115 protein-coding genes, 3 pseudogenes and 1 riboswitch (2 of these 119 cut by a window edge) are annotated in these 115343 nt (G+C 43.7%); of the genes and pseudogenes, 42 read left to right on the forward strand and 76 right to left on the reverse strand.

All coding sequences use genetic code 11. From position 1 onward, the window contains the following. On the forward strand, nucleotides 1-366 hold the 3' portion of the coding sequence (locus ABN702_RS16180) for a cupin domain-containing protein (protein WP_417897805.1). It extends 174 nt beyond the left edge of the window; the window shows 366 of its 540 coding nt (coding positions 175-540); its start codon lies off the left edge, out of view; it ends in the stop codon at nucleotides 364-366. A 68-nt stretch (nucleotides 367-434) separates the two neighbouring features. Here ABN702_RS16180 and ABN702_RS16185 read toward each other — a convergent pair whose 3' ends face one another. Further along, a complete protein-coding gene (locus tag ABN702_RS16185) occupies nucleotides 435-1628 on the reverse strand; it encodes a PLP-dependent aminotransferase family protein (protein WP_417897806.1) in 1194 nt (397 codons plus the stop codon). A gap of 202 nt (nucleotides 1629-1830) precedes the next feature. Then, nucleotides 1831-1938, forward strand: a riboswitch (SAM riboswitch). Between the two features lie 122 nt (nucleotides 1939-2060). Between ABN702_RS16185 and ABN702_RS16190 the strand changes: the two are divergent. From ABN702_RS16190 to ABN702_RS16200, 3 genes and pseudogenes are all read left to right on the forward strand, one after another. Continuing rightward, a pseudogene (locus tag ABN702_RS16190) lies at nucleotides 2061-3178 on the forward strand (sugar ABC transporter substrate-binding protein). Between the two features lie 68 nt (nucleotides 3179-3246). Further along, nucleotides 3247-4746 (forward strand): sugar ABC transporter ATP-binding protein, encoded by a 1500-nt coding sequence (locus ABN702_RS16195; RefSeq protein WP_417897807.1) that lies wholly within the window; start codon nucleotides 3247-3249, stop codon nucleotides 4744-4746. Between the two features lies 1 nt (nucleotide 4747). Further along, entirely contained in the window at nucleotides 4748-5728 is a 981-nt protein-coding gene (locus tag ABN702_RS16200) for an ABC transporter permease (RefSeq protein WP_417897808.1), read from the forward strand. Nucleotides 5729-5777: 49 nt separating this feature from the next. Here ABN702_RS16200 and ABN702_RS16205 read toward each other — a convergent pair whose 3' ends face one another. Then, nucleotides 5778-5990 (reverse strand): helix-turn-helix domain-containing protein, encoded by a 213-nt coding sequence (locus tag ABN702_RS16205; RefSeq protein WP_193533972.1) that lies wholly within the window; start codon nucleotides 5988-5990, stop codon nucleotides 5778-5780. Nucleotides 5991-5999: 9 nt separating this feature from the next. Beyond that, nucleotides 6000-6479, reverse strand: a complete 480-nt coding sequence (locus ABN702_RS16210) for a DUF2975 domain-containing protein (protein WP_417897809.1) — start codon at nucleotides 6477-6479, stop codon at nucleotides 6000-6002. A gap of 255 nt (nucleotides 6480-6734) precedes the next feature. On the opposite strand from ABN702_RS16210, the gene ABN702_RS16215 reads away from it, so the two are divergent. Further along, nucleotides 6735-7523: a DUF2935 domain-containing protein gene (locus ABN702_RS16215; RefSeq protein WP_417897810.1), complete on the forward strand. Its 789-nt coding sequence runs from the start codon at nucleotides 6735-6737 to the stop codon at nucleotides 7521-7523. Between the two features lie 116 nt (nucleotides 7524-7639). Here the strand turns inward: ABN702_RS16215 and ABN702_RS16220 are convergent, their stop codons facing one another. Continuing rightward, nucleotides 7640-7828: a hypothetical protein gene (locus ABN702_RS16220; RefSeq protein ID WP_224841705.1), complete on the reverse strand. Its 189-nt coding sequence runs from the start codon at nucleotides 7826-7828 to the stop codon at nucleotides 7640-7642. Between the two features lie 202 nt (nucleotides 7829-8030). Between ABN702_RS16220 and ABN702_RS16225 the strand changes: the two genes are divergently transcribed. The 3 genes from ABN702_RS16225 to ABN702_RS16235 are packed head-to-tail and all read left to right on the forward strand — an operon-like array spanning nucleotide 8031 to nucleotide 9524. After that, nucleotides 8031-8576, forward strand: coding sequence for a class I SAM-dependent methyltransferase (locus tag ABN702_RS16225; RefSeq protein ID WP_417897811.1), 546 nt, complete (start codon nucleotides 8031-8033; stop codon nucleotides 8574-8576). A gap of 21 nt (nucleotides 8577-8597) precedes the next feature. Further along, entirely contained in the window at nucleotides 8598-9101 is a 504-nt protein-coding gene (locus ABN702_RS16230) for a GNAT family N-acetyltransferase (RefSeq protein WP_417897812.1), read from the forward strand. 24 nt (nucleotides 9102-9125) lie between these two features. Then, entirely contained in the window at nucleotides 9126-9524 is a 399-nt protein-coding gene (locus ABN702_RS16235; RefSeq protein WP_417897813.1) for a VOC family protein, read from the forward strand. Nucleotides 9525-9794: 270 nt separating this feature from the next. Here the strand turns inward: ABN702_RS16235 and ABN702_RS16240 are convergent, their stop codons facing one another. From ABN702_RS16240 to ABN702_RS16250, 3 genes are all read right to left on the reverse strand, one after another. Continuing rightward, nucleotides 9795-10193, reverse strand: a complete 399-nt coding sequence (locus ABN702_RS16240) for a VOC family protein (protein WP_417897814.1) — start codon at nucleotides 10191-10193, stop codon at nucleotides 9795-9797. A gap of 22 nt (nucleotides 10194-10215) precedes the next feature. Continuing rightward, nucleotides 10216-10575 carry a VOC family protein gene (locus ABN702_RS16245; protein ID WP_417900938.1) on the reverse strand — a complete coding sequence of 120 codons (360 nt, stop codon included), beginning with the start codon at nucleotides 10573-10575 and terminating at the stop codon, nucleotides 10216-10218. A gap of 65 nt (nucleotides 10576-10640) precedes the next feature. Further along, entirely contained in the window at nucleotides 10641-11294 is a 654-nt protein-coding gene (locus tag ABN702_RS16250; RefSeq protein ID WP_417897815.1) for an RNA polymerase sigma factor, read from the reverse strand. Between the two features lie 153 nt (nucleotides 11295-11447). Between ABN702_RS16250 and ABN702_RS16255 the strand changes: the two genes are divergently transcribed. From ABN702_RS16255 to ABN702_RS16265, 3 genes are read left to right on the forward strand one after another with little or no spacing between them, the layout of a single operon-like run. Then, complete coding sequence (locus ABN702_RS16255; protein ID WP_417897816.1) at nucleotides 11448-12080, forward strand: YhbD family protein; 633 nt, start codon at nucleotides 11448-11450, stop codon at nucleotides 12078-12080. Between the two features lie 3 nt (nucleotides 12081-12083). Further along, on the forward strand, nucleotides 12084-12743 hold the full coding sequence (locus ABN702_RS16260; protein ID WP_417897817.1) for a hypothetical protein: 660 nt from the start codon (nucleotides 12084-12086) through the stop codon (nucleotides 12741-12743). A 13-nt stretch (nucleotides 12744-12756) separates the two neighbouring features. Continuing rightward, nucleotides 12757-13482 (forward strand): polymer-forming cytoskeletal protein, encoded by a 726-nt coding sequence (locus tag ABN702_RS16265; RefSeq protein WP_417897818.1) that lies wholly within the window; start codon nucleotides 12757-12759, stop codon nucleotides 13480-13482. Nucleotides 13483-13550: 68 nt separating this feature from the next. Here the strand turns inward: ABN702_RS16265 and ABN702_RS16270 are convergent, their stop codons facing one another. The 18 genes and pseudogenes from ABN702_RS16270 to ABN702_RS16355 form a co-directional block, all read right to left on the reverse strand. Next, nucleotides 13551-14456, reverse strand: a complete 906-nt coding sequence (locus tag ABN702_RS16270; RefSeq protein WP_417897819.1) for an HD domain-containing phosphohydrolase — start codon at nucleotides 14454-14456, stop codon at nucleotides 13551-13553. An 84-nt stretch (nucleotides 14457-14540) separates the two neighbouring features. Beyond that, a complete protein-coding gene (locus ABN702_RS16275; RefSeq protein WP_417897820.1) occupies nucleotides 14541-14996 on the reverse strand; it encodes a hypothetical protein in 456 nt (151 codons plus the stop codon). Between the two features lie 246 nt (nucleotides 14997-15242). After that, nucleotides 15243-16184: a DUF4097 family beta strand repeat-containing protein gene (locus ABN702_RS16280; RefSeq protein ID WP_417897821.1), complete on the reverse strand. Its 942-nt coding sequence runs from the start codon at nucleotides 16182-16184 to the stop codon at nucleotides 15243-15245. Between the two features lie 231 nt (nucleotides 16185-16415). After that, nucleotides 16416-16970, reverse strand: a complete 555-nt coding sequence (locus tag ABN702_RS16285) for a CBO0543 family protein (RefSeq protein WP_417897822.1) — start codon at nucleotides 16968-16970, stop codon at nucleotides 16416-16418. After that, nucleotides 16967-17452: a hypothetical protein gene (locus ABN702_RS16290; protein WP_417897823.1), complete on the reverse strand. Its 486-nt coding sequence runs from the start codon at nucleotides 17450-17452 to the stop codon at nucleotides 16967-16969. Before ABN702_RS16290 ends, ABN702_RS16285 begins: the two co-directional genes overlap by 4 nt. Before the next feature lie 192 nt (nucleotides 17453-17644). Further along, nucleotides 17645-18727, reverse strand: coding sequence for a diguanylate cyclase (locus ABN702_RS16295; RefSeq protein WP_417897824.1), 1083 nt, complete (start codon nucleotides 18725-18727; stop codon nucleotides 17645-17647). A 155-nt stretch (nucleotides 18728-18882) separates the two neighbouring features. Further along, nucleotides 18883-19851, reverse strand: a complete 969-nt coding sequence (locus ABN702_RS16300; protein WP_417897825.1) for a carbohydrate kinase family protein — start codon at nucleotides 19849-19851, stop codon at nucleotides 18883-18885. 316 nt (nucleotides 19852-20167) lie between these two features. Then, nucleotides 20168-21643, reverse strand: a complete 1476-nt coding sequence (locus tag ABN702_RS16305) for a glycoside hydrolase family 32 protein (protein WP_417897826.1) — start codon at nucleotides 21641-21643, stop codon at nucleotides 20168-20170. A gap of 87 nt (nucleotides 21644-21730) precedes the next feature. Further along, nucleotides 21731-23343, reverse strand: a pseudogene (locus ABN702_RS16310) (ABC transporter substrate-binding protein). Between the two features lie 567 nt (nucleotides 23344-23910). Further along, nucleotides 23911-24786 (reverse strand): carbohydrate ABC transporter permease, encoded by an 876-nt coding sequence (locus ABN702_RS16315; protein ID WP_417897827.1) that lies wholly within the window; start codon nucleotides 24784-24786, stop codon nucleotides 23911-23913. A gap of 15 nt (nucleotides 24787-24801) precedes the next feature. After that, nucleotides 24802-25719 carry an ABC transporter permease gene (locus ABN702_RS16320; protein ID WP_417900939.1) on the reverse strand — a complete coding sequence of 306 codons (918 nt, stop codon included), beginning with the start codon at nucleotides 25717-25719 and terminating at the stop codon, nucleotides 24802-24804. 225 nt (nucleotides 25720-25944) lie between these two features. Further along, nucleotides 25945-27279, reverse strand: coding sequence for an ABC transporter substrate-binding protein (locus tag ABN702_RS16325; protein ID WP_417897828.1), 1335 nt, complete (start codon nucleotides 27277-27279; stop codon nucleotides 25945-25947). Between the two features lie 13 nt (nucleotides 27280-27292). Beyond that, a complete protein-coding gene (locus ABN702_RS16330; RefSeq protein WP_417897829.1) occupies nucleotides 27293-28897 on the reverse strand; it encodes a response regulator transcription factor in 1605 nt (534 codons plus the stop codon). Beyond that, a complete protein-coding gene (locus ABN702_RS16335; RefSeq protein WP_417897830.1) occupies nucleotides 28872-30677 on the reverse strand; it encodes a sensor histidine kinase in 1806 nt (601 codons plus the stop codon). The genes ABN702_RS16330 and ABN702_RS16335 overlap by 26 nt, the downstream gene beginning before the upstream one ends. Before the next feature lie 226 nt (nucleotides 30678-30903). Further along, the gene (locus ABN702_RS16340; protein WP_417897831.1) at nucleotides 30904-31569 is read right to left on the reverse strand and encodes a type 1 glutamine amidotransferase domain-containing protein; all 666 of its coding nucleotides are present in this window, start codon (nucleotides 31567-31569) and stop codon (nucleotides 30904-30906) included. 308 nt (nucleotides 31570-31877) lie between these two features. Continuing rightward, nucleotides 31878-32381, reverse strand: coding sequence for a response regulator (locus ABN702_RS16345; protein WP_417897832.1), 504 nt, complete (start codon nucleotides 32379-32381; stop codon nucleotides 31878-31880). Between the two features lie 80 nt (nucleotides 32382-32461). Continuing rightward, complete coding sequence (locus ABN702_RS16350) at nucleotides 32462-33496, reverse strand: fatty acid desaturase (RefSeq protein WP_417897833.1); 1035 nt, start codon at nucleotides 33494-33496, stop codon at nucleotides 32462-32464. Between the two features lie 277 nt (nucleotides 33497-33773). After that, the gene (locus ABN702_RS16355) at nucleotides 33774-34589 is read right to left on the reverse strand and encodes an aminoglycoside adenylyltransferase domain-containing protein (protein WP_417897834.1); all 816 of its coding nucleotides are present in this window, start codon (nucleotides 34587-34589) and stop codon (nucleotides 33774-33776) included. A gap of 115 nt (nucleotides 34590-34704) precedes the next feature. On the opposite strand from ABN702_RS16355, the gene ABN702_RS16360 reads away from it, so the two are divergent. Further along, the gene (locus tag ABN702_RS16360) at nucleotides 34705-35412 is read left to right on the forward strand and encodes a metallophosphoesterase family protein (protein ID WP_417897835.1); all 708 of its coding nucleotides are present in this window, start codon (nucleotides 34705-34707) and stop codon (nucleotides 35410-35412) included. Between the two features lie 51 nt (nucleotides 35413-35463). Here the strand turns inward: ABN702_RS16360 and ABN702_RS16365 are convergent, their stop codons facing one another. The 4 genes from ABN702_RS16365 to ABN702_RS16380 all read right to left on the reverse strand — a co-directional run bounded on the left by ABN702_RS16365 (nucleotide 35464) and on the right by ABN702_RS16380 (nucleotide 38046). Continuing rightward, entirely contained in the window at nucleotides 35464-36291 is an 828-nt protein-coding gene (locus ABN702_RS16365; RefSeq protein ID WP_417897836.1) for an STAS domain-containing protein, read from the reverse strand. A 209-nt stretch (nucleotides 36292-36500) separates the two neighbouring features. Continuing rightward, nucleotides 36501-36989: a hypothetical protein gene (locus ABN702_RS16370; protein ID WP_417897837.1), complete on the reverse strand. Its 489-nt coding sequence runs from the start codon at nucleotides 36987-36989 to the stop codon at nucleotides 36501-36503. 82 nt (nucleotides 36990-37071) lie between these two features. After that, entirely contained in the window at nucleotides 37072-37494 is a 423-nt protein-coding gene (fosM, locus tag ABN702_RS16375; RefSeq protein WP_417897838.1) for a FosM family fosfomycin resistance protein, read from the reverse strand. 24 nt (nucleotides 37495-37518) lie between these two features. Further along, nucleotides 37519-38046, reverse strand: coding sequence for a DinB family protein (locus tag ABN702_RS16380; protein ID WP_417897839.1), 528 nt, complete (start codon nucleotides 38044-38046; stop codon nucleotides 37519-37521). Nucleotides 38047-38413: 367 nt separating this feature from the next. Between ABN702_RS16380 and ABN702_RS16385 the strand changes: the two genes are divergently transcribed. Further along, on the forward strand, nucleotides 38414-38728 hold the full coding sequence (locus ABN702_RS16385) for a helix-turn-helix domain-containing protein (protein ID WP_417897840.1): 315 nt from the start codon (nucleotides 38414-38416) through the stop codon (nucleotides 38726-38728). A 5-nt stretch (nucleotides 38729-38733) separates the two neighbouring features. Further along, a complete protein-coding gene (locus ABN702_RS16390; RefSeq protein ID WP_417897841.1) occupies nucleotides 38734-39678 on the forward strand; it encodes an IS3 family transposase in 945 nt (314 codons plus the stop codon). A gap of 284 nt (nucleotides 39679-39962) precedes the next feature. Here ABN702_RS16390 and ABN702_RS16395 read toward each other — a convergent pair whose 3' ends face one another. The 4 genes from ABN702_RS16395 to ABN702_RS16410 all read right to left on the reverse strand — a co-directional run bounded on the left by ABN702_RS16395 (nucleotide 39963) and on the right by ABN702_RS16410 (nucleotide 43448). Then, nucleotides 39963-40433, reverse strand: a complete 471-nt coding sequence (locus tag ABN702_RS16395) for an NUDIX domain-containing protein (RefSeq protein WP_417897842.1) — start codon at nucleotides 40431-40433, stop codon at nucleotides 39963-39965. Beyond that, a complete protein-coding gene (locus ABN702_RS16400) occupies nucleotides 40430-41053 on the reverse strand; it encodes a histidine phosphatase family protein (RefSeq protein ID WP_417897843.1) in 624 nt (207 codons plus the stop codon). Before ABN702_RS16400 ends, ABN702_RS16395 begins: the two co-directional genes overlap by 4 nt. A 106-nt stretch (nucleotides 41054-41159) precedes the next feature. Further along, the gene (locus ABN702_RS16405; RefSeq protein WP_417897844.1) at nucleotides 41160-42494 is read right to left on the reverse strand and encodes a TrkH family potassium uptake protein; all 1335 of its coding nucleotides are present in this window, start codon (nucleotides 42492-42494) and stop codon (nucleotides 41160-41162) included. Nucleotides 42495-42614: 120 nt separating this feature from the next. Continuing rightward, nucleotides 42615-43448: a TetR/AcrR family transcriptional regulator gene (locus ABN702_RS16410; protein WP_417897845.1), complete on the reverse strand. Its 834-nt coding sequence runs from the start codon at nucleotides 43446-43448 to the stop codon at nucleotides 42615-42617. Nucleotides 43449-43548: 100 nt separating this feature from the next. Here ABN702_RS16410 and ABN702_RS16415 point away from each other — a divergent pair, with 100 nt between their 5' ends. Then, a complete protein-coding gene (locus ABN702_RS16415; protein ID WP_417897846.1) occupies nucleotides 43549-46635 on the forward strand; it encodes an efflux RND transporter permease subunit in 3087 nt (1028 codons plus the stop codon). An 85-nt stretch (nucleotides 46636-46720) separates the two neighbouring features. On the opposite strand, the gene ABN702_RS16420 is transcribed toward ABN702_RS16415, so the two are convergent. Then, complete coding sequence (locus ABN702_RS16420) at nucleotides 46721-50161, reverse strand: S8 family serine peptidase (protein WP_417897847.1); 3441 nt, start codon at nucleotides 50159-50161, stop codon at nucleotides 46721-46723. A 463-nt stretch (nucleotides 50162-50624) separates the two neighbouring features. On the opposite strand from ABN702_RS16420, the gene ABN702_RS16425 reads away from it, so the two are divergent. Continuing rightward, the gene (locus ABN702_RS16425; RefSeq protein ID WP_417897848.1) at nucleotides 50625-51620 is read left to right on the forward strand and encodes an XRE family transcriptional regulator; all 996 of its coding nucleotides are present in this window, start codon (nucleotides 50625-50627) and stop codon (nucleotides 51618-51620) included. A gap of 91 nt (nucleotides 51621-51711) precedes the next feature. Further along, nucleotides 51712-52347: a lysoplasmalogenase gene (locus tag ABN702_RS16430; protein ID WP_417897849.1), complete on the forward strand. Its 636-nt coding sequence runs from the start codon at nucleotides 51712-51714 to the stop codon at nucleotides 52345-52347. Between the two features lie 3 nt (nucleotides 52348-52350). Here the strand turns inward: ABN702_RS16430 and ABN702_RS16435 are convergent, their stop codons facing one another. Continuing rightward, on the reverse strand, nucleotides 52351-53604 hold the full coding sequence (locus ABN702_RS16435) for a helix-turn-helix domain-containing protein (protein ID WP_417897850.1): 1254 nt from the start codon (nucleotides 53602-53604) through the stop codon (nucleotides 52351-52353). A gap of 207 nt (nucleotides 53605-53811) precedes the next feature. Continuing rightward, nucleotides 53812-55470, reverse strand: a complete 1659-nt coding sequence (locus tag ABN702_RS16440) for a M4 family metallopeptidase (protein ID WP_417900940.1) — start codon at nucleotides 55468-55470, stop codon at nucleotides 53812-53814. A 281-nt stretch (nucleotides 55471-55751) separates the two neighbouring features. On the opposite strand from ABN702_RS16440, the gene ABN702_RS16445 reads away from it, so the two are divergent. From ABN702_RS16445 to ABN702_RS16455, 3 genes are all read left to right on the forward strand, one after another. After that, complete coding sequence (locus ABN702_RS16445) at nucleotides 55752-56291, forward strand: hypothetical protein (protein WP_417897851.1); 540 nt, start codon at nucleotides 55752-55754, stop codon at nucleotides 56289-56291. Beyond that, entirely contained in the window at nucleotides 56266-56817 is a 552-nt protein-coding gene (gene sipW / locus ABN702_RS16450) for a signal peptidase I SipW (protein ID WP_417897852.1), read from the forward strand. The genes ABN702_RS16445 and sipW overlap by 26 nt, the downstream gene beginning before the upstream one ends. 71 nt (nucleotides 56818-56888) lie before the next feature. Further along, nucleotides 56889-57503 carry a TasA family protein gene (locus ABN702_RS16455; RefSeq protein WP_417897853.1) on the forward strand — a complete coding sequence of 205 codons (615 nt, stop codon included), beginning with the start codon at nucleotides 56889-56891 and terminating at the stop codon, nucleotides 57501-57503. A gap of 68 nt (nucleotides 57504-57571) precedes the next feature. On the opposite strand, the gene ABN702_RS16460 is transcribed toward ABN702_RS16455, so the two are convergent. The 10 genes from ABN702_RS16460 to ABN702_RS16505 all read right to left on the reverse strand — a co-directional run bounded on the left by ABN702_RS16460 (nucleotide 57572) and on the right by ABN702_RS16505 (nucleotide 66231). Next, nucleotides 57572-58549, reverse strand: a complete 978-nt coding sequence (locus ABN702_RS16460) for an NAD(P)-dependent alcohol dehydrogenase (protein ID WP_417897854.1) — start codon at nucleotides 58547-58549, stop codon at nucleotides 57572-57574. A gap of 131 nt (nucleotides 58550-58680) precedes the next feature. Further along, entirely contained in the window at nucleotides 58681-59064 is a 384-nt protein-coding gene (locus ABN702_RS16465; protein ID WP_417897855.1) for a nuclear transport factor 2 family protein, read from the reverse strand. 1 nt (nucleotide 59065) lies between these two features. Then, the gene (locus ABN702_RS16470; RefSeq protein WP_417897856.1) at nucleotides 59066-60625 is read right to left on the reverse strand and encodes an AMP-binding protein; all 1560 of its coding nucleotides are present in this window, start codon (nucleotides 60623-60625) and stop codon (nucleotides 59066-59068) included. Continuing rightward, complete coding sequence (locus tag ABN702_RS16475; RefSeq protein ID WP_417897857.1) at nucleotides 60622-61473, reverse strand: SDR family NAD(P)-dependent oxidoreductase; 852 nt, start codon at nucleotides 61471-61473, stop codon at nucleotides 60622-60624. The genes ABN702_RS16470 and ABN702_RS16475 overlap by 4 nt, the downstream gene beginning before the upstream one ends. A gap of 179 nt (nucleotides 61474-61652) precedes the next feature. Then, nucleotides 61653-62360, reverse strand: coding sequence for a M48 family metallopeptidase (locus ABN702_RS16480; protein ID WP_417897858.1), 708 nt, complete (start codon nucleotides 62358-62360; stop codon nucleotides 61653-61655). A 161-nt stretch (nucleotides 62361-62521) separates the two neighbouring features. After that, entirely contained in the window at nucleotides 62522-63931 is a 1410-nt protein-coding gene (gene rlmD / locus ABN702_RS16485) for a 23S rRNA (uracil(1939)-C(5))-methyltransferase RlmD (protein WP_417897859.1), read from the reverse strand. Further along, a complete protein-coding gene (locus tag ABN702_RS16490) occupies nucleotides 63928-64809 on the reverse strand; it encodes a DNA-3-methyladenine glycosylase family protein (protein ID WP_417897860.1) in 882 nt (293 codons plus the stop codon). Before ABN702_RS16490 ends, rlmD begins: the two co-directional genes overlap by 4 nt. Nucleotides 64810-64938: 129 nt before the next feature. Beyond that, nucleotides 64939-65751, reverse strand: a complete 813-nt coding sequence (gene pdaA / locus ABN702_RS16495) for a delta-lactam-biosynthetic de-N-acetylase (protein WP_417897861.1) — start codon at nucleotides 65749-65751, stop codon at nucleotides 64939-64941. A gap of 84 nt (nucleotides 65752-65835) precedes the next feature. Next, the gene (locus ABN702_RS16500; protein ID WP_417897862.1) at nucleotides 65836-66009 is read right to left on the reverse strand and encodes a hypothetical protein; all 174 of its coding nucleotides are present in this window, start codon (nucleotides 66007-66009) and stop codon (nucleotides 65836-65838) included. An 81-nt stretch (nucleotides 66010-66090) separates the two neighbouring features. Then, complete coding sequence (locus ABN702_RS16505; RefSeq protein ID WP_417897863.1) at nucleotides 66091-66231, reverse strand: hypothetical protein; 141 nt, start codon at nucleotides 66229-66231, stop codon at nucleotides 66091-66093. Between the two features lie 104 nt (nucleotides 66232-66335). Between ABN702_RS16505 and ABN702_RS16510 the strand changes: the two genes are divergently transcribed. Continuing rightward, the gene (locus ABN702_RS16510) at nucleotides 66336-67169 is read left to right on the forward strand and encodes an undecaprenyl-diphosphate phosphatase (RefSeq protein ID WP_417897864.1); all 834 of its coding nucleotides are present in this window, start codon (nucleotides 66336-66338) and stop codon (nucleotides 67167-67169) included. 45 nt (nucleotides 67170-67214) lie between these two features. Here ABN702_RS16510 and ABN702_RS16515 read toward each other — a convergent pair whose 3' ends face one another. Continuing rightward, the gene (locus ABN702_RS16515; RefSeq protein WP_417897865.1) at nucleotides 67215-67694 is read right to left on the reverse strand and encodes a hypothetical protein; all 480 of its coding nucleotides are present in this window, start codon (nucleotides 67692-67694) and stop codon (nucleotides 67215-67217) included. 183 nt (nucleotides 67695-67877) lie between these two features. On the opposite strand from ABN702_RS16515, the gene ABN702_RS16520 reads away from it, so the two are divergent. Further along, complete coding sequence (locus ABN702_RS16520) at nucleotides 67878-68132, forward strand: hypothetical protein (RefSeq protein ID WP_417897866.1); 255 nt, start codon at nucleotides 67878-67880, stop codon at nucleotides 68130-68132. A gap of 18 nt (nucleotides 68133-68150) precedes the next feature. Continuing rightward, complete coding sequence (locus ABN702_RS16525) at nucleotides 68151-68306, forward strand: hypothetical protein (protein WP_417897867.1); 156 nt, start codon at nucleotides 68151-68153, stop codon at nucleotides 68304-68306. 91 nt (nucleotides 68307-68397) lie between these two features. Here the strand turns inward: ABN702_RS16525 and ABN702_RS16530 are convergent, their stop codons facing one another. The 5 genes from ABN702_RS16530 to ABN702_RS16550 all read right to left on the reverse strand — a co-directional run bounded on the left by ABN702_RS16530 (nucleotide 68398) and on the right by ABN702_RS16550 (nucleotide 72332). Further along, nucleotides 68398-69939 carry a fumarate hydratase gene (locus tag ABN702_RS16530; protein WP_417897868.1) on the reverse strand — a complete coding sequence of 514 codons (1542 nt, stop codon included), beginning with the start codon at nucleotides 69937-69939 and terminating at the stop codon, nucleotides 68398-68400. Between the two features lie 297 nt (nucleotides 69940-70236). Further along, on the reverse strand, nucleotides 70237-70698 hold the full coding sequence (locus ABN702_RS16535) for a hypothetical protein (protein WP_417897869.1): 462 nt from the start codon (nucleotides 70696-70698) through the stop codon (nucleotides 70237-70239). Nucleotides 70699-70702: 4 nt separating this feature from the next. Next, nucleotides 70703-71491 (reverse strand): hypothetical protein, encoded by a 789-nt coding sequence (locus tag ABN702_RS16540; protein ID WP_417900941.1) that lies wholly within the window; start codon nucleotides 71489-71491, stop codon nucleotides 70703-70705. Nucleotides 71492-71648: 157 nt separating this feature from the next. Beyond that, nucleotides 71649-72002, reverse strand: coding sequence for a small nuclear ribonucleoprotein (locus ABN702_RS16545; protein ID WP_417897870.1), 354 nt, complete (start codon nucleotides 72000-72002; stop codon nucleotides 71649-71651). 147 nt (nucleotides 72003-72149) lie between these two features. After that, nucleotides 72150-72332 carry an SE1561 family protein gene (locus ABN702_RS16550; RefSeq protein ID WP_204415028.1) on the reverse strand — a complete coding sequence of 61 codons (183 nt, stop codon included), beginning with the start codon at nucleotides 72330-72332 and terminating at the stop codon, nucleotides 72150-72152. A 150-nt stretch (nucleotides 72333-72482) separates the two neighbouring features. On the opposite strand from ABN702_RS16550, the gene yfkAB reads away from it, so the two are divergent. Both yfkAB and ABN702_RS16560 read left to right on the forward strand, forming a co-directional pair. After that, nucleotides 72483-73607, forward strand: coding sequence for a radical SAM/CxCxxxxC motif protein YfkAB (gene yfkAB, locus ABN702_RS16555; protein ID WP_417897871.1), 1125 nt, complete (start codon nucleotides 72483-72485; stop codon nucleotides 73605-73607). 106 nt (nucleotides 73608-73713) lie between these two features. Further along, nucleotides 73714-74202, forward strand: coding sequence for a hypothetical protein (locus ABN702_RS16560; protein ID WP_417897872.1), 489 nt, complete (start codon nucleotides 73714-73716; stop codon nucleotides 74200-74202). 35 nt (nucleotides 74203-74237) lie between these two features. Here ABN702_RS16560 and ABN702_RS16565 read toward each other — a convergent pair whose 3' ends face one another. The 4 genes from ABN702_RS16565 to cax form a co-directional block, all read right to left on the reverse strand. Beyond that, complete coding sequence (locus ABN702_RS16565) at nucleotides 74238-74621, reverse strand: hypothetical protein (protein WP_417897873.1); 384 nt, start codon at nucleotides 74619-74621, stop codon at nucleotides 74238-74240. Nucleotides 74622-74819: 198 nt separating this feature from the next. After that, nucleotides 74820-75629: a YfkD family protein gene (locus ABN702_RS16570; RefSeq protein WP_417897874.1), complete on the reverse strand. Its 810-nt coding sequence runs from the start codon at nucleotides 75627-75629 to the stop codon at nucleotides 74820-74822. Between the two features lie 351 nt (nucleotides 75630-75980). Then, nucleotides 75981-76589 (reverse strand): YczE/YyaS/YitT family protein, encoded by a 609-nt coding sequence (locus ABN702_RS16575; protein ID WP_417897875.1) that lies wholly within the window; start codon nucleotides 76587-76589, stop codon nucleotides 75981-75983. 328 nt (nucleotides 76590-76917) lie between these two features. Then, complete coding sequence (cax, locus tag ABN702_RS16580; RefSeq protein WP_417897876.1) at nucleotides 76918-77976, reverse strand: calcium/proton exchanger; 1059 nt, start codon at nucleotides 77974-77976, stop codon at nucleotides 76918-76920. A gap of 147 nt (nucleotides 77977-78123) precedes the next feature. Here cax and ABN702_RS16585 point away from each other — a divergent pair, with 147 nt between their 5' ends. Together ABN702_RS16585 and ABN702_RS16590 are read left to right on the forward strand one after the other, a co-directional pair. Continuing rightward, a complete protein-coding gene (locus ABN702_RS16585; protein WP_417897877.1) occupies nucleotides 78124-78543 on the forward strand; it encodes a pyridoxamine 5'-phosphate oxidase family protein in 420 nt (139 codons plus the stop codon). Nucleotides 78544-78805: 262 nt separating this feature from the next. After that, the gene (locus ABN702_RS16590; RefSeq protein ID WP_417897878.1) at nucleotides 78806-79261 is read left to right on the forward strand and encodes a GNAT family N-acetyltransferase; all 456 of its coding nucleotides are present in this window, start codon (nucleotides 78806-78808) and stop codon (nucleotides 79259-79261) included. Between the two features lie 87 nt (nucleotides 79262-79348). Here the strand turns inward: ABN702_RS16590 and ABN702_RS16595 are convergent, their stop codons facing one another. From ABN702_RS16595 to ABN702_RS16605, 3 genes are read right to left on the reverse strand one after another with little or no spacing between them, the layout of a single operon-like run. Then, nucleotides 79349-80056 (reverse strand): LutC/YkgG family protein, encoded by a 708-nt coding sequence (locus ABN702_RS16595; RefSeq protein ID WP_417897879.1) that lies wholly within the window; start codon nucleotides 80054-80056, stop codon nucleotides 79349-79351. After that, nucleotides 80037-81482, reverse strand: a complete 1446-nt coding sequence (locus ABN702_RS16600; RefSeq protein WP_417897880.1) for a LutB/LldF family L-lactate oxidation iron-sulfur protein — start codon at nucleotides 81480-81482, stop codon at nucleotides 80037-80039. The genes ABN702_RS16595 and ABN702_RS16600 overlap by 20 nt, the downstream gene beginning before the upstream one ends. An 18-nt stretch (nucleotides 81483-81500) precedes the next feature. Then, a complete protein-coding gene (locus tag ABN702_RS16605; protein WP_417897881.1) occupies nucleotides 81501-82217 on the reverse strand; it encodes a (Fe-S)-binding protein in 717 nt (238 codons plus the stop codon). Between the two features lie 163 nt (nucleotides 82218-82380). Here ABN702_RS16605 and ABN702_RS16610 point away from each other — a divergent pair, with 163 nt between their 5' ends. The 8 genes and pseudogenes from ABN702_RS16610 (at nucleotide 82381) to ABN702_RS16645 (ending at nucleotide 91009) form a co-directional block, all read left to right on the forward strand. After that, a complete protein-coding gene (locus ABN702_RS16610; protein ID WP_417897882.1) occupies nucleotides 82381-83481 on the forward strand; it encodes a CdaR family transcriptional regulator in 1101 nt (366 codons plus the stop codon). Nucleotides 83482-83583: 102 nt separating this feature from the next. Further along, entirely contained in the window at nucleotides 83584-84996 is a 1413-nt protein-coding gene (gene glcD, locus ABN702_RS16615) for a glycolate oxidase subunit GlcD (protein ID WP_417897883.1), read from the forward strand. Beyond that, nucleotides 84993-86326 (forward strand): annotated as a pseudogene (locus ABN702_RS16620) ((Fe-S)-binding protein). Before glcD ends, ABN702_RS16620 begins: the two are co-directional and overlap by 4 nt. Before the next feature lie 227 nt (nucleotides 86327-86553). After that, nucleotides 86554-87444, forward strand: coding sequence for an SEC-C metal-binding domain-containing protein (locus ABN702_RS16625; protein ID WP_417897884.1), 891 nt, complete (start codon nucleotides 86554-86556; stop codon nucleotides 87442-87444). Between the two features lie 14 nt (nucleotides 87445-87458). Then, complete coding sequence (locus ABN702_RS16630; protein ID WP_417897885.1) at nucleotides 87459-88379, forward strand: nuclease-related domain-containing protein; 921 nt, start codon at nucleotides 87459-87461, stop codon at nucleotides 88377-88379. Nucleotides 88380-88790: 411 nt separating this feature from the next. Continuing rightward, nucleotides 88791-89507 carry a GDSL-type esterase/lipase family protein gene (locus ABN702_RS16635; protein WP_417897886.1) on the forward strand — a complete coding sequence of 239 codons (717 nt, stop codon included), beginning with the start codon at nucleotides 88791-88793 and terminating at the stop codon, nucleotides 89505-89507. 101 nt (nucleotides 89508-89608) lie between these two features. Then, nucleotides 89609-90457, forward strand: a complete 849-nt coding sequence (locus ABN702_RS16640) for a protein-glutamine gamma-glutamyltransferase (RefSeq protein WP_417897887.1) — start codon at nucleotides 89609-89611, stop codon at nucleotides 90455-90457. A gap of 294 nt (nucleotides 90458-90751) precedes the next feature. Continuing rightward, nucleotides 90752-91009, forward strand: a complete 258-nt coding sequence (locus ABN702_RS16645; protein WP_417900942.1) for a group-specific protein — start codon at nucleotides 90752-90754, stop codon at nucleotides 91007-91009. A gap of 150 nt (nucleotides 91010-91159) precedes the next feature. Here the strand turns inward: ABN702_RS16645 and ABN702_RS16650 are convergent, their stop codons facing one another. The 12 genes from ABN702_RS16650 to ABN702_RS16705 all read right to left on the reverse strand — a co-directional run bounded on the left by ABN702_RS16650 (nucleotide 91160) and on the right by ABN702_RS16705 (nucleotide 103800). Then, complete coding sequence (locus tag ABN702_RS16650; RefSeq protein ID WP_417897888.1) at nucleotides 91160-92335, reverse strand: anhydro-N-acetylmuramic acid kinase; 1176 nt, start codon at nucleotides 92333-92335, stop codon at nucleotides 91160-91162. Further along, nucleotides 92332-93942: a glycoside hydrolase family 3 protein gene (locus ABN702_RS16655; protein WP_417897889.1), complete on the reverse strand. Its 1611-nt coding sequence runs from the start codon at nucleotides 93940-93942 to the stop codon at nucleotides 92332-92334. Before ABN702_RS16655 ends, ABN702_RS16650 begins: the two co-directional genes overlap by 4 nt. Nucleotides 93943-93969: 27 nt before the next feature. After that, on the reverse strand, nucleotides 93970-95124 hold the full coding sequence (locus ABN702_RS16660; protein WP_417900943.1) for an exo-beta-N-acetylmuramidase NamZ domain-containing protein: 1155 nt from the start codon (nucleotides 95122-95124) through the stop codon (nucleotides 93970-93972). A gap of 25 nt (nucleotides 95125-95149) precedes the next feature. Next, entirely contained in the window at nucleotides 95150-95824 is a 675-nt protein-coding gene (locus ABN702_RS16665; RefSeq protein ID WP_204415061.1) for a hypothetical protein, read from the reverse strand. 214 nt (nucleotides 95825-96038) lie between these two features. Beyond that, the gene (locus tag ABN702_RS16670; protein ID WP_417897890.1) at nucleotides 96039-97148 is read right to left on the reverse strand and encodes an ABC transporter ATP-binding protein; all 1110 of its coding nucleotides are present in this window, start codon (nucleotides 97146-97148) and stop codon (nucleotides 96039-96041) included. Between the two features lie 11 nt (nucleotides 97149-97159). Beyond that, complete coding sequence (locus ABN702_RS16675) at nucleotides 97160-97903, reverse strand: carbohydrate ABC transporter permease (RefSeq protein ID WP_417900944.1); 744 nt, start codon at nucleotides 97901-97903, stop codon at nucleotides 97160-97162. 171 nt (nucleotides 97904-98074) lie between these two features. Then, entirely contained in the window at nucleotides 98075-98992 is a 918-nt protein-coding gene (locus tag ABN702_RS16680) for a carbohydrate ABC transporter permease (RefSeq protein ID WP_417897891.1), read from the reverse strand. Nucleotides 98993-99108: 116 nt separating this feature from the next. Beyond that, a complete protein-coding gene (locus tag ABN702_RS16685) occupies nucleotides 99109-100431 on the reverse strand; it encodes an ABC transporter substrate-binding protein (protein ID WP_386638163.1) in 1323 nt (440 codons plus the stop codon). A gap of 20 nt (nucleotides 100432-100451) precedes the next feature. Continuing rightward, on the reverse strand, nucleotides 100452-101366 hold the full coding sequence (murQ, locus tag ABN702_RS16690) for an N-acetylmuramic acid 6-phosphate etherase (protein WP_417897892.1): 915 nt from the start codon (nucleotides 101364-101366) through the stop codon (nucleotides 100452-100454). 27 nt (nucleotides 101367-101393) lie between these two features. Beyond that, nucleotides 101394-102251, reverse strand: a complete 858-nt coding sequence (locus ABN702_RS16695) for a MurR/RpiR family transcriptional regulator (RefSeq protein ID WP_417897893.1) — start codon at nucleotides 102249-102251, stop codon at nucleotides 101394-101396. A gap of 10 nt (nucleotides 102252-102261) precedes the next feature. After that, nucleotides 102262-103242 (reverse strand): N-acetylglucosamine kinase, encoded by a 981-nt coding sequence (locus tag ABN702_RS16700; protein ID WP_417897894.1) that lies wholly within the window; start codon nucleotides 103240-103242, stop codon nucleotides 102262-102264. A 174-nt stretch (nucleotides 103243-103416) separates the two neighbouring features. Further along, nucleotides 103417-103800: an OsmC family protein gene (locus tag ABN702_RS16705; RefSeq protein WP_417900945.1), complete on the reverse strand. Its 384-nt coding sequence runs from the start codon at nucleotides 103798-103800 to the stop codon at nucleotides 103417-103419. A gap of 149 nt (nucleotides 103801-103949) precedes the next feature. On the opposite strand from ABN702_RS16705, the gene ABN702_RS16710 reads away from it, so the two are divergent. Continuing rightward, on the forward strand, nucleotides 103950-105116 hold the full coding sequence (locus ABN702_RS16710; RefSeq protein WP_417897895.1) for an MFS transporter: 1167 nt from the start codon (nucleotides 103950-103952) through the stop codon (nucleotides 105114-105116). Nucleotides 105117-105716: 600 nt separating this feature from the next. Here the strand turns inward: ABN702_RS16710 and ABN702_RS16715 are convergent. Beyond that, a complete protein-coding gene (locus ABN702_RS16715; RefSeq protein ID WP_417897491.1) occupies nucleotides 105717-106886 on the reverse strand; it encodes an IS256 family transposase in 1170 nt (389 codons plus the stop codon). Between the two features lie 309 nt (nucleotides 106887-107195). Here ABN702_RS16715 and ABN702_RS16720 point away from each other — a divergent pair, with 309 nt between their 5' ends. Further along, nucleotides 107196-107345, forward strand: coding sequence for a BH0509 family protein (locus ABN702_RS16720; RefSeq protein ID WP_386638178.1), 150 nt, complete (start codon nucleotides 107196-107198; stop codon nucleotides 107343-107345). 233 nt (nucleotides 107346-107578) lie between these two features. Here the strand turns inward: ABN702_RS16720 and ABN702_RS16725 are convergent, their stop codons facing one another. After that, nucleotides 107579-108529, reverse strand: coding sequence for a DMT family transporter (locus tag ABN702_RS16725; protein ID WP_417897896.1), 951 nt, complete (start codon nucleotides 108527-108529; stop codon nucleotides 107579-107581). A gap of 270 nt (nucleotides 108530-108799) precedes the next feature. Between ABN702_RS16725 and ABN702_RS16730 the strand changes: the two genes are divergently transcribed. After that, on the forward strand, nucleotides 108800-110722 hold the full coding sequence (locus tag ABN702_RS16730) for a heavy metal translocating P-type ATPase (protein WP_417897897.1): 1923 nt from the start codon (nucleotides 108800-108802) through the stop codon (nucleotides 110720-110722). A 446-nt stretch (nucleotides 110723-111168) separates the two neighbouring features. Here ABN702_RS16730 and ABN702_RS16735 read toward each other — a convergent pair whose 3' ends face one another. The 3 genes from ABN702_RS16735 to ABN702_RS16745 all read right to left on the reverse strand — a co-directional run bounded on the left by ABN702_RS16735 (nucleotide 111169) and on the right by ABN702_RS16745 (nucleotide 112894). After that, nucleotides 111169-111993, reverse strand: coding sequence for a YihY/virulence factor BrkB family protein (locus tag ABN702_RS16735; protein ID WP_417897898.1), 825 nt, complete (start codon nucleotides 111991-111993; stop codon nucleotides 111169-111171). A 71-nt stretch (nucleotides 111994-112064) separates the two neighbouring features. Further along, on the reverse strand, nucleotides 112065-112406 hold the full coding sequence (locus ABN702_RS16740) for a YtxH domain-containing protein (protein WP_417897899.1): 342 nt from the start codon (nucleotides 112404-112406) through the stop codon (nucleotides 112065-112067). 17 nt (nucleotides 112407-112423) lie between these two features. Beyond that, a complete protein-coding gene (locus tag ABN702_RS16745; protein ID WP_417897900.1) occupies nucleotides 112424-112894 on the reverse strand; it encodes a low molecular weight protein-tyrosine-phosphatase in 471 nt (156 codons plus the stop codon). Between the two features lie 179 nt (nucleotides 112895-113073). On the opposite strand from ABN702_RS16745, the gene ABN702_RS16750 reads away from it, so the two are divergent. The 4 genes from ABN702_RS16750 to ABN702_RS16765 form a co-directional block, all read left to right on the forward strand. Continuing rightward, nucleotides 113074-113301: a DUF1128 domain-containing protein gene (locus ABN702_RS16750; protein ID WP_204415081.1), complete on the forward strand. Its 228-nt coding sequence runs from the start codon at nucleotides 113074-113076 to the stop codon at nucleotides 113299-113301. 358 nt (nucleotides 113302-113659) lie between these two features. Continuing rightward, nucleotides 113660-114511 carry a glycerophosphodiester phosphodiesterase gene (locus ABN702_RS16755; RefSeq protein WP_417897901.1) on the forward strand — a complete coding sequence of 284 codons (852 nt, stop codon included), beginning with the start codon at nucleotides 113660-113662 and terminating at the stop codon, nucleotides 114509-114511. Between the two features lie 252 nt (nucleotides 114512-114763). Further along, complete coding sequence (locus tag ABN702_RS16760; protein ID WP_417897902.1) at nucleotides 114764-114943, forward strand: hypothetical protein; 180 nt, start codon at nucleotides 114764-114766, stop codon at nucleotides 114941-114943. Between the two features lie 147 nt (nucleotides 114944-115090). Beyond that, nucleotides 115091-115343 carry the 5' end (the start) of a metal-dependent hydrolase gene (locus tag ABN702_RS16765; RefSeq protein ID WP_417897903.1) on the forward strand. 614 nt of this gene lie beyond the right edge of the window, so the window shows 253 of its 867 coding nt (coding positions 1-253); the start codon lies at nucleotides 115091-115093; its stop codon lies off the right edge, out of view.

Raw genomic sequence — 115343 nt, forward strand, 5'->3', positions numbered from 1 at the left:
CCCTATCTATTATTGGAAAAGCAGCAGCATATGCGGGTAGTGAGAAAGGCGGAGCGAAACTACTCCACTTTTAATAATTTGAAAATAGAGCATTTGACGTCCAAAGGCGGGCTACGAATGATGATGGTTGAATTCCCTCCCGGTGCTTCCATGGGAGAGGCGAATGCCCATGAGGGAGAGGAAAGTCACCTAGTATTGGAGGGGAAAATCCTTGCAGAACAAGGGGAGGACTCCAGTATTCTTGAAGAAGGCGATTCCTTCAGCTGGAACGCAAGTGTCCCCCATTTTGTCAAAAACATAGGAGACGGGAAAGCCGTCGTTTTAATAAGCATCTATTCTGATACGGAACTGCATGATATTTTTTAAATAGGAATCACGAAATAAGAGGCCTTCGGGAAAGTCCATTGAAGCTGACTTTTCGAACGGCCTCTTCTTTATTTTGCAAGATTCCCGACTATCTTCGCGAGTTTCCTTATTCCTTCTACTATCTCCTTCTCCTCCGCATAGCTAAATGAAAGTCGAAGATACTCTTTTCCTTCTGCCTGATCCAGGAAGAAGTGCTTCCCAGGAATGTAGGCTACCCCTTCTGCCATGGCCTCTGCCAGCATTTCTGCGGTATCGACTCCCGGAATCCTCACCCAGGCAAAATAGCCTCCTTCGGGCACAAACCAAGTGACGGATGTTGGCATGATTGCCTGCAGGGCGGAGAGCATGGCCGCACACTTTTCGCGATAGGTCCTCCTCAGCATCTCGAGCCTTTCCTCGAAGTCGATGTTTTCCAGGAAAGTGGCCATTGTGCTATGGGCAAACGGATGATCGAGGTCTTTTTTGAACCACCATTGTGCTGTAATGAAATCACGCGCTGCTGCTACCCAGCCGATCCTCATGCCGGGTGCTACGACCTTGGAGAGCGATCCGATATGAAGCACCCGTCCTTCTTTGTCCATCGACTTCAATGTTTCGGGGCTTTCGTTGAATGCAAGCTCCCCATAGGCATCGTCCTCGATTATGAGAAAATTGTAGGAGGAGGCAAGCTCCAGCAGATGCTTTCTCCGGTCTGCTGTCAGTGTGGTCCCAGTAGGATTTTGAAAGGTCGGGATGGTGTATAGGAAACGCGGCAAAGCGAGGCCGTTCTGTTTTCTTTCTGCCAGCTCTTTTTCCAATAGATCAGTCTGAAGACCCTGCTCATCGACCGGAATGGATATGTAATGATCCGTGTAGTTCTTGAATATTTCCAAAGCCTCCATATAGGTTGGTGCTTCCATTGCAACGACCGCTTCCTCGTCAAGGAGGATCCGGGCAACCAAATCTATCGCCTGGCATGCACCGGAAGTGATCAATAGCTCCTCTTTGGAAACACGCATTCCACGCTCCGCCAATCTATCTTGAATCTGCTCTTTCAGCTTATCAATACGTGGACTTCCTAGATAGTGAAGAGGTAAATCCCTCTCCTCGTCCAGGAGGAGCGCCACTGCCGCCTTCAGCTCCTGATCAGGAACAAGCTCTGGTGCAGGATATCCCGAATTCAGCCGAATACAATTCTCCGGGATATTTGGCATCCACTCACCAGGCGGACTATTCTTCAATGCAGCTTTTATGTTGTTGGAGAAAAAGGATTCAGCGTCCATGTTCACCATTCCTTTCCGGGGACAGGTCCCTTGTCCCCACTCATTTAAATTGATTTTAAACTTCTTCCTTAATCAGTACCAGTAATTCCTGTTTATAGTTTGCAAACTCTCCAAATTCTCGAAAAAATTACTTCTTGACATTACCTCTTCAACCTATTAAAGTGATAATTATAAATTTTTAAAAAAGAATATACGTTGTATTCTCTTATCGAGAGTGGCGGAGGGACTGGCCCTATGATGCCCGGCAACCGTTCCATATGGAATTGGTGCTAAATCCTGCAGGACATATCTGTGTTCTGAAAGATGAGAGAGGAGCATCCCGATATATATATTGCGGTGAAACCTCTCTTTTCAGGGAGGTTTTTTTATTTTTTATTTTTTATGATTCCTCCCTGGCCAAAAAAAGAAAAAACCTAAAGGGGAGTCATGAGCATGAAGAAGAAATCAATCGTGAAATCAGTTTTTGCCGCAACACTATCATTATCACTACTTTTAACAGGATGTTCTTCCGGAATTCCGGACAGACTGCAGGAGCCAAGGAAAAGGTATCTTTTGAAAATGTACCGGAGCGCTTTGCGGAAGGCGAAGGTGCGAAAATCAAGGTCATCCGTAAAATCGGAGGCGATGATCATACCGCTCAATTCCTGGCAGGTGCCAAACAGGAAGGAGAAGCACTCGGTTTTGAAGTGGATGTATTCACCGCAAACGGGGACAGCGCGAAGTTCCACGATGCGATCGAGCAGGCTATCACTCAGGATTATGATGGGGTCATCCTTTCCCACGGGGACGATGCCGCGACTGTAGAAGGAGTAAAGAAGCTGGTGGAAGCTGGCAAAAGCGTCGTGACGTTTGACTCCAATCCGGATGTCGGAACTGTAGCAGGAGTGACACAGACCTCCCAGGACGATGAAGCACTTGCAAAATTGGCGCTAGATCAGTTGGTGAAGGATTTCAATGGGGAAGCAAATATTGTTTACCTTTGGGTGGACGGTTTTCCTCCAATGGTAAGAAGGAACGCAGTCTATAAGGACACGCTTTCCGGCAATCCCGGCATCAAGGAAGTGGAGCGATTCGGTGTGGCAGCTGCTGATACATCCGTTCAGACCCAGAATGCCGTAGCTGCAATGCTGAATAAGCATAAAAAAGGGGAAATCGACGCCATCTTTGCAACATGGGATGCCTTCGCAATCGGTGCGGCACGCGCGATCCAGGAAGCAGGACGTGACGAGATCAAAATTTACGGAATCGATGTATCCAATGCCGATCTTCAGGAAATCCAGGCGGATAAAAGTCCATGGAAATATACAGCTGCAGTAGATCCGAAACTGATTGGTGCCGTCAATCTGCGTCTGCTTGCAAAGAAGCTCGCTGGCGAGGAAACACCGGAAACCTATGACCTCGAAGCATCCCTCATCTCCCAGGAGGAGCTTCGCAAATCGGATCAAGCCGTCAATATGGTGAATCTCGCAGATATCATTAAAGGCTGGGGAACCTCCTCCGCATTTGAAGAGGACTGGATGAAGGTGCTGAAGGAGCATTATCAGAAGTAGCCAGTATATCGGGCACTCTCTTATCCTAGTGAAGAGAGTGTCTCATTTTTGTGAAAGGAGGACATGACATGGCAGCACAAACTCTTCAAATGACCGATATCTCGATCGAATTTCCGGGAGTGAAAGCATTAAGTCAGGTCGATTTTACAGCGGAAACCGGTAAGGTACACGCTTTGATCGGAGCCAATGGTGCAGGAAAGTCCACACTGATGAAGGTTCTCTCTGGAGCCTACAGTCACTATACCGGCCAAATTGCGCTTGACGGAACCCCCCTCCCCATCCGCACGCCAAAGGATGCACAGGACTTTGGCATCCAGACGGTCTATCAGGAAGTGGATACCGCACTAGTTTCCTATTTGACGGTCGGGGAAAATATCATGCTTGGAAAAACAGTCCGTGAGAATAGGCAGTTCATCGATTGGCGGGGGCTGCATTATAAAGCATCCCTTGTGCTGGAAAAACTGAACATCAGGCTTTCCTCGAAGAAGCTGGTAAGCGAGCTGACACTCGCGGAAAAACAAATGGTGCTGATCGCAAAGTCCATTGCCACCGATTGCCGATTCTTGGTTCTGGATGAACCTACTGCCCCGTTAAGCCAGACGGAGACGAAGGAGCTTTTCCGTATTATAGAAGACTTAAAGAATCAAAATGTTGGCATCATCTTTATTTCTCATCGGCTGCCCGAAATTTTTGAACTCTGCGAGGAGGTCACGGTGATGCGTAACGGAAAGCTTGTGTCCAGGGAAGTGACAACGGCTACTACTCAAAATAGAGTGGTGGAACAGATGCTTGGAAAGAAGCTGGAGGAGCAATTCCCGGAACAACCAGCCATGCTTGGGCAGACCGTGCTGGAAGTGAGCAATCTCTCCGACTCTACTAAACTGAATAACCTTTCCATCAAAGTCTCAGAGGGTGAAATCATCGGAATTGCCGGGCTCGTCGGCGCTGGTAAAACAGAGCTCTGCAAGACACTGTTCGGTCTATCTGACGTTACATCCGGCGACATTTTCATCAAAGGGCAAAAGGTTCAGCTAAAGAGCCCTCATGAAGCGGTGAAAAAGGGTATAGCACTCGTTCCGGAAGAAAGAAGAAAAGAAGGGATCCTTGTGGCTGAAACGGTTACGACGAACCTAACGGCTGCTTCCTTGAACTCGTTCACTTCTTTTTTCAGCTTTTTAGATCGGAAAAAGGAAAGGAAAAAAGCCAGCGAGCTTATTACGAGTCTGGGTATCAAAACCCCCTCCCCAGATACCATTGCCCAGCACCTTTCCGGCGGAAATCAACAGAAAATAGCGATCGGAAAGTGGCTGATCACTGACGCCGATGTGTACATTTTCGATGAACCGACAAAGGGTGTCGATGTTGGGGCAAAAAAGGATATATATGAATTGATTGCCGATTTGGCAAGGCGCGGAAAAGCGGTTCTTTACGCATCCTCGGAAACATCCGAAATAATGGGGATCACGAGCCGTATGTATGTATTGTATGATGGCGAGGTTTCACGGGAGCTTATCACATCAGAGACAAATGAAGAAGAAATCCTATATTACTCAGCAGGAGGAAAGTAACATGCAGGGTACCACATCACTCAGTTCGAACTCTTTGTTTCAATTTTTATATAAATATGGAACCATCCTGACCATTTTCGTATTGATTGCCGTCTTTACGATGGCCAATCCGTCATTTATCCAAGGCAACAACATCATCAGCATTCTTCGATCTATTTCGATCGTCACGATCATCGCCATTGGCATTACCGTTTCACTCGCTGTGAATGGATTCGATCTATCGGTCGGCTCTGTCGCCTCCCTGTCAAACGCGATCGTGATCTCCATGTTTGTATGGTTTTCACAGAATACTTTCATTGCCATTATGGCAGCCATTACCGCTTCTCTGATTGTGGGGCTATTGAATTCCCTGCTGATCGTAAAAGTGAAGATTCCGGATATGCTCCTCACGCTTGCAATGATGTTCATCATTCAAGGGATTGCTCTTACATATACAAGAGGCGCGGCGATCTCGCAAAACATGATCATGCCTGATGGAAACTTCTCCGAAGGACTGATCAGCCCGCTTTTCAGTAAAATCGGCCAAGTTCCCTGGATTATTCTAATCATGGGCATCGTCGTTCTTTTCGTACATGTCTTTTTAACATACACGAAGCACGGCAGGTACATGTATGTGATCGGCGGGAATGCCGAAGCCGCAAAGCTCTCAGGGATTCCCGTGAACAAATACAAAACGGTAGCCTACCTGATGTCTGCCCTTTTCGCCTCCATTGGCGGAATCGTCCTGGCATCAAGAATCATGACAGCTGAAATCAATGCAGGCGCCCCCTATCTCATGGATTCCGTTGCGGCAGCCTTCATCGGTTTCTCCGTATTAGGCGCAGGCAAACCCAACGCCATCGGAACCTTCATCGGAGCCGTACTCATCGGCGTCCTCCAAAACGGCCTCGTCATGATGTCCGTCCCCTACTACGCCATGGACATCGTCAAAGGCGGCGTACTGGCTCTGGCACTCGCGATTACGTATTACAAGATGAAATAAGATCCCATGTCCACACATGATAATTGTAGGGACATGGGACCTTTCCCACTCATTCTTCATCACTTCTGTATTCCAATAAATCCCCTGGTTGGCAATCCAGCGCCTTGCAGATCGCCTCCAATGTTGATAAACGGACCGCTTTTGCTTTTCCGTTTTTTAATATGGAAAGGTTGGCCATTGTGATTCCGACCCTCTCCGAAAGTTCGGTTACGCTCATTTTCCTTTTAGCCAACATTACATCAATATTGATAATAATCGCCATGTTTTCACCTCAGACCGTTAAATCATTTTCAGATTTTATGTCGATCGCATTTTTCAATAGCTTTTGAAGAACAGCGGCAAAGACTGAAATGACCATGCAACCGAAGATGATGACCATTCCGATCAGTATCATACCCGGGGCATCGTCCACCTCTGCCATGAGATAGATGAGTGGCATAAATATCACATAAAAGCCACCGATGGTGATGGCGCAGTATTTGATATTCTTTAAAGCAGTGACCGAAACTTCCGAAAACGCCTCGTTTTTATCAATATAGCTTAAAAGCTTTAAAGTCTGGTACAATGCAGCGAAAAATACGATTGCTGTTATATACAATCCGATTAAAAAGGGATATTGCAAAAAGTCTAGCTTGGGATTTAATTCTGCAAAAAATCCAGCTATCTCAGGTAAAACAAATATACACAAAGCAAGAACAGGAAGTCCCATAAGAACCACAACGAACTTTAAAAAGATTGTTTCCCGTTTCATAGAATGCACCTCACCTACTTAATAATAATTTGATTTTAGCACCACATTTATCGTTTTGCAATAAATTGTTATTGAAATATGCTCCATTATTGTTGCTATTTTTAAAAAAATAATAGCAGTGTGATTATTATTTTTGGCGACTTTTTTTTGATTGCTGTTTTAGAAGCAACAGCGTTTTAAGTAGAATTATTGAGAATACGGACACCCTTTCAAAAATATGTTTAGAAAGGAAGTGCATATAAGGGAGGAATGACAATGACCGATCCTATTGTTGCCAGGTCATTAGACGAAATTAAATTTTGGACTAGGATAATGAAAGAGCACGCTTTATTTTTAAGCTTGGGATTTACTTATGAACAAAAGCAACTAATCGATGAAGCCCAACAATTTATAGCTGTGTTTGAAAGAATAGAAGAAAAGCTGTCTAAATTCACGGTTAATTCGGATCTCCGTCAAGTAAAAGCGTTTAATACCGAGGTATATCAAGCGGTAGTAGCAATATGGAGCTACAAACGGAAGGTATTGGGCTTAACGCTAAATTGCCAAATCCGTACAAACAACTTCCCTTTATTAGTTGACCATATTAGCAGAGAAGCAGCTTACTTTGCTAATCGATTAAAAGAACTGAATGAAGGGAAATTGGCCCCAACACTCGATGCAGTTATTGAAGAAAATGTATTCTTCCTAAAAATCATGGCGGATCATGCTAAGTTTATCGGACATCTTTTAGATCCTTCTGAAAGAAAATTAGTTGACCAGGCCAGAGAGTTTAGTCATGATTTTGATCAGCTTCTTTTTCAAGCGATTGATTTGGATTCAATGCGACCACAATCAGAAACAAAACCATTACTCCATCAGTTCTTAGATCAAAATAGAGTATCTGTTGCATCTTTAAGGGATTTTAAGAAAACTGCAAGAGAGCTAATAGAAGCATGCCGAATAAAGAGTAACATACATCCATTATTAGCTGATCATACTTTTAGAGAAGCTGAAAGATTTTTGGAAATCATTGATTTATTTGAATCAAGTCTTACAAGTGCATAAAATCCAACAACTGTAAACCTACTTCCCATTCTGCTCCATCATTTTCATTAAATATACAGAGCAAACCCCAAGTATAGGATTTGCTCTGTTTTTTTATTTTCTTGGTCTAACACTGTTCAGTCTTTAGGATCAAGCGCCTGATAATCCAATTGATATCTTCCGCCTTCTGCAACCTCGGAATGATATAACGCTTTTAAGGCGAAGTTCTTTTCCAGACCGTGCTGGTCCATCAGGTCTCTTAGGCGTTGCTGCAGGTGGTCATTATCCTTGATCAGCTGTTTCATTTGCGATTTCATATATTTCATAGGGAGTAACTCCTTTCAATCCAACTTCTATTCTCCCTAGTATACATGATTACATCATAAAAGGATAAAGGCACTAATCCTATATCCTGATCCTTCAAAAGAGGATCATAATGGCCCAGAAGTATCAATCGGGAGGATTGATGCTGTTTTTGTGGAATATATAGATGTATTGATAGAGATGTATTTTAGGAGTGGTGGAAGTATGAAAGTTGTCGTGGGAGCTGGCGAGTATCATAATAATCCAGGGTGGCTACATACCCAGGAACAGGAACTTAATCTATTGGATAAATCCACTTGGAGAAATAAGTTTCGCGAGAACTCCCTTTCCGCCATTTTAGCGGAACACATATGGGAGCACCTAACGTATGAAGAAGGGGTGGAGGCGGCCAAGGTCTGCTATCAATTTTTGGCCCCGAATGGCTATGTACGTTGTGCGGTTCCTGACGGTTTTTTCCCGAATGAAGAATACCAGAATATCGTGAAAATAGGTGGGCCTGGCCCCGAAAATCACCCTGCTGCAAGCCACAAAATTGTGCACAATTATAACTCCCTATCCAACATGTTCAAGGCTGCAGGTTTTGAAGTAAAACTCCTGGAATATTGCGATGAACATGGGAATTTCCATTTTCATGATTGGGACGGAAAAGATGGGGTGATATTTCGATCCAAGAAGTATGATCCCAGGAATCAAGGGGAGAGCGTAGTCTTTCCTTCTCTCATTGTGGATGCGATCAAGCTGTCTAAATAACTTTAAGATGAAGGTGAATTTGTGGAAAATACAATTCTAATAAATACCATGAAACCGGAAGATTGGAATCAAGTGCGCCAAATTTATCTTGAGGGCATCGCAACTGGGAATGCAACTTTTCAAAAAGAGGCCCCTAGCTGGGAGAATTGGGACAGGGACCACATTTCGGAATGTCGTGTTGTAGCCAGATTAGGAGATACTGTAATGGGATGGGCTGCTTTGAGTCCCGTTTCGAGCAGGTGTGTCTATAGTGGGGTCGCGGAAGTAAGCGTCTATGTGGGAAGTAAAAGTATGAACATGGGAGTCGGCAGTATGCTACTGCATGCATTGATTGAATCAAGTGAACAGCATGGATACTGGACGCTGCAATCAGGCATTTTTCCGGAGAACGTTTCCAGCATTGGCCTACATAAGAAGTTTCATTTCAGGGAAATCGGTGTTCGTGAAAAAGTTGGTAAAATGGATGGTGTGTGGCGTGATGTGGTATTGTTGGAGAGAAGAAGCAGGACTATCGGAGTCGAATGAATAATAGCGAAGGAGTCGATCACAATGGAAAAAGTTACACCATTCTTAATGTTTCAAAATGCCGATGCAGAGGAAGCGATGAATTATTACACATCTTTAATAGAGGATTCTGAGATAAAAAGTATTATTCGTTACGGAGCCAATGAATCAGGTGACGAAGGAACCGTGATGCATGCGATATTCACCTTGAAGGGCCAGGAGTTTATGTGTATTGACAGTAATGTAAAACACGCGTTTTCCTTTACTCCTTCTTTCTCCATTTTTATCACATGTGAGACGGAAGAGGAACTCGATACGCTGTTCGAGAAGCTTAGCGTGGATGGACAAGTACTTATGCCCTTAGGGGATTACGGGTTCAGTAAGAAATTCGGCTGGGTTAATGACCGTTTTGGTGTTTCATGGCAGATTAACCTTCCTCACTGATAGGAAAACAGTAAAAGCACGGATTGCGGTTCCGTGCTTTTTTTCTCGATAAGAACCTCGTATTGAGTAGTATTTTTTGAAAAAGTTCGATATAAAGCGGAATTTGTTCAATAGAAGTGTGAAAAAGTTCGATAGAAGGCAAAAAATGTTCAATAGAACCTCAAAAAAGTTCGATAGAAGCGAAAAAAAGTACGATAGACGCTGAAAACAGCGACCATCGCACCTCCCTTTCACCTTTCAAGCTGCGAGAACCTAAGGTGACCACTCTCTTTATCTAGCATTTTTAAACTTCGGACTCAATTCACTCCACACATCGAACAAATTGCCATCCAAATCATAGAAAACAAAGTTGTTACCCGCGTGGCCGCGGTCTTCCATCTCCCCGACTTCGACTCCTTTTCCTTTTAAGAACGTATGTAAGGCAGAAAGTTCTTCGAATCCATCCACTTCAAATGTCATGGAAAAATGAAGGTTCCCATGAATGTCCTCAAAACCCAATCTCTCCCCTGGCTTAGCTTTGACAAGAAAAAAGCTTTGGTCGGCAAAATCCATAATCGCCTTGTCCGCATTGCGGAAATTTTCCACTGCACCCAAAGTCTCCTGATACCAGCTCGAGGCAGTCTCCGGATCCGAAACCGGAATATAGGTCGTCCCCACTCTTTTTATCATCAAGTTATCCTCCTTGTTACCATTAAAACTCCACCACGCCTAGTGTATTGCCATCCGGATCATAGAAGTCGAAGAAACGCATTCCATCCGCCGAGTGGATTTCCCCGACGTTATAGCCGTTTTCGACCAGAAAGGTATGGAAGCCATCGACCTCCTCGATATAGAAATTGAATGGACTGTGAATGCGCTCCGGCAGCTTGTCGGTTTTGAAAATCGTTAATGCCGTTTTCACTTCTTCCCCTTCCTCATTAAAGCGGAAGCCAACATAGTTACCATCCCCGCTCCGATACACCACACGGAAAGGAAACACCTTCATGTACCACTCCTCAGACCGCTGTAGATCCGTCACAGGAACAAAAACCGAATCAATTCTCTTCACCATTTTCAATAGTATTCACCCCCTTTATTAAGTAACGAGTTTACGAGCTGAAAAGATACGAAAATCTATTAAATTTTTTCTAAGATATCAAACGTATTGCCGTCCGGGTCTGTCAGCGTAAAAATAAAGTGTTTGTCACCGCTCTTGACCTTTACTCCCCTGGATACCAATATTCGATAAGTTGAAACGATTATCTTCGGATCATCCTTTTTTAATCCGTTTAATAGACGGTTTATCAGTGAATCGATTGGCTCTCGCTTCTCAGGAGCATCCATCATCACCTTTAACGTCGTTCTCCCCCGATTCAAGGCCGCTTTGACTCCCCCGGTTGTCATCCCAAGCATCTCTGCCACCTCACCGGCGGAGAAGCTAAAATACTCCGTAAGCAAGATGGATGCCGCTTGCTTAAAAGGTAGGAGAACAGTCAGCATTTCTACAGAATCCAACAAACTGATGTCAATTGTCGATGGGGCCAAAAGCAAATCGAATTCCAGGAGATCTACCCGCTTCCTTTTTCGGATGGTATCCCGCCACTGATTGGTGGCTGCTTTAAAAAGATACCCCTTTGGATTCGGATGAGTTTCCAGGTCAGACGCTCTTTTCATCATATTCATCACGGTATCCTGGAACAGGTCATCCCCATCCCAGCGACTCCCTGTAATGGAATAGCAGTAATTTTTCAAATCACGTAATAATGGATCAATTTGAGTACTAAGTTGCATAAAATACTCCTCTATTTCGTTTTATTGATAAACCTACTTCTTCAACTCACAGTAATTTTCCTTCTTTTAAGCGGATTCATTACATCATTTACAAGCGTAACAGTGTTATGTTACACTGAATTCACATAATTAAATAATAACGGAGGAATAGCCATGGAAGAAGAATTGATCTCCAAGAAGGATTTATTGGATGAAGCCAGTATTTCCTATGGCCAATTGTATCGCTGGAAGCGGAAAGACTTGATCCCTGAAGACTGGTTTGTTCGCAAGTCCACTTATACCGGTCAGGAAACCTTTTTTCCGCGAGTAAAGATATTGGACCGTATCAATAAAATCAAACAGATGAAAACGGACGTTTCACTTGATGAGTTAGCTGAAATGTTCTCTCCTAGTGCTACACAGATCTCCCTGACTAAAGATGATTTAATCAAACGGAACATTGTTACAGAGGCTATCCTTACTCTTTACTCTGAGCAAATCAGCCAGCAGGATACATTCGATTTTAAAGCAATTTTACATCTCTACCTTGTGAATATACTGCTTCAAGAAGGGCAAATCGTGTTGGAAGAAGCGAAGCAGATTCTTCATACATTACAGGAGCATTATTCAAAAACAGATCAGACAAATGCAAAGCTGCTTGTTGTAAGAAAAATGGGGGTGGCATTTGTGCTGCTCCTCGGTTCTTCCCATGATGTTTTTGCTGATAATCATGCGAAGGTTATTGTTGATCAGCAAATGGGAGCCGTTATCGAGGAATTAAAAAACAAGCTGGTAATGGGAGGGTAACAGATGACCGCTATCACTCAAAAAAGAAACATAAGGATTTTTGGAGAAGGTACATCCACAGGTGGCATTTATAATAAAGTGAGCATCCATGGGCAAGGGCATATCCGTGGTGATCTGCAGTGTGACACGATCAAAATTTTCGGTGATTTTAAAATGAACGGCAAAGCATCCGTTGACACGTTTAAGATGTTCGGAAATAGCAAGGTCTATGACGAGATCAAAGGCAGGAACTTTAAGGTTTTCGGCAACCTTGAGTTGATAAAGAAGATGACCGGGGAGTCCTGTCATGTAAAAGGCTGGATTTCTTCCAAAGATTCAGTGGAACTCGATGCTTTATCCGTCAAAGGGGGAATGGAAATCGAAGGACTTCTAAATGTCGGGAAATTAACCGTAACATTGGCGCATAGCACAAGCCGCATCCAAGAAATCGGCGGCGAAACTATCCGTATCAAAGGCAAATGGCTAAATTTTTTCGGCGGACAAAACCGGCTTATGGTTGAAAACATCGAAGGTGACAACATCTATCTCGAACATACCACCGCAAAAGTAGTGCGGGGCACCCATGTCACCCTTGGTCCCGATTGTGATATAGAACTTGTAGAGTATCAGACTAGCTATAAATCGAATAAAACTGCAAAGGCCCACAAAGTGGTTCGATACTAAAGGAGATGACAAGATGCAAAATGCTAAAATAGAAGATTTAGTTATTAATGGAAGTGGCAGTGTTGGAGGGGGAACATTTAATAAGGTGGTCATTAATGGCAGTGGATCCATTGTCCATGACCTTGAGTGTGCGAATTTGGAATGTAATGGTGCTGGAAAAATAACTGGAAACGTACACGCCGAGAACACGACCATCAAGGGCAGTTCTACCATAACAGGTAACCTTTTATCTGAAAGAGTTCAGATCCACGGTCATGCAACTGTCAAAGGATATATCCATTTTCAGCAATTAGAAGTGAAGGGTGCTTCCACTGTAGGCGAAAGTGCAAAAGGAGAACAACTGACAATAGAAGGATCGATAGATATAGGGGAAGATTGCGAATGCGAAAGTTTTCAGGCAGAAGGCGCCTTCCAAATCCAAGGCCTTCTTAATGCTGATACAATCAGCGTTACGTTGCATGGAAAATCCTATGCAAAAGAAATCGGCGGGGAAACCATCACGGTGAAGAAAAGAAATACCCGTTCATTATTCGATAAACTAATCAACACCTTCAACAAAACCCTGCAGTCTGAGGTAATAGAAGGCGACCACATCCACCTGGAATACACCAAGGCAAAAGTCGTAAGAGGAAACTTTATCACTTTGGGCCCAGGCTGCGAGATTGATTTAGTCGAATACAAACAGGAATTCAACGCAGATAAAAATGCTGTTATTAAAGAGAAGAAGAAAATAGATTAAGTTATTAGAGGCATTATTTTGAAGCTGAAGTGAGAGTAAATGTGCAGAGAGTTACAAGGTGAGGGACACTAAATGAGGTGTCCCTCTTCTTTTAATATTTCTTCTAAAGCATTTACCACTGTTGGATCATAGTGGGTCGGTGTAAGTCTTTTTATTTCCTCCATCGCACAGGTTGCAGTATATGCCTTCCGGTAGGCCCTGTCTTCTGTCATCGCATCAAATGTATCGCTTACAGATATTATCCTGGCCTCAAGAAGAATATCATCGCCTTTTAATCCATTCGGGTATCCGCTGCCATTCAATCTTTCATGATGCTGTTCAATTATTTTGGGAATATCTTCATTATAGAATCCCTTTACCATATTCGCTCCATCTAAAGGATGCAATTTAACGATGGAATACTCTTCTTCAGTTAGTTTTCCTGGTTTATTTAATATCTCTGTTGGTATATTTATCTTCCCAATATCATGTAGATAAGAAGCGATATATAAGTTTTCGAGTTTTTCTTTTACAAGTTTCATTTTCCTCGAAATCTTTATAGAGTATTTTGATACCCTATCGCTATGCTTACTTGTATAAGGGTCTCTCTGCTCCACTTTTTCTACCATTTTCTTTAATTCCGTTACATTTTCGCTTATATGGTAGAATGTGGGCTCAGTAATGAACCACAAGTATGAAACGTCTGTTAATGCAGTGAAATGTATCGGCTCCTTCAGATTACTAGCAGAATAGTAATCATGCGGGCCAAGTGTAACCTTTTCTCCATTCAACTCACAAACTACTTCACCTTGGAGTATATAAAAAAACTCCATCACTTCTGGTGATTCACCTGGGTAGATATAAAATAAATTATCTTTGGTAATAGACTGAATCATCACTTCAGCACCATTACCTCTTGATAGTAGGCTTATATCAAAATTATCCAATTTAACCTTTTCTAAGCTAGTCCCTTTTCTGCCTATGGAAAAACCCACTCTATTCACCTCTAATATTATGAAAAAGCGAGTCGTATTAACTATTAGACTCGCTTTTACTTATCGAAAATATGTACCATTTGTCTATTTCTTTAACCCTACCACCCGAACAGGATCAATCCATACACATCGATCAGCAAAACGCACCAGTACCCAGCTGCACTCCGCTTCTACACCAAGGTCAGCAGCCTTTTTGATTGTTACAGCTGACATTTCTAATGTTTCGTCATACACTTTTGCGATAATATTATCCAGTTTCTTATTGTATTTTGCCTCTATCTCTTTGGAAAGCTCTTCTTTTTTCTTCAGATCATTTTCCAGCTTCTCGTCCTCTTCAAGCCTTTGAATATCCATCAGATATTCAGCATAAAGTTTATCCGCCTTTGTGACTCCCTTTTCAATCTTTTTCTCAATCTCGAGATTCGTCTGTTCAATCATCTCCAATGCTTTTGCAATATCTTTTTCTTCAGAGGCAAATACGGGAGATGAAATCCCTAACATTAATATTGCAGTAAAAATAAGCGACATTATCTTCTTCATGTTCCTTTCCCCCTCTTTTTTCTGGTCTCTAAAAAGGTCTATCATGAAACAGAAATATTGCTTTTGTGCAATTCGCTAAGAAGTCCCAAATTTCTTCATACTTTTACTCTATCCCCCATAATTATACAAGGACCATATGCCTAAATCTATTATTTTTTTAAATATTTTGTTTTTTTTGACAAAAATTCCAGCACAAGAAAAAACACTCCTTATCAAAGTAAAGAGTGCCTTTTCATTAAATATTCCCTAGTTCAAACTGAAATCCCCTGACGTTGTCCTTACCTTTAACATATACTTTCCGTCACCGATCTTACCTAGGATCTCGTCCTCCGCTTTTTCCTCGAATAGCATTTCTTTCAGGTTGACTGTGCCGTCACCGGAGCTTGCACGGAAGTCGAGTGACAGGGAGGTTGGTGTATCGCGGAAGGAGACTTTTACATCTCCACTTGTCGCTTCTGCATGGATATTGCCCAGCACTTCGTTGTTATCGATCGTGATGTCCCCGGATGAAGCCTCCAAATTCAGGTCACCTGCCGCATCATAGACGGTAATATCCCCGGAGGATGTATCAACGGAAATCTCTCCTTCCACCCCATCGAGTCTAATGTCTCCGCTGCTGGCTGACACAGTGAACTTTTCTGCCTTCACGTTAGTCAGACGCATGTCTCCGCTGCTGGCATCCAGTTCATAAACGGATCCCACAGTAACGTCCTCAGCACGGATATCACCTGAGCTCACTTCAGTAAGCATCTCCTTGGCCCGAATTCCTTTGATGTCAAAATCCCCTGACGACGCATAGAGTCTAATAGATTCATACTCTTTTTCCGGAAGCTCGATAACCATCTGCAGGTTGATCATGATGGCGCCGAAGCGGAAATTCGGCTCCTCGATTTCCACCTTCAACGTCTCTCCACTTTCTTTCACTTTCAGCTTAAAATCATCCTTATAACGCTCACTCACTTCTCCGGCAAGCTCCACATTTATTTCCTCATCCGTTGTCGGTACCACTTTTACATCAATGGAGGACACATCGACCTCCACCTTCTTGATCCCATCCCCCTTTACTGATTTGGCATCCTGAAAGCCAACCGTCTTAAACGAAAAAACATCCGTAAACTGCCCAGCAGCAACCGTTGCCCCGACTACGATCAGGATTAGGATTAATAGGACTGTTCCCACTTTTTTCACGCTTCATCCCCTCTTTTTCTATCTATTGTTATGATGGCAAGATAAAGCATTGTCCGACTACCACTGTCGGATAACAGTTTTGTAAGTATCTATGTACTTCCAATGAATATCTTACTTCTTCTTTAATAATAACAAATATATATGGCTATGAAGTTAAATATTGTAAATTTTTTAACAATTTTCTTTTTACACTTTATTTTAGTCTTACGGAACAAACGCTCTTCTAATTCATTAAATCCTTTCAAACTTATTTCTCGTTACAATAAAATGTGAAATAAGATAGATAATAAAATAAATAAAAAACGAGTAAATATACTCCCAGTTAGGATACACATAATATCCAAGCCATAAGAAAAGAGGTTCTGCAATAAATGCAATGATTGCAGCATACACTAGTCCTTTTATAAAAGGGTTTATACTTGGTTTGAATTGTAGAAAAAACATAGTTGTTACTGGCAATAAACTGAAATCCCATGGCTTAAAGGAAGGCGTAAACGGGATTAGCTCATATTTGTAGTACCACCACCCTAATTGGGTACCCATACTGTCTAGCCAAAGTGAAATAAAAATAGTGAAAAATCCTACAAATAAAAGGCGATGGGTGCTTTCTTTTTTTCTGTATACCAACCAAATAATCCAAGGAATCAGTGTTAAACCTAGTAACAACCACCATCTCCAAGTGAAAACCACATAATCAGCCCATGCTTCAATATGCAAGTCAGAGGATTTTTCCAATAGTTGATATACTTTTCTTGCTCCTTCTGAGACCTTTTCATCTACAGTCATTTTTTCTCCTCACTTATATCTGTACTTTTTCTTTCCAACTTTAAAATCCATTTATAATACGTTAAAAGAATAACAAATAAAATGGGATCGATAATAACTGAATGCCATATCGTCCACCAACCATAATTGAAATATCCGATGGGTTCAGGCAAAAGTGTCAACATTTCATATGCGAGTATACCTATCACCCAATAAATAATGTATTTTATTTGTTTGCTTAACGAGTTATTAAAAGGATAAAAGTTTAAAAATATGATGTTTACTGGAGGGACTAGAATTGTAGTAGCAGGTAACTCCCACCATTCCACTGCCTTTGTAAAATACCAATAGCCATGTAATTTATAATCAATATAAACATCAAAGCAGGTTTGAAAGGCTATCGTAAACATCCATATATGAGCAATGTGATTGCCTTTCAAACTTTTATTGAATTTAAATGCAGTGAGATTGAAGATGATAATTGAAAGAACGAGTCCTATCATAATAATTCCTTTTTATTTTTTATTATGCACAAAACTGCTGAAAAAAATGAGTTGATAGATTGCTGTAGTAATTTGCCTTTCTGTTTCATCGCTGCTTAAAAGACAACGTTCTCTTATAAATAATGGCAAATAAAAAAAAGAAGTCCAAATCACTGACTCCATGATTTAGACTTCTACTATTAAACTAATTATTTAATAACAAACCTGGTTACGACCCGAATGCTTCGCTTTATACAGGCAATCATCCGCACTTTTAATAATGTTTTCCGTGTTGACATTTGTTTCCGGATAAGTTGCAGCACCTATGGAAACGGTGATGTGGATATGTTCATCTGCTGAAATTGAAAAAGGATGTATTTCCACGGCAAGACGGATTCTTTCCCCTTTTTCGATTGCCTGATGTTTCGGGCAATCTGGCAGGATAACGGAAAACTCCTCGCCTCCATTTCTAGATACCAAGTCGAACGATCTGGTGTTTCGCTTTAGTACTTCCCCGAGTTCCCTTAATACCATATCTCCCACTGGATGACCGTATGTATCATTCACCTTTTTAAAATGGTCGATGTCAATCAGAAGCAACGAAAGCCGTTCTTTTTTCTCTTCGGCATGAATCACCATCTGATTCCACACTTCATCAAACTGACGAACATTATTCAGGCCTGTCAGAAAGTCTGTGTTTGATTCTTTTTCATACTTTTCCAATAGGGATTGAGATTTCCTTAAGTATTTTACTGCGTATATGGAAGAAAATCCGCCAATGATCGAAATAATCCAGTAAACAGGAATTAACCCAAGCAATATCCCGCTATCTTGGATGAGCAGTATTAAAAAGAAAGAAAACGCGATATTGGCAAATACAATCATCATAATCGCCTTTTTCATCAACATTCTTGCAGTATCCTTGTTTTTCAGAATAAGAAGGAATCCGATAAAAATGGCCAGCATTAAAAGCAATGCCGAGATGGATGAAACATTCCAACCAAATAAAAACCTTCCAGCAATAATGAGAACAGTACTGATAAATCCAGGAAATGCACCAATGAATAGCATGGTTAGCATGACAGGCAAATACCGCAGATCGATGATGGTTTCATCTGTGATTTGAATAGAGAAATACATGAGTATATTTCCAAGCAGCCCTCCAGCAATACCATCCACCAGGCTCAGTTTTTTAGGTTCCCAATTATCCAGATAGGTATTCCATCTGATTTGAAGATATATGAATAGCAGTGCAATTAAAATACATAAGTTAATAAAAAGATCTGACAAAAACATTTGTAATATTCCCCTTCAGGTTGCTTCTTTCCCATTAAACCAGTGACTAGGGCTGTGCATCCGGCCGATTTCACTACCTTTTATCATATAATTTTTGTCAGATATTTGATAGGGGAAAATAAAAACTCTTTCCCAATATGAAAAGGAGTCTATTATTACATGGAAATTCCGTTCTTAGTCAGTTCCTCCATACTAGGCAGTGCAGTGATCGCTCCTACTTTCGTACATACAAAAGCCCCAACTTTGTTGCTGAAAACGACCATCTCTTTCAGCTTTCCGAAGTCTTCCATGATGCTTTTCGGGTTTGGTACCATACCAAATCTATAAAGCATAGATCCCACAAAGGCGTCACCTGCTCCGGTAGAGTCAATCGATTTCACTTCCATACTCGGTATGATATCGGACTGTTGTCCATTCGATAAGAATGTTCCTTCTTTTCCTAATGTAACTGCAACGATTTTCGTCCCCAGCTCATGCAAGACGGAAGCTCCATTCTGCAGATCCTTAGTACCGGTGATGATTTCCATTTCTTCTTCACTTACTTTTACAAAATCGGCTAACATAATCCCTTTTTGCGCAAGTTGCACAAAGTTCGATACCTGGCCGCTCCATAGATCTCTTCTAAAGTTTGGGTCAAAGGATACGAATTTCCCCGTTTCCTTTCCAGACTTCATCATATTAAAATAAGTGGTTTGAAATGGGTCTTCCAGCAATGCCGTAGCAGATCCAAAATGGAGGATTGAGCATTCCTCTAACTTGCTTTGATCTATCTCTCTATCCATCAGATAGGCATCGGCACCACGATTAAAAGTAAAGTCCCTTTCTCCATTTGCCTTTAATGAAACAAAAGCCAATGTCGTAGGATGCTTGTCATCCAATACAAGCATGGAAGTATCCACTTTTGACTGCTCTAAGGTTTGTTTCAAAAAGTGTCCAAAGGGGTCATTCCCGACTTTGCCACAGAACATGGCATTTCCGCCTAATTTTACAGCGGTTGCGCAGACATTTGCCGGCGCTCCCCCTGCCTGCTTCTCGAAATGCTTTCCATCTACTAGGTCAATATTTACTTCGGTACAGAAAAAGTCGATCAGTAATTCTCCGATGCAAAAAATGGATCCGCTCAATGTTGGATCACCGTCCTTTTAGTGATAGTAAATTTTAAGGTGGTAAAGGGTAAGAAACAGGGCAGAAACCGCAAAAAAGCAACCTATTCAAACAAGTTTCCGCCCCTGCTCGGTATATATTGATGTTGCCTGTTTGAATAGGATTATTATATGCCTATTCTAACAGATTCGAGTAACATTCTAACAGCTTAGCTGATCATACTAACAGATTTCACAATCATTCTAACAGCTTCGTCCATCATTCTAACAAATCCAGTTTTCGACTAATCTCTCCCCAGACTGCCAGTATCGAATAGCAGTACGATTACCGAATACCTTATGCCCCCCAAATAGACTTCATTTCCGTCAATTTCAAACTTTCAATTTTTACAGTACCATCCTCAGCAAATAGCTGAAGCTCCTGATACGCTTCCTTTGGAAACACGAGGCTAGTAAATGCAGCTTCCCCGTCGTTCGCAAACACTTCGATGGTCGATGCATCGAGAAAGATTTGCAGCTTGACTTTGCTGCCCACCGCGTTGACCTTCGCCTCCTGGACAGCTGCAAATGAATCGGAAAAACTGTTGTCCCCGGCATGCGTCCGGTCCACTGCCAAGATTTCCTTGCCTACATCATAGCTGACTACCAGCTTTTCGCCGTTAGCGTTTCGAAGAATAATTCCAAACACCGAAGCATCCTGCACTTCAAATTCCGCCACTATTTCCAAACTATCACTCACTAGGTCATAGATAGATCCATGGGCTTCCACAATCAAATTTTCGTAGATATCAGTTTTATTTCGCAGCACCTTCACTTCCTCAACAGGCTTCTGAACGAGACGGACGCCTTCCTCACAGGACACCAGTGACAGCTCCCGTGGCAGTGTCATCGCACTTCTCCAGCCTTTTGTTGGAACCAGATTCGCATAGCGCCAGTTGCTCATCCAGCCGATATAGATCCTTCTGCCATCAGTTGAGGGAATATCCGACCAGCTTACTCCCGCATAATTATCTCTTCCATAATCAAGCCAAAGTATGGTCTCATCGGAATTATCGTTCACGAAAACAGAGCCATCGAATTCCCCGACAAAGTATTGGGTTCTGGAGCCTTCCTTGAAATCGTGGTTATCTCCGATGCTTACAAGGAGGACCCATTTCTGGCGGTGCTCATCACCATCCACTGGCAGTCTGAAAAGGTCTGGACATTCCCAGACTCCGGCATGTGAACCTGCTGTATTTCCAAATTCACTGGCAAACTCCCAATCTATAAGATTCGGGGAAGTATAAAACATCAGGGATTGCCCGGTGGCTAATACCATCACCCATTTATCTGTTTCCTCATGCCAAAAGACTTTCGGATCTCGGTAATCGGTAATGTTTTCATCGGATAAGACAGGGTTTCCCTCATACTTGATCCACGTTCTTCCGGAGTCCTTGCTGTAGGCGATGCTTTGACGTTGGCGTGGACGCTCGGAATCAGGATAGGTTCCAGCACTTGTATAGATGGCAACCAATCCCGGTTCATCTGGAAAGAAGCCGGTTGTATTGTTCCAGTCCACCACGGCACTACCGGAGAAAATCGCGCCATGTTCATCTGGTTCCAAGGCAATAGGCTGATGCTCCCAATGAACCAGGTCCTTACTGATGGCATGGCCCCAGTGCATTGGTCCCCACGTCGTTCCAAAAGGGTGGTGCTGATAGAAAAGGTGATACTCCCCGTTAAAATACACCATGCCGTTCGGATCGTTCAACCAATTCTTTGCTGGTGAAAAGTGATATTGTGGGCGATGCTTTTCTTGATATGTCACCTTCATTATAATTTCCTCCTTTATTAAGGCAGCGTATTGAAAAAGGCTGTACCTGCCAAACTCTGTACAGCCTTCCCTATTTTTCAAACTCTATTATTCTTGGTTTCGGTCATAACCTGCCTGTTTGATTTCAAGCCATTCGGATAACCCGTAGCGTTCTAATTCCGCTAAATATTCTTCCCATTCCGCTTCCACATTGCCATTGGTGATCCATTCGGCTTTCTTTCTGTGGACGTATGGAATGAGGTCCGCTTCAATTTTGGAGAGGCGATCCAGCTCATCAAGCGAGAAGAATACTCTCGGATAAATATTCTCCGCCTTCATGTCTGGAACCATCACATCTTTCATTAATCCAAGTCTCCATGCTGCATCGTCTGGCTTCGTTGTAACATTGCCATAATACTCATCCAAAATAGCCAGCGGTCCGCCGATGGATGTTTTCTCCCTTAATTCTACAGGAGCCGTCCCATTCAGTGGAAGGTGTTTGAGCATATTTGCACTTTCATCCATTTCAAAGATGTTCTGCTGCTTGTCGTCGCCATACGTCCCCCAGTTGTTCTGGACGGATTGGTGCGGGTCATACAGCTGGTCGATCCATTTTGCTGTGAGCTCGAGATTTTTGTTGGCGCTGGTGATGACCATTCTTCCTCTGTCAAAGCCCATGCCGTTCGTTCTCGCCACATTTTTATGGCCGTCCGGACCTGCAAGTGCAGGCATCAGGTCATACTTATCATTCATCCCGGTAATGTTCGCCTTATCCCAAGTGAAGTATAGTCCATATCGCTCTTCTTTCCCTTTCGCCAGGTACGTGTTCCAGTCCTGTTCAAACGCTTCAATATCGATCAAACCTTCATTATAAAGCTCGTTGAAGAATTTGATTCCTTCCTTATAACCTTCTTGTGCAGAGGTGAAAATCACTTCCCCTCATTGCTTACCACGGTATGATCCCAGTTGTCACCTAATCCGAATGATCCGAATAGGAAGGAAAGGTCCTGCCCGCCATCATTGATGATCAGGGACATCGGGATTTCGTCTGCTTCACCGTTGCCGTTTGGATCCTGTGTTTTAAAAGCGATTAGAACCTCTTTTAATTCTTCGGTTGTTGTCGGCATTTCCAAGCCTAGCTTATCGAGCCACTCCACATTGATCCAAGGGAAGCAGTCTACAGAGTGGATACTCTCCTTCCCAGCACCTAGCTCCTCAATCCATGGGAAGGAATAGATATGCCCGTCTGGTGCGGTCATCATCGCTTTGTATTCCGGCGCTGCCTCCAGCACTTTTTGCAGATTTGGCATGTGGTTTTCAATCAGTTCCTCAACCGGGACGATTGCCCCGTCCTTTGCCAGCTTCAACAATTCATAGTCACTATAGCTGGCATTCAGGATGGCATCCGGAAGCTCACCGCTTGCGATGGCCAGGTTTCTCTTTTCGATGAAAGTATCATGTGTGTAGTTCTTCCATTCGATGTCGACTCCTGTTTGCTCGGCCAAACGCTGATAGATAAGCTTTTCGTTTGGATCGGTAGGTGCCATTGGAGAGCTGTTTGTCATAAACTTCAGGCTTACTTTTTCTTCTAAAGGAAAGGATACGTCGGATAGCTTATAGTCCTCCGAAGCAGCATTTCCACTGCTTTTGTTGCTGCAGCCTGTTGCAATCAACATTCCCGAAAGCAATACCGCAGACATTGTTTTCACCGTTTTTCTCATCATTAACCCCTCACTCTGCTTGTTTTATTTTAAGGTTGTTTTCGCATTCAATGTTGCTATTTAAATTAAATGTACATATCAAATGTAGCCCGTTGATTTCCGCTCCGGACACTTGCTTTCCGCGGGGACGGATGGGAGCCTCCTCGGCTTCGCCTGTGGGGTCTCCCATGCCCTCTACTCTCCCGCAGGAGTCAAGTTTCCTCCGCTACAATCAACTCACGAGTTAAACATTATTTGCTATTAGGAAGATTAGGAAGAGCTTAAAAACCAACTATATTCGCTATTGAATTGAAATATTGTGATAAAAAGATAAAATGTAATATTTGTAGATTTAGTAAGGGACATTTTTCACTATGAGTCGCCCCTGTTGGTTGGAGTGCAAGGTGTGAGACTCCTGCGGGAGCAGCGTGTCAAGGGAGACCCCGCAGGTGCGCAGCACCGAGGAGGCTCCCGAGGCCGCCTTAGGATAAGCGAACGCCTGGAACGAAGACCAACAGGGTGTTTAATGTTGACATCTTATCTTTAGTTCAGCCCAATTCTTATAGCAACAAACTTTACGAAAAGAGCCTATTTTAAAGACCCAACCATCACGCCTTTTTCGAAATATTTCTGAAAGAATGGATACATGATCATCAATGGCAAGCTGGCAATGACAATCGAGGAATACTTGATCATTTCTGATATCTTCTGAAGCTCGGCTCTTGCCAGCTGATCGCCGATCATGCCAGGCTGTACTTCGTTCTGGATCAGAATCGACCTGAGCACCAGCTGCAATGGATACAGCTCGCGGTCCTCAAGATAAATCATGGCATCAAAGTAGGCATTCCACTGACCGATGAATGCATATAAAGCGAGTACAAAGATGATTGGCTTGGACAGAGGGAAAACGATTTTCAAGAAAATCTTGAACTCCGATGCCCCGTCAATTCTTGCCGCTTCCTTCAGTTCTTTCGGAATGGCCTTGAAATAGGTTCGTGCGAGAATGATGAACCAGACATTGATGGCATTTGGAATAATGATGGCCCAGACTGTATTCAGCATCCCAAGGTCCCGTACCACCAGATAGGTCGGAATCAATCCACCGTTAAAGAACATTGTAATAATGAAGAAAACCATGATCGCTTTCTTTCCGACGAGGTCATCCGTCGATAGCGTGTAGCCAGCCAGTATGCAGACCAGGACGGTGACAATCGTGAATCCGGTTGAGTACAGAATCGAGTTGATGAAGCCTCTTACAATCGTTCCATCGGAAAAAATCCTTTTATACCCCTCAAGCGTCCAGTCGGAAGCTTGGAGTGAAAGCCCCTTCCTGAGTATAACGTTCGGCTCTAAAAAGGAAGCCAGTAGTACATATAAAAGAGGAAGCAGAACGATCATCACCACCATACTGAGCAGTACTTTATTTATCAGTAGCAGCATTCGGTCACTTCTTGCGTTGTTCATCTATTGACCTCCTTTCTATAAAAGTCCTTCACCTTCATTCAATTTTTTCACCACTTTATTGACAAAAATGAGTAGTGCTACATTAATGATGGCGTTAAACAGACCCACCGCTGTTGCAAAAGAATAGTCGCCTGCCTGCAATCCCCGCTTATAAACATAGGTTGGGATGATCTCTGATGACGGGATGTTCATGGCAGTTTGTAGCAGGTAGGCTTTCTCAAATCCGATCGCCATGATTCCACCGGCAGCGAGAATAAATAGGACCGCCATAACCGGTTTTAACGTCGGCAGATCGATATGCCAGATCCGCTGAAGGAGTGATGCCCCGTCCACCGTTGCAGCGTCATGCAGCTGCGGATCGACATTGGCCAATGCTGCAATATAGATGATTGACGCCCAGCCCGCTCCCTGCCAGACACCGGACCAGATATAAATCGAACGGAACGAATCAGGATCTGACATGAACGATACTGGTTGATCCATGAAAATCGTCAGAATCGCATTGATCGGTCCAGTTGGGGAAAGAAAGAGAAACACCATCCCCGAAATGACAACCACAGAAATGAAATGTGGTGCATAAAGGACCAGTTGAATGTTTTTCTTGAACTTTGCCCTCCTCACCTGATTCAGCATCAGAGCCAAAATAATCGGGATCGGAAAGCCTATCAGGAGCTCAAAGGAACTCAGTTTGAGCGTATTCATGAAAATTTCCATGAAATTCGGTGAGGTGAGAAAGCTGGTAAAATGCTTCAGACCAACCCACTCGCTTCCCAAGATTCCTTTGATCGGACTGAAATCCTTGAATGCAATGGTTGCTCCGTACATCGGGATGTACTTAAAGATGATGGTTAGAATAATAGCTGGGGCGATGAGCAGGTAAAGGATATAGTTCTTTTTCATGTAGTTCAGCTTCTTCGCCATTTTACTTTCCATTTTGATTTTCGTGGCAGTATCTTTCTCAGCCTTCACTATTTCCTGCAATGCTGGCAACCTCCTTTTGTAAGATTTCTTCTCAACAAATAAAGCGTTTTCATTATCTGATTAAAAATATAACAAAATCCCTGAACGGAATATTGCAATATCTTTGGGACTGACATTCTAATATTTTTGGATAAAAAAATCCCCCAGCCAACATCGCCGGGGGATACTAGTTACTTATTAATCTTCGAAGGCCTTCAACCCATTGTTTATCTTTTCTATCGCTTCGTCCGCTGCCTCTTTCACATTTTGGCCCGAGATTCCCACATCTTCAAACAATTCCTTGATCGCCACACTGACCACAGGATAGGCCGGTGTGACCGGGCGATTCTTGGAGTAGTTCTGCGCCTGAGTAACAAAGATCTTTTTAGGGTACTGATTCAGCTCAGGGAACTCCTTTGCAACAGAATATCTTGCAGGTATATCCCCTGTGATTTCTACATATTTTTTTGCTCCTTCAAAGCTTGTTGCATATTTGACAAACGCCCATGCCTCGTCAGGGAAATCCGTTTTCTGTGAGATCCCAAGGGCCCATCCTCCGTTTGGAACAACCTGGTTCTTTGCCCTCGGTAACGGGGCGATCCCATAATCCTTCCCCAATTTGAAATCCGATTCGCTCTTTTCATAGTCTGCCAATGTCCAGGAACCCATTACCGACATGCCAAGATGCCCCTCGACAAACGGATCTGTCGGCAGCTCAACCGCTGCCACCTTATGTGTGAAGTAAAGGTCCTGGTAAAATTGCAGTGCTTCGAGAGCCTCTTCTGAATTCAAATAGCCTTCCGCTGTGCTACCGTCGGGACTTAATACTTCCGCTCCGAACTGCCATAATATAGGCAGCTTGAAATAGGTCGGGGATTCCCCGTCACTGAATCCCTGGGCAGGATCAATGCCATAGATTTCCTTTGAAGGGTTGTTCAATTTCTTCGCAATGTCCACCACTTCATTCCAGGTCAATGGCTGATCCTTGGACGGAAAAGGGACACCTGCTTCTCTGAAAATATGTCTATTATAAAATAGAGCCACACCAGACTCGACGATACTCGCTAAATAGATTTCTTCTTCATACGTCATCCCCATCAGCGTGGTCTCAGGGATATCTTCCATATTCCCTTCCGCCCTCATTTGCTTGTCAATCGATAAAAGCGAACCGGAATTTGCATAAACCGCCAAATTTGGACTGTCAATCGCCATAATATCAGGGGGATTTCCGGCTGCAATTTCCGTTCTCAGCTTCAGCTCATAATCTCCGTATGGAATGGAAACCATATTGATTTTTATATGAGGATGTTCTTTTTCAAATGCAGCAACAATCTCCCTGTAAGCCCTGTTCTCCAGAGAGTTCCCATAGTTTCTCCAGAACGTCAATTCCGTCACGTGCTTGTCTTTCGCTTCTTCCTTTCCCGAATTGGTGGAGCTGTCGGGGAAAAGGGTGAAAAAAGACAACACATAGGCTGCAATAATCAGTATAATGCCCGTTACGATTCCAATGGTCAGCCTTTTTTTCATCATCATACCCTTTCCTTCTTTAGACATGCATCCTACGGGACTTCCTGTATTCGACCGGAGTCTGCTCATAATGCTTTTTAAAAACGGTGCTGAAATATCCGGAATTGGAGAACCCGACCAGATGGGCTACATCGATTATTTTTAATTGCGGATCCCTGAGTAGCTGCTCGGCCTTTTCAAGTCGCAGTCCTATCAGATAATCACTGAAATTCTTGCCGATATGAGTTTTGAACATTTCTGATAAGTAGGCACTATTGATATGAAACTGATCCGATAAGGTGGTCAGGGAAATTTCACTTGCATAATGCTGTTCCAAATACCGCCGCACCTTTTCCACTATCATGGATCCATTCGAAGAGCTCCTGACTTCCTGGACCTTCCTGATGATGGACTGCGCGAGTTCTGTAAGTTGTTCGATTACTCTGCTTTGGGAATTCAATTCCCAGATACTCTGCTGGCAATTCCAGATTCTATCATGGATTTCATTCGTATCTATCTCATATTTTCTCGCATGGGCACTCAACAGGAAAAGGATCCGATTGGCTGAGAGGGAAAATGTCAGTGCCGACTGACTGGTTGTATACCCCAATACCGCTTTCACATTGGAGATAAAAGCGTCCTGGTTGGCATGTTCGATTGCATTGATCAGCCTTTTTTCATAATCTGTGGAGAATTCGAGCTTTTCCTGTTGCACAGCACCTTCTAACACCTGTGACTTAGAACCAAGCTGACTTTGACTCCATGAAAGCAAGGCAGCAATATAGCCTGTCTTGAAAGCAGCCTGTCCCGTCACCTCTTTTCCGATTCCAATCACCGTTTCCAAGCCGAGGTACTTTTTTACGGTGCGCTGCAAATCCATTATGAATGGCGATTTGCGTGTCAAATGTTCAGAATCAATCCTGTGGATAAAATGAATCATGTGGGAATAGTTTGCATCATAAAAAGAATGTGTACCTTCCTTTCGTTCCGCAATTTCCTTGCATAGCATGCGGAAAGGCAGCCAAAGCTCCTTTAAGCAGCCGGAACTGGAAGTGCTCTCGGACTCTCTGATTTCCACGGTGACAAACTGCACTTGCACCTTTTCATTTGCAAAATCCTCGAGCTGCAGCTGTCGCAATCTCTCCTGTGCAATATTAAGCTCCGACCATTCCTCTTTGACTAAATATAGCAGATACTGTTCTCTCATTTCTTCAAACTGGTTATGTACAAGGCGGTTCATCTGTTCGGATTCCTTTTCCTTCTGCTTTTCCGCTAGCAGCTCACTCCTGATTCGAAGAAGTGCTTCCATCAATTCATCTGGTGATACCGGCTTTAACAAGTAGTCCTTCACTCCCTCAATCATGGAGGAACGAACATAATCAAAATCAGAATAGCCGGAAAGGACGATCACCTTGACCTGCGGATGCTGCTGACTGCATCGTTTTACAAATTCCATTCCGTCCATGATCGGCATTCTGACATCTGTCAGGACGATATCCACATCCATCCTCCCGAGCAAATCGAGTGCCTCTTTTCCATTCGAAGCCTCCCCGACAATTTCGAATCCCTCCTCTTCCCATTCCACCTTCATCCTCAACCCTTTACGGATCTGAACCTCATCATCCGTTATCAACACTTTCATCATGTATATCCCCCTTTAGTCTTATACACAATGTTACCTTTGTGCCTTTCTGTGCTTTTGATTGGATTTCAAACGAAAAATCCTGGCCATAATACAACTTCAATCTCCCCAGGACGTTCTTCAATCCGATGCTGCTCCCTTTACTTGCCAGAACTTCATTGAGTTCGTTGTTCTTGTAGGAATGCAACAGCTCGGTAATCACTTCCTCTGACACCCCTACGCCATTGTCTTCCACTGAAATGTAGATATGGTTATCTGCCTTTTTGGTCTCTATTTTTATGACAGCATGTGTATTTTCGATAAAACTGTATTTCACAGCATTTTCCACAAGCGGCTGTACCACAAACCGGATGATCGGGAGCGATCTCGTATCAGGATCCTCCTCCACTTCAATGGAAATATTATCTTCATACCTGACTTTCAATATATCCGTAAAATTTCGGATATAGTTGATTTCTTCTCCTAATGTCACTACATCACTTGACGTATCCAAGGAGTATCTCATCATGCGGCCAAGATAGACAGTGACATTCATGACCTCTTTATTCATACCCTGTGCAGCCAGCCCGCCGATGATTTCCAATGTGTTGTTCATAAAATGTGGATTGATTTGAAGAAGTAATGCTTTATACTCGGCATCTTTTCTGCGGATGTTTGCCTCGTACTCTATTTTTATCAACCTATTCAACCTGTGGATGGTCTGATTGAACACCTTTACGAGATAGCCAACCTCATGATTGTCCGATTTGATGGTGGGCATCACCAGCTTGGCGCGGTCAAAATCCCCCCGTTCCATATGCTTCATCGCTTTTGCCAGCTTCCCCAAGGGACTGACGATATTGGAAGAAAGCAGAAAGGAGGCAATTCCCGTCAAAATGAAAATGAAGGCACTTGTCAGAAGGAGTTTATTCTGCAACTGATCAATTTTATGGAATAATTCCGATTTCGTAATCTCGCTGAATAGAATCCAATCCCCTATTGTAAGTTTTTGATAGAATACAAGGTATTCCTCCCCATCATGATTCATTTCGAGCAGTCCTTCATTCGGCCTGCCCCCTTGTATACGAGCCAGGCTCTCCCTCAATACATGTTCAGGAGTTTCGACCTTTCCGGATAGGACATTTTCTCCTGCACCATTCAAAAGATAAACACGTCCGCTTTCGCCGAGCTGTATCTTGCTTAGCGCCGTTTCAAGCAGAGCAGAAGGGAAATTCACCTTTATCACACCGGCAAGCTCCATAGTGTTGATATCGAACAATGGTAGGAGATAGCTGTTTATGGGAACCTCGCTCATTTCATTTCGATGCTGGAATTCATCCGTATGCGTTTTGATCCAACGCTGATCATCATTGGGGAAGTCTTCATACCACTTCATTTTCTGCAAAGATGGATTATCCGTCCACAAGCCAGTTCCGTCATTAAGGAAAATGGAGAAGGACATCGTATTGGAGTTGTTTATGACCATCGAGGAAAGCTGGCCCCTCAGCTCATTTTTCATCATGAGGCGCTCGGTTTCGGTAACACCCGTATTCTCCCGTTCCATGCGCAGCCATTGCTGTGTGGTCTGATCGACAAGTACCTGTTTTCCCAGATCCTCCGCCTGCCTCGTAATGGAATCAATATACAGCGAGTACTGATCCATCATATCCTGCGTCGAGCTTTTGGTCTGATTCTCCATGATGGAAGTAAACCAGCTAGGGATCAGAAAGGACAATACTAAAAAGGGAACCGTCAACAATAAAGTAAAAATAAGAAATATACGATTGCGTAAAGAAAAGAACATATGGCCCCTCCATAAAATAGATCGTCTCGTAATCTATTGGTTCTCACAATAATCTTACTATTCTTATTAATCTATCATAAGTGTGCGAACCTTACCATATGGGTTTAAAAGGGAAAAAGGAGCCTTGCATGATTAAATAATAAAAGCAGGCAGGAAAAACGTTAGTTTTTCCTGCCTGCTCCATTTTAAGGATATATTAGACTTCTAAATCCGATAGCTTATCAGATTAACCTAACCGCTCCACTACCTCTTTTGCCACACTGATGGTGGACTGCGGGTTCTGCCCTGTAATCAGCTTCCTGTCCTCTTTCATATGATCTGCCCAATTATCCTTGGCTATGAATTCCGCTCCAAGCTCACGAAGACGGGTTTCTAGTAGGAATGGCACGTCCTTGTCGAGCGTTGTTTCGCGTTCCTCCTCATCTGTAAATGCAGTCAAAGTCTTACCTTCAACAAGTGGGGTATCATCGGATAGCTTCACGCCCACAAGTCCTGCAGGCCCGTGGCATACGGCTGCTACAATCTTGCCCTCTTCATACATGTCACGAATCAGGTCCTGCAGGTATATGTTATCAGGGAAGTCAAACATCGTTCCGTGTCCGCCAGGAAGGAAGATGGCATCGAATTTCGATGAGTCGATCACTTCATCGAGTTTGATGGTGTCCTCCAGGTATTGGGCCGTATCCAGGATTTCCTGAGGTATTTCCCCACCCTCCAGACTTCGGGCATCAACCGGCGCTTTTCCACCTTTTGGGCTTGCCACAGTAACCTCGTAACCCGCTTTCTTGAATTCCACGTAAGCTTCTCCAAATTCGGAAAGCCAAAGTCCTGTTTCGTTCCCGTTCTTCATTTTATCCGCTGTTGTTACTACCATTAATATATGTTTACTCATTCCTGATTCCTCCTCCTGTGTATTCTTTTTCGACATTTCTATATAATACCCGCCCTATATTTTTTCAATCATCCACAAAAAGGCTCTTTTCGTAAAGTTTGTTGCTTATGTCCGTGAAAAATCGGCTTTTGGATTTTTCACAGCACTTATCCACCATATAATTCAAAGAGAAAATAATCTACTACACGGGAAAAGAGCACGAAAGTGAATAATATTATGTGTTTAAGTTGGATACGTCAAAAACAACTATGCATGCGAAAACAGCCACAAAAAAAGACCATCCACCTCGAATACAAGGTGAATGGCCTTTAGCTGACAATATTGGATAAATAATTTTTAACTGCACGGATGGGTGTCGGCCGAAGAACCACATTTTGCTCTTCCAGCTCATTCACATGAGGATCCATGTCTGATTCAACCGCATCGTCTGCAAGATCCGGTGCATAGATTCTTTTTCCTTCAATAATTAACCGTACAGCGTCCACTAATTCTTCACTCGGGCCATCCTTCAGCAGGTAGCCACGGACATCTGCATTTCTTGCCCGAAGGAAATATCCGTCCCTTGCAAAGGTCGTCATGATGATCACCTTGCATTCCGACTCCTTCAAAGCTTCAGCAGCTTCAAGCCCGCTCATCTCCGGCATTTCCACATCCATGATGCAAACATCCGGCTGTCTTTCTTCCACCAGCCTCAGCGCTTCTTTTCCATTGCGCGCCTGCCCGACAACTTCCATGTCTTCTTCCAAATTGAGGAGGGATCCTATGGTCCCAAGCAACATTTCTTGATCTTCCGCTATGACAATTCGAATCATGGATGGTCTCTCCTTATCGGGTGGCTGATTTTAACGAAAGGCTCCCTAAGATTTAAGAGGAGCCTTCCTGATGGAACATTTTATAGTTCAGGTTTCATTTCTGCATTCATGCTGCGTTTCACCATTCTTTTTGCTTCTCTGAATGTGACAAAGTTCTTAGTCGTTTCATCCCAAAGACGGAACTTCAGGGAACGAAGGCTTGTCGCAAGCGTGATTGTAGGTACATTTTCCAAAGGAGGCGTATTCTTGTGTGCCTCTTCAAGCATATAGTTCGGTACTCTCGGACTTAAATGGTGAACATGGTGGAAACCGATGTTCCCAGTCAGGAATTGAAGAAGCTTCGGTAGCTTGTAGAAAGAGCTTCCTTCTACTGCTGCCAGCACATACTCCCATTCTTGATCCGGCTCAAAATAGGAATCCTCGAATGTATGCTGTACATAGAACAACCAGATGCCGATGGATCCGGCTACCATGAAGATCGTGCCGTGTACGATCAGGAATGACTGCCAGCCGATTGCCCAGCAGAGCAGCGCGATAACAGCCACAATCAGAACATTCGTCAAGTATAGATTGTTGCGCTCCTTCTTACGAGCACCTTTACGGTTAAAGCGATTTTTAAAAGCGAATACCCAGATAGGTCCAAGTACGAACATGACAAAAGGACTGCGATATAAACGATAACCGATTTTGGTCTTTAATGTTGCTGCATTATATTCTTCCACTGTAAGCGTCCAGATGTCGCCTACCCCTCGCTTATCAAGGTTACCACTTGTTGCGTGGTGAACAGAGTGCTCATGTCCCCATTGCTCATAAGGGAACAGTGTCAACACACCAGTGATGGTCCCGACGATTCGGTTCCATTTACGGTTTTTAAAGAAAGAGTGATGCGTGCAGTCATGGAAAATGATGAACACGCGTGTCATGAAGCCGGCTGCGAGAACCATCGGAACGAGCGCCAACCAATAGGAAACAGAAAGACTGATATAGGCAAGGTACCATAATAGAAAGAATGGTCCTAGAGTATTAATGATTTGCCATACACTTTTCATTGTCTGTGATTGTTCAAAGGGAGCCACTTGCTTTTTTAACGTTTTTGTATTGTTTTGTGAGTTCATATATTCAAATTCCCTTCTTCTTAATGTTGTTATTTCACATTATAAACAAAGGGAAAAAAATTATTAGTAGCAGGTGTCATATGCAGAGTATGACAAATGTCATGTTGGGGGCTGGAAGTGTTGGTATAACTGGGGTTGCGATCGTAAAGTTTTTTTGAAGACAAGCATAAAAGTTGGTGTTTCGATGTGTTTATAGTGTCGGAGCATGACATTTACCTATGATAGATTTAAGTGAAGGGACATGTTTGGGACTTCTAGCGATTAAAGGAGAAGTATGTCATCCTCTCCCACACTTGTCAGCCAGCGCATTGCATTCCCCTATCACATACTCCATATACGCCAACGCATCAGCACGTCTTTTCCTGGCAGAGCGATATAGGGATTTCTTTTCTCCTTTTCGCCATCTTATAGCTTCTTGAATGATTTTGTGCCATTTTTCCGGAACGGTCCCAAGTGCATATTCCCCCGCACCTACCTTGGATGTCATATCCTTTTCCCGGATGGTATAGAACAGTCGGGTTACTCCAAGCACACCCCATTCAATCGATCTGATACTCACAAAGGAACCAAAATAGTTGATGGAAGGAAATCTCTTGCAACCATCCAGCCAATTTTGCCAGTATGTATGGATGTTATCCTTCTGACTTTTCAATACAATATCAAAGTCCACAGAGTAGTCGACCCGCTGACCCATTATGATCATTCCGTATTTTTTTAACTGAAAGGCATCAATAGAATCTTTATGGAAGCTTCTCTCGCCTTTAAACTTTCCCTCTGAAAAATAATAGCTGGGAATGATCCGTTGATTTTCTGCTTCCATTTCTTCTTTCACGAGATAATAACCATCCAAAATCGAACCAGAAAACTTATTGTGCATTTGCTTATGGATATCTTTCACCCTTTGTAATTCATTATCTGTTGGGTGTTGATTGATTAGTGCAATAAAATCAATGTCACTGAATCCATTTTGATAAGCGCCTAATGAGATGGAACCATATATGTAAAATCCTTGAAGAAACTTCGGCAGTGCTGTTTCTATTTCTTCAATCATTTCATCCACAATTAAATTGATATTTTTCGGAATGCTCCTCATGACAATCCCCCCGTTTTTCACAATAATTCTATTTTAATGCAAACCTCCAAGCACTTGAATACCCATATTTCAGAAAATTATGATAGAATTTCCTCAAGAAAGGGACGTGATCTGGATGAAACGCATGCTCGCCATCAGTGATATTCATGGTGATATGGACAAATTCGAGAAACTTTTGAAACTAGTAAACTATAGCAAAGACAAGGACCAATTGCTTCTCCTTGGCGATTATGTCGACCGGGGTCCCAACTCCAGGGCGGTTCTGGACAAGGTGATGGAACTGACGTCAGAAGGCGCGATTGCCTTGATGGGCAACCATGATAAAATGATGATTGATGCGTTTGAGGATAACGATGACCCGAAGGCATTGAAGAGATGGTTCTATAATGGAGGAATCAAAACCCTACAGAATTACGGCTATGAAATCGAGAAGGACGATGCGAAATTTTGGTATACGACAGATGAGATACCAGAGCAAATCGATATGAATGATGAGATCCGTCCACATATAGAATTCCTCAAAGGGCTTCCCTTCTACCATGAAACGGACACACATATTTTTGTCCATGCCGGTGTCCATCCGGAAACTCCCATACACTCGACTGAGCCATATACACTGGTTTGGATCCGCGAGGAGTTCCATAAAGGCTACAACGGAGAAAAGACGGTTGTCTTTGGTCACACCCCGGTAAAATATTTGCATCAGAAGCCCGAGGTCTATTTTGGTGAAAATAAGATCATCGGAATTGATGGCGGCTGTGCGTATGGGGGCAGGCTTTATTGCTTGGAGGTAGCGGGATTACATATAGAGTTTGTGGAGTAATGTCCATTAAATTGCAAAAAGTGGCCCATCCAATGTGGATGGCCACTTTTATTACACAACCAAATATTTTTTCAACGTCTGCTGCAGGGTCCCGTGGGTTTCGGCCTGATTGTTGAAGGTCACTCCTAAACGAATCATGTTTCTTACTAGTTCCGCGCGCAATCCTGTGATGACTGCCTTGCATCCCATCATCGTTACACCGCTCAGAATATTTTCAAACTGGACGATTACATCTTCATCCATTTCGGTCAATCCTGATAGATCCATTATCAGTGTTTCAAGCTTCAGTCTGGAAATATCCATCAACACTTTTTCTTCAATCGTCTGCATACGGTAATCATCGATGTTCCCGATCAAAGGTAATACCGCAACTGTCGGACTGACAGGTATGATTGGAACGGATAGATGCTCGACAAGCTTTCTTTGGGAGTTCAACAGCTCATCCTTGTATTCGGAATAGCTGAGGAAAAAATTGTTAATGAAAGAGTCGATGGAATCATTGACCTTTTTTTCCAGATCAAAGAAATCGTCTCTGGTGAAATTTTTACTGTTGAATTTTTCGTACTTATGTAGGAAATGCCATAGAGTACGTCTGATTGCCTGTACCCATTCAAGCTTAAAAGATAGCGTCAAGGCATGCTGTGCCCATGCCACTCCCTCAAAACTTGCAAAATCAATCAGTTCTTGCTCTTTCTCTTCTACAACATAGATGACCAGGTTTTGTGCATTCTTCAAAAGGTCAATATTTCCGGTGTTCAAAATATCATTGATTTTTCCCGCTACATTGACCGCTTCTGAGAGCAGCTTTGCCTCGAACTTATCTTGATTTTCTTTAATAAAATGTGTCAGTTCCGAATTGCGGTTAAACTTCACCTTCATTTAATAAACTCTCCTCGCTTTTTTTTTCTATATGGAATGAGCTAAAAAATGTGAATTAATGTAGTATTTCTATAAACACCATCAAATCCCTGCTTTTCATTCGACAAAAAATGCGAATTTAAGGATTGAGATGGCGACGCCCTATGTTTTGAAGCAATTATATCATTATGTAGATAAATTAAAAAGCAGGCCTGATTGATAAGGTCTGCTTACTCTCTTTTTCTTCCTTTTATCATTATCCATACGATAAATACCGCGAAAACCAATACTCCCAGAGAGAAAATCAGGATCAAGGAGACATCAACCCGTTTCATCCCCTCTTCTTCCGAACTCTCAGCTTCTATCATCGGTGCATACTTCCCATCCCGTTCCGCTTTTAAAAAACTTCCTTCCGACTCTTCCACCGCTATCATATCCTCGGTGCTGACACCCTTGATGGAGTAATATTTTGTTCCTACAGGATAGGCATTCGAGAAGTTGCCGGGAAGGCTCGCCATGTCGGAATACTGCGTGACGCTACCTATTTCCTTCTCCACTTCCTCTTCCCCTACACTCTCCTCACTTACCACATATACGTACCCCTCGTACACCACAAACGGATAGGCCCACGATGTGGCGGATGTTTTACCTGGATAGGAAAGTGCCGTTAGCATAATGATGAAAATTAATAATGCATATATGTACCTGCTTTTTTTCATACTCAATCCCCCTTTATTCTTTAGACGGAAGGTAGAAAAAATGGTTTCATGGGAGAATGTAGCTGACGGTTCTATATTTAGGTTAATCAAAAAACTCCATATGCGTTTTTTCTTTCCTATAATAATCCAATCGATCCTGCAAAGTCCCGGTATGAAACTCAAACTTATGGCCATCCGGATCTGTAAAATAAATGGATTGCTTATCTCGCTTATCCCTTGGACGTCCTGAAAGGATATTCACATTACAACGCTTCAGCTTTTCGTACATTTCCACAATTTCCGCCTCATCGATAGAAAACGCTATATGGGTGTATGATTGGCTGATTTCATTACGAGGTATGTCTTTCTCTTCATTAAGAGCCAGCCACATACCATGGAGATCGAAATAAGCGGTGATCCTCCCTTTTAGGAGCAGCTTCGCCTCCAATACATTTTTATAGAATTCAATCGACTTTTCCAGATTGGATACGGAAAAAAGGAAATGGTTGAGACCTTTTATGGACATTTAATCACCTCAAATTCCAGCTGATCATTTATTTTTCAATATGCTTAAATAAGCCTCCCACGGTCCCACGTCGGTCTGGTATCTCTTCGCCATGACCCGGACGATCTGGCTGATATGGGTCAGGTCGTGCACCACCCATGTAGCCAGAAGCTCTCTTAATTTCACTTCCCCGAATTCAGGATGGATGCCTCTTAAGTTCAAAAGCCGATCGCTGGTATACCGCTCTTTCAGCTTGGTGACATTGTGCTCCCTGAGTGAAGCGAATTCCTGCAAAGCTTGTTTGATGGTCTTACTTTCTTGCCCGTTTAGAAGTGAAAAGCGGTCAAACGGTGGAAAATGCTTCATCTCTTCATCGTTCAGGATAGACTCCATTCTCGGAATCCAATTTGTTTTATCACATTCAATGAGATGATCCACCACCTCAGCAACATTCCAAGTATCTTCCCCTTCGTTGCTTTGCAGCCAGTCACTCGTCAGACCGGAAAGCATCGCCTCTAGCGTTTTGGGTGTCCGTTCGAGTATTTCAATTGCTTCTTTTAGGTTAAAAAGCATGGCAAGACGCTCCTCCTCTTCTTTTTATGGACTATTTCCATAATGGAGAGCTGAACTCCTTCTTTCATTGGAATACGACTGCAGGAAAATGAGATTTTACTTGTGGATAATACATTATTACAAGTGGTTTTTCACCGTTTTTGTGGACAATTCGGAATTTTTTGTGGAAAAACCATCGATTCACACTATGAGGCCGATTGTTACCTGGGATTAATTTTTACTTATGCACAAACTTAAGGATGATGCGCACAAAAATTTCGTTTTATGCACAATTTCTCTACGACCCCCTAATTCCTTTGGACACATTTGTACTGAAAACAGTACACTAGAGACATAAAATCACAGGAATTAGGGAGGGGGAATTTCAATGCCAAAGAAAAAGATTGAAGCCTTGGAGGAAGTCAAAAGAAACTATGTCCGAATGGCTTTAGAAAGTGGTAATTACTCGTCCATCGCCCGTCATGCAGGAATTTCTCGGACTACCCTTACGAAGTGGATCAAAGAGTATGAGGATGAGGTAAGGGAACAAATGGAGGATCCAACATCAGCTATTGTTTCTACTGAACCCACAAAAGAAGAGCTGAAGGCTAAATACGAACAGGCCATGAAACTCCTAGGTGAAAAAGAGCTGGAAGTTGCCATGCTTAGAAACATATTAAAAAAAACCCAGTACCGGCCCTGACGGTCTTGGAAGAGGTTCGACTATGGGCAAAGGAGGGGTTTCACATCACTAAACTTTCTGAGGTAACGGGGGTTAACCGATCCCTATATTACTACCATAATGGCATGGAAGAAGCTGCGGTAGCTAAGGAAAAAAGAGGACGTCCGATTCCAGGTTACTCTAAAACAAATAGAGGAGAAATCATTCCGGATGAGCAGATAGAAGAATTTCTAATGGAGGCCATCGAAGGGGACGGCGAAACATATGGTGTAAAGAATCTAACTCAATTTCTAAAAGATCACCACGACCTTCAAATTAATCATAAAAAGGTCGCTAGGTTATGCAGGAAATTAGGAATTCTCCTTCCCCAGCGAATGGGTAATCCGAAGTATCCAAAAAGATTTGTCCGCAATCGGCTCGTTACTGCCCCTAATCAACTTTGGCAGCTTGATATAAAATATGGGGCCATTTCAGGAAGCCGAAGGTTTTTCTTTGTCGCATGTGCGATTGATGTTTTTGACCGCGCCATTGTTGGATATTACAGAGGACCCAGATGCACAGCCAAGGATATAACGGGAATGCTTAATGAAGCCATTATTAGACGTGGGTTACAGGCTTTAGAGGAGACGGATGATCATTGTATTGTGATAAGAACAGATAACGGACCTCAATTTGTCAGTAATCTTTTTGGTGAATTTTGCGAGAGAAATAAGGTTTTTCATGAAAGGATTCCTCCCAGATCACCAAATTATAATGCCTATATTGAATCGTTTTTTAGTATTTTAGAGAGAGATTTATTCAGGCGTTATGATTTCGAACTTTTTGAGGAGGCTTACTATGAAATTGATGAGTTCATGAAGTTTTATAATCACCGCCGATATCATGGTAGCCTGGGCAGAATGTCTCCCGTAAATTTCTATGAGAAATATAAGGATATTGGCTTTCCCGAAGAAATGGCCTTAAGCCTTTAAGAATGCAGGATTTCTCCTTCTTCATTTACTAACCCGCAAAGGTCAAAAGTGAAGAAGGAAATGAAAAAATGAAAAACTAAGAATCATTTAGCTTCTTGGAGAATTCGTCAGGAATTAGGGGGTCAAACCGATTTTGGAGAACTTACGGTGAAAAATCTCCATTTGCGCTGAAAAAGAGAGCAGATATGCACAAAACTGTTTTCTAGCTACAAAAACCGCTGACTTGGATCCGCTCAACAACCAAAATCCTCTACAAAAGAAGCAGCCCTTCACAGGCCGCTTCACTATTGAATCTGATCCTTCACTTTTCCCCATAACTCCTTGGTATCGGAATGCGTCAATTGCCCTTCCACTTGTTCCACTTTAAAGAATCTCGCTTCCCTTATCTCTCTATCAATTGGTTGCAACTTTTCCTCATCTCCCAGATATTCCACCAGGAACATTTCTGTCTCCTGTCTTTCATAGCCACTTTTCTCCACGATGAATGGTGGAAACAGGAAGCAGATTTTCTCCTCCAAATGCCGCACAATTTTAAATTCGGAGGATCCTGTTTCCTCATGCAGCTCTCTCATTAGGGCTTCTTCAAGGCTGCCATCCTTATGCTCTATACCGCCTTTTGGAAAATCCCATTCCCCTTTGTCAGGACCATCCCAATCCTCTAGTAAACTTGCCATTACTTTATTGACAAGCAGTACGTATTCTCCCTTAAAGATGACCGCACCGACCGCTTTGCGAACCTTCCTACCTTCTGTCAATGGAACGCCACCTCTTCTCGATGGGAAACATCGCCCTCTAGGATGATGTTCACCTGCTCCCCGTCCAGTTCCATCACTGTCAGGCACGTATCATGAATGTATGCTCCCTCCCAGAATTTCTCAAGCGGCAGCTTTTTCATTTGCAGCAATAATGCCTTAATAAGGACGGTGTGGGTTACAACCAGGACATTACCGCTTGTATGGTCGTTCTTCAAACGGTGCAGAAAACCCGCAACCCGGCACCCTAACTGTTCAAAACTCTCCCCGGATTCCGGCCTATAGAGATGCGGCGAGTTCCAGAAGGCATGGTATGCTTCTTTGAATGTCTCCTGCAGGTAGGAGTGGGTCTGTCCCTCCCAATCTCCCATATTGATTTCGCGGAGGTTTTCGTCTTGTAAAATAGTAGTCTGCTTTTCCCCTAATATCAATTCGGCAGTAGCTAGTGTACGTTGGCTTGGGCTCGAATAGACCGCAGCAAAATCAATATCCTTTAATCGCTCACCCAACAGTCGGCCATTCCGCTTCCCATTCTCTGTCAGCTCCGAGTCCTTCCATCCCTGCAATTTTTTCTCGGTGTTCCAGAGTGTTTCACCGTGTCTTGTAATATAAAGTGTAAGCATATGGGACCTCCCTTTAACATACTTTTCCTCCTATATTACCTTATTTTTCTAATGTATTGTAAGCAAAAAAGGTGCATTTTCTGTTATGAAAATACACCTTTGGTTCTCACCCGATTATTACTTTCTCTCTTGGATATTTATATTTTTCCTTGACAGTTTTACCACGTATTAAGAAAAGGAAGGAGAAAATCCCGATCCGGCCGACAAACATCAAGAAAATGATTACTATTTTCCCAGCAGAGCTGAGATCAGGGGTAATACCCATGGAGAGACCTGTCGTACCGAAGGCGGAGCATACTTCAAATATTATTTCCACCAGCGTGAACTCCGGTTCCAGCGTGCTCATCAGGATGATGGCTGTGCCACAAATCATGATAGCAGTAGTGATAACAATGAAAGATTTCTGTGTATCACCAGGGTCCACTTCCCGCCCGAACACTTTAATGGAGTCTTTTCCTTTTGCATAAAAATAGATGCTCAAAACCATAATCGCAAACGTGGTGGTACGTATCCCTCCCCCAACACTGCTTGGAGATGCCCCGATAAACATCAACGCACTGATAAACAGCAGGGTAGGATCGCTGAATTCACTTACATCCATCGTTGCCAGACCACCATTACGGGAAGAGACTGACTGGAATAAGGAGTAGAATAATGCTTCATGCCAGGTTTTATCCGCAAAATAATGATTAAATTCCATCAAATAGATTAAGAGCGCACCTACGATAATCAGAATAAAAAACGTAATGGTTGTCAATTTTGTAAAAAGGGTAAATCGATAGTTCAGCGTGCCTCTATGTAAAATAAACTCCTTTACTTCTATGAGGACAGGAAACCCAATCGCTCCTAATATTAAGAGTGCTATATTGATAAACTGCACAAAGTAGTCATCTGCAAATGGAATGAGAGAGGTTCCCGTTATATCAAAACCGGCATTGGTCGTTGCACTCACAGACGCGAAAAATCCCTGGATAAAAGCTTCTTGCCAGGTCGGAAAGTATTGGAGAAAGTGGACTCCCAAGATAACTGCCCCGACAAGCTCAATAGAGATGATAATGATCAGAATCTGCCTCATCAAGCGGACCAAACCGGAAAATGTGGACTGGTTCTGGTCCGTCATGATCAACTGTCTTTCTTTTAACCCAATTTTTTTCCCAAAAACGAGCCATACAAATGTCCCGAGTGTCATGATGCCGATTCCACCAAACTGCAGGATGAAGGCCAGAATGAAGTAGCCGGCAGTATTAAACATGTCAGGTGTGGATACTACCGTCAATCCTGTCACACTGATGGCGCTGACAGCTGTAAATACTGCATCCAGAAGGGACCACTCCATGTTTTCCCGATGTCCGATGGGAAGACTGAGGAGAATTGTTGAAACGATAACTGCTGTTAAATAGAACAATACTATAAGCTGTACGGACGATAACCGTTTTACCAATGCAACCCCCGGATGGAAATGCAAACTATCACAACCTTATATATAATATGAAGATTATACCAGTTTCTTAAATCTAATGAAAGGACATCAAAAAGAGCCCTGTTTCCAAGGCTCTCCTCTTCATTGCTCCTCATAATTCTCCATCAGATAAGCAACCCATTTGCAATGGGGCTCCTTCCGTATATTCTCCAGCAGCCCTTTAACAATGGCTGGACTCAGCGAAGGATTGTTCAGGTGCTCTCTTAATAGCATTAACGACTCTTTTGCTATGGGCTCCTTCACTTGCGAAATCTTCTGCTCCATGAGCTCCAGAATCTGCACTTTTGTCATTCCCTTTTGCTCTGCCGGCATTTTGAACATCTCTATCAGGTCTTCAGAGATGAAGGGGATGGAAGAGTGCTTTGCCAACAGATTGGTTTTTTCCACCAAGGACCTCGCAAGCAGATCTACATCGAGTTCAAGGTTGCTGAAAAGAAACAGCTCGGAATAGATTCGGACAAAGCCTTTGATGCAGTAGATCAGATCATATTTGGTATGAAGGATTTCCTCCCCATACAACCGTTCCACCATTATAAGGAGGCTTTCATCAAAACGGCTATCGTAGCTGCGCATTTTCAGGATGACCTCCTCATTCAAGTAGTGAGCAGGCTCCTTCATCAGAACCTTGGCGAAATCGGAATGCTTATAAAATGATTCCAGCATCGTGTAAAAGTATTTATATAAAAGCTCTCTTTCATCGACGTTTCTGACTATACGGTCAATCTCCGTTAAAATTTCTATCATAAAGTGATCAATCAAGCCCAGAATCAGCTCGTCCTTAGACTTGAAGGACAAGTAGAAGGCACCCTTGGAAATCCCGCATCGCTCAGTGATCTGCTGAACTGAAGTGGCTTCAAATCCTTGTTCGGCAAAGAGCTCGAGTGCTTTCTCCATAATCAATTGTTTTTTCATCATATCTTCGCAGTTCTCCTATATCATTTTGGTTGACAAATGACTACTCAGTCATTAGTATAAGTAATTGAGCTTAACAAGTCAATTAGGGGTAGGTGTAACAGTGAAAGGGTTAGTCAATTTTGTTATAAGAAATAAACTTGCAGTATGGCTGCTTACTATTATCATTACCGTATCCGGGATCTATTCCGGTACCAAGATGAAGATGGAGACCATACCGGATATCTCCATCCCATTCCTGATGGTCATGGATGTGTATCCAGGTGCCACTCCGGAGAAAGTGATGAAGGATGTCTCCATGCCATTGGAGCAGGCAGTTGAAAATCTGGAAAATGTGAAATCCGTTTATTCCAATTCCTATTCTAACGTAGCAAGTCTGCAAGTGGAATATGAATATGGTATCGATATGGATGAAGCCAAGCGTCAATTGGAATCGGCTTTGGATTCCGTGACATTGCCAGAAGGCGCACAAAAGCCGACCGTAACGGCGATCAGCATGAATATGATGCCGGTTGTCGCACTTAGCGTCAGCAGTGAAACAGAGGATATCGTGGAATTATCTTCGACTGTCGAAGAAGTCCTCCTTCCTAAAATAGAGAAAATTGAAGGTGTTGCTTCTGCTACCATTACTGGTCAGCATATAGAAGAGGTGCAGCTCAGCTATAACCAAGAGAAAATGGCAGAGCTTGGCCTGAAAGAAGAAGATGTAAAACAGATGATCCAGGCAAGCGATATGGCTGTATCGCTCGGTCTCTATGAATTTGAAGAAGGCGAAGAAGCTGTGGCAATCGACGGAAAATTCATGACAGCGGATGAATTGAAGGAAATGCTAATTCCTGTCACCCCGACTGAAACGAACCAGGTTCCATTTGTGAAGCTTGGGGATATCGCATCCATCGAAGTGATTGGAAAAGTGCAATCCGTTTCCCGTACGAACGGTGCAGATGCGATCGCCATCCAGATCGTTAAGGGCCAGCAGGCCAACACGGTCGATGTGGTCAATGATGTAAAAGAACTGATTGAAGAAGAACAAGATCGAATCGATGGACTTGTAGTCGATGTGACCCTTGACCAAGGGGAGCCAATCGAGAAATCGGTTGCTACCATGGTGGAAAAAGCATTGTTCGGTGGCTTGATTGCCGTATTGATCATTCTGCTATTCCTGCGTGATATCAAATCTACAATCATTTCGATTGTTTCCATTCCTGTATCGATTTTCATGGCATTATTGCTGCTGAACTGGATGGAAATCACCTTGAATATTATGACGCTCGGTGCCATTACTGTTGCGATCGGTCGGGTTATTGATGACTCGATTGTAGTAGTGGAAAACATTTATCGCCGTCTGCATTTAAAAGAAGAGAAATTATCAGGACGTGCACTTGTCCGTGAAGCGACGATTGAAATGTTCAAACCGATTCTTTCCTCAACATTAGTAACGGTTGCAGTATTTGCTCCGCTTATCTTTGTGGGAGGAATGGTCGGCGAACTGTTCATGCCATTCGCCTTGACGATGACATTTGCGCTTGGTGCGTCCCTGTTTGTGGCGATCACCATTGTTCCAGCATTATCTCACTTCCTTTTCAAGAAAAAGCTGTACAGTGAGAAAACGGAAAGCAACCACCATAAAGAAGTTGGCAAGCTGGCTAAATGGTATAAAGGCATCCTTTCATGGACCCTTAACCATAAAATCATCACCTCTATCATTTCTGTCCTATTACTAGTTGGAAGCTTGGCCTTGACGCCAATCATCGGCTTCAGCTTCATGGGCAGTGAAGAGGATAAAGTGATGTATCTGACTTACACGCCGGAAGCAGGCGAGTTGATGGAAGATACATTGGCTAACGTTGAGGTTGTAGAAAAACAATTGATGAAGCGTGAGGATATTGATATTGTCCAGCTTTCTGTTGCGGAAAGCGGAGATCCGATGTCTGCCATGATGGGCGGAGGCTCGGATGGCGTATTGATGTATCTGATTTTTGATAAAGACATGGAAAACTTCCCGGAAGCACGCGAGGACGTGGAGGAATACGTGTTCAATATCGGCCAATCCGGCGAATGGAAGAGCCAGAAATTCGCTGCTGCCGGTGGTATGGCATCCAATGAATTGAGCTATACCTTCTATAGTGAAGATCTCGATAAGTTAAATGACGCAGTAAAAACGGTGGAAGAAGTATTGGCTGAAAATGACGGCCTGAAAGACGTTTCCTCAAGCGCTGAAGATGCCTATGTGGAGCATACCTTCAAAATTGCCCAGGATGAGCTTCTCCAATACGGCCTGACTACCGGTCAACTCGTCATGATGCTAAGTCCGAAGCAGGAAGAAACACTGACAACCGTGGAAAATGACGGTGAATCCATCGAAGTAATCGTTCAGCAGGAAAAGAAAGAACAGCCTAAGTCCATCGAGGATATCCTGGCAACTCCGATTCCTACTGCAATGGGCACGACCCTTCCGCTTTCCGAGCTTGTGACTGTGGAAGAAGGCACGACGATGAACACCCTTTCCCGCAGTAAAGGTGAGTACCATGCTTCTGTTTCAGGCACCATCGTAGGAGATGATATTTCGAAGGCAACCGCAGAAGTCGATGAAGCCTTGGAAGACCTTGATCTGCCAAAAGGTGTGACGATGGAAGTTGCCGGTGTCACAGCAGATATGAATGAAACCTTTACACAACTTGGCTTGGCGATGCTTGCGGCAATCGCAATCGTCTACTTCATCCTTGTTGTGACATTCGGTGAAGGTGTCGCACCATTTGCGATCCTGTTCTCCTTGCCGTTTGCCGTGATAGGTGCATTTGTCGGTCTATTGATCGGCGGGGAAACGATTAGCGTACCTGTTATGATGGGGCTATTGATGCTCATCGGGATTGTCGTCACTAATGCGATTGTACTCGTGGACCGAATTATCCACATGGAACGCGACGGCATGACCATGCGTGAAGCAATTCTTGAAGCGGGAGCAACCCGTCTTCGTCCGATTTTGATGACAGCAATTGCAACAATCGGAGCATTGATTCCACTTGCGATCGGTTCAGGCGGTGGCGGATTGATTTCCAAAGGACTTGGAATCACCGTTATCGGCGGATTGACGAGTTCGACGCTATTGACATTGATCATCGTACCGATCGTGTATGAAGTGTTGTCGAAAATGTTTAAGAAGAACCGTAAAGAAATTCAGGAAAACTGATAGAAATAGAGAATGTGTAAAGCCCAGCAAGGCGGTTGATGCCTTGCTGGGCTTTTTTGTTTACCATAACGGGGTCTGGCCCCTATTAGTGCTTCACTGTCATTTTATATGGTTTAGATGTTAAGCTTAAGCCGTTTTCGTCTGTTCCTGTCACGGTGACGAAGTAGTCTCCATTTGGATATTCTGTATCTGGATACCATTTCAGTCCGTAGATGGAATGTTCATTTTCAATGTCCGCTTCTTCCAGAACATTTCCTTCCGCATCCGAGATTTCAAAGTGCCAGTCCAGACGTTTATAGCCGAATACCGTGATGGAAGCTGGTTTATTCTGGTTGATGTTGCTTCCTGATACATACATATAATTAATGAATGGATCTGCATGAAGAAGCTCTTCATTTCCAAAATAGCTCACCCCAGCATTTTGGGCATGATCAACAGCCAATATCATTACAATTTCTGGTTTTTCTGTAGAAATATACTCTTTGGCGTATGCAGGTAATGACTTATAGCTCCCATTTACCCATAGTATACTTCCTTTATAGCCCGTTCCCTCTTCTTTTACATTCCAGGTAATTCTATATTTCCCATCCTGCTGCTCCTCAACTTTAATGTCTTTTGCAAGTGGTGCAGTCGCATCCACTTTGATTGGTACCTTGACTTCCTGAGGCTCTGCTCCCTCGAAATCTAGCTTACTCGTAAAGACATAATAGTATTGGCCGTCCGGTAGAATATTCCCTGCATCATCCAATGAATTCCAGAATGGATACTCAAAGCTGTAATAATAGTTTCGATAGCTCATGATATTTTTTCTGAATGGGTAGGGACTGCCATCTTCAGTGAACTCATTAAAATTGCCAATGGTTGAGACGGTATTGCCCTTCTCATCCTGGATACTGAGTGACATTTCCTTCAAATTGCGTAATGCGGTAAACGATGGGTACGCACCAGAACTGATGGATTCAGATGAAACGCCGATAATATCCTTGTCAAAAGTTCCAGTTGAACTGTCATATCCTAATGGTAAATTCAAAATTTCGTTCCATAAAACTGTATAGCCAAGGAAAGCATCCCCGGTTACCGGGCTTTCATCCACATTGGAGATGGCACCCCAGTCCCCATAGTAGCCCATGAATGGAATCGTTAAGTTCGTCAATTCCCTTACGGAGCTTCCCTTCGGAACAAAGCGTACAAACCCTTCCACAAAACGACCTTCACTCAGCTCTTTTGGAAGCGTGACAGAAATCGTTACCTTATCGTCACGATGCGGCTTGTATTGGAACTTACTGTTTCCTTTTTGCTGCTTGCCGTTAATTTTGATGACAGCGTCTTCTACTGGAATCGAATTTAAGGTGAGATACTCCCTTTCTATTCCATCATAGGTTCTTTTCTCTGTTTCATCGGTTAATACATCCACATAAATTTCATATTGGTGTTTAGGATGTACAAGGTTTTTAGCTAAAGCTTCTACTTCAAGAGTAAAATCAAAAGTCCGATCGATCTCTTTTAAAGCAACAGATGCCGCCTCTTCCAACGGAACACCAACATGCTGCAGCAAGTAAGGCGTATTTAATGCCTGCTCGATTTTCATCATGCCCGAACCCTGTCTTCTTGGTGAATACAGCGCATTTTGTTCTTTTGGATTGGTTAATTGCTCAGAAGTATTCATTAAAGCATTCTTTGCTTTTAAAACGGTATCCATAGTTTTTGGAAGGTTCCATTCCTGGTAATACTTTTGGAGTAGCAATGCCCCTCCACCCGCAACATGCGGACTGGACATGGAAGTACCGCTCATCGTTTCGTATTGGTTATTGATGACTGTTGAACTGATTTTTCCACCTGGGGCGGTGATTTCCGGTTTGAAGCTTAAATCAGTTGGTGAACCAAATGAAGAGAATGTTGACATCGGTTCGGTTGCTGTATTTTGCACCCACAGTCCTTCATCTGATAATTGGACACTTATTTTCTCTCCACTTTGTAAAAGTTCAATAATACGGTTGGCTTCTACTTGATCTGTTGTTACCCCTGGAATAAAGTAGGGGCTGAAGTATAAGTACGAATAGGCAGCTAAGTTGCTTGGTGGAATGACGATGACAGCAGCTGCACCTTTTTTGCCTGCTTCATTTTGAATATATGAATAAGTTGCATAGCTTTGTAGAGGTTTTGCAATCGCAATTTTCCCTGTCAAGTCCAGGTCTTTTACATCAGCCGATCTACCTTCTCCAACGTAAACAAGCTCATATTCTTTTGTAGCGTCTAAATTTCCGATTAATTTCTTGGAGCTTGGCTGTATTTGATAGCCCAATGTACTCCCATCATTTAAACGCAGGCCGTCCACTTTCATCAAGTCATTCTCAGAAGAGGCAACTTGTAAAGCGTACGGCGTCACCCCCGGATCACCCACAAGGCCGATGTCAGGATTTTTAGCTAAAGGAAGCTGAGAGCGTTCCAGTAGATTTTGCTTTGTGCTATATGCCGCATTTCCAGCTGCAGCGACTACCAATACTCCGTTTTCTGTTGCAAATTGAATCGCTCGTTGAATCGGATCATTGGCATCGACACTTCCAGCTTCCGATCCCAAGCTTAAGTTAATAACATCCGCACCCACCTCAACAGCATGGTAGATTCCTGCTGCAATATCATCATCGTAAGCATAGCCCGCTGTATCAGAAAATACTTTTTCAGCGATTAATTGTACATCCGGTGCCACCCCAACTGCCTTTTTCTGTGACTCTTCAAAGGCACCAACAATTCCGGCTACATGTGTCCCGTGGGAATCTTTGGATGGAATGACATCATTGTCTTTATCCGCCCAGTCATAGCCGGTAGGGACCTTTTCCGAATACCATGTGTCACTGATTTCTGTAGAATCCAGTATAGACTGGATGTTACCTTCTGTAAGCTTCGCACTCTTTTTCCCATTTTCCGATAAAGTCATGGCTTCATGGCGGTAATCGATTCCTGAGTCGACAACCGCAACTACCATTCCGTCCCCGCGATAATTGTATTTTGTCCAGACATTCATCGCTTCGACGAGGTCTTTGCTATTGACGACGGTCTGTTCATAGGTTTTGGCGATACGGACATCCTTGACGCCTTTTAACGCCTTTACCTTCTCCACATCAGCAAGTGTCGACTCCATACTGAATCCATGGAAACCATCCGTGTATGTATGTCTTACTTTTGAAGAGGAAGTTCTTGCTTTGGAAAGCCTGTTTTTCACTTCCTCTATCTGTGTTTCAGGAAGTGTTTTTGCCTTTTCGTCCACATCTACTTCTACTACTAATCTCACTTTCTCATTCGGATTGAAATTAGATAGTTTCTCTCCATATAACGGATCATTGCCAAGTTGTTCATTAAACATGTCAAAAACATTTTGGACTTGTGCATCCTTCTGTAACGCTTGCGATTGGACCGCTCCCCCTTCAGGCAGCTGGAAACCGGCACTCGCCGGTGCTACTGCTCCATTTAAAAGCAGGACACCTGCAAATAAACCGGAGAAAATCTTCTTCGTCGAACTTTTCATCATTTTGCCCTCCCCCGTAGTGATTAAATTCTTACTATTCACACTATTAATATTAGGTGTGCAGATACTAGAAGTAAATTGGGGTATTATTTGGCGATTTCTGGCTGTTCCATAAAGTCCTTTTACCTATTTTTCATATTTTCATTCCGGATCCCACCCTACAAAAGACCTCATTTCAGCAAAATATGATTCTATCAATAAAAAATTATTTCTTAAATTACCCCAAATCATCTAACTTGCAAAATAATGAATCATGTACTCCGAAGTAAATAACAGACATCTAACCTATGTAAATGCTCTATTTTGCAAGAGCTGAAGATGTTAAGATAGGTAAAAATAGCTGGAGTGAGATACATGAAAGAGGGACTTATTATCAAGCTGCATCGCGAGCGAGCAGGTCTGACCCAAACAGAATTAGGGAAGGGTATCTGCTCTGTCACTCATGTCAGCAATGGTTCAACAGCAGGTGGCTGAGACGGAAAGTATCAAAAAGGAAATAGAAGATAACACTTATTTCCAAATGCCTCAGGTGCAGCACACCTATCGCATTCTATTGGCAAGATATTCAATAATGAAGCAGGAGATGGAAAAAGGAAGGGAAATGCTGGAGAACTGCCAAAAGCAGGCTCATCATTTGGACCGCTTTGAAAGAAATCTGCTTGCCCACACATGGGGAGTCTTCTTCTTATCAGTCGGCAAAACCAGAGAAGCCATGCAACACCTGAACCATATTAATCCCTTAGAGTATAATAACCACGAATTCTACTATCACCTGGCAAACGCATTTCACCATATGGAAGCAAAAGTGAAAGCCTACCATTTTGGAAGTCTAGCATTATCATTTTTCCAGAAAACCAATAATTTTAAACGAATTCTGGATACTGAGCTATTAATGGTGATTCAGATGGAGAGCAATGAAATCTACCAATTCGATAATACCATCAACAAATACCATTCTCTTATTAAAAGCTGCCGCAGCTACAAGGAAGAGGCAAAGGAAATGAATCTGTGGCACAATCTTGGGGTTCAATATTCAGCGAAAGGTCATTACCCTGAAGCTAAGGAAGCCTATAAAAAGGTGATGGCCATGAGTGAGAGAATTGAACATCCATATTTAAAGCTTGGAGCTATAAGAGGCTACATTCACTGCTCCCTCCTAAGCAGCGTTTACGACAAAAATGAAATCGAGGACTACCTGCATACCGGTATTGCTCTTGCAAAACGGCTTCAAAATAAAACCTATCTCTATGGATTTGAAATACTTCACCTACAATTGGGAGACAAACAAGTTGAAGAATACTTCTCCTTTTTGGAAAACACATTTCTCCCACACTTACGCTTAACAGGAAATAGATCCCTCCTTTCGTTATATGAAAAAGAATTATTTCATTATTTTCGAGAAAAGGGCAATTATCAAAAAGCCTGTGAGCTTTCGATCCGCTATATAGAGCCTGCTTACTGACAAAAAATACCCATCCCAATAAAAAGGGAAAGGTACGTACGTTGAACTTTATATTACTTTCACACATTATCATATCGGGGGTGCTACTCTTATGTTTACCATTCTATCTATTTTTACCCTTATTTCAGCTTTTCTTTACTTCTTCGGAATCAAAACAAAGAATCAGAAACTACTATATTTACATAAACCACTTACCATGCTTTTTATCCTATCCCTTGCTGTAAACGGTGCTGCAACTTCCTGGACTTCCTTCGCAATGTGGATGATCATCGGTCTAATCTTTTCCTTGATCGGGGATGTATTTTTAATGCTTCCGAGTGACCGTTTTCTGTATGGTTTGGTATCCTTTCTGCTTGCCCATGCCTCCTATATGGTCGCCTTCCTTCAGTTTCCCTCTTTAGGGGAGGGAAACTATCTGCTTATAGCAATGCATGCAATCATCGCAATTCTTTTTCTCCATCGTTTGCACAAAGGAGTGCTGGCTAAAGGCGGCAAGAGGCTGTTTTTTGCCGTTACGTTTTACATCCTACTCATATCTTCCATGGTGTGGATTGCATTTCTGACGGACAATCCATGGATGATTACTGCTGCCATTCTTTTTTATATTTCAGATGCTGCTCTTGCATGGGATCGGTTTGTTAAACCGCTGCATTATAGAAGCTACATCGTCATGTCTACGTACTTTGGTGCGCAGTATCTTTTTGCTTGTTCTGTCTATTTCCATTGATGATCAAACTGGTTGTCCCTTCTTCAGAACCTCACCCACTCGAACTGTTTTTTCATATTCTTTTGTGGTTGCATAATAGTCATAGAGCTGCTGTCCAAATTTATTCAGCATGGTGAAATGATCATTGGATTGAAAGAATGGCAATGCTGTCTGTTCGATATATTGGTAGTAATCCTTATACTTTTCTTCCAATTTCAATAAAAGCAAACTAAAAATATGCTGATATAAAAGGTTTTTCAGTTTTTGGGCGAGGTGGAATCCTTCCTTTGCCTTGGTGTACATGTCGGCTTTTTGCAATATTCTTCCTTCTATACAACTATCCAGAAAGTTATAGAGCCGATTTAAATAAAGCGAGGATTGTTTAGGAGCCATCAGTAAAGCCTGTTTGAAAAAATTTTCTGCTTGCTGATATTGTTTACGTTTGAAATACTCGAACCCAAGATTATGCAGAAGCATAGCCTTTATCGTGGGTTCATCCAGGGAATCACAGTCACTGATCAGGCTCTTATACCTTTCCTCCACATGCTTGAATTCCGTTTTGGTTACACTTCCGTACTGCAAAAGCATGACCGATTCCGCCTGAATGGCCCTTCTGAAAGCGTTGGTCCTTTTAAAATAATGAAAGGCCTTTTCCGCGTTGATGTAGGCCATCGTATGATATCCGACCCACTGATAGGCGATTGCCAGGTGATAGTGATACTCCTCATTTCCATATGTGTCCCCATCAATGGATTCGAGAATTTCTATCGCTTTTTTCCGATTTTCACTTTGGAAGGAATTGTACCTTTCCAGATAGCAAAGTCCTGAAACATGCTTGAACAGATTGTGCTCATATGCGTTCATTTCTTTTGTTTGGTTTTTCAGCAGATGTACCAGCTTGCTTGCCATCTCCCCTTTTTTATGCAGAAGATAATACCTGGCCAGCAGCAGCTGATAGAATGCCGCATGACCGCTCGAAAGAATGGAAGGGTATTTTTCCAGCTCCGCCTTCCTTTCTTCTACTTCCTTCATCCTTTGCATAATGATGGAGGCATGCCACTTTTCAAGCTTGCATTTAACATCTTTCATGTAGTGGATTTCTTGCGCAATATCTACCCCAAGGCGTGTCGAAAATAAAGAGATCAGTTCCGGAGAGTATTTCGTCTGCCCTCGTTCTATCTTACTTACATGTGTGGCTGTACAGATATCCTTGCCAAGCTGTTCCTGAGATAGACCAGCCTTCTTTCTGTAGAAACGGATTATCTCCCCTTCATGCATGATTGTCTCCTCCTCTAGATGATTGATACAATATTCGGGTCTAAAGACCTCCATGACTACATTAACTTCTTCCCTAAACTTCAAACTTCCTTCCTGAATAAAAAAACACTACTTCCTTACCAGAGGTCAAAAGTCCGTCCTCATGACTTAGAACACGTGAAAATAACAAAAAAATCCACGAGAGCAAACTCCCGTGGAAACTGTTCATTATTCTGCTGGAACTCCGACTGCATCATATGCAGCGATAACTGCCGCTGTTTCAGGAGAAGGCGCTCCATTGCGGTCCTTATATAGGTCACGCGCAGCTTGGATGGCTGCTTGGCGCATTTCCTTGAATCCTGAACTCGGAGTAAGATATAGGGTCAAGGCTCGATAGAAGATTTTCTCCGCTTTTAAACGGCCTACCCCTGTTACTGTCACTCCATTGTGTGTGCCACCATCTGTTAATAAATATGCAGCTTTATTGTTGATGCTGCTGTTGATATGCACGCCGCCGCGATCTAGATCACCTAAATAACGGTCGTCATAATGATCTGGATAATGTCCTGATGGCAGATAAGCAGTACTTAATCGAACAGATGTAGGATCATCCATGGAACGGAGACCACCATCCCCTGGGATATTCGGTGTGTAGATATCTTCTCCCATATCCCAATCGACTGTGCCCGTAGCATGCATTTCACCGTATGCTCCAAAGATATCCGCAAGTGATTCATTGATCGCTCCTGACTCATCCTCGTAGATGAGGTCAGCCGTATTTTCGATCACACCATGGGTCATTTCATGGCCAGCAACATCAAGGCCGCCAGCAAGGGAACCTAGGATGATTCCATCGCCATCTCCGTACAGCATCTGCTTCCCGTTCCAAGCCGCATTATTCCATTTGGAACCGATGTGAACTGTGCTGATCAATCTCATCCCTTTGTCATCCAAGCTGTTACGCTTATGGATTTTCTGGAAGTAGTCATTGATTTTCATAGAGTTGGTGTGTGCAGACACTGCCGCAGGGTCTGCAAAGAAGCTATTGCCTGTTTCCACTTCAAATCCAGTGAATCCAAATAATGCAGACAAGAGTATGAACGGGGTCTCTCCCATACGACGTGCATCATAAGTGCTGACTCCTACAATATTCGGATTGGCCGTGGTCCCTCCACTGATATGTGGAGTGTGCATATATGTTTTATTCGTCGCTGCGTCTTTCACTGCAATGAAGTTCTGCATTTTACCGAACACATTCAACCCTTTTACAGATACAGGCTCCACATCCGGCAGCTCTGCCTCATGCAATGCATTGAACTCCTCGATTACTTCCCCGGTTGTCGCATCGATAAAATAGTGGAAATATCCTGGAGCCGGAATGGAAGTGGACGCTGTGATCACATACGCCAAACGGTTTTGGTAGATCATCAGCTCTGAATCGATTCCGTCATACCCTTTGACCTCTCCGATTTCTTCTTCCACACCTTGCTTCACAATTCCAATCGCGTCCTCTTCCGAAATGGAAGCTTCAGTCGGGATCAGGCTGCGACCGAGGTTCTGTGTCACTTTTCCAAAAGACGCAAACACATCGTTATTTGCATTCAGCGCAACAGTTTGTCCTGTTCCATAGATTGGAATGCCTTTGTACTGTTCGATAGTACGTACATGGTATGTATTGGTCGCACTATCCGTATACTCGCTGACAATTTTGAACTGACTACCTGTTCCCAATGATTTTATCTGCACACCAGTCAGCTGGGATTGCAGATAAGCCTGCACAACATCGTGCTTGCTTAACCCCTCCGCTTGAAACAATACTTGTGATTCTTCTGCAAAGGTCGAGCCTGAAGGTAATATTCCCCCTCCAAAAGCCATGGATAGTGCCATTACAGTTGGAAGCACAACCTTCGTTTTCAGATGTTTCTTTTTGTTCTTCTTCAATTCGCTTCACCTCTTGTTCAGATTGGGTTGGCCTAGCAGTTCTAATTATTGAGAATCTTTAGAAAACTGTCAATCGGGTTAATTAATGCTTGAAAAACCGGCATTAGTGATCTTTCCTCCCTTACTTCGACAAAAAACATGCCAGGTCGACGCATAATTAACCCGATAACAATTATCCCGACGTTCTGCAATAATGAGGACAAGTTCCTTCGAAAGGGAGGGTGAAAATGAAGAATGCATGGAGCAAACTTCTGCTTACCATGGCTGTTTTCTCCGGTCTTCAATCAATAGGTGATACGGAAGCGCGTTTCACGGATCCGCATGCAATGGACCCGATAGAGGTATCTGCCGCTCTCATTTTTCCGGCTGTTTTGGAAGAAATACTGCATGAAGCTGAGGATGTGCATCAAAAAATAAGACAGCTAGATGAGAAGCTTTCTACTATTCCTAGTAAAGGAACACTCGAGGAATTGGAACAAAGTCTACAAGAGGTTGCATCCATCGAACAGGAAAGAAGCTTGCTAGTATCAGAGTTTTCTTCCATTGCGAATGAGGTCGCTGCCTATTCCGAGCTGATACCTTCTTCCGACGCCGAGGCCTATCTTTTTGTATCTGAAGGATATTCAAGGATTCAGGAAATGAAGGGGAATGTCTCTTCTTCTCTATTGGAAGAGGTACTCTCTGCAATTCTCAATGAAATTGATCAACTAGAGGAAAATTCAAATGAAGGAGTGGATGCGGATGAAAATCATGAAGGCAGCCTATAGGCTTTTCAGGGGCATGGTCATCACTGCAGCCTGCATTTTAGCTGTTATCGTGTTGGTTGCGAGAGTCTCTGGCGGGGAACCGACCATTCTTAATCACCAGATCAAAACAGTCCTTTCCGGTTCCATGGAGCCCGTCTTTCAAACGGGATCGGTGATTGCCATAAAGTTGGCTGAAGACCCAGCTACTTTTCAAAAAGGCGATATCATCACGTTCCATATCGAGGATAAACTGGTCACCCATAGGATAACGGAAGCTGTAGAAAACAATGGACAGGTCTTCTATCGGACCAAAGGGGATAACAACGATAGAGTGGACCTTTGGACCGTTCCGGCAGAAAATGTGGTCGGAAAATACGTGGATGTCACCATACCTTATATTGGCAATGCCATGAATATCGCCCAGTCCAAAATCGGTACAGGCCTGCTCCTTTTTGTCCCTGGGCTCGTGCTTCTTGTCAGTGCAATCCGCTCCATTATTCTAGCAGCAAGAGATTTGGAAAAGAAAAAGCTTCATCCAAATGGTTAAACCTTCTATATATCCATGTGATATATAAAAGTTTAAATAAAAAAGTTACATACAAAAAGGGAGATGAAGAAATGAGTTTTACAAAAGTAGTAACAAAAGGTGTAATGACAGCAGCATTGGGATTATCCTTGATGAGCGGAGGTACATACGCTTACTTCAGTGACACAGTATCCACGCAGAATACATTTGCATCCGGGACATTGGATCTTTCCGTTAACCCGAATGCAGTAGTAAACATCAACAATATCAAGCCTGGTGATGAAATCTATCGTGAATTCACACTGAAAAATGATGGAACGCTCGACATCTATCAAGTACTTTTGGATACAAACTACACGGTGGAAGACTGGAAAGGCGACAACACAGAGGACTTCGCGGAGCATATCAAGGTAACCATCCTTTACAACACAAGCTCTGCCACAGTACCGGTCGTGGAAACAACATTGGCGCAATTAAAAGAGCAGCGTCCTGACCTTACCGCCATCGATGAATTTGTCGGCAACACACAAAGACCGGACGGAATCCCGGCTGGCCAGCAGGAAAAAATGTTCGTCCTCTTCCAGTTCGTCGATAACGGCCAAGACCAAAATCAATTCCAAGGAGACAAACTCCAAGTGAACTGGAAGCTCAACGCATCCCAAACACCGGCAACCTACTACGACGACACAGACCCTGATAACAACTAAAACATGGAAAAGCAGGACCCCTCTGATGGGGTCCTGCTTTTTCAGTTTACCATAACGGGGTCTGGCCCCTATTGAGAAGAGCACCTTATAATCACTTTCCCCTGCGCGTGGCCCTCTTCAAAATATTCAAAGGCTTCTTTTATTTTACTGAGCGTATAGGTTTTATCTATGACAGGCTTCACTTTACCGGTTTCGAGGAGTTCTTTCATGTAGTTCAGGTCAGCTGGTTTGGGTTTATGCAGAAAAGCACCCATTTTCTTTTTTCCGGTCATGGAGATCCATGGTCCCTCGGTCATGGTCTGGAACATCTGCTGACCTGAGCCCCCTACAAGGACAAACCTGCCTTCCGGTTTTAATGCGCGCTTATACACAGAGAGCGGCTGATGGCCATTGACACCGATAATCAGGTCATACTTTTGTGTTTGTTTTCGAAAGTCCTCTTGCTTATAATCGATCACATGATCTGCCCCAAGCGACCGGACAATCTCCACATTCCTTGTGCTGCATACAGCTGTGACTTCAGCCTCGTATGATTTCGCAATCTGCACGGCAAACGTCCCTACGCCACCTGAGGCACCATAGATCAGCACCTTCTGCCCGGGCTGTATTTCCCCTTTATCCCGGATAGCCTGCAAGGCAGTGACTCCCGCCATCGGAACAGCCGCTGCTTCCTCAAAGGAAATACAGGATGACTTTTGAACCAATACATCTTCAGGAACCGCGACGTATTCAGCGAACGCTCCCCATCCAGAGCCGGACAGGTCCGCAAACACCTCATCACCAGGCTGTAACCTCTTCACATTTGGACCAACCGCTTCCACTCGACCTGCCATGTCACCACCTGGAATGCGATATTTCGGTTTAGAAAAGCCGAAAGCAAACCGGACCAGAAACGGCTTTCCCCGCAAAAGGGCGAGATTGCCAAAATTAACGGATGTGGCATGGACTTTGACGAGCACTTCATTGTCCTTCGGAACAGGCTTTTCAACTTCTTTCAGCTCGAGTACTTCTGGTGAACCATATGTGCTACTTATGACTGCCTTCATGACACTCCCCCTAGAAACCTATTAACTTATAGATATTCGGGATGTATCAAATTCTTGTCCGTCTTGATTAACAAATATTGAATGCAAAAAAACACACCCTTTAAAGAATGTGTTTTTTTTGCATTCGCCTATTAAAACATCCCGTTTTTATTCACGGATTCTTCCGGTACCGCCATGCCCAGATCCCATAGCTCCACAACCCGGTCCCCCTCAAAGCGGAAAATGTGAACAACTGCTGCTCCTAGGTCATCCGGGTTCTGTCTAACATGGGAGTGAACTGCCACATGATTTTCCTCTTCCAATGCCAGCTTCACATCAAAAACCTTATTCGGGTTCTGTGACGCATTTTCTTCCATCGCGAGCATGATTGACTCCGCATCGCCCTGAAAAAAAGGATTGTGGTGAATAAAGTCATCACTTATGTACCGTGCAAATCCCTCACGTACGCTTCCGGACGCTACGAGTTTAAGAAATGTTACCGCCTTTTCTTTGCGGGAAGAATTATTCGTTTCCATGTTAAATCATCCTTTCATTTTTGGGAATCTCTATATAATCAGCATAATCTATTTTGAATGCTTCTCTCAATCTTTTCTTATCCATTTTCCCAACTGGTGTATAGGGCATAGAATCCATGAAGGCAATCTCCTTAGGTACTTGAAATCTTGCAACTCTCTTCTTTACCCATTGAGTCAACTTCTCCTCAGTAAGGTCAGCCCCCTCTATAGGAACAACAAACGCTTTTAATCTTTGGCCGAAATCTTCGTCATGTATCCCTATGACTGCTGCTTCCTCTATCTGTGGATGAGTGATCAGTACCCGCTCCACTTCTATAGGATAGACATTCTCCCCGCCTGAAATAATCATATCGTCCTTTCTGCCGTTCAGAAAAATTAACCTATTCCGATCCTGATACGCAAGGTCGCCCGTTCCTATCCACCCGCTTTTTGTTTTCAGGCTTATCTCTCCAATTGCCCCAACTTCCACTTCCTCTTTATGCTCATCCACAATCCCGAGTTGGACTCCATCAATGATTCTTCCAAGCGTTTGCGGTGCATTCTTTAAGTCCTGAGGAGTAGCAATAATATTCAATCCGGTTTCTGTTGTGCCATAGAGATTGTATAGCACGTCGCCTAGTTTCCTGCTTATCTCTTTCGCCAGGCTGGCATGAAGAATCGCCCCTCCTGATGCAATGCACGAAAGTGAGGATAAGTCCGCACCTTTCACCTTCAGCATTTTCTTCACCATCAATGGAACAACGGTTATGATATCCACCTTGTGGTTTCGAATAATTGTACAAGCACGCTTTGCATCAAAAGTATCACTGATTACAACCTGTTTACCCAAGGCCATGAAAGAAAAGAGGATTGCGACGCCATATCCATGATAGATGGGAGTGCCAATATAAGCTGTATGATAGTTTAATAGTTTTAATCTATTGAGCAGCCCCAAAAAAGGACTAAGATAACGGGATAAGGATTGCTTATGCTCGACCTCTTTGGGCTTTCCTGTCGTGCCACCTGTGAGGAGCAAGATCTTACTGCCATTTCCTTTTTTAAGTGCACGTTTCTGAACTGGCTGCAAACGGTTTATTGCCGGCAAGCTTGTGTGGTAGCTCAGCAACTTCCGACTGCCTTCATCCTCTACCGCCTGCTCAAACTCCGCATCATAAATCAGCAGATCAAATTGATGCTGTTCCAAAGCATGCTCGATCTGACTCTTGCTCATCCCTGTATTCATCAGATAGAGCGATGCACCAATTCTTGAGGAAGCAAAAATAGCTTTCACGAGTGCGGCGTGGTTTCTGCACAAAAAACCTACCTTCAACCCTTTTTCCACCTGATATTTTTCATGTAGAGTTTCTGCCAGTTTCTGCGACTGAGAAAATAATTGTTGATAAGTCAGCGCTTCCCGGTCATCCACCAAAGCAACATGCTGTGGATAAACTCTTGCAGCAAAATCCAGCAATGCCATGACATTGAGTCCGTTATTCAGAAAGGAAGCTATTAAATGATAAATCCCTTTTGGTGTGAGTACCTTCATTTTACGAAGAACAGAAAATAGTTGAAGCATGTTCATTTATTGTCACCTTTTTTCCTAAGACCGGCTGGTGCCAAACGCTGCCAGACGCTTCTGAACAGAATTGATCCCCACTGGGCAAATACGAGCCACCAGGGCGTGTATGTTCTTCTTTTCGTATACATCGATTTGGCAATAATGCTAGCGGCATGAACCGGGCTCATTGCAGGCGTACTCCGATAGGATGCAGTCGGAAGGATCATCGGTGTTCTTACTAATGGAAGATAGATGGTGGTTGTGGATATCCCCGTTGCATTCAGCTCTGGTTCAGTGGAACGGAACCAGGTGTCAAAGGCAGATTTGGATGCTTGATAGGCTGCCCAGTATGGAAACGGAATCATCCACATATTAATGGTGGATATGTTGATAATCTGCCCTTTGTTCTTTTGCAATAGCGGGATGATAGAAAGCAGCAGCTGGACCGGTGCAAAGTAATTGATGGCCATTGTTCGCGTAAAATCATGAAATCGGTCCAGCGATTCGAAAATGGATCTCCTGATGGAAATTCCCGCATTATTGACGACCATGTCCAACCCCTGTGGAAAAGTATGCAGGAAAGCTAGCAAGCGCTCCATTTCCTCGTGATTGCGAAGATCTGCTCGGAAAATGCTTACTTGCGCCGCTCGTTTTTCTATATCCTCCTTCATCACAGACAACTTCTCTTCCCTTCTTGCCACCAAAATCAGATGACTTTCCGTATCAGCAAGCAAATAAGCTATCCTCTCACCGATACCGGAGCTTGCCCCTGTAATAAGAACCGTCTTGCCTTGCAGTTCTTTTTCAAGTTTTTTCATGTTAATGTGAATAGATCCAAAAAGCACCTTTTCCTTTAGGGTATATTTAGGCATATTAGATTCCTTTGCTTTTTTATCCTATTATAGCAATTTATTACATTTATTGACGCAACTAATTTCACTTTCTATTTTGGACGTTTGGATGATAACAGAAAACTGTCCAATCGCTTTCACACCTATTCCTTTACCTTCGAGACAGTCTGATAAAGACAAGGTTTCATTTAAGATGACTTCTACACTGTCATTTTCCAGTTTGAAAGCGCCAACCATCTTTCTTTATCCTTATAGTCCGGCATAATTTTCCCAACAAGACGCCAAAATGAGCGGTCATGATTTAGATGGACCATATGACACATTTCATGAACAACTACGTAGTCAAGCACTTCACGTGGTGCCATTGCCAGTCTCCAATTAAATGTCAATCGAAGGTTTGAATCACAGGTTCCCCACGTTGTTTGACTATCCGTAATCCGTAAAGAACGTGGTTTCTTTTTAAAATGACGTTGATAGGAGGCTATACTCTCTTCTACTAAAGCTTTGGTTTGCTGGTAATAGAAGCGTTTCAATGATTGTTTCAGCATTTCTTCATCGAACTGCTTTGCGTAGATATGAAAGATGTTCTCTTCAAACACAACATGGTCTTGCTTAATCGTTCGATCTTGGATAATGTTAATCGGATACGTGTTTCCTAAATAAAGAAAATGCTCATCATTTTCATACACCTTTTCTTTGGGCCCGTCCATCCGAGCCTTCACTTCTTGAACTTTTTGCACAATAGCAACCCAATTTTCCTCTAACAGCCGAATCACCTGTTCATCCGGTGTTTTTTTCGGTACCGACACTTCAAGATCGCCATAACTATCTATAGAGATCCCGATAGAAGTTCGATTTTTATACTTGATTTCAAAACGTATCGTCTCACCTAAATAGGTATGTATCATGTCATCACCTGTTGAATTCTTTATTACGATTATCCGCTGTATTTAATCGCTTGTTATTTTAAGAAGTTTTAGCAAATGTTTCTTTGTTTTTATTATCCATTGTAGCCTTCTATTTAAAAAAGTTCCTGTCATCTAAGATAACAGGAACGAGGTTGCAGAGTCTATTTTAATTTTAGCATTGTTACGGTTTCCACGTGCGAAGTCTGCGGAAACATATCCACAGGCTGGATCCATTCCACTTTATACTTTTTGCTGACATACTGGATATCCTTTGCAAGTGTGGATGGATTACAGGAAACGTACACAAATCGCTTCGGCTCCACTTGGAGAACGGTCTGCAGGAATTTCTCATCACAGCCTGTTCGTGGCGGATCGACCACGATCGTATCAGGCTTCCATCCCTCTTTCACCCATTTCGGGAGCCATTTTTCGGCTTTGCCTGTGACATATTGCATGTTGTCGTAGCCGTGTTTGGCTGCGTTCTTTTTCGCATCCTCGATGGATTCTGGGATGACGTCCATGCCTCGGACTTCTCCCGCTCCATCCGCCAGCCAAAGTCCAATTGTACCTACACCACAGTAGGCATCGACGACTTTTTCTTTGCCTGTCAGTTCTGCAGCTTTTTTCACTTCATCATACAGCTTGACCGTCTGTACCGGATTCAGCTGGAAAAAGGCGCGTGCGCTAAGTTCAAAGCTAATATCTCCAAGTGTTTCTTGAATGACCTTTTCGCCACTCAGGTAAATGGTTTCCTCCCCAAAGATAAGCGATGTCTTTTGCCCGTTCACATTTTGCAGGATGCTTTTCACTTTTGGCAGACGCTTCTGAATTTCATCCACAATCAGCTGTTTTCTCGGCAGTTTTTCCTGGGAGGTTATCAACACTACCTGTATCTCCCCTGTGGAGAAGCCGACTCTTGTCATGATGGTGCGAACAGTTCCTTGGCGGTTCTTTTCGTTATACACAGAGATGTTGAAATCCTGCAGAATCTGCTTTATCGTGTTCGTCACTTCGATGGTCGAACGATGCTGCACAAGACATTCGTTAATATTGATCAGCTTATGTGAATTCTCGCTATAAAGACCAGCGATGATTTTCCCTTTTTGCATACCGAGCTGGAATTGGCTCTTATTGCGGTAATACCAAGGGTCGTCCATGCCGATTGTCGGCTTGATCTCAAGCTTTGTCACATCAAGCTTTGTATGGCGCTCCAGTGACTGAATCACAATATCACGCTTATATTCCAGCTGCTGTTCATATTGCAGATGCTGAAGCTGACAGCCGCCGCATTGCTCATAGACGTGGCATGGCGGGGTGGTCCGATGCGGCGACTTTATACGGATTTTCTTGATTTTCGCTTCGGCAAATTTGTGTTTGACGTTGGTGACCTCGGCCACAACTTCCTCGTCTGGCAAGGCGCCAGGGACGAAAACGACCTGCTTTTTGAAGTAGCCGACTCCCTCGCCGTTTATTCCTAAGCGCTTAATGGTCAAAGGGAATGTCTGCCCTACTGTCATGGTCACCTGTGATTGGGATGGTGCCGGTTTTCTTGATTTATAATCTGGTTTCATTTTACTAACTCCTCATGCTGCGGTTCGATGCTTCTCCATAGGTAAAGAGATGCGTAGCTTAAGTACGGCTCCCACTCCTTGCTCCATTCCTGCATCTGGAGAATGGTCGGCTTCTCGTCGAGCCCTTTTAGTTTTTTCAAGGCATTCTGTATGCCAATATCTGCGATCGGGAAAAGGTTTGGACGTCCGAGTCCGAACAATAGCAGGTTCTGGACAGTCCAAGGTCCAATGCCTCTGATTTTGACGAGCTCTTTTAGGATTTCTTCATCCGATTTTTGATAAAGATTGTACAAAGGCAACTCACCCTCTGCAATCAGCCTGGATGTATCAATGATGTATTCCGCTTTGCGACGGCTCATTTTAAGCGCGGTAATGTCTTCATAATCAAGCTTTGCCACATCCTCTGGTTTTGGATAAAACCAGACTCCATCAACCTCGAAACCGAAGGAATGAACAAAACGCTGTGTCAAGGTATGGGCAAATTTCATGTTCACCTGCTGATGGATGATGCATTTCATCAGGCAGTGATACAAATCGAAATCCAATACAAGCGGGGTTCCTTTATGTTCCTTGAAAATATCCGACAGGACGGTCGAAGAAAAATGGTCGCTGACTGGCTTCAGGGACTTGTCCCATTGAAAGATTTCTTTTAGCTTGTCGATTTCCTTTTCCGAAAAATCTGAGCTGCTAGTGAGTTCGAATTCCGGATGGTCCGTTGTGCCGGTTGCTTTCACCTTTATGACGATCGGTGTTTCTTCTCTATACAATGGCACTCGAACAGATCTTTCCGCATAATCAATCACCATCAATGGATCAATCGATAAGCGCTGAAGCACTCTGTCAAACTGATATGGACCTTCGATACTAATTTTCACCATTCTCTCCGCCCGCCTTCCTTTTCAATCCTTTCCCAATTATAACGGCTTTCTGGTTGCTTGCCAAACGAGTAGGATCCGGCATGTTTGGGGAGGGTAAAAAGGAAAAGCCCTCTGAGCGAAGTCAAAGAGCTAGTTAGCCGGCAATAATAGCATCGGATCCGGGATATTCTTTTGAGCAGCCGCATAATCCAGGCTTTTGAATTCATATCCCTGCTTTCGAAGGTCGTCTATCACTTTGGCCAGTGCTTCTGCGTTATCACTTGATACAGTATGCAAAAGAATGATCGCACCGGGGTGGATCTGCGCCATGATGTTATCGTAAGAGTATTTCCAGCCTTTCTGCTGATCGGTTTTCCAATCAACAAATGCCACGGACCAGAAAACATGCTGATAGCCAAGCTTATTGGCAAGCACTAAAGTCCGTTCACTGAACGTTCCCCGTGGCGGCCGCAGATACGACATATTGTCGAGTCCGGTAATGCTCTTATATTCCTCGCGAATCATTTCCAGTTCCTTTTTGAAGCGTACATCATTGACTTTTGTAAGATCCGGGTGGTGCCAGGAATGGTTCCCGACAATATGCCCTTCCTTGACCATACGTTTAATAAGGTCCGGTTGATCTTTCAGGTAATATCCTGTTACAAAAAATGCAGCAGGTACCTTTTTTTCTTTCAGTACATCCAGAACCTGCGAGGTATAGCCGTTTTCATAACCATTATCGAATGTAAGGAAAATCTCCTTTTTCGTGGTATCCCCCAAATAAAAAGCATCATTTTCTTTCAGTAGGTCATTCAGCTGCTTTCCGGCATCCGCCGGCAGATGGTCACGGCTTTTCTTGAATCCCCAATGCAGGGTCGTATGAGAATAATCAGAAGCGATACACACTTCTGGAATTAAAAATAGTGCTATTGCAGTCATGACGATAAGAACTTTTGTCCACATTTCTTTTCCTCCTTTCCTAGTGAAACTATTGTAGGTATAGGTTTCGTTTGGAATGAAGGAATGATACTCTGTATTGTTTTCCAATTAGATTGATTTTATTGCTTTTATAAAAACAGGTCCCATCATGACTCCCAGACATAGTCCGATGACTGTGCCAAGTAACTGACTTTCAAAAATTGGAGTAAAAACTGTCAGTCCGATTGTGACCCCGATAATGATGGATAAGAGGTACATCCCTGCATCTTTTTTGTTTTTCATTGTTTTTCCCCTTTCGGTCGATTGTTACTTGTTATTACGGACCAATAGGGAAAACGTTTCAAATTTTTCCATTTTAGGATTTCATCGCTTTTTCTTATCCTTCAAAAACTCGATTTCCTCCTCCAAGCTGTTCATCCTTTTCTCCAGCTTTCGTTTTGTGGTTTCCGCCTCATAAAATGCTCCAGCTGCAACCGCAAATGCGAACCATGCCATTAAGCTCATGTTATTTCCCCATCTCTATATTATATTTATTTTCTAACTGAGCGAATTGTTATATGATAGTACAGTTAAAGTATACTTGATTCATGTTATAAGGAGATAATAAAATGGATTTTTTAACCATAATAAAAGCGGTAATTCTCGGAATTGTAGAAGGCTTGACCGAATTCGCCCCTGTTTCATCCACTGGACACATGATCATCGTTGACGATATGTGGCTGCAATCGGAGCAGTTTTTAACCAAATACGTAGCCAACACCTTTAAAATTGTCATTCAACTCGGTTCAATTTTAGCGGTAGTCGTGGTATTCAGAGAAAGGTTCTATGACTTGCTTGGACTGAAAAAATTGGACAATAAGAAAACTGCTGATGGTAAAAAGGGATTGAAGCTGACCCACGTTATTGTAGGCTTAATTCCTGCAGGGGTGCTTGGTGTCCTTTTTGAGGATTATATAGATGAATACCTATTTTCACTTGAAACCGTCCTGATCGGGCTTGTGGTCGGGGCTTTCCTCATGATTGCAGCAGACCTTTTCGGATCGAAGGAACTTAAAACTGAAAGCATTGACCAGATTACGTACAAGCAGGCGCTTTCAGTCGGGCTCATCCAGTGCTTATCACTATGGCCAGGCTTTTCCCGCTCTGGTTCGACCATTTCAGGTGGCGTGCTGCTAGGCATGAGCCACCGTGCTGCAGCAGACTTCACCTTCATCATGGCCGTGCCGATCATGGCAGGTGCAAGCTTCCTGTCCTTATTGAAAAACTGGCAGTATTTCTCGATCGAGGCTTTGCCATTTTTTGCGGCAGGATTTATCAGTGCTTTTATTTTCGCACTGGTATCCATCCGCTTCTTCTTGAAGCTGATCAACAAGATCAAGCTGATGCCATTTGCGATCTACCGGATTGTGTTGGCGACGGTTATCTATTTCTTGTATTTCTAAGCATCAGAAAAGGCATCGCCTCAGTGGTGATGCCTTTTTGTGCTTTTATAAAAATTCGTCCTGAGATTCTACGGACTCTTCCGGTGCATCGAAACCATGCTTACCAAAGTGACGCCCTTTTCCCATTAGCTTGATTCCAAGCTCTTCAAGCTTTGCTTTCGCTTCCTCTTTCGTGATTTCTCCTGCTTCGACCTGCGCTTTTATGGCTTCCAGTTCTGCCTTCATTTCTTCATCAAGTGGCAGGTGCTTGCCTCGATGATGACGCGGCTTGATTCCATGCTCCTCCAACTGCGCCTTTGCTTCTTCCTCTGTGATTTCTCCAGATTTGACCTGTGCCTTAATAGCTTTTATCTTAGCCTTTGTTTCTTCATCCAACTCGCCTTTACAATTTGTTTCATTTACAACTACGGTCTGCTCCGTTTCCTCTGTTCCCGAATCGGCTGTTGCGGCATATGTGGCAGTTGGAAGGACGACTGCAATGGCAAGGGCACCTAGGATAAATTTTGATGAAAAGAGTTTTAGCATCTTTATTCAACCTCCAATTGACTTAGTGATCTTACACTTCCGATTTTAGGGAGGTTGTGTGTCGGGAGAATGTCGGACAAGGTTTTCAAAAAATTCTTTTGAGGTGATTTTACCAGTTAAAAGGAATATGTCATTCTTTAGCGAATACTTGGAAGAATCGTTTTGATGTCAGGAGGAAATCATTTGTTCTTATTTTACTTAGGGAGCTGCATATTTGCAGGAATACTGATTCTGTTAGTACATAAAAAGGAACTGCCTTCACTCAATTATTTGTTTTTAAGAGGAATGTTCATCGGATTGGTTTGTTTTCTGTTCACGAATGCTTATGCGGCCCATTACAATCATTTCATTGAGTTCAACCTGCTTCATTGGGCCGGTTTGATTGCCGTTTCGGTCTTTGTAAGCTATTTTGTGAGCAGAATTTCGATGTGGACGTAGGGAAGGAAAGGATTTGTCATGGGATGGGGTCGCATTTGGTCTGTTGGCAGAGTTAATCTATCCACTTTTGGTGTTAATCTATCCGGTTCCGGCATTTATCTATCCACTTTTCCAAATTATTTAGCGACTTCAGGCATTAATCTATCCAAAATACCACCTAATCTATCCACTTAACAAATAGTGGATAAACCGCCAACCAGCAGGCCACTCCTCCACAAATTAAAAAAGCAACCCAGCCCAAAGCCAGGTTGCTCACAATCTAATCTTAGTTAAAAACGCGATCCTTGAATTGAGCCAGCTTTTCCAATGAGGACTTCTCCACATCGGCATGCAGGCTGTTTCCGTGTGAATCCATCGTTACAACCGCTGTAAAGCCTTCCACACGCAGGTGCCACATTGCTTCAGGAATACCGAATTCCATCAGGTCAACACCGTCGACACCCTTGATACAGTCCGCATAGTATTGGGCCGCTCCACCGATTGCATTCAGGTAAACGCCGCCGTGCTCCTCCAGTGCTTTCAAGGTTTTTGCACCCATACCGCCTTTGCCCATTACTGCACGGATACCGAAGCGCTTCATGATATCGCCCTGGTAAGGCTCTTCGCGGATGGAAGTAGTCGGCCCTGCAGCTTTCACTTCCCAGTTTCCTTCCGCATCCTTCAGCATAACCGGACCACAGTGGTAGATGATCTGGCCATCAAGATCAACCGGTGAATCGTTGTCGGACAGGTATTTATGGATGGCGTCACGGCCAGTGAACATGCGGCCATTGATACGTACCACGTCCCCAACCTTCAATGAACGAATCTTCTCTTCTGTTATCGGTGCTTCCAATACGATTTCAGGAGAATCAGAAGTCGCTGCAACCTCTTCCTGCTGTGCCAGTTCCTTTGAAAAATCGATCATTTCGCCCTCTTGGTACATCCATTCCATCAAGTCACCGGATTCAGCGTTTAATTTTACACCAAGGCGACGGTAAGCCCAGCAATTGTACGCTACAGATACGAAGAAGCTCGCCGGGATGCGGTTTGCCACTCCCACCTTACAGCCAAGCAATGTCGTTTCGCCGCCAAATCCCATTGTACCGATCCCAAGCTTGTTGGCATTTTCCATCACGTATTCTTCAAGCTCTTTCAATTCCGCAATCGTATTTTCATCATCCAAACTGCGGAATAATTGTTCCTTCGCAAGCTCATAGCCGGATGTTCTGTCGCCACCGATCCCAACACCGATGACTCCGGCGCTACAGCCTTGTCCTTGTGCCTGGTACACAGAATGCATCACACATTTGCGGATACCATCGAGGTCGCGGCCCGCACGGCCAAGCCCTTCAAGTTCACATGGCAAGCTGTATTGGATATTCTTGTTCTCACAGCCGCCACCTTTTAAAATAAGGCGCGCATCAATGTAATCCTTTTCCCACTGCTCGAACTTGATGACAGGCGTTCCCAAACCAAGGTTATCCCCGCTGTTTGCACCAGTCAAGGAATCCACCGAGTTCGGACGCAGCTTGCCGTCCTTTGTTGCCTGCGCAATCGCTGTATAGATCGCTTCTTTAATTTCCAGCTGGTTCACTCCAACCGGCGTTTTTATTTTAAAAGTAGGAAGTCCTGTGTCCTGACAGATCGGGGACACATTCTCATCCGCCATTGTGATATTTTCAGTAATCGTCGCAAGGGACATCGCCGCTCTCGTCCCGGCACTCTCACTAAGCTTCGCCTTCGCAATCGCACGACGTACATCTTTCGGAAGCTTTGTGGAAGTTTCCACAATCAGCTGATACATACTTTCAAATAATTTCTCCATCTCTTAATCCCTCTCCTATCCCCTATTTGAAAAGCTATTATCTAAAATACGAAATTATCTACTCTTTTTCACAATAATTATTATACTGCTTCTCTGGAAGTTGATAAAGGGATTTGTAATCGATTGCAAGATTGTAAATCTAACATTTCGATCACTATATGCAAAAGTTTTGTCGCATGTATCTATACAGCGGGGATTACTATCGCTTAGGTAAAGCAGGCAAAAGAAAACAATTAACAAAAAAAGTGCAACTCCATTAGGATTTGCACTTTTGGGTTACCCTTTATAATTATCCCATTATTTCACTACTTTTGCTACGCCCATCGCCAAATGCTCCCAGAGTATTTCTTCCACTAAATCCGCTTTCGATTCATCGCAATTAATAATGACTATTACTTCAGTGCATTTACCTTTCAAGAGATTTCTATCTTTTTTAACGACTTTGATGATAAATAACTTGATAGCTAAACCAAGAACAAAACCACTAAAACCCGCTATCAGCCCCCAAAATATGGGCCCCCAGTAGAGGATGAATCCTACACTTGCTCCAATGACGGAAAATGCGGTGGCAAGTGCCATTGCCAAATCAATAAGGGAGATACCATCTGATCTATGGAGTGTGTCGAGTATTTTCCGTTCTTCTTTCCTGTTATCAAGCGGAACGGCAAATATATCTTCTCTCTTTATCCCCTTTTTTTCTAATAAGGAAATCGCCAATTCCAAATAGCCTGAGTCTTCAAAGCTTGAAAATATTTGCATCTCATCACTCCACTTTTTTTCCTTTCAGGATGGTAAAACTCGGTTTTTGATAGTTTCTTTTCAAATAGTTCCTTTGTTCAAATTCGAATAGTTTATTATTCTCAACCGTGTTCACATAGGCATCATACGCGGCAAACCCATAGATGGATGGAAAGAAAAGCAGCCATTCTGCATCCAAAACAGCTGTGGCTTGCTGAATCTTTCCTAGGAACAACAATGATACGGCTTCGAGAAGATGCGAATAATAGAAAAAGACGACACACCAGATGATGACGAACAACGCGGTGACGATTCTATGTATATATAATTGGCCCAATCCAGGCATAAACATTGACCATAAAACAGAGTTGATAGGTTTTCTTTTATCCAAATAGTTAATTTCCATGGCTCCCATGCTAAACGAATTAATCGGATGATTTTCCCGCTCCGCCAAAAGGTAGACCTTATTCAAATCAACTGTAGTACGATAGCTATCCCAAATGGCAAATAGATAGACAGGGATGTAGATGAGCAGCCACCTAGTGTCCAGCACGTCTTTAGCCATCTCATATTTCCCTTGAAAGGAGTAGATCATGGCTACATTTACTTTTGCCTGAATATTAATGACAACTTCCCATATAAATAGCACAAATCCACGTAGATATTTTGAAAGCAGCAGATGTCCAAAACCAGGGAAAGCCATTGACCACCATGCAATAATATAAGGGTTCCTCAAATGAAATTGCGTGGTTCCAAAAATACTGACATGAGCAAGATAACGTCTTGCGGTATTGGAATTAGTGTAGTTGTCCATGTTTTCACTCATACCCCTGACATATCTAGATAGATTTAGTTTTATCCTTCCCTAAAAGGGTCGTAGTATGTCAGATAGGTTCCGCATTCTAAAAAAGTGCAGTCCCTGATGGCCTGCACTTTTTATAAAATTACATTATTTACTTTTTAAAAATTTCTCAATAATATGGATAGTAAGGATACTGATAATAAGGATAGGGCGAAATATAAGGTAATAGTGCTAAGGCTGCAATCGTAGCAATCGGAAAAGTACGACGTCTAAATCGTCGGAACCTTCTTCTAGGACGGATATAACCACCATATTGTCGGGAGTCCGATACATTTCCACTTTCTTGCTCCATTACATCCTCACCAACAAGCACGCTGACACTATCTCTATCTACATCCTCAATGATACCATCCATTGTACTTCCATCTGCCATAGTCAAAGAGACCAGGTAATACCTATGTTTTCTGCACTTTTCATATAAATTCCGAAAGTGGTTTTCATAATCATAGTTTTCTGCATTCAAGATTCACTTCCTCTCCTTTCAACAACATGATATTCACCCAGGAGAGGAGCGTTACTTTTTACTTAGTGTCCCTAAGAAGTAATATAAAAAAGAACCTGGAGAAGGCCTCCAAGTTCTTTTCTCTTCATATTTCTGACCGGTAATCTCTTACCAATCTTTTTTAAACTGATTATATTTGCCTTCCAAATCATCCAGCATCTGAATCAAGCGATCGATGTCCTCTAAATCTGTTGATTCCGGATCAAGGGAGTCTACTACCTCCAAGAACATATTCAAACGGTTTTTCAGGTAATCTACTTGGGAATCCTTATTCTCTGTTGCTTTACCCATTATTTCCTCACCTTTCCTTATTTCCTCAAAGTTTTGCTTCTATCGTACCGTACTCCATGCATACATTCAACCAAATATGATTTTCCCAAGCTCTCCGCCCCGAAATCGTGATACAATGTAGGGTAGGTTTTTATGGAAAGAGGAGTATAGATGAAAACAACAACTTTAATGCCCATTACGCCTTCCTATGACCCATGGGAAGCTTATTTAGATGTAAAAGAGTACGGCCAGATGGACCTTACTAATGTGGAATTCACCACAACCACCCTCTGCAACATGCGGTGCGAGCACTGTGCAGTCGGATATACACTTCAGCCAAAGGATCCGCAGGCTCTTCCTTTGGACTTGCTTTTGCAGCGCTTGGAGGAGATTCCTCGTCTGCGGTCGATCAGCATCACAGGCGGCGAGCCGATGATGTCGTTGAAATCGGTCAATGAGTATGTGGTTCCATTACTTAAGTATGCCCATGAACGAGGCGTTCGTACACAGATCAATTCGAATTTGACGCTGGATTTGGCACGATATGAAAAGATCATTCCATATTTGGACGTACTGCATATTTCTCATAACTGGGGAACGATGGACGATTTCGTCGAGGGCGGCTTTGCCATGATGGAACGGAAGCCGACCTATGCGCAGCGTGCGAAGTATTTTGAAAAGATGATTGAGAACTCGAAGGCAATTACGAAGGCAGGAGTGATTGTGTCGGCAGAAACGATGCTGAACAAGCGCACCCTTCCTCACATCGAGCATATCCATAAGCAGATTGTAGAGGAGATGAACTGCCAGAGACATGAGGTGCACCCTATGTACCCTAGTGATTTCGCCAGCGGCATGGAGGTGCTGACCCTGGATGAAATGCGATCTGCCATCCACCGCCTTCTGGATATGCGCCATGAGGATGTGTGGATGCTGTTTGGTACGCTTCCATTCTATCCTTGCAGCGACAACCCGGAGGACCTTGCTTTATTGAAGCGGGTGTATGCGGCAAAGAACGTTACCGTGCGAAATGACCCGGATGGCCGTTCCCGTCTGAATGTGAACATCTTTAACGGCGACATCATTGTGACAGACTTTGGCGACACGCCACCGCTTGGCAATATCCAGACCACAGATCTTCCTGCTGCCTATGCAAAATGGAAGGATACGTCGATTGCAAAAGAATTGGACTGCCATTGTCAGGCTGTCGCGTGCCTTGGGCCGAATATTCTTGTGAAAAACGCCTATTATCCAAAGACGGATTTTACAGTCCGAGAAACGAAGATAACAAAATAGACAGATAAAACTTGGGGATATTCCCCAAGTTTTTGTTGATGTATAGGAAATTTAGTCCAGGAGAAAACTAGTGGAATAAGATTTGGCATCCTTAAGGTGGGATTGTATGCTAAACAAGATTGTTCTCTGGGTAATACTTATTGCTCCATGGTTCACCTTATTTTTTTTGAAAAAAGAAGAGATTAAACGCTATATGCCTGCTGCAATTTTCGCATCATTCCTTATGACCATTTATAACAATTTCGCTTATAATCAAGCTCATTGGGAACTTAAAGTGTCGATCATCCCCTCTTTAGACCCGCTTTTTGTTTCTGGTGTTTTTGGAGCCTTCCCTGTTATCACACTATGGGTATTTCATTTTACATACGGAAGATTTGGCGCTTATCTGTTAACCAATATTGTTATTGATTTCATGTTTGCGGTCTTTCCTATTCATTATGTGTTTCAAGAAATTTTAGGAATATACAAACTGATGAACATCTCTGCGTTGGAACGTTTTTTTCTTTTCGTATTTTTCTCTGTTGTGCTATACGGATTTTACAAATGGCAGGAAGGGATATTTAGGCCGAATGTCAGGCCTAGCCAAAATAAGTAGGAGCCTGGAGTGGATAATTGCTCAAGGCTCCTTTTTTAATTGGATGTTACTTGTGCTTCGTAATAAGCTTTCGGATCACTGATCCCGTTTTCTATGTAGAACTTGGCCGTCGTTTTGATTTCTTCTATGTAGTCTTCTTCTGTCATATTGTCCGTTAAATGCGTGAGCTCCTTGATGCTACCATTTACTTTGACTGTGTCAGCTGCCACATCCACGTACACAAGCATATAGACCTTCCCATGATAGGAGACCCTTCCTGTAACTTGTCTATTTTCCAGGTCAATTCGAAGGTATTCTGTATGAATTCCCGTTGATTTATATATTGTCCGTCCTACACTTGATTTCACATTTCGCTTGGCCAGCCAATACAGCCCCACAGCAAGTAAAATCAATAAAAAATAGATATAAGGCACCCCCACCTTGTTTCCACCTACTCCCTGAAAAAACTAACACTACTAGTTATTTCGGCATAAATCCATTTAGGTGAACATACCTACTCGTTTTTTAGAACAAATTTTAGGAGCCTGACCCCCGCCACATTAAAGCAATAACGCAATATGGGCCTGACCCCCACCGCATTAAAGCACTAACGCAGTGGGGGTCAGGCCCCTTTTTAATTATCGTGGACGATCAGACGCTGCAAAGATGAAGGAAACGTGATCCTGCACTGGGATCCATGCGCCAATTCCTTGGGATGTGACGTTTTTGACGACGATTTTCATTTCTTTGCCTTTGAGCACGAGGTACACTTCTCCGTATGTGATTTTTCCTTTTTCGTTCACTGCCGGAGAGAAGGCATATAGGTATCCGAGCTTTTTGACCGGAATGTTGTAGATCTGATCCTTTTTCGTTCCTGCACCGACGATGGTCTGGAAGGATAACGGAAGCTTCGTTTTTTGCATCGCTTTTAGCATCATCATCTGCTTCACTTCTTCAGAGCTTGTAACCTTTGAGGTCAGTCCGCCTTTTACATTTTTCTGCGCTTCCTGGCGGTAGTAGATCTGCTGTGGCATATTTCCACCACGGTTATCGGCATAGTTGGTGTTGATTTTCTGGTATTCCCAGTTCACATTCGTCTCATTGGATTCATAATACAGCGGCCATTGTCCGAGATAGATGGTCGCACGATAGCCGATTGCAACCGGAGATGGGTTGATGCTGGACTCGTTCATAATCTTGATCAAGTTCGGGTTTTCAATTTTTACATTGGAAGAATCAATTAGTTCTTGCGTCAGCTCACTTGGCTGCAGATACGGCACATCTTCGGCAGGGTTCGGATACGTATTGTCCTTTGAAATATCCAAAACGGAATTCGGTACCACGATCGCCTTATCATCTGTTTTCCCTTTCGTCGCTTGTTGTGCATGTGCACCAGTTACAAGGCCGAAAGAAAGTACCAGGATGAAAAGTAGTTGAAGGATTCGCATGCTGTAATACCCCTTTCATTCACTAAAATAATCTTTGTACTGTTATCATTTTCGAACCCTTTTGAGATTATCCACGCTTGGGGATATTTTTTAGAAAAAGAGGGGGAATTTCACATTTTAGTGTCTTAATTTAGTGGGGCCCTTTGATGTTATATACTTTTTGGAACTTAATTTTATGGATATCTTCACTCAACTCGGGTTTATTCTCACGCAACTCCTGTATATCTTCACGTAGAGCTTTATTATTCTCCCGTAACTCGCACCTATTCTCACATAACTCTTCATTATCCTCACGCTTCCAATTTCAGCTCCAAGGTTCTCCCAAGTAAAAAACAAAAAACACGAAAGCCCTCAGCTCTCGTGTCTCAGTTTTTTATACACTCTTTCCACACTTGGGAAGAACACTTGAATCATCGGTCCGATGCCGAACGTGATGATTAGCGTTCCAATTCCAATTGGCCCTTTGAAAATAAAAGCAAAAATCAAAGCTAATATCTCCCCAAGTGTTTTTGCCGTCATCAGTTTGATGTGGAAGCGTTCCTGCAGGGATACCATCAGATTATCGATAGGTACCAGCGGAAATTTGGCCTGCAGATAGATGGCAATCCCTATAGATAGTGCCACAACCCCACCCAATAACGTGATGAAGCGAACCACCGTATTTACCGGTAGCCATGCCTCCAGCAAAAAGAGAAGCACAAAGTCGATGAATGTTCCGACTAGAAATATCGTGATGACCGCCAAGTAATCAGGTCTCTTCTTACCAAGAAAGGCGTTCACGATGATCAGAATGATTCCGACGATAAATACCCAGCTTCCTACTGTCAATCCGATTGTCTGGGATAAACCAACGTTCAGAGCATCCCAGGCTCCCGCTCCAAGATTCGATTTTATGGTTAAGCTTACACCAAAGGATAAGATGAATAATCCAATTAAATAAAATAATACCCGAATAATCAAAACAATTTCTCCTTCATAATAAAACTTGTCCTTGCTCTTACCATTGTAATCCAAGAACTCTTTAAATATGAAAAAGAAAAAAAGATAAAATAAATCAGAATATTTACAAGATTCGGCTTATATAGTATACTAACCCTATAATGAAGGAGGGAATAAAAGCCCCTACAACCAAGAGTGAAGGAGGGATCTCCCCCTACTTACAAAGCTTTTCATTCCTTAGTTTATTATGTTTTACCTCCTAAAATGCGTACTTAGAATGTTCTTGTTTGTCCTACATTTTTAAGACTCTGTGCAGAGCCTACCAGCACAGAGTCTTTTTTTGTCCCTTCTACAAAAAGAAGAATCCAATCCCCATAATCAAGTACGCTGCAAGAATGGTTGCTCCCTCGAACCAGTTGGTTTCTCCATCGTTCGAGATGACGATGGCCAACAATACTGCCGTGACCATGGCAATAAGCTCAGGTAAGGTGAAAACCAATGGCATCTGCGTTGGGAAAAATATCGATACCAATACGAGAACCGGTGCGACAAACATCGCAATTTGCAAGGTCGATCCCACTGCAATTTCGACCGCGATGTCCATCTTATTTTTATAGGCCATGATGATGGCTGATGCATGCTCTGCTGCATTACCGACAATGGCTACGACGATGACCCCGATGAACAACTCGGACCAGCCGAACGCTTCTCCCACCTCTTCAAACGTATGAACAAGGCTTTCCGATACATACGCAACCGCTAGCGTAGCAAGAAGCAGGATCAGAATTGCCTTTCCTTTGCTCCATTCCGCCACTTCCTCATCGTGACCCGCCCCTTCTGCATGGTCACTCTGATAAACCCCTCGATGGGTAACGAGTTTAAAGAACAGGGCCGCCAAGTACAGGAGAATCAATATTACTGATATGCCCACACTGAAGGTGAACGTATCCCTTGCCCCCATCTCCTGTGCAAAAACCTCCGGAATAACAAACGCTACCAGTACAGCAAAAACAAGCAGCCCGGAATTATGCCGTGCATCAAACACGTTAAATTTCTGCCTTTTAAATTTCAATCCCCCAACAAAAAAGGATAAACCCATTACCAAAAGGAGGTTTCCCAGAACAGACCCTGTCAGGGAAGCGAGAACAACTGTAATCAATCCTGCTTTTAAGGCGAAAAAGGCAATAATCAGTTCCACTGCATTTCCGAAAGTAGCATTGATGAGTCCGCCGATCCTCGGACCGGTATGGATGGCGATGCTTTCTGTGGCACGCCCCATATATCCTGCCAAGGCCACGATTGTCAAACTGAAGATGATAAACATCATGACGACAGGCCAGTGCAGGAAATTACCAAGAATACTTAAAGGCAATCCCACTGCAATCATAAGTAAAAATATCTTATACAAGATCTCACCCTCTTTTTCTTTTCAGATTCTAATAATATACCCACCTTCCTACTTTTATTGCCTGATTCCAAATACATTCTTGATTAAAAAATAAAAAAATATGACACATTAACCATGAAACGACGAATGAGAAAGGTGAGATACAACATGAGTGAAGCCTTGAAAAATAAACTATCGAGAATGTTCAGTAACCATAAAGTAGGTACCTTGGCAACCATCAGGGGGAATCGTCCATATTCCCGTTTTATGATCTTTTTCCATGAGGACCTGACCCTCTACACCGCGACCAATCAGCACACACATAAAATCGAGGACATCAAAGCCAATCCCCATGTGCATATACTGCTCGGGATGGAAAACACTAGCTGGAATGAGCCGTATGCGGAAATCGAGGCGGAGGCAACGCTGGAAGAAAGTCAGGAGCTGAAAAACAAGTTCTGGGACGATAAGCTTTCCGAATGGATCAAAAGCCCCGATGATCCGGAGTATCTATTGCTGAAACTCTCCCCTTCAGCGATTCGTTATTATGAGAAGGCTGGCAGTGAGGCGGAGGTTTGGACGGATTGAGTACCTGCTGTCCGTGAAGTCATACCCTTTTGAATTTGAAGAACCCTTAATTTAAGTGATTATTTTAAATTAAAGGAATTTACAAGAAAATTATTGTATTATTAAATAGTGCCTCTAATTCAATATGAATTAGAGGCATAAATCGTTGTAGAAGGCGTTCATTATGTCAAACATACGAATTTTCATTATTGATGATTACAAGGGGATAGCGCCTAAATAACACTATTGTTATGCGTTTCCCCGAATTTAAAAGGGGAAAATTATGAGTATGAAGAATGTAAAAATTGTAGAATTAAATGCAGATAACTGGTATGAATGTTGTGAATTAGAGGTATCAACAGAACAAAAAGAATACATGGTTCCAAATGCTGTATCCATTGCTCAATCTAAGTTTGAACCTACATTAAAACCATTTGCCATATACTTCGAGGATAAAGCAGTCGGTTTTTTAATGTACAATTCTGTTCAAGAAGAACTTGATGGTTATTGGGTGTATAGAATAATGGTGGATAAAAAATTCCAAGGCAGGGGTATCGGAAAAGCGGCGACTGATTTAATGATTTCAGAGATGGCTAAACTACCACATGCACAAAAAATTGTTGTAGGTTATCATCCTGATAATTTTGGCGCACATAAATTATATTCAAGTCTGGGATTTATTGATAATGGTGATAGGTTCGGTAAGGAAATGGCAGTTATTAAATATCTTAACTATTGATGTACCACTGATGGCAGTATACGACGACAAAGAGGACCATTTTCTTGGTCCTCTTTTTTACTTGGAACGGAGTGATGTAACCCATTCCTACTTATCCCCCACCACAATATAGGTAGCCTTAATCGGCCCATGCACCCCGACCACCAGATTCATCTCAATATCAGCCGAGTTGCTCGGACCGCTAATGAAGTTGATGCAGCTTGGTATTTTTTCCCCCGCCACCACACGGGTATGAATGGCGTGGGCAGCCTGTGTGATCCGAGGGACAATCGTGCTTTTCGGAATAATGGCAATGTAGGTGGCCGGCAATAAGCTCACAGATCTGCCTTTTCCACCTCCACTGAAAAGGACCACTGTTCCGGATTCTGCGAGCGTCTGGTCGCTGAAGGTGATGCCGACATTGGAGCGTTCTGCCACGACAATGTTTTCTTCCCCGATTGCAGGGTCCCACACATGTACATTCATTCCATCAGAAGCCATTTCCTCCCTCAAGCCAAACTCCTCAAAACGCGGATCATCCCATGTGATGACCTGGCCGCCACCATATCCGTCTACGACCTGCCTCAATGTATCAGCCAGCAAAGCAGACGATGTTTCTACAAAATCGGTATGTATATGCGCACACTGCTTCTTCAGGACCTCGACGAGCTCATCCTGTGAGACGTCCTTCAAAACCTTCCACTGTGGCTGATGTTTCCACACCGGGCGCACCACACCTTCTTTTCGAACCGGCCTGCCAAGGCTCTTTGAGATGGTCGATAAAAAGGTGTCCCTGTTATGAATCGTTCCGTTCATTAGATTTCCCTCCTTTTTCACGCTCATCGAACCAGTCACGGAATCGTTTTTTGTCCGGTGCCGGGAATTCCCTGATTGCCGTCCAGCTTTTTAGGGGGCCTGGCCCCTTAGATATCGAAGCATCGACGGTAAAAGGATTCAGGGCGGACGGTGCCAGCTTGGAGCCGACCTTATACATGAGAGGTGAAGCTGCACCCAGGCCGAACGCTTTCATGGCAAGCTTTTCGGAAATGGGAGCACGCCCTTCCTTTTCAACTATTTTTTGTCGATGCTTGTGTAGCAGGTCATGAAGTGGTATTTTTACCGGACATGCTTCCGTACAGGCTGCACAAAGTGTCGAAGCATATGGCAGCTCCTTGTGGTCGTCATAGCCGTCCAGCAATGGTGTCAAGACCGCCCCGATCGGACCAGGATAGATGCTGCCGTAAGAATGACCGCCTATATGCCGGTAAACAGGACAAACGTTGATACAGGCCGCGCAGCGGATGCACTGCAGCACGGACTGGAATTCCGTACCGAGTATTTTCGATCTGCCGTTATCAATAATGACCAGGTGGAATTCTTCCGGTCCATCGACATCCCCTTCTTCCCGCGGTCCTGTTAAGGTCGTCACATAGCTCGTCAGCTTCTGTCCCACCGCACTGCGTGTCAGGAGACTGACCAAGACCTCAAGCTCCTCATAGGTTGGAACAAGTCTCTCCATTCCCATCACGGTAATCTGTGTTTTCGGCAGGGCTGTTACTAATCTCGCGTTTCCTTCATTGGTCACAAGACTGATAGAACCTGATTCCGCTACGGCAAAATTGCAGCCGGTGATTCCGATGTCTGCTGTGAGAAATTCCTTTCGCAGCATTTCACGGGCATGCAAGGCAAGTTCCTCCGGCTTTTCAGTCTTCTGGTAGGCTAGCTTTTCGCGGAAAACGTCCCTGATCTGCTGCTTGTTTTTGTGCAAGGCAGGCGCCACGATATGGGATGGCGGGTCATGGTCATCCACTTGCAGAATGTATTCCCCCAGGTCCGTTTCGATCACTTCACACCCGACCGCTACCAACGCTTCGTTCATCGATATCTCTTCAGTTACCATTGACTTGGACTTGACGACTTTTCGAGCGTTTTTACGCTTCGCCACGTCCTGGATATACTTGTTTGCCTCTTCGGCTGTTTTCGCGAAAAAGACATGCCCACCGCGTTTCGCCACATTTTCACTTAGTTCATGCAAATAATAATCGATATTATCGAGTACGTGCTGACGGATCTCTTCGCCGTGCGAACGCCACTCCTCCCAGTCGCCAAGATCGACGGTCGACTCTATCTTTCTCGTACGAAGCCGTTCCTGGGCACTTGCCACCGCGCCGCGCATGAACTGGTCGTCAATGCCTTTTTTCGTTCTGTCCTTAAACGATTCGTTTCCTATTTTCAATGGCATTTTTCTTCCCCTCCTCCCTTAACGACTATTTAACACTTCAGCAATATGCATCACTCTTACCTGCTTTTCGAGACGCTTTGAACGTCCGCCGATATTCATGAGGCAGCCGCAATCCGCTCCAATGAGATAATCCGCCTGCACTTCTTCAATATGGTGAACCTTTTCATCAACCATCTGCTCGGAGATATTGCCCATTTTCACGGAAAATGTCCCGCCGAATCCACAACAGTTATGGGCATTCGGCAGTGGCGTGAATTCCAATCCCTCGACCTTTGCGAGCAGCTTCATCGGCTCATCCTTTACACCCAGCAATCTCGTCATATGACAGCTTGTGTGATAGGTGGCACGGCCCGAAAGCTTTGCACCGACGTCCTCCACCTTCAACACCTGTACAAGGAACTGTGTGAACTCGTACGTTTTGGCAGCCAGCTTCTCGGCCTTCTCTTTCCAGACCGGGTCATCCTTGAAAACATGGGGATATTCCTTGAACATCACGGCACAGGATCCGGATGGGGTGACCACATAAGCTGACCTCTCGAATGTGCGGATCATCCTTTTCATGGCTTCCTTCGACTCTTTCACATAGCCGCTATTATAGGCAGGCTGCCCACAACAGATCTGCCCTTCTGGAAAATCCACCTCACAACCGTATCTCTCGAGCACCTCAACTGTTGCCTTTCCGACATTCGTCTGGAACATATCCACAAGGCATGTTGCGAATAAACTTACCTTCATCCCAAAAACTCCCCTCTATCAGAAAGCGTTTACTTTTATAGTAATCTTATCATGATAGCTGAAAAAAAGAAGATGAATCTCATCCTACATTTGGTATGCTAGAGAGGAATCTGTCCTTAGTGATAGGAGCATGATAGTTGAATATTAATAGGAGGAGAATCAAGTGCTTCGAACATCTCTTTCCAAAAAAATAATAAGGGAAATCAAGAGTTTTATAGAAGAAGACCTGATCATGGTCGATACATCCGGCACCATCATTGCAAGCACCGATCCTGCGAGAATCGGAAACTACCATGAGGGTGCATTTATCGCTGCTTCGCAAAAGGAAATGAAAATTATCAGCTCTTCAGATGAAGCGATGCTCGCAGGCGTGAAAGCCGGAATTACACTTCCCCTCTTTCACCAGCAAAAGGTTGTCGGAGTGATCGGCATTACGGGTACACCTGAAAAAGTATTGCCCTATGGAGAACTGATCAAAAAGATGACCGAGCTTCTTATCTCGGAAAACTACTATCAGGACCAGTTCGAATGGGAGGCAAGATCGCTTGAAACCTTTGTGTTTGATTGGCTGCTAAAGGACGGGCCATCTTCCGCTTTCCAAAAGCGGGCAGAGGTTCTCGGGGTCAATATGGAGGTAAGCCGACAGGTGGTTTTATTCGAATTTCAAGGTGACAGTACCATGCTGCAGCCGAAACGATGGAATTTCTCAGAACAGGATCTCGGCCTGAGTGACGACGATATCCTTGTTCAATGGGGGCATAACCGGATGATTCTTTTATTGGAAAAACGAAAAACTGCCATCCTGCCTTTATTGGAAAAAATGCGAATGATACTGGAAAAGCTCGCTGCTACATCAGTATTTATGGGAGCAGGAAAAGACAGCACCCTGTCATCAGTAAAGGAGTCCTATCTGGAAGCAGAAAGGGCCTTGGAAGTTTGCAATTTCGACAACCCCATTGTTCTGGAAGAGAACCTGCGCCTGGAAATGATCCTGCAATCCATCCCAACGTCCATCAAGAAGGAATTTTCTGAACGTATCCTCCATCAGGTCCTAGGGGAACAGGAACTGATGGAAACGATTCACGCCTACTTGGATAAGCACTCTTCCCTGAAAGAAACCGCCGCCGAATTGCATATTCATATCAACACGCTGCACTACAGGCTGAAAAAATTTGAAACGCTCACGAATTTGAACCTGAAGGAAGTACGCGATCTGAGCTCTTTGTATCTATCGCTTCTCTTTTTGGATGAATATACAAAATAAAACGAATGAAAACCCTTTTTCTTTGGATAAAAACACATAGAGAAAGGGTTCTTTTTTTTATATGATGAAAGAAAGATATGACCGATGAGGAGGTTGATTCAAATGATTTCAAAAAGCTTAAAAGATCAGTTCATTCAAATAGTCAGTGCGGACAACTACCGGGATAGTGCAGCAGAGAAGCTCGTGTATTCCTATGACGCCACGCCAAACTTCCAGTCGATGCCCGATGCAGTGATTGTACCCCGCAATGCGGAGGAAGTTTCCCAGATTGTGAAGCTATGCAATGAAAACCGCATTCCTTTAGTACCACGAGGCTCCGGAACAAATCTGTGCGCAGGGACCTGTCCGACAGAGGGTGGAATTGTTCTTCTTTTTACCCAGATGAACCAGATTCTCGAAATCGATGAGGAGAACCTGACGGTAACGGTCCAGCCAGGTGTGGTGACGCTCGATATGATTCATGCCGTGGAGGCAAAAGGTCTTTTCTATCCTCCTGACCCGAGCTCGATGAAAATCTCGACGATCGGCGGCAATATCAATGAAAACTCCGGCGGGCTTCGCGGCCTGAAGTACGGCGTCACACGTGATTATGTGCTGGCATTGGAGGCGGTTCTTCCTAACGGTGATATCATCCGGACCGGCGGGAAGCTTGCGAAGGATGTGGCAGGCTATGACCTGACCCGCCTTTTTGTAGGTTCAGAGGGAACTTTATGCGTGATAACGGAGGCAACCTTGAAGCTTGTGCCGATGCCGGAGACGAAAAAGACGATGCTTGCCTTGTATCAGGATATTGAAGCTGCGGCGAAGACCGTTTCGAAGATCATTTCGAACCAGATCATTCCGACAACACTCGAGTTCCTGGATCAGCCGACATTGGAAGTGGTCGAGGATTTTGCGAAAATCGGCTTGCCTACCGATGTAAAAGCGGTGCTGTTGATTGAACAGGACGGTCCATTGGAAGTCGTGGATCGGGACATGAAAAAGATCCAGGACATCTGTCTTCAGGAGCAGGCTGTATCCGTTCAGGTGGCAGAAACGGAAATCGAAGCGGAAGCATTGCGGACTGCCCGCCGCTCCGCCCTCTCCGCCCTTGCACGACTGAAGCCGACGACGATTTTGGAGGATGCGACGGTGCCTCGCTCCGAGATTGCAAAAATGGTTAAGGCGATCAATGAAATCGCCGTGCGCCACAACGTCAAGATCTGTACATTCGGCCATGCCGGAGACGGAAACCTCCATCCCACTGTGCCGACCGATGCAAGGGATCATGAGGAAATGGAGCGTGTCGAAGCGGCTTTTGAAGAAATCTTTGCAGCTGCCATCGACCTTGGCGGAACGATTACCGGAGAGCATGGAGTTGGCGTGATGAAGGCGCCATATCTCGAGTGGAAGCTTGGGGCGGAAGGAATTGCGGCAATGAAGCTTGTGAAGCAGGCCTTCGATCCGAACAACATCATGAACCCAGGCAAGGTATTTGCAAAAGAATCCCGCAAACGGGTGGTGATTTCCCGATGACGACAGCAAAAGAAAAACAGGTCATCCAGTCTGAGTTCCAGAAGCGCATGGATGAAGATGAGCTATTGAACTGCATGCGCTGCGGATTTTGCCTGCCATCGTGTCCCACCTATGTAGAATCCGGATTCAAAGAGTCCCTTTCCCCCGCGGACGGATTGCGTTAATGAAGGGTGTCGTCGATGGGCTGATCGAGCCTGATGAGGATGTCGAACGCACTCTCGACCTTTGCCTTGGCTGCCGCGCCTGTGAGCCTGTCTGTCCTTCCGGTGTCAAATACGGCCACCTCCTGGAAGAGGCGCGTGATATCATCAACCAGCACAAGAAGCATTCCCTTCCTGTCAGGGTGCTTCGGAAAACTTTTTTTAACGGCCTCTTCCCTCACCAGAACCGGATGCGCATGATGACTGGGATGCTTGGGATCTATCAGCGTTCCGGGGTCCAAAAGGTGGTGCAGAAATCCGGGATGATGAAGCTTTTCCCAGAGAGTATGGCAACGATGGAGCGAGTGCTTCCACAGGTTCCGAGCATGAAGAAAATGAAGGATCGTCCCTCTTTTCTGCCTTCGATTGTGGAAAAGAGAAAAAAGGTCGCCTTCTTTTCCGGCTGTCTGATGGACACGATGTTTTTGGACACCAATAATGCAACGATGAAGCTCCTACAGCATGCCGGCTGTGACATCGTCATTCCAGATAGTCAGGCTTGCTGCGGTGCCCTTCATGGTCATAGCGGCGAAAAGAGCGGCGCTAAGTCATTGGCAAAACGCAATATTGCCGCCTTTGAAGATTCTGAAGTCGATTACATCATCACCAACGCCGGGGGCTGCGGGGCGTTTCTCGTAGACTATGACCATCTGTTGAAGGATGACGCGGACTGGTATCCTCGCGCGGTGGCGTTTAAAGATAAAATCAAGGATATGTCCGCCATATTAGTAGAGTTGGAGTTTCATAAGAAAATGGATTTGCGAGTGCGCCCCCAAAAGGTGACGTATCAGGATTCCTGTCATTTGAAGAATGTACAGGGAACATTCCTGCAACCGCGGATGCTCCTTCAGGCTATCGACGGTGCAACGTTCATCGAGATGAAAGATGCCGACCGTTGCTGCGGATCCGCCGGTATCTACAATATCGTGGAATCGGAAATGTCGATGCAAATCCTTGACCACAAGATGGAAAAGGTGGCGGAAAGCCAGGCGACAACCATTGTGACCGCGAACCCCGGATGCCTGCTGCAGATGAAGCTTGGGATTGAGCGTGAGGGTCTTTCCGGTGTGATGAGGGCCGTGCATATTGCGGACTTTTTGCTGGAGGCGGTTGCGATGGAGAAGACGTAGTGCTCCAAGCCCGTAGAGTCTAGTTCTTAATCATTGAATTTTGGATAGTGGATTGCCCTCAAAAACGTCTTTTAATAGGTGTTTTCGGGGGTATTTTTTGTCTTTTTCCTATTAAAATATCATTTTGTCTATGTGACAAAAATCTGCTTGTTTTTTATAATCTTGTTACACTCCAAGAAATTCCTTCCCCTAGTAAAATATACAAGAGAAAGTTGGCTGATCATTTCATGTTAAACACACTACTTTGCCCCTGTGGCAGCGGAAAAACATTTATCTCCTGTTGTCGAAACTCTCCTAACGTCCGAGTCTTCAGCGCCCCGCTTGCCAATGAAAAAGAGCGGAAAGATTTCATTGAAAACGTGGAAATTGCATCAAAATTCAAAATGCCGATGCGCGGACATCTCCTCTTCTATGGGAAGGATCTGGTTGCATATGTAAAGGACTCCTCATCGATAAGTGACGACACATATAAATTCCTCCAGCCTTTTTCTTTTTTTCTATACCAAAAGAACGACCAGGGAAAATTAAACTCCTGGAAAGATTGCACATTTAGCTTCTGGGATGAATTGATTTCCACCTATTTCGTCCATTCTATCCGCCTATCGGCTCAACAAAATGAAGTGGGGACTCTCCTGCACGAGCTGAAGAAGTTTGCTGTCTGGCTCAAAAAACACCAAAAAGGCTCTTTTCTAAAAAAGATCCATTCACGCATCCATGCCTATGAAACAGATCTGAAGTTATGTGAGAAAGTAATTAATTCTCTCTATGAAAGCCATTGGGGAGATTTCCATGATAAAGACTGGGACTACAAACGTGCTGTTTACGAATCGGAAAACCGCCTGAATAGCTATTCCGTTACAGAAGAAGGCTTGTTTGAAGTCACTGGTGTCATGGGGAATTATACGGTTGCCAAGTGCTGTGAAACGGAGAAATATTATTACTTTAAAGGTCTTCCTGTAAAGCTCATTCAACCACATCTCCTGCTATCTGGCACAATAGGTAAACAATACAGCCAGGACACTTGGGACTGGATTTTCACTTCAGCTGTATATCCGCAAGAATCCAAATCGTACCTGCTTTCCTCTGTTACAGACCTTTACACTAGCACATTCGTTTAAAGAGGAGATGTCTTATGCTCATAAAACAGCGAAGCGAACCGCTCGAATTGACCATCTTAAAAACATTAAATGCCCGTTCGGTCTTGAATGCCACCGATTCCGCCAATTTCCACAATCTCGATAAAGGCTATCGTGGGGAAATCATGTTTGACGAGTATATGAAGGAAGTTTCAAATGAAAACAATCTAATTCTCAACGACCTACTATTGGAATATAAAAATACTATCTTTCAAATAGACTCCTTGTTTCAATTCTCTAACACTCTTCACCTTTTCGAAGTGAAAAACTTTGAAGGCGATTTTATCATCGATGACGAGAAATGGTATGCAATCGGAACCGGGCGAAAAGAAATAAAAAATCCTTTACTACAATTAAAAAGAACCGAATCCTTATTGCGACAACTACTTCAAGAACTCGGGTACCCCTTCCCCATAGAAGCCCATCTTGTCTTTATAAACCCGAATTTTCAGGCTTATCAGGCGCCAGCCGATCAACCTATCATTTTCCCATCACAGCTGAGTCGGTTTAGAGAAAAATTGAAAAGCAGATTTCCCGCTCTGAAGGCGTCACATAGGAAACTGGCGAAACAATTGCTTACACTTCATATGGAAGATAATCCATACAGTCGGATGCCGGAATACCAGTACGGAGGGTTGGAGAAAGGGATCATCTGTCCGACATGTCATACATTCTATGCTACTTTCAAAAAAACATATTTGCTTTGTCATGAATGCGGTGGTATTGAAGTTAATAAAACGGCCATAACTAGAAGCATTAAGGAACTGCGGTTACTTTTCCCTGAGGTGAAAATTACTACTAATCTAGTTCATGATTGGTGTAAGATCATAAAAGACAAAAAAACAATTAGAAAAACACTTTCAGAGCATTATATTAAGATGAATCATGGTAAAAGTTCATATTATGTAAACCCTTAATCCTGAATAATACTTGTTTCTGGCTTTTGAGACCACCATTTTCTTGTTTTTGCTTTATCGTGGTCTCAAGCGAGGCTTTTGAGACCACCATTTCCTGCTTTTGGCTTTATCATGGTCTCAATCGGGGCTTTTGAGACCACCATTTCCTGCTTTTTGTTATCGCGGTCTCAATCGGGGCTTTTGAGACCACCATTTCCTGCTTTTGGCTTTATCGTGGTCTCAATCGGGGCTTTTGAGACCACCATTTCCTGCTTTTGGCTTTATCGTGGTCTCAACCTGGGGTTTTGAGACCGTCATTTCCTGCTTTTTGCTTTATCGTGGTCTCAACCCAAACTATCATCCCCCTCTCCCACCAAAAAGTTTAACAACCCACCCCACAGGGAAAACTACACTATCACAAGGAGGCTCATCATGAAAAAAAGCATCATCTTTGTCACCGCCTTGGCCGTAGTCGTCCTGATTGCGGTCGGTGTCTTAAATTTATCCCAACGGAATAAAGCTCTATCTGTTCCCAATGAATCCGAGAAAATGGTCTCACTTGGAGATTCTCTCACCCATGGGGTCGGTGATGAATCCGGCGAGGGTTTTGTTGAAAACTTGGAAAAACAATTGAAGGAAGAAAAGAATGCCATAATCACTGTAGAGAATCATGGAATCCCTGACCAGCAGACGGACGGGCTACTGCAGCAGGTAAAGAAATCAAAAGTGAGAAGTGACCTGAAAGATGCAGATTATGTCACTTTATTTATAGGAACGAATGATTTAATAGAGAGTAACGGCGGCGACCTGAGGGAAATCAATGAAGAGAGGATTGCAGCAGGCCAAGCCGACTATGAACGCAACCTCAAAAGAATCCTGGGAATTATCCGTGAGGAAAATAAAGATGTACCAATTCTGTTCCTCGGACTCTATAATCCCTATCCCGACTCACAGGAAATAGAAGATGAAATTGTCGAATGGAACGAGAAAAGCCAGGCAATCGTGGATGACTATGAGAATATCAAGTTCATTTCAACGAATGAGCTTTTCCAAGAAAAATCAACCGATTACTTCAGTGATGCACTACATCCCAATGAAAAAGGATATAGCCTGATTACGAAAAAGATATTAGATGAATACGATTTTTAAGCGGGGGCCGCATTTCCAATTAGGAGATGTGGCTTTTTTGTTCACAATCGCCCACCTCCCGAATATCCTAGATACAACGCCACCATGAAAAGAGGAATACCATGATACAACTATCAGGAAAACCCTTCGAACAAACCGACCTGTGGCCAGACGGAAGCACGCATGCAATGATTGCCCAATCATTGATGGATGACCCGGATATCCACTCCTATGAATCAATGGAAGAACTGCAATTTGAGCTTACCTTCAGGAAGAATATCATTTCGAGTGCGGAGCTGATGAGTCAAGGGGATGCCCGGTTCGAGACCTTCGCAGGATCCGTGGGGAATCCGGATTACTGGATGATGACAACTAAAGGTGCCTTCCAGTTGAGGGATGACGTCGAGCCGGCTGCTGCTATTCGAGATATTTTCAAAAATAGTTCCCTGTATGCCTATGAATGTGCCACTGCAATGATTATGATCTATTATCACGCTGCGCTGATGACTATTGGTGAAAAGCTGTTTAATCAGTTATTCCCAAATCTCTACTTATACAGCTGGCACACTGACGTCGACCTTGGTGTCCAATCCCTTCTGACCAAACACCTTATACCTGGGGATGTTGCCTATTTCAATAATCCCGACTATCATCCGGAAACTCCTTGGTGGAGAGGAGAAAATGCCATTGTGATGGGGAATGAGATGTATTTTGGACACGGAATCGGAATCAAGACAGCACAAGAGATCACCGATTTTTTAAACAGTGTGAGGCAGCCGGACAGCACTACCCCGGCGGCTTTGATCAATCTAGTGGCAAGACCGTCCATTAAACATCTGGCCGAACTGTCAAAGCTGCCGCGTGGCTTCAACCGGGGCTATAAGCCACAGCATTTCATCATTCATCATAATAAGACGTCCATATCGTTATATCGATATCTTTACTATGTGTATATGGGTTTTTCCAGATAATCAAGTATAGAGCAAACATGAAGTTTCAGGAGTGGTTGTTTCTTTTTTATAAAGATACCCCCACTCCTGACACAGTAACCACCAACCATTCCCCGCCGTTTCTACTGGAGTTGAACGGGCATCCCTTTGTCATCTTTGGTTCAGGCGATACCTCCTAATAAATGATAATGATTATCAATGTCGTTTATTATTTTTTCAAGCATACAAATTAAATAGCCCAAATTTGTTGGCAAGAATCTCAGTCAGAGACATATACTTTTGTAAAAGTCAGTCAAAAGGAGGAATAACTTGTCTATGAATTCGAATGGGATACGACTACGGAAAGTGCAGAATCTGGCCCAGGAGATTATGTATGAGGTGAACAGAACAAAAGATGGACGGGATACGGAGCTATTGAATCTGGTCATTGATAATCTGTCCAGAGCTGTGGTCGATGCCACAGACCCTTCCGGTCACTATTCTCTGGATTACTTGGAAAATAAAGTGGGCAAGGCGCATTCCCTGCTTTTCCAAAAGACACGTAACAACAAGAAAATGATATTTTCCAAGTAGCTTCATGGCGTTCGGGAAGTCTCCATCAAACGCTAAGAAACCAAAAAGAGATTCTTCGATGATTGACATCATTCGGAGAATCTCCTTTTAGTATGGAACTAAGTATGATAAAGAATCTGACAGTAGGAATCGATAAAATCGTTATTCGGATTACACCGTCAACTTCCCGAGCACCACAGGCTTCCTCGCCCCGGTCGCCGAAGGAAGGTTGTTCTGCACGCCGAAAAGCGTCTCGTTCGCAAGCAGGGCAAACGCCACCGCTTCCTTCGAATCACTGGAAAACCCGTAATCTTCCTGTGTCTTCACCTCAAAAGTACCCGAGTCACGCAAATATCCAAGCAGCGTAGCATTATACGCCCCGCCGCCGCTAACAATCAGCGTGTCAACCGGACCGCCCAAGAAGCGCATATACTGATCAATAATCGTCAAAGCAGTAAACTTAGTCACCGTCGCCATGATATCAGCCGTAGAAAGTCCCTTCGAATGCAGCCGCCCGACAAGTTCACGTGTATACGAAGCACCAAACATCTCACGCCCAGTACTCTTAGGAATCGTCAAACAGAAGTAAGGATGCCCAAGTAATTCCCGCAAAACCTCTTCATCTGCATGTCCCTTTGCAGCCACTCGACCTCCATCATCATAATGGGCCTGACCCTTCGATAGAATTGACATCGCTTCGTCCATGATCATATTCCCCGGCCCTGTATCAAAGGCGACCACCTGACCCGCACTGCATCCGGCAGGCAAATAAGTGACATTCCCGATGCCACCGATATTCTGCAGGGCGATGCTCTCGGAATCCGATCGGAACAGCAGATAGTCCACATAAGGAACGAGCGGTGCCCCGCCTCCGCCTGCTGCCATGTCACGGACACGGAAGTCGGACACTACCGGGCAGCCAAACCTTTCCGCGATAACGGAGGCCTCACCGAGCTGCAAGGTGGAACGCACCAAGCCAGCTTCCTCCACAGGAATATGATACAAAGTCTGGCCATGCGATCCGATAAAATCAATATCCGAAACCTGGAAACCATGTTTCTTCACAACAGACTCCGCCGCTTTGCAAAACATCTCCCCAAGTTCAAAATTAAGGCTGCACAAGGCATCCACCGAGCTTGCTCCAGGATCGAACTGCCGGAAGATCCGCTCACGCAATTCCCCGGAGATTGCGATATTTTCAAACGCCAGCTCCTTGTAAGACATCATTTCCCCGGCACCTTTTACCGACACAATCGCAACATCCACACCATCGACAGAGGTTCCGGACATCAAGCCGATCCCGATTCTCTCCTCTTTTTCAGCGAGCTTTTGTAAAAGCTGGATCATCCGTTGTTCACCCTGGTATCCAGCAGTGTGATGGGCAATTTGCCTGTCGCCTTGAGTTTACCCATTAGTACCTTGCTCGCAGATTCCAAAGCAAGAGCGCGACTCTCATAGGTAACAAGATACGTAGAAACCTCCGGGAATTTTCCGATATCGTAAGGACTGCGCATCGCCACAACGCCAACACGATCGCCGAATCCTGCTGCCAGTTTCCGTACCAATTCAACCTGTGAAGGGTTCGCCACCGCCTGATACGTCACAACCACCACTTTGTCAAAATCCCCAGCCTGCTTAACAATTCTAGCAATCTCATCATCACTTGGTGCCACCGTAACGGACACTTCCACCGCTTGTGGCAAAGCAGCCTTCAAATAAGTTCCGACCGTTACTTTCGTAGCCAGTGTCTCATCTACCTCAGTCGCTACATTCGGATCGACCGCAACCACCAAAACCTTCTGATCAGCAGCCAAAGGCAAAAACGCCCCGCTATCCTTCACAAGCGTCATGCTCTTTTCGCTCACACTGCGAGCAAACGCCAAGTCCTCTGCACAACCGACTAGCACGGCAGCTTCATCCCAGGTAGCCACTGAGTCCGCAAGCTTTCTCTTTTCCTTCAGTTTCAACACCCGCCCAACAGAACGATCAATCTGCTCCATTGTCAGACGGCCGTTTTCCACCGCCTTTATCACAGCCTCCATTGCTTTTGATTGGCGCTCAAACGTATGGCTGATCAGCACGATATCAATGCCTGCATCAATTGCCATAATCGATGCTTCTTCTATTCCGTAATATTCAATAATTGCGTTCATTTCCATGCAATCTGTCATCGCCACACCTTCATAGCCAAGCTTTTCACGCAGCAATCCGCTCACGATGCGCTTGGATAACGTTGATGGGACATTATCGGGTTCAATCGATTTGAAGTTGATATGTGCGACCATTACGCCGTCCACGTCATGAGCAAAAGTCTCCTTGAATGGAACGAGCTCCAGGCTTTCAAGTCTGTCGAGGCCATGTGCAATCACAGGCAAATCCAAGTGGGAATCGACGTTGGTATCGCCATGCCCAGGGAAGTGCTTGCTCACCGCTGACACATGCTCCGCCTGCAGACCTTTTACCGCTTCCACTCCAAACTCTGCCACAATGCAGGGATCCTCGCCATAAGATCTGACGCCGATTACCGGATTTAGAGGGTTATTATTCACATCCACACAAGGGGCAAAGTTCATGTTCACTCCAAGTGCGCGCAGCTCTTTCCCGACAATTTTACTCAACTGATAAACTGCTTCCTTATCGCCTGCTGCGCCCAATGCCATGTTGCCGGGGCTTAACGTTACACCCTCGGTTATGCGCGCCACCATTCCACCCTCCTGGTCAATAGAAATGAATAATGGCAGCTTGCCCGCATCCTTCGCAACCTTTTGCAAACTGCGGGAAAGTTCATATACCTGCTTTGTGTTCTTCACATTGCGTGTAAAATAGATCACTCCGCCAATATGGTAGTCCTGTATCAACTTCGTTATGTTCTCGGACGGCTCTGTTCCTTGGAAACCTGCCATGAACAGCTGGCCTATTTTCTCCTCAAGCGACATTTCATGAATCTGTTTCATACGCTTTTCTCCCCTTTTAAAAAAAGTCTATGAATAAAGCAAAATCGAACCTGTTCTTCTTTTCCAATCTTCCAATCCGGACGGCCAGCCTTCCGCTATCTCTTCATAGGAAAGACCCTGGTCAATCCCCTTTCTCACCTTGTCCGTTCCCCACAGCAGGTCGATGAAAGGATGCATGCCCTCCTTGAACGGCTCGAGCCACTGTGCCTCACCATCGTGAACGGCAAAAATGCTATGTAAAAGTTCGAAGCCGAGCCTTGCAACATCAAGCCCATTCCTGTCCGTAATCACCAATTGCACCCCTCTGCATAAATCCCCCTTATGCTTGCTCATGTTCGGTGTGAAAAATGCCGGCACAAGCTCTAAACCAGGCAGCTCCTTAAGAGAGAAATGCTCCATCACCTTATCCGGCTTGAACCAAGGCGCCCCGAACCATTCAAAAGGCTTCGTTGTTCCGCGGCCTTCTGAGAGGTTCGTTCCTTCAATAAAACAGCTGATAGGATAATAGAGTGTTGTCGTAAAATGCGGGATATTCGGTGATGGCGGGATCCATGGCTGCTGCCAATTCTCGCCCCACATCGAGCGGTTCCAGTTTTCCACTTCAAATACATGGAGGTCTACATCCGGATAAACCTCTCGTTGAACCAGCTTCGCATATTCCCCAACCGTCACCCCAAGGCTCACCGGCAGCTTATACGGCCCGACAAAAGAGCTGTAAGCCATATCCAGCACATTCCCGGACACGAGCGGTGCAATCGGGTTCGGCCGATCCAGCACGACGAAGGATGTCCCTGTCTCCGCACACGCCTCCATCACATTTTTTACGGTTGCAAGGAACGTATAGAAGCGCACCCCGACATCCTGAATATCAAAAAAAATGGCATCTACATCTGCGAGCAATTCTGTAGATACCTTCTTGGTTGGTCCATATAAGCTGTACACGGGAAGTGAGGTTTTCGGGTCGGTGGTATCCTCCACATGGACGCCTGCCTGGACGTCCCCTCTGATTCCGTGTTCACAGGCGAAAAGCTTTGTCAGTCTGATAGAATCTGCTTCATTGAGTGCATCGATCGTGGATTGGAAGCTTGAGGTCATTCCCGTCTGATTCGTTACGAGGGCAATGTTCTTGCCAGCCCAGGCTTCCAAGCCGTTTTGCAAAAAGCGATCAATGCCGTATTTCACCTTTTTCAAAAGATCCCTCCTCTAATTAGGCACTAACTGGGTTCCAATCTGTATCCTCTTCCTCTGTTGCAATGACATTGCTTGTGACAATATTGCAAAAGAGCGTGGACAGGCTTGGAAACAGGAAAAACAATCCTACTACAGATAGTAGCAATAGGCAGAAAATCGATGTGATCTGCAAGAATGATAGAATCGTATACAGCGGATTTTTCACGAGCAGCTTGACGCTGGTGAAGATGCTGTCCTTTAAGGAGTACTGGAATTTTACCAATAATGGAATCGTGTAGATCTGGCTCAGGAAAATCATTCCGCAAAAGTAAGACTGGAAACATGCCAGTGCGAATGCGAATGTTCCGCCGACTTGTGTGTAATGCCACCATGATGCTGCGACAATCACGACAAAGAATGAAAGGAACAGGCTGTACCCGACGCTTGCTAGGAAGTATTTTTTCATGCCGGTGAAAAACATGACGATCACGGATTGGCTTTTATCCAATAGAAGTTGCTGGACAGCCCATGCCGCTCCCACAAAAATCGGTCCGCTTACGAGCATTACGTAAAAAATAGAGTATGGCAGTTGGATGAGAAAGAAGGATGGGCTTAGCACCGTTACGACTAAAAAGCTGATGAATACCATCGCTACTATGTGTTTATAGTACTCTCTTCCTGTTACGCGTAAAATATGTGTCAATCCATCCATCTGCATTCTCTCCTTTATGATTGTCTCCATTATCCACCGCTGTTGGTTTCCGCACTAGGCGCAGCGACCCAAGGGGCGGTGCTGGAGCCTCCTCGGGCTTCGCCCTGTGGGGTCTCCAGTATACCGCTACCTTCCCGCAGGAGTCTTCGCCTATTGCTCCAACCAACAGCTAGATTCTTAAAATCAACACTACAGACCATTTTGTTTTAAAAAATTAAAAAATCCTTAACTCAGTCGCCGGGTCGAACAGGTGCATTTTATCCAGGTTGAAGACAAATGATTTTTCCTCCAGTGGGCGGATGAAGCTTTCGCCGCTTACTTTGGCGGTGATCATCCGTTCTCCCATTGTGAAATATACAAGGTTTTCGCCGCCTAGATGTTCGATTGCTTTCACTTTGATGTTCGCTTTATTGTCTGTTGGGACAGTAAATGCGAATTCTTCATCATAGATGTCTTCCGGACGCAGGCCCAGGACCACTTTTTTGCCGACATAGTTTTTGTATTGTTTTACTAAGCTCTCAGGGATGGTGAATGTATGCTCCCCGAGGCGAAGTTTGTTCTCTGACTCTAGTATAGCATCAAAGAAGTTCATTGGTGGAGACCCAATAAATCCCGCGACGAACATATTTGCCGGGTTGCGGTACAGATCTCTTGGTGAAGCGATCTGCTGGATTTCCCCTTTGTTCATGACGACGATTCTTTCTCCGAGTGTCATGGCCTCGACCTGGTCATGCGTTACGTACACGATTGTTGCCCCGAGGCGCTGGTGCAGCTCGGCAAGCTCGATGCGCATCTGCACGCGCAGTTTGGCATCGAGGTTTGAAAGCGGCTCATCGAAAAGGAATACCTTCGGGTTACGGACGATTGCACGTCCTACCGCTACCCTTTGACGCTGCCCTCCACTAAGTTCCTTCGGTTTGCGGTCAAGCAGTTCATCAAGTCCAAGAATTTTTGACGCATACTCGATTTTCTCCTTGATTTCCTCTTTGGATGTTTTCATATTTTTCAATCCGAATGCGAGATTCTGCTCGATCGTCATATGCGGATACAAGGCGTAGTCCTGGAATACCATCGCGATGTCGCGGTCCTTCGGATGCATATTGTTGACCACTTTGTCCCCGATATAGATGTTCCCTGATGTTTGGCGCTCAAGGCCTGCGATCATGCGGAGGGAGGTCGTTTTTCCACAGCCAGATGGGCCTACGAAAACGAGAAACTCTTTATCTTTTATTTCAAAGGTTGCGTCAAAGACAGCAGTGAATGTGCCGCCACGCTTATCGTCCACGAATGTTTTCGTTACATTTTCTATTTTTATACTTGCCATTCCTTAAACACCTATCCTTTCACTGCACCGATTGTAATACCCTGCAAGAAGTAACGCTGTAGGGCAAAGAATAAAATAAACATTGGCAAGGCCGCGAGCACTGAACCTGCCATCATCGCCCCGTAGTCTGTTGCGTCCTGGAACTTGAAGCTTGCAAGTCCGACCTGGATCGTTCTCATAGAGCTTGATTGTGTTACAAGGAACGGCCAGAAGAATTCATTCCATGTTGATACAAATGTAAAGATTGCAAGTACCGCTACCCCAGGCTTGGAAATGGGCAGGATGACTTTTCGGAAAATGCCGAACTCACTGCAACCGTCAATTCGTGCTGCCTGGATAAGTGTCGTCGGCAAGGTCGACATGTACTGCTTCATCAGGAAGATATTCCCGACCACTGTGAACATCGGGAGCATGATAGCTAGATATGTATCTACCAAGCCGAAAATGTTCACGACCATGATGTAGACCGGAATCAAGGTAACCTGAGCCGGGATCATCATCGTACCAAGCAATAGCCAGAAAATCGTTTTTCTGCCCGGGAAGCTCAGTTTTGCAAAGGCATAACCTGCTAGTGATGAGAAAACGACGTTGGATAAAGTCAGGACACTTGAAACGAACAAGCTGTTCATCAGCCAGCGAACTGCATCTGTTTCCGTCAAGAATCGGATATATGTAGCCAGTGTCACCTTGGATGGGAACCATTCCGGCTTAAAGGATGCGGAAATCGTGGTATCCCGGAAGGAGGAAATCACCATCCAGTAGAGCGGGATGATGGTCAGCACCACCCAGAACAAAAGAATCGCCCAACTTAGTACACTGTAAACCTTTTTGCGCTGATTTCTTGCCTTCTCTCTTCTAATGGCAAGCTCTGCATATTGTGCATTGTTTGTATTGGTTGCTGGTTGCATGTAGATTTTCCTCCTTTCCTAGAATTCCACGTCAGATGACATGACTTTAAATTGAATAACGGATGCCAGGATAATGACTGCTCCAAGCACAAATGATTCCGCTGCAGCCAGACCGAATTGGTAGTATTGGAATGCATGCGTGTAGATCAGATAGGCGATGGTGGTTGTCGCAAAGTTCGGACCACCCTGTGTCATGAGGTAAATGCTCATAAACACTTGGAAGCTCATGATGATTCCAGTTACCAGTAAATAGAGAGTAGTAGGTTTCAATAATGGCCATGTTATATTACGGAATTTCGACCATTCAGAAGCGTGGTCGATGTCTGCTGCTTCATAAAGGGACTTCGGTATTCCGCCCATTGCAGCCAAATAAAGGATGATACCGGCGCCGTGCCCAGTCAGATAGGACATTAGCATAATAGAAAGCAATGCTGTACTGCTTTGTCCAAGCCACATGATATTGTCGAACCCAAGCATTTCAAGGAACATATTGAATAGTCCCGCTTTTGTCGGATCGTAAATCCAGAACCATACAAGCGCAACCGTTACTCCGGAAGCTACCGTCGGCAAGTAAAGTGCAGCCTTGAAAAAGGTCTGTGCCTTTTTTGCTCTCGGGAATATCAATACTGCAAGAAATAAAGTGATTGCGACGTTTACAGGTACTGTACCGACTGTGAAAACGAAGGTGTTCCACATCGCCTTCCAGAAGATATCGTCGTTTACCATCGTCTTATAGTTGTCTAATCCAATCCAAGTGGAGCCAAGTACATGGTATTTTTGAAAACTCATGACAAGGGCATAGCCGACTGGGAAGAGTGTAAACATGAGAAACAGAATGATTGGGACCGCGATAAATGCATAGCACCAGCCATAATCTTTTATAAATTGGGAGAAATTGAATTTTTTCGATACGGAGACCGCTGATTGGTTTGGCATTGTCTACACTTACACCTCCAGATTTAAGGTGGGCTGTTTTCCTTCTGTCCGAACGGAAACAAGACCTTTAAAATAAAAGAGGAAGAGCAGTTACGCTCCCTCCTCTTTCTTATGGCTTACTGGGAGAAAATAGCTTCTCCCTTGGTTTTGAACTCTTCCGCCGCCTCTTCAGGAGTCAATTCTCCGCTTAGTAGACCTTGGAAAGTCGGAATGACAACTTCAGTACGGAAGCGGTCATCTTTTGCTGCAGCTGCTGCAGATGCATTACTTGGTGGTAGAACGTGAGAAGCCAATACTTCTGCTGCTACTTTGTTGTAAGGTGCAAGCGGCATTTCAAACTTGCCTTCCGCATCCTTATGAACCTGTGGTAATGCCAGTGCTGCTGCCGCTTTTCCAGCTTCTGCACTTGTTAGGTGCTCAAGAACCTTCACACTGTTTTTCATGTGATCTTCTTTTGCATTCTTCTGTGTGAACATCATGTAACCTTCAGATCCACCGAAAGATACTTGCTCTTCTCCTTCGTTATGTGGAATTGGTAAAAGAACAAAGTTAACTTCTTCCCCTTCCACTTTTCCGTCTTTGATTTCCTGGTTGCGTGCTTCTACTACAGGATCAAAGTAAGGAATCGCACGACCGAAGAATAGTGCTTGGTGATTGTAGTATAGCTCCATACGTTTCGCAGGATCTACAGCCGCCGTTTCTTTCGGCATAATGCCTGAGTCTACTAAATTCTTGATGTATTTCATTGTTTCCAGGATTTTTTCGTCATTCCATGTGATGCCATCTTCTGTGTAGCGGTTTGGCAACCCATTGTTCATTGCAAGGTGTACTAAAAGTTCTTCGTTATTCCCTTGGAAAACAAAGCCGTATTTATCGTCACCAGCTGCATTCTTTCCAACGCCTTTTTTCGCCAGGTCTTCGAATTCCTTCCAAGTCCAGCCTTCTTGTTGAATTTTTTCATAATCGATGCCAGCCTCTTCTAGAAGCTGCTTATTTCCACCCCATACGTGAAGGAACATGTAGATTGGAAGACCGTAAAGTTTGTCTTCGATTTTCATGTAATCCAACGCAACCTGGTTGTAGTCATCTTTTGAAACATTCAATTTGTCGTCTAGTGGCACTAGCAGGCCTGAATCAACATATTTACCTTGTGGCTTACCGAAATAAACATCTGGTGGATTACCGGAGTTTAATGCGATATCGAATTTTTGTGGACCTTCTGCCCAGCTCAATACTTCATACTCGATTTCGATATTTTCGTTTTCTTTCTCAAAAGAAGCAACTAATTCTTTCAGTTCTGCTTCGTACTCACCATGCACCGGATATGTCCAAACCTTTACAACATCCTTTTTATCGGATGAAGAACTGCTGTTGGAACAACCAAGGATAATGGAAGCAACGAGCAACATAACCATTGCTAAACTTAACCCCTTTTTCATTTCCAATTCCCCCTTGAAAATTAATTTTTATTATAAGCCTTTATAGCCTTATAAACGAATCCCTTTGCGTCACTGAGCAGCTCTGCCGCTTTCACGGCGTCCACCTGACACGTATACATGATGATTGCCACTTTCGGGTTTCCTTCTGAACTGTCAAACAATGCTGTTGCTTCATCAAGGGAACATCCCGTTACTTGTTGTATGATGCGTTTTGCACGGTCCACCAGCTTTTTGTTCAAAGGCTGGACATCGACCATCAGGTTATTGAATACCTTGCCTATCTTCACCATGGAAGTGGTCGTGATCATATTCAACACAAGCTTCTGTGTCGTACCCGCTTTCATTCTGGTGGAGCCAGTAATCACTTCCGGCCCTACTTCTATATTAATCTTGTAATCTGCTACAGTATTAAGTGTAGCGTCCTTTGTACAAGTAAAGGATACCGTTTTTGCCCCTAGCTCTTTTGCCTGTTTCAATGCGCCGATGACATATGGTGCACGTCCGCTTGCCGTAATGCCGATGACGACATCGTGCAATCTCACGCCATGCTGCTTGATGTCATTCGCCCCAAGCTCCTCGCTGTCCTCTGCACCTTCCACCGCTTTGAAGATGGCAGGCTCGCCTCCAGCGATGATCGCTTTCACCATTTCCGGTGGAGTGCCATAAGTTGGCGGGCATTCGGATGCATCGAGAATCCCGATTCGTCCGGAAGTGCCGGCTCCTACATAGAAAAGGCGTCCACCTGCTTCAAAGGATTCCACTACGCTGTCGACCACTTTTGCGATGCTTGGAATTTCTTTCTGGATGTGAAGCGGTACTGTTTGATCTTCTTCATTGATGATGGCTAGTATTTCCTCTGTTGATTGTCTATCAATCTGGGTTGTCTTCCCGTTTTGCTGTTCTGTCACCAGATTCTGTAAGTTTTCTAATCCCATTTATCACATCACCTTTTTAGTGTGTATTCATTCTGAGCGATACGCTTTCTGAACCGCTTCCCGTGAACGTTTCAAATAAGCTACGGATTGATCAAAATCTCTTGCTGCTACTGCTGTAAACAGGATATCGATCACATTCAGCTGCGAAATCCTCGAGGAGGTTGCCGCACTTCTGATGGAAGATTCCATGGAAGAGATACATAATGTTATATCAGCGAGCTCCTTCAATGAATTGGAGCCGTATTTTGTAATCGCGATTGTCTTCGCTCCCGCTTCCTTTGCCTGCCTGATTGCGGCAAGCGTGTGACTGGTTTCCCCTGAATACGATATCCCGACCGCCACATCCGTGTTGGTCAAAGTTGCGGCAGATGTCAATTGAATATGGGCATCGGCATATGCCGTACACAGCTTATTTATTCTCATAAACTTCAGCTGTGCATCCTGTGCAATCAACTGGGAGGCCCCCACACCGTAAAAGTCGATACGATTGGAAGTATGTAAATAATGAACCGCCGCTTCCACCTCATTTTTGTCCAGAAGGTGGAGCGTATCCCTTAAAGAAAGGACATTGTTTTCCGTAATCGTCTTCATAAAAGTGGGAATGTCATCATTGTCCTTGAACTCGTGGTATTCCTCCTGTTCCTTCTCAAACGATGTCATATCGCCGGCAATCCGAAGCTTCAGTTCTTTGTAGCCATCCAAGCCGATTTTTTTGCATAGGCGAATGATGGCTGCCTGACTCGAATCACTTTTCTCTGCCAGTTCCTTGACCGAAAGAGTGACCACTTCTCTTGGATTTTCTAAAATAAATGTTGCTGCATTTCGCTCTGCCGGGTTAATTGCCGAGAGTGCCTGACGCAGCCGTAACAATCCACCATTCATCATTGACCACCCTTTACTTGCTTCTGTTTCTTACTTCTTTTTCAAACACCTCAGTGAATGTTGGTGCCACCTCATGCTTCCCGTTCTTGATCGCCGCATAGATGGTACCTGCAATCGGCGGTAAGGATGGAAGTGTAAATGCAAAAGGGTAATCGCGGTTTGCCGCTTCCTCCTCAAGAAAGGACTGCATCACGTGTGAATGTCCGATGATGCCGCCTGTCAGGACGATCGGAAATTTTCCTTCTGACGCCATCCCCTGGTGCAGCTTTTCATAAAGCGTATGGATCTCTTTCAGCATGCTGGCTGCAGCTTCTTTTAGAATATCCATACATAACTGATTTCCTTTGTTTGAAAAAGAAATAACCATGCTTCCAAGTGACGCGACCCTATCCCTTGTTTTACGGAGCTCGTAGACAAGCGAGACAATTTCGCTCATAGCCGTCACTCCGAAGTGATCTAGTACCGCTTTTGACAATTCGCAAGGTGCATGCCCCTTGTCATATTGTTCAAACACATAGTCCAAGAGCCGCTTGCCGATAGCGAAGCCACTGCTTCCGTCCTGGATGAGATAGCCCCATCCCCCGACCCGGGCCCGTTCCTCCTTGTCATTGATGCCAAAGCTGATCGATCCGGTTCCGGAAATACTGACAATGCCCGGATTCCCTTTCGTCTCGGAATATAGTGCGGTGATGGCGTCGTTATCGATGATGATGGTCGGTGCCTCGCCCGTTATCTCTCTTAGCAAGGACAAAAACCATTCCTTCTTCCCGCCACTTTCCACTCCGGATATTCCTGCAAAGACGACATCCTCTTTTGTAAGCGGTTTCTTTAGTGTAAAAAAATAAAAAAGCTTTTTCAGTTCCTTCTTGACTGTTTCATAGTCTGAACTATTAGGGTTTGTAGGGCCAACAGTAGCTTCAGCAAGGATTCTTCCTTGTTCATCCACGACCATTCCTGTTGTTTTCGTGCCCCCGCCATCCAATCCGATAATCATGCTTTAGCGCCCCTTAATCTGTCAAATTGCTCTTGTACTAAGTATAGTATTGGTGATATTCAGTGTCAATATTATTTTTATTTTCTGAAATTAAATTTCAAAAAAGGTATATTTCTTTTTGTTTGTACATACGAGTGGGCCGTGATTTCGCATCACGGCCCCAACCTTGAAATTTTACTCCACTATTTCAAAAGTCTCTGTCACTTCAATGCTATCCTTCACGGATTGGACCATCGGACAATTCTTTTTCGCAAGCTCCACTGCCTGCTCGACCTTGTCATGCGCCAGGTCTTTCCCTTTGATCACATAATGGATCTGTATCTTTTCGATGCGGTTTGCTTCCTTTTCATTTCTCGTCACTTCAGCAGTCAGGGAGATATCCTCCACTTCCATGCGCTTTTTCTTTAAAATTGTCCGCAACACGCCACCGCTACATACTGCAATGGAGGACACCATCAATTGATACGGCCGGAATCCGTACTGCTCGTCTCCCGCTACATGCAATTCCCCATATTCCAATTCTGTTGAAAACCCTACTTCTTTCATTTTAAATTTCATCATGCTGTCATCTCCTTTATCCACTACTTTATCAGAATGTGAAAAAGATCCGCTACTAAAATGTTCCTACGTTTTATGCATTCCAATCCCCTGCTTTTTTATGTATCATAGGGGATGGATTTTACTACATACAACCCGAGGTAAAAATTATGAATCGTTTTCGTTTTTGGATTTTGGTATCCATCGTTGCCATTTCCGGCTTCAGCCAAGGTATGCTACTGCCACTGATTGCCGTCATATTTGAAAATAGCGGGCTGTCCTCCTCCTTGAACGGATTGAATGCAACAGCCCTTTACATCGGGATATTGCTGGCGTCCCCCTTTATGGAACAGCCACTCCGGAAGTATGGCTATAAACCAGTCATCCTGGTGGGAGGTTTTCTTGTTGTCATCTCCCTTGCCCTGTTTCCACTATGGCAGACTTTCTGGTTCTGGTTCTTCCTGCGCCTCCTGATCGGTATCGGCGACCATGCCTTACATTTTGCCACCCAAACTTGGATCACCTCCTTTTCACCGGAGGATAAACGCGGTCGGAACATCTCTTTATATGGCGTTTTCTTCGGGATTGGATTTGCCACAGGCCCTTTAATGACACCGCTTGTCGACGTCAATCCTTCCCTCCCGTTCATTGCGTCTTCCTTATTATGCCTGGTTGGATGGGTGTTCCTGTTCTTCTTGAAAAATGAACATCCGGAGCAGGAAGTCGGTGTGAACTCCTTTTTCGAAACCATCAAGCGTTTTTCAAAAGCATGGAAGTACGCCTGGATTGCATTCCTCCCGCCGCTTGGCTATGGATTCCTGGAATCCTCCTTGAATGGAAGCTTTCCTATTTATGCTTTAAGAACAGGAATGGATTTGACGAATGTGTCAGTTTTGCTTGCTTCCTTTGCCATCGGGGGAATCTTGTTCCAGATTCCGCTTGGGGTTCTAAGTGATAAATGGGGTCGGCGAAATGTCCTGCTTGTGATTTTGTCGCTCGGATGCATCAGCTTTATTACAGCAAGCTTTTTGGAGACTCACTTTATCGGTCTAGCCATCTGCATCTTCGTCGCGGGAATGCTGGTAGGTTCCACCTTCTCGCTTGGCATCAGCTATATGACCGATCTTATGCCTAAGAATCTGCTACCGACAGGAAATCTGCTGTGCGGTATCGCTTTCAGTCTTGGCAGTCTTGGCGGCCCATTTTTCGGTGGCCTTTTCATTCAGTATTTTCAAGGCATAAGCTTCTTCCACATCATCAGCTTCCTATTGTTTATCATTTTATTTTTAACGTTTTCTTATGGCAACAGAGGGATGGTTGTGGTGGCGAAGCAATAGTAAATTTGAAACAGACAAGCCCCTTATATGATGGGGGTTTGTCTGTTTTTATTTTAGATGGCTCTGAAGGGTTTGGGACTGGGATGGAGCGGAATTGCTAGGGATCGTAGTATTATGGCCCACGCTTTGAGACCAAGATTGAGTGGAATTGCGGGGATCGTGGTTTCATAACACCGCTTTGGAACCACTATTTAAGGGAATTGCGGGGATTGTGGACTCATTACACCACTTTGGCACCACCATTTACCAGATTCACGAGAATCGTGGTCTCAAACCCACACTTTGGCACCACCATTTACCAGATTCACGAGAATCGTGGTCTCAAACCCACACTTTGGCACCACCATTTACCAGATTCACGGGAATCGTGGTCTCAAACCCACGCATTTGCACCACCATTTACCGGAATTGAGTCAAGTCCTGGTTATTGTGTAAAATTGTAGGCAATGATTTCAACCCCACTATTATTATTTTTTTGCGAAACTTCCATGGATTTTTTTCTTCATATCTGGGAAGGGATGTCAAAGGCTTTTCACTTTGACATCCCTTCCCAGATATGAAATTATCCATAATGGAAGTGAAGTAAAAAATGATTATGGTCTATCTACTAAGAAGTGTCTTTCTCTTCGAATAGATGGTTTCCTGATAGTACATTAGAACAGCACCAACTAAACGATAAGCAGATTGGGTATTCGGAAAAATACGAATTACCCTTTCTCTTCTGCGAATCTCTTGGTTTAATCGTTCTAAAGAGTTTGTGCTTCGGATGTGGCACCTGATATTTTGTGGAAAGCTCATATATTGGATGGTATCTTCGAAACCATCTTCAAAAATGGCAAGAGCTTTTTCAAACTTTGGCTCTGACCCAAATTGGCTCATCAATTCATCCTTAAATTGGCGAACATCTTCAATCGTGACAGCATCAAAGACTCGTTTAATCATCGTACGAATCTCAGCGGTATTCTTTTTAGGGAGTTTATTGATAATATTTCGTTTAAAATGAACATTACACCTTTGCCAGGCAGTTCCTATAAATTCGCGTTGTATTGCATTCTGGAGTCCTTGATGGGCATCAGAAATGACCAGTTTTGGAGACTGAAGACCCCGTGACTTGAGAAGTTGAAAGAAACGGCTCCAGCTCTCGAAGCTTTCAACATGGTCAACACTCAAACCAAGTATTACACGTGTGTTTTTCTCTGTAATTGCCGTCGCAACATAAACAGCTTTTGAGACAACACGGTGGTGTTCACGCACTTTTATATACATTGCATCCACAAAGAGAAAAGGGTAGTACGTTGTATTCAAGGGCCGTGTGGCCCATTCGTTAACTATAGGGTCAAGCTTCTGCGTAAGTGAAGAGATAAACGATTTGGATACATTTTTACCACAAAGCTGTTCTACTATATTGGTCACTTTCCGAGTGGAAACTCCATTAATGACCATCTCCAACATGGAGAGCACCAAGGCTTGGTCACACCGGGCATACTTTTCAAAAACAGAAGTAGAGAATTCCCCATTACGTGTTCGTGGAACCTTCAAAGTTATGTTACCAATGCTCATCAATAGTTCGCGATCGTAGTAACCGTTTCGGTAGTCACGGCGCTCAACAGCACGTTCATATGGGGCAGCATGTAAAAATTCATCCCTTTCCTTTTCCATAAACTCGTTCAACACCAATACAATAGCTGATTTAATCACCATATCAAGATTGGAATTCATAATAGCTTCTTTTAATACGTCAACATTAAGGTTAAACTGTAATTGAGTCATCTTTATTCCTCTTTTCATTGTTTATCGTGGTTGAAAACAGTGTTGCCAAGAGTGAATAAAATGACTCTTTTTTTTTACACAATTATATGGACTTAATCCGGAATTGCGAAGTTCGTGGACTCATAACCCCATTGTGAGCCCCAGATACAATAACACCAGGATCTCCAACCACTATCCCTCAACTACCCACCATCCATCTTTAAAATTCGGGCGTAAAAACTTTCAAAAAGTTGTTCCAATTTTAAATATTCTGTTATATAATAATACAAACACATACTTACTGTACTAATACAAAGGAGGAACAAAATCATGAGCAGACAGGAACGGAAAAACATGGTTAGATTTATCGAGGTTATGAAAAAGGCGGATCGTGATTCATTGGTTTATATGACGGACGCAGACATAGAGCACTTATACAATCATGTCTATCAGCAAATGGTGATTCAGGAAGGCCTTTAATATCAATGCCCTCCCCATATAAACGTGTTGTTTTCGCATACATTGTTGCTTTTGACGTATCCAATTTTAACACGTTATATCATTCACTTTCGTGCTCTTTTCCTGTGTAGTAGTTTATTTTCTCTATGAATAATATGGGGAGAAATGCTGTAAAAAATCCAAAAGCCGATTTTTTACGGACATAAGCAACAAACTTTTCGAAAAGAGCCTAAACGAAAAACTGCAGCTCACCTTCATCCGGTGGGCTGCAGTTTTTTCTCTTCTTTTTTATTTTCCTTTTGCCTGTTTACGATAATGATCCCCACTGTTACAAGGGTGAGTCCGATCAGGATTGTATAATGCATCACTTCATCCAGGAACAAGGCCGACAATATGACTCCGAAAACAGGGACTAAAAATAGATACATGGAGACTTTTCCAACCTTGTTATACTTCATGACATTGTTCCACAATACAAATCCTGCTGCTGATAAAAAGGCTAAATACAGCAGAAGAAGAGCTGTTAATCCATTAAACTCAAATGGTACAAATCCCGCAGACCAGCCTCCAGCCACAATCAATCCGATGGAGCCGAACAGCATCTGATAGGCTGTCAGATAGGAAACGTCCATTTTACCGGATCTTTCACGCGCCATGATATTCCCGTAGGCGGATGCCATCATCGCAATCAGGAGTAGAACCTCCCCGATTCCAAATTGAAAATCCGCTCCCGCTTTAGGCAAATTCACCACAAGAACGCCGCCAAATCCAAGGGCAATCCCCACCCACTTTCGAATCGACAATCCATCATCCGCATACAGGAAATGTGCGAAAAGAATCTGGAAGAACGACGCTGTCCCAGCAATTACCGCTCCTTGCATCCCGGTGGAATAGCTTAGACCAATATAGAAAAGGAGATACTGAAGAAAGGTCTGGACAAACCCAAGTTGAAACAATGGCACCAAAGTTTCTTTCCTTAGTTTTAATGATTGTTTAAAAAGGGTAAAAAATAGAAAGATCATGATTCCAGCCAGCAAAAAGCGGTAGCCGGCAAAGAGCAGCTGCTTGTCATAATCGTCTGCCCCGATGTTTAGTGCTGTATAGCTCAGCTTGATTGCCGGGAATGCGCTTCCCCAAAGAAAGGTTGCAATCAAGGCTGCTGTTATCACGCCAAATTTACTTTTGAAAAATTTCTCGGCCGTCAAATGCCGTTCACCTTCTTTCTTTTCCAAGCTACATTATACACAGAAATCCTTGAAGTTACATACTTTATAAACCCCTGATAAATAATAGTAGCCAAAACGGCAAAAATAATCTATAATAAAAATTAATTAATAATAAATATAATTAACTGACAAATTTATATTTCTTTATTAAAAGGTGAAAAACCTTGCTGCTATCCACTCGATGGCAGCTTTCGTCATTTTTATGGAAGTAGTGATTCTGATTCTTTTTCTCAATTAGGAGGTAATGATATGACAGAACTAGTACAAAAACAAACAAGGGATCTGGAAACTCAACGAGAGAACAATGTAGTAGCGCTCTTAAAAACACATATAGAATTAGTCTTTGCTCTTTTTTCCGGGGTGCTGATCTTCGCAGGCTGGCTCTTGCTTAAGTTTGATTCATCCACCATAGCCGCACCAATCTTTGTGCTCGCCTATTTAATCGGCGGTTATTTTAAAGCAAAAGAGGGGCTCGAGGATACGATAGCGGAAAAAGAGCTGAATGTGGAAATGCTCATGATCATTGCAGCAATTGGTGCCGCGATTATCGGATACTGGATGGAAGGCGCCATTTTGATCTTTATTTTCGCACTAAGTGGTGCACTTGAAACCTATACCATGAATCGAAGCCAAAAGGAAATATCCGCTCTCATGGGAATCCAGCCTGAGGAAGCGGTCCGAATCCAAGGTGACTCGGAAGAACGCATCCATATTTCAAAGGTGGGAATCGGCGACCATCTATTGGTCAAACCAGGTGAACGCATTCCCTCCGACGGACAGATTGTCAGCGGCGAATCTGCCATTGATGAAGCGGCCATTACCGGCGAATCCATCCCGCTTGAAAAGCAAAAAGGAGACACTGTATACGCCGGAACGATGAATGTGAATGGCTCCATCGTGCTTGAGGTGACAAAGCCCGCTAGTGAAACCCTATTTCAGAAAATCATCAATCTTGTTCAAAATGCCCAAAGTGAAAAGTCCCCTTCCCAGCAGTTTATGGAGCGTTTCGAAGGACCATACGTGAAGATCGTCCTACTCGTTGTGGGGCTGATGATGATCCTCCCTCACTTCCTGCTCGGATGGAGCTGGAACGAAACCTTCTACCGTGCCATGATATTACTTGTAGTCGCATCTCCTTGTGCACTCGTTGCATCCATCATGCCGGCGACCTTATCTGCCATCTCGAATGGTGCGAGAAAAGGGATCCTTTTCAAAGGTGGAGTCCACTTGGAGAATCTTTCGCACCTGAAGGCGATAGCATTTGATAAAACTGGAACGCTGACAAAAGGAAAGCCGGAAGTGACGGATGTATTAGTACGGGAGGATATCGACAAGAAGGACTTCCTCTTTTCCGTCGGGTCGATTGAAAGCTATTCCAATCATCCTCTCGCTCAGGCCATTACCGCTTATGCCAGAAAAAACAGTGAGCAGCCATTGCAGCGTCCGGAGCAGTTGGACGATAAGGCTGGCTGGGGTGTAACCGGTACGATTCATCAGAAAAAGTGGATAGTCGGAAAGGCCGAATTTGTCGGCAAGGATGCCGCACTTTCTTTTTCAAATGGTGCTGCAGAGGCTCTCGCACATGAAGGAAAAACCGTGGTATATGTAAAAGACGAAAACGGCATTGTCGGGTTAATCGCACTGAAGGACGTTATTCGAAAAGAAACCGTTGAAGCGATTAAACGACTGCAAGCACTCGACGTCAAGGCGATTATGCTGACAGGAGACAGCCGCAGTACAGCCGCAGCGATTGCCGGGGAAGCTGCCATTGAGAGGTACATTGCCGAATGCCTTCCGGAGAAAAAGGTGGAATCGGTCAAGGAATTAAAAGGCGAGTACAGTTCGGTGGCCATGGTTGGGGACGGCATCAATGATGCTCCCGCCCTCGCGACTGCAAATGTCGGAATTGCCATGGGAGAAGGAACGGATGTTGCGTTAGAAACGGCGGATGTCGTCCTCATGAAAAACGACTTGTTAAAAATTTCTGAAGCGATCGAGCTTTCCAAACGCATGAATCGGATCATTAAGCAGAACGTCATCTTTTCCATCACCGTCATCATGCTCCTGATCTGCTCCAACTTCTTTCAAGCAATCGATCTGCCTTTCGGAGTGATCGGACATGAAGGCAGCACGATTTTGGTAATATTAAATGGATTGCGGTTGTTAAGATAAGCTCTTTTCGTAAAGTTTGTTGCTTATTACTGTAAAAAATCGGCTTTTGGATTTTTTACCGAGATAAACTTTGCATTATAAAAAAAGTAAATTACCAAATTCACCGAAAAGAGCCCGATGGTATATAAATTTTCGTGTTTACGTTATATTTGTCAAAAGCAACAATTTCTGCGAGAACAGCCACAAGATAAAAGGAAAAGCAGTGGAATCCCGATTTGGGTCCACTGCTTTTTTGTGTAAAGATTATTGATTATCCGGGTCGGTTAGTGATAACCGTTCTGCCCGTTTGCACTGCCTGATGTCTTATTCTTCGGCTTGTGCTTTGCGTTTTGTTTTGTACCGCCATCTTTTTTCGTGTGCTTGGTCATGAAAAATCCCTCCAGATATGTTGAAGTATCTTTCATTAATAGAATCTCCAAAATCCGCCCAAAATTCACTGGGAATTTTTACGAAACATAGTTCTTTTCTGACTGCAGGATGATGGCATTAATCTCTCCCCCGATGATGATCATGAGGCCTGACAGATAGAACCAGACGAGTAGGACAATGATTCCTCCCAAGCTTCCGTACATGGCTGTGTAGTTTCCGAAGTTGCTCACATAGTACGAAAACATGGAAGAAACCGAAATCCAGCCAACTGTTGCAAAAAGTGATCCTGCAAGAATATCCCGTATGCGGAGCCGAATGTTCGGCGCGGCCAAGTAGAGGCAACTGAACACGAAAAAAAGAATGACAAAACTGACGCCCCATCGAATCGCATTCCAAATATCCAGAAATTCATCCGACAGACCGTAGGAAGAGAATATGAACAAGCCGATTTCCCTTCCGAAAACAGGCAGCAGCAATGCCACAATAATGACAAAGACCATAGCAAGCGTCAAAAGGATTGCCACTCCCCGAGCCATGAAAAAGGACCTGTTTTCATATACATCATAGGCTCGATTGAATGCACGGACAATCGCGTTGATCCCATTGGAGGCAAACCAGATGGTCGCGATGATACCAAAAGAAAGCAATTCGCCGCGCTGCTCACTCAATATCCTTAATACATTGGTTTCAATGATATGCATGGTATCACCAGGGGCGTATTGTCTGATGACACCTAAAACATCCTCCTGGGAAACAGGGACATAGGCAATCAACGTAAGTAGAAAAATAAGAAAGGGAAATAAGGACAATAGGAAAAAGTATGCCAACTCTGCAGCTCTTCCCAATACCTCATCGCGATCAAAACGGTGCAATAGATGCTTAAAAAACATGATGATTTCCATCCTTTTTCCTCCAACACTTATCATTTACTCTTTATTCTATTGACGCCTGCCCTGTTCTAGGACAAGTTTTTTTATTTCCCTTTATTGGAATCCAGGTGTTTTGAAATGACTTCCTTTGTATCCTTCACAATCTCCAAAACCTGAGGAGTTGTTTCTTTCAATTGATTTACCTTCGTTCTTAAATATTCCAGGTCTTCTGTTACATCATCCACAGCCGTTTTCACAGATTCAATCTGCTGACGGACAGAATCCGCTATCTCCTGAGGATGCTGGATGACATACTTTAATTTTCCACCAACCTGCTTGCCATTATGTATGAAATTCGTTCTTGTTTCTTTATCGAGTAATGAAATTGCTGCCCCAACCAAGGCTCCAATTAGCATTCCTTCTAGCATTTTATTTCTCTTCTCCATTCTCTCCACTCCTTTTTCTATTGGAAATTCTCTTCTTTGATCTTGTCGAGCAGGTTCTCGCAGCCTTCTGTGACCAGACTATACACCTCATCGAAGTTTCCGGTGAAATAAGGGTCCGGCACATCATTTATCTTGCTCTCAGGGACAAAATCCAAGAGCCTTCCGATAAAACCGGTCTTCTCATACCCAGCCATTTTCCTAAGATTTCCGAGGTTCTCTGAATCCATGGCAATGATATAATCATAATTCGACAAGTCCTCTTTCACGACCTGCCTTGCCTCCATTCCTTCATAGCTGATTTTTTTCTCATCCAACAGCTTTCGGGTCCCTTCATGAGGAGGGTGGCCGATATGCCAATCGCCTGTTCCTGCAGAATCGACTTCCAACCTGCCAAGCAGGCCAACATTTTCCACCAGCTGTTTAAATACCGCTTCCGCCATCGGAGAACGGCAAATATTACCGAGACAAACAAACAATACACGTACCAAAAGCCTAACCCCTTTCCATCAGTTCTTACTTTCATTATATACATGTTTAGTGCTTTCCTCGAATAATCTAAGATTGGACTTACATTTGTTATACCCTCTTCTATCGAGAATGGTACTTTTATTTTGATTTTCATGCTAAAATAAACAAAAGTAGAGCTTGTTCGAAAGGAATGTTCCAAATGAATCTGACAGAAAAGTCCACTGAAAACGTGGAATATATGATCGAAGCAATCAAAGGTAAACTGAAGGTGCTGAACCTTGGCGCCATCAAGCCCTCCCACTTTGACGAAGAAATGTACGAAGAGCTAAAGGATATCTATGACCTTGTCATGAGAAAGCCTTCCTTCAGCCCAAATGAAATGCAGGCCATTGCCGAAGAGCTTGGAAATCTTCGCAAAAACAAATAATTGAAAAGCCAAAGCACATGAAATATTTCTTGTGCTTTGGCTTTTCTTTTTGATGACTCTCAATGTAATTTTCAACTGATAATCCTTGGAATTGCAGGATTTCCGTTGCGATGGCGAGTGCTGAAGACGAGAGTAAAGTGATGGCAGAATTTTTTACGTAAGAAATTGATCAGAGCCGTGCCTCAATAAAATTTTTGGAAAAATATTTGTTTTCTTACAAAAGCTGGTTCAAAAATGTCGAATCAGCTTCTTTTTGTCCCCAAACCTTTACATCTATTTACGTCCCTGTAAATGTATGTTCATTCTTCCTTGTTACAGTGAGATAGTAGTTCACTTACAAAAGGAGAGTGGAAACATCATGAAAAAAGGTTATAAGATGACAATTGCTCTAGCATTAAGCTTATCCATTATGGGAACAGGATTTGCTGCGGATGCATCTGAAAAAGAAAAGGAATTTTTGAACGTTGCACACCGTGGAGCTTCAGGACATGCGCCAGAACACACAATAACCTCATATAAAATGGGTGAAAAAATGCATGGAGACTATATAGAAGTAGATCTTCAGATGACAAAAGACGGACAGCTCATTGCCATGCATGATGAAACTCTTGACAGAACGACGAATGGTACTGGCCAAGTAAAAGATCACACACTGGAAGAAATTAAAAAACTGGATGCAGGAAGTTGGTTCAATGAGAAATATCCTGAGAAAGCTAACCCAGCCTATAAAGGTCTTAAAGTTCCTGCATTAGAAGAAGTATTTCAGCAGTTTGGAAAAAACGCAAACTATTACATTGAAACAAAATCGCCTGAAGTGTATCCAGGAATGGAAGAGGCACTAATAGAATTAGTAAACAAATATGGAATCGACAAAGATACGCTCCTTGTACAATCATTCAGTCCAGCAAGCTTAACAAAGATGAACCAAATTGATCCAACTGTAAAGTTAGTACAGCTTATGTGGTATACATCTCCTGCAGCAATTTCAGATGCTGAGCTTATGTCTATCAAAGAATATGCCATTGGAATCGGTCCAAACAGCTCGATGATCGACCAGGAATATGTACAAAAAACGGTACAAAATGGACTTGAAATTCATCCGTATACAGTCAATGAAAAAGAAGAAATGAAAAAGCTCATTCAGTGGGGCGTAACAGGAATGTTCACAAACTTCCCAGACCGTTTGCATAAAGTTCAAAAAGGAAGATAAATGAAAGCAGCTGATAACCATCAGCTGCTTTTCTCTTTCTTTTCTTATAAAAAAGACTTTCCCCTCTTCCATAGAAGTTTCGATAGAGGGTTTACAAAGGAAACGATCTTTGGGACGGTAATGGGGTTTGCATTTCCTTTAGACCCGGTTAGAAATCCAAAAGTCTTATTATTACAACTTGGACAAACTTTTCATTCCCCCAGTAATGAACCTATCATCTCCTGCATATATGTGTACAGAGGAGGGATAACGATGCTTGGCTATTATGGCACTACGATTGGTTTGACCATTCTACTTTTCTTATTGATGGGGGTTTTCATTTATTCGGTTAGAAGCGGATTGAACAAAAAAGACTCCACCGAAATTGATCCTCTACCTCCAGAATTGCGTGATACGGATGACTTGGATGATAATCTTCACAAGGATGATTAAGCAACTTTTCAGGACAACCTATTACAGGTTGTTTTTTTGTTTGCACCCCCTTTTTAAGGTAAACTGTTAGAGTAGGCTTTTTGCTTTAACGTCAAGCTTGTCGGGCGAAAACAGGTCGACTTTGCTTTTCTTATAAGGGGGATTAATTTGGATACAATTACACACACGCTCTTTGGAATGACGATCTATGGGGCCGTGGACAAAAGAGAAGATGATAAAAAAACAAAAATAGCGTTATTTGCCTCTTCTATCATTGCAAGTCAAATCCCTGACAGCGATGTGATCTCACAGTTCTGGGACACAGAGGGCATGTACCAGATGTGGCACCGCGGCATCACGCACTCACTGTTCATGGTCCCGGTTTGGGCGCTTCTGCTTTTCTTGCTCAGCATGCTGATTT

The organism is Bacillus haimaensis, assembly GCF_048270625.1.
In the GTDB taxonomy this organism is placed as follows: domain Bacteria; phylum Bacillota; class Bacilli; order Bacillales; family Bacillaceae_I; genus Sutcliffiella_A; species Sutcliffiella_A haimaensis.

Coding starts and splice junctions, on each gene's coding strand:
- ABN702_RS16315 (WP_417897827.1), bottom strand. CDS start 24,786: ATGAACAACGCAAGAAGTGACCGAATGCTGCTACTGATAAATAAAGTA.
- ABN702_RS16430 (WP_417897849.1), top strand. CDS start 51,712: ATGTTTACCATTCTATCTATTTTTACCCTTATTTCAGCTTTTCTTTAC.
- ABN702_RS16740 (WP_417897899.1), bottom strand. CDS start 112,406: ATGGAGAAGAGAAATAAAATGCTAGAAGGAATGCTAATTGGAGCCTTG.
- ABN702_RS16240 (WP_417897814.1), bottom strand. CDS start 10,193: ATGATAAAAAGAGTGGGGACGACCTATATTCCGGTTTCGGATCCGGAG.
- ABN702_RS16570 (WP_417897874.1), bottom strand. CDS start 75,629: ATGCGAATCCTTCAACTACTTTTCATCCTGGTACTTTCTTTCGGCCTT.
- ABN702_RS16215 (WP_417897810.1), top strand. CDS start 6,735: ATGACCGATCCTATTGTTGCCAGGTCATTAGACGAAATTAAATTTTGG.
- ABN702_RS16475 (WP_417897857.1), bottom strand. CDS start 61,473: ATGCCTAAATATACCCTAAAGGAAAAGGTGCTTTTTGGATCTATTCAC.
- ABN702_RS16680 (WP_417897891.1), bottom strand. CDS start 98,992: ATGCCAAACCAATCAGCGGTCTCCGTATCGAAAAAATTCAATTTCTCC.
- ABN702_RS16715 (WP_417897491.1), bottom strand. CDS start 106,886: ATGACTCAATTACAGTTTAACCTTAATGTTGACGTATTAAAAGAAGCT.
- ABN702_RS16220 (WP_224841705.1), bottom strand. CDS start 7,828: ATGAAATATATGAAATCGCAAATGAAACAGCTGATCAAGGATAATGAC.
- ABN702_RS16750 (WP_204415081.1), top strand. CDS start 113,074: ATGAATCTGACAGAAAAGTCCACTGAAAACGTGGAATATATGATCGAA.
- ABN702_RS16250 (WP_417897815.1), bottom strand. CDS start 11,294: ATGCAACTTAGTACTCAAATTGATCCATTATTACGTGATTTGAAAAAT.
- ABN702_RS16505 (WP_417897863.1), bottom strand. CDS start 66,231: ATGAGCTTAATGGCATGGTTCGCATTTGCGGTTGCAGCTGGAGCATTT.
- ABN702_RS16535 (WP_417897869.1), bottom strand. CDS start 70,698: ATGCAAATATTTTCAAGCTTTGAAGACTCAGGCTATTTGGAATTGGCG.
- ABN702_RS16530 (WP_417897868.1), bottom strand. CDS start 69,939: ATGGAGAAATTATTTGAAAGTATGTATCAGCTGATTGTGGAAACTTCC.
- ABN702_RS16515 (WP_417897865.1), bottom strand. CDS start 67,694: ATGCTAAAACTCTTTTCATCAAAATTTATCCTAGGTGCCCTTGCCATT.
- ABN702_RS16595 (WP_417897879.1), bottom strand. CDS start 80,056: ATGAACGGAACGATTCATAACAGGGACACCTTTTTATCGACCATCTCA.
- ABN702_RS16445 (WP_417897851.1), top strand. CDS start 55,752: ATGAAGAATGCATGGAGCAAACTTCTGCTTACCATGGCTGTTTTCTCC.
- ABN702_RS16710 (WP_417897895.1), top strand. CDS start 103,950: ATGAATCGTTTTCGTTTTTGGATTTTGGTATCCATCGTTGCCATTTCC.
- ABN702_RS16265 (WP_417897818.1), top strand. CDS start 12,757: ATGCAAAATGCTAAAATAGAAGATTTAGTTATTAATGGAAGTGGCAGT.
- ABN702_RS16560 (WP_417897872.1), top strand. CDS start 73,714: ATGCTAAACAAGATTGTTCTCTGGGTAATACTTATTGCTCCATGGTTC.
- ABN702_RS16640 (WP_417897887.1), top strand. CDS start 89,609: ATGATACAACTATCAGGAAAACCCTTCGAACAAACCGACCTGTGGCCA.
- ABN702_RS16335 (WP_417897830.1), bottom strand. CDS start 30,677: ATGTTCTTTTCTTTACGCAATCGTATATTTCTTATTTTTACTTTATTG.
- ABN702_RS16625 (WP_417897884.1), top strand. CDS start 86,554: ATGTTAAACACACTACTTTGCCCCTGTGGCAGCGGAAAAACATTTATC.
- ABN702_RS16695 (WP_417897893.1), bottom strand. CDS start 102,251: ATGATGAATGGTGGATTGTTACGGCTGCGTCAGGCACTCTCGGCAATT.
- ABN702_RS16600 (WP_417897880.1), bottom strand. CDS start 81,482: ATGCCATTGAAAATAGGAAACGAATCGTTTAAGGACAGAACGAAAAAA.
- ABN702_RS16235 (WP_417897813.1), top strand. CDS start 9,126: ATGGAAAAAGTTACACCATTCTTAATGTTTCAAAATGCCGATGCAGAG.
- ABN702_RS16205 (WP_193533972.1), bottom strand. CDS start 5,990: ATGGCGATTATTATCAATATTGATGTAATGTTGGCTAAAAGGAAAATG.
- ABN702_RS16185 (WP_417897806.1), bottom strand. CDS start 1,628: ATGGACGCTGAATCCTTTTTCTCCAACAACATAAAAGCTGCATTGAAG.
- ABN702_RS16225 (WP_417897811.1), top strand. CDS start 8,031: ATGAAAGTTGTCGTGGGAGCTGGCGAGTATCATAATAATCCAGGGTGG.
- ABN702_RS16585 (WP_417897877.1), top strand. CDS start 78,124: ATGAGTGAAGCCTTGAAAAATAAACTATCGAGAATGTTCAGTAACCAT.
- ABN702_RS16760 (WP_417897902.1), top strand. CDS start 114,764: ATGCTTGGCTATTATGGCACTACGATTGGTTTGACCATTCTACTTTTC.
- ABN702_RS16365 (WP_417897836.1), bottom strand. CDS start 36,291: ATGAAGGTGAAGTTTAACCGCAATTCGGAACTGACACATTTTATTAAA.
- ABN702_RS16410 (WP_417897845.1), bottom strand. CDS start 43,448: ATGATGAAAAAACAATTGATTATGGAGAAAGCACTCGAGCTCTTTGCC.
- ABN702_RS16200 (WP_417897808.1), top strand. CDS start 4,748: ATGCAGGGTACCACATCACTCAGTTCGAACTCTTTGTTTCAATTTTTA.
- ABN702_RS16290 (WP_417897823.1), bottom strand. CDS start 17,452: ATGATAGGACTCGTTCTTTCAATTATCATCTTCAATCTCACTGCATTT.
- ABN702_RS16420 (WP_417897847.1), bottom strand. CDS start 50,161: ATGATGAAAAGTTCGACGAAGAAGATTTTCTCCGGTTTATTTGCAGGT.
- ABN702_RS16245 (WP_417900938.1), bottom strand. CDS start 10,575: ATGGTGAAGAGAATTGATTCGGTTTTTGTTCCTGTGACGGATCTACAG.
- ABN702_RS16540 (WP_417900941.1), bottom strand. CDS start 71,491: ATGGACAACTACACTAATTCCAATACCGCAAGACGTTATCTTGCTCAT.
- pdaA (WP_417897861.1), bottom strand. CDS start 65,751: ATGTGGACAAAAGTTCTTATCGTCATGACTGCAATAGCACTATTTTTA.
- murQ (WP_417897892.1), bottom strand. CDS start 101,366: ATGGGATTAGAAAACTTACAGAATCTGGTGACAGAACAGCAAAACGGG.
- ABN702_RS16730 (WP_417897897.1), top strand. CDS start 108,800: ATGACAGAACTAGTACAAAAACAAACAAGGGATCTGGAAACTCAACGA.
- ABN702_RS16370 (WP_417897837.1), bottom strand. CDS start 36,989: ATGAAAAAAAGCAGGTACATATATGCATTATTAATTTTCATCATTATG.
- ABN702_RS16605 (WP_417897881.1), bottom strand. CDS start 82,217: ATGAAGGTAAGTTTATTCGCAACATGCCTTGTGGATATGTTCCAGACG.
- ABN702_RS16655 (WP_417897889.1), bottom strand. CDS start 93,942: ATGAAACAGATTCATGAAATGTCGCTTGAGGAGAAAATAGGCCAGCTG.
- ABN702_RS16665 (WP_204415061.1), bottom strand. CDS start 95,824: ATGGATGGATTGACACATATTTTACGCGTAACAGGAAGAGAGTACTAT.
- ABN702_RS16385 (WP_417897840.1), top strand. CDS start 38,414: ATGCCAAAGAAAAAGATTGAAGCCTTGGAGGAAGTCAAAAGAAACTAT.
- ABN702_RS16670 (WP_417897890.1), bottom strand. CDS start 97,148: ATGGCAAGTATAAAAATAGAAAATGTAACGAAAACATTCGTGGACGAT.
- sipW (WP_417897852.1), top strand. CDS start 56,266: ATGAAAATCATGAAGGCAGCCTATAGGCTTTTCAGGGGCATGGTCATC.
- fosM (WP_417897838.1), bottom strand. CDS start 37,494: ATGTCCATAAAAGGTCTCAACCATTTCCTTTTTTCCGTATCCAATCTG.
- ABN702_RS16720 (WP_386638178.1), top strand. CDS start 107,196: ATGAGCAGACAGGAACGGAAAAACATGGTTAGATTTATCGAGGTTATG.
- ABN702_RS16645 (WP_417900942.1), top strand. CDS start 90,752: ATGAATTCGAATGGGATACGACTACGGAAAGTGCAGAATCTGGCCCAG.
- ABN702_RS16295 (WP_417897824.1), bottom strand. CDS start 18,727: ATGTTTTTGTCAGATCTTTTTATTAACTTATGTATTTTAATTGCACTG.
- rlmD (WP_417897859.1), bottom strand. CDS start 63,931: ATGAAACCAGATTATAAATCAAGAAAACCGGCACCATCCCAATCACAG.
- ABN702_RS16345 (WP_417897832.1), bottom strand. CDS start 32,381: ATGATTCGAATTGTCATAGCGGAAGATCAAGAAATGTTGCTTGGGACC.
- ABN702_RS16355 (WP_417897834.1), bottom strand. CDS start 34,589: ATGAGGAGCATTCCGAAAAATATCAATTTAATTGTGGATGAAATGATT.
- ABN702_RS16440 (WP_417900940.1), bottom strand. CDS start 55,470: ATGGCACTATCCATGGCTTTTGGAGGGGGAATATTACCTTCAGGCTCG.
- ABN702_RS16320 (WP_417900939.1), bottom strand. CDS start 25,719: ATGGAAAGTAAAATGGCGAAGAAGCTGAACTACATGAAAAAGAACTAT.
- ABN702_RS16305 (WP_417897826.1), bottom strand. CDS start 21,643: ATGAAGGTGACATATCAAGAAAAGCATCGCCCACAATATCACTTTTCA.
- ABN702_RS16435 (WP_417897850.1), bottom strand. CDS start 53,604: ATGCATGAAGGGGAGATAATCCGTTTCTACAGAAAGAAGGCTGGTCTA.
- ABN702_RS16490 (WP_417897860.1), bottom strand. CDS start 64,809: ATGGTGAAAATTAGTATCGAAGGTCCATATCAGTTTGACAGAGTGCTT.
- ABN702_RS16705 (WP_417900945.1), bottom strand. CDS start 103,800: ATGAAATTTAAAATGAAAGAAGTAGGGTTTTCAACAGAATTGGAATAT.
- ABN702_RS16510 (WP_417897864.1), top strand. CDS start 66,336: ATGGATTTTTTAACCATAATAAAAGCGGTAATTCTCGGAATTGTAGAA.
- ABN702_RS16650 (WP_417897888.1), bottom strand. CDS start 92,335: ATGATCCAGCTTTTACAAAAGCTCGCTGAAAAAGAGGAGAGAATCGGG.
- ABN702_RS16210 (WP_417897809.1), bottom strand. CDS start 6,479: ATGAAACGGGAAACAATCTTTTTAAAGTTCGTTGTGGTTCTTATGGGA.
- ABN702_RS16465 (WP_417897855.1), bottom strand. CDS start 59,064: ATGGAAACGAATAATTCTTCCCGCAAAGAAAAGGCGGTAACATTTCTT.
- ABN702_RS16255 (WP_417897816.1), top strand. CDS start 11,448: ATGGAAGAAGAATTGATCTCCAAGAAGGATTTATTGGATGAAGCCAGT.
- glcD (WP_417897883.1), top strand. CDS start 83,584: ATGATTTCAAAAAGCTTAAAAGATCAGTTCATTCAAATAGTCAGTGCG.
- ABN702_RS16455 (WP_417897853.1), top strand. CDS start 56,889: ATGAGTTTTACAAAAGTAGTAACAAAAGGTGTAATGACAGCAGCATTG.
- ABN702_RS16470 (WP_417897856.1), bottom strand. CDS start 60,625: ATGAACATGCTTCAACTATTTTCTGTTCTTCGTAAAATGAAGGTACTC.
- ABN702_RS16275 (WP_417897820.1), bottom strand. CDS start 14,996: ATGAAGAAGATAATGTCGCTTATTTTTACTGCAATATTAATGTTAGGG.
- ABN702_RS16630 (WP_417897885.1), top strand. CDS start 87,459: ATGCTCATAAAACAGCGAAGCGAACCGCTCGAATTGACCATCTTAAAA.
- ABN702_RS16700 (WP_417897894.1), bottom strand. CDS start 103,242: ATGATTATCGGATTGGATGGCGGGGGCACGAAAACAACAGGAATGGTC.
- ABN702_RS16735 (WP_417897898.1), bottom strand. CDS start 111,993: ATGGAAATCATCATGTTTTTTAAGCATCTATTGCACCGTTTTGATCGC.
- ABN702_RS16340 (WP_417897831.1), bottom strand. CDS start 31,569: ATGAGTAAACATATATTAATGGTAGTAACAACAGCGGATAAAATGAAG.
- ABN702_RS16460 (WP_417897854.1), bottom strand. CDS start 58,549: ATGAAGGCAGTCATAAGTAGCACATATGGTTCACCAGAAGTACTCGAG.
- ABN702_RS16260 (WP_417897817.1), top strand. CDS start 12,084: ATGACCGCTATCACTCAAAAAAGAAACATAAGGATTTTTGGAGAAGGT.
- yfkAB (WP_417897871.1), top strand. CDS start 72,483: ATGAAAACAACAACTTTAATGCCCATTACGCCTTCCTATGACCCATGG.
- ABN702_RS16500 (WP_417897862.1), bottom strand. CDS start 66,009: ATGAAAAACAAAAAAGATGCAGGGATGTACCTCTTATCCATCATTATC.
- ABN702_RS16360 (WP_417897835.1), top strand. CDS start 34,705: ATGAAACGCATGCTCGCCATCAGTGATATTCATGGTGATATGGACAAA.
- ABN702_RS16525 (WP_417897867.1), top strand. CDS start 68,151: ATGGGATGGGGTCGCATTTGGTCTGTTGGCAGAGTTAATCTATCCACT.
- ABN702_RS16550 (WP_204415028.1), bottom strand. CDS start 72,332: ATGGGTAAAGCAACAGAGAATAAGGATTCCCAAGTAGATTACCTGAAA.
- ABN702_RS16380 (WP_417897839.1), bottom strand. CDS start 38,046: ATGCTTTTTAACCTAAAAGAAGCAATTGAAATACTCGAACGGACACCC.
- ABN702_RS16330 (WP_417897829.1), bottom strand. CDS start 28,897: ATGATGAAAGTGTTGATAACGGATGATGAGGTTCAGATCCGTAAAGGG.
- ABN702_RS16400 (WP_417897843.1), bottom strand. CDS start 41,053: ATGCTTACACTTTATATTACAAGACACGGTGAAACACTCTGGAACACC.
- ABN702_RS16480 (WP_417897858.1), bottom strand. CDS start 62,360: ATGATACATACCTATTTAGGTGAGACGATACGTTTTGAAATCAAGTAT.
- ABN702_RS16635 (WP_417897886.1), top strand. CDS start 88,791: ATGAAAAAAAGCATCATCTTTGTCACCGCCTTGGCCGTAGTCGTCCTG.
- ABN702_RS16755 (WP_417897901.1), top strand. CDS start 113,660: ATGAAAAAAGGTTATAAGATGACAATTGCTCTAGCATTAAGCTTATCC.
- ABN702_RS16350 (WP_417897833.1), bottom strand. CDS start 33,496: ATGAACTCACAAAACAATACAAAAACGTTAAAAAAGCAAGTGGCTCCC.
- ABN702_RS16685 (WP_386638163.1), bottom strand. CDS start 100,431: ATGAAAAAGGGGTTAAGTTTAGCAATGGTTATGTTGCTCGTTGCTTCC.
- ABN702_RS16325 (WP_417897828.1), bottom strand. CDS start 27,279: ATGATGATGAAAAAAAGGCTGACCATTGGAATCGTAACGGGCATTATA.
- ABN702_RS16195 (WP_417897807.1), top strand. CDS start 3,247: ATGGCAGCACAAACTCTTCAAATGACCGATATCTCGATCGAATTTCCG.
- ABN702_RS16675 (WP_417900944.1), bottom strand. CDS start 97,903: ATGGTGATTTCCTCCTTCCGGGATACCACGATTTCCGCATCCTTTAAG.
- ABN702_RS16590 (WP_417897878.1), top strand. CDS start 78,806: ATGAGTATGAAGAATGTAAAAATTGTAGAATTAAATGCAGATAACTGG.
- ABN702_RS16285 (WP_417897822.1), bottom strand. CDS start 16,970: ATGACTGTAGATGAAAAGGTCTCAGAAGGAGCAAGAAAAGTATATCAA.